110 protein-coding genes and 1 pseudogene (2 of these 111 only partly in view) are annotated in these 111,657 nt (G+C 70.3%); 69 read left to right on the forward strand and 42 right to left on the reverse strand.

The genetic code is table 11. The features are described 5' to 3' along the window. Positions 1-885: the 3' portion of an alkaline phosphatase family protein gene (locus tag OG975_RS35225; protein WP_406333355.1), read on the forward strand. 303 nt of this gene lie to the left of the window's left edge; only the last 885 of its 1,188 coding nucleotides appear in the window; its start codon lies off the left edge, out of view; the stop codon is at positions 883-885. A gap of 80 nt (positions 886-965) precedes the next feature. Continuing rightward, a complete protein-coding gene (locus tag OG975_RS35230; protein ID WP_406333356.1) occupies positions 966-1,613 on the forward strand; it encodes a thymidine kinase in 648 nt (215 codons plus the stop codon). 7 nt (positions 1,614-1,620) lie between these two features. Here the strand turns inward: OG975_RS35230 and OG975_RS35235 are convergent, their stop codons facing one another. Beyond that, entirely contained in the window at positions 1,621-2,424 is an 804-nt protein-coding gene (locus OG975_RS35235) for a VOC family protein (RefSeq protein WP_406333358.1), read from the reverse strand. Positions 2,425-2,754: 330 nt separating this feature from the next. Between OG975_RS35235 and OG975_RS35240 the strand changes: the two genes are divergently transcribed. Continuing rightward, a complete protein-coding gene (locus OG975_RS35240; protein ID WP_406333359.1) occupies positions 2,755-3,582 on the forward strand; it encodes a sulfurtransferase in 828 nt (275 codons plus the stop codon). An 85-nt stretch (positions 3,583-3,667) separates the two neighbouring features. Here the strand turns inward: OG975_RS35240 and sepH are convergent, their stop codons facing one another. After that, positions 3,668-4,750 (reverse strand): septation protein SepH, encoded by a 1,083-nt coding sequence (gene sepH / locus OG975_RS35245; protein WP_406333360.1) that lies wholly within the window; start codon positions 4,748-4,750, stop codon positions 3,668-3,670. A gap of 440 nt (positions 4,751-5,190) precedes the next feature. Here sepH and OG975_RS35250 point away from each other — a divergent pair, with 440 nt between their 5' ends. Then, positions 5,191-5,964: a hypothetical protein gene (locus tag OG975_RS35250; RefSeq protein WP_406333362.1), complete on the forward strand. Its 774-nt coding sequence runs from the start codon at positions 5,191-5,193 to the stop codon at positions 5,962-5,964. On the opposite strand, the gene OG975_RS35255 is transcribed toward OG975_RS35250, so the two are convergent. Both OG975_RS35255 and OG975_RS35260 read right to left on the reverse strand, forming a co-directional pair. Next, positions 5,888-7,207: a D-arabinono-1,4-lactone oxidase gene (locus OG975_RS35255; RefSeq protein WP_406333363.1), complete on the reverse strand. Its 1,320-nt coding sequence runs from the start codon at positions 7,205-7,207 to the stop codon at positions 5,888-5,890. The genes OG975_RS35250 and OG975_RS35255 overlap by 77 nt on opposite strands. Beyond that, complete coding sequence (locus tag OG975_RS35260) at positions 7,167-8,405, reverse strand: MFS transporter (RefSeq protein ID WP_369262868.1); 1,239 nt, start codon at positions 8,403-8,405, stop codon at positions 7,167-7,169. The genes OG975_RS35255 and OG975_RS35260 overlap by 41 nt, the downstream gene beginning before the upstream one ends. A 334-nt stretch (positions 8,406-8,739) precedes the next feature. On the opposite strand from OG975_RS35260, the gene OG975_RS35265 reads away from it, so the two are divergent. Together OG975_RS35265 and OG975_RS35270 are read left to right on the forward strand one after the other, a co-directional pair. Beyond that, entirely contained in the window at positions 8,740-9,867 is a 1,128-nt protein-coding gene (locus OG975_RS35265; RefSeq protein ID WP_406333364.1) for a ferrochelatase, read from the forward strand. 8 nt (positions 9,868-9,875) lie between these two features. Beyond that, positions 9,876-10,691 (forward strand): inositol monophosphatase family protein, encoded by an 816-nt coding sequence (locus tag OG975_RS35270; RefSeq protein WP_406333365.1) that lies wholly within the window; start codon positions 9,876-9,878, stop codon positions 10,689-10,691. Positions 10,692-10,762: 71 nt separating this feature from the next. Here the strand turns inward: OG975_RS35270 and OG975_RS35275 are convergent, their stop codons facing one another. Continuing rightward, positions 10,763-10,936, reverse strand: a complete 174-nt coding sequence (locus OG975_RS35275) for a hypothetical protein (RefSeq protein ID WP_330307786.1) — start codon at positions 10,934-10,936, stop codon at positions 10,763-10,765. Between the two features lie 417 nt (positions 10,937-11,353). On the opposite strand from OG975_RS35275, the gene OG975_RS35280 reads away from it, so the two are divergent. The 4 genes from OG975_RS35280 to OG975_RS35295 all read left to right on the forward strand — a co-directional run bounded on the left by OG975_RS35280 (position 11,354) and on the right by OG975_RS35295 (position 14,885). Continuing rightward, positions 11,354-12,007, forward strand: a complete 654-nt coding sequence (locus OG975_RS35280) for a response regulator transcription factor (RefSeq protein WP_266474245.1) — start codon at positions 11,354-11,356, stop codon at positions 12,005-12,007. A gap of 6 nt (positions 12,008-12,013) precedes the next feature. Next, positions 12,014-13,258: a sensor histidine kinase gene (locus OG975_RS35285; RefSeq protein WP_406333368.1), complete on the forward strand. Its 1,245-nt coding sequence runs from the start codon at positions 12,014-12,016 to the stop codon at positions 13,256-13,258. Positions 13,259-13,651: 393 nt separating this feature from the next. Then, complete coding sequence (locus OG975_RS35290; protein ID WP_003997302.1) at positions 13,652-13,948, forward strand: DUF4193 domain-containing protein; 297 nt, start codon at positions 13,652-13,654, stop codon at positions 13,946-13,948. Positions 13,949-13,961: 13 nt separating this feature from the next. Next, on the forward strand, positions 13,962-14,885 hold the full coding sequence (locus OG975_RS35295; protein ID WP_406333370.1) for a hypothetical protein: 924 nt from the start codon (positions 13,962-13,964) through the stop codon (positions 14,883-14,885). A gap of 195 nt (positions 14,886-15,080) precedes the next feature. Here the strand turns inward: OG975_RS35295 and OG975_RS35300 are convergent, their stop codons facing one another. After that, entirely contained in the window at positions 15,081-15,542 is a 462-nt protein-coding gene (locus OG975_RS35300) for a DUF3093 domain-containing protein (protein WP_327432265.1), read from the reverse strand. 58 nt (positions 15,543-15,600) lie between these two features. On the opposite strand from OG975_RS35300, the gene OG975_RS35305 reads away from it, so the two are divergent. The 5 genes from OG975_RS35305 (at position 15,601) to OG975_RS35325 (ending at position 19,667) form a co-directional block, all read left to right on the forward strand. Further along, the gene (locus tag OG975_RS35305) at positions 15,601-16,185 is read left to right on the forward strand and encodes a PaaI family thioesterase (RefSeq protein WP_369262873.1); all 585 of its coding nucleotides are present in this window, start codon (positions 15,601-15,603) and stop codon (positions 16,183-16,185) included. Then, positions 16,182-16,697, forward strand: a complete 516-nt coding sequence (gene dut, locus OG975_RS35310) for a dUTP diphosphatase (RefSeq protein WP_327432267.1) — start codon at positions 16,182-16,184, stop codon at positions 16,695-16,697. Before OG975_RS35305 ends, dut begins: the two co-directional genes overlap by 4 nt. A gap of 1 nt (position 16,698) precedes the next feature. Continuing rightward, positions 16,699-17,463, forward strand: a complete 765-nt coding sequence (locus OG975_RS35315) for a DUF3710 domain-containing protein (RefSeq protein ID WP_327432268.1) — start codon at positions 16,699-16,701, stop codon at positions 17,461-17,463. A gap of 209 nt (positions 17,464-17,672) precedes the next feature. Continuing rightward, on the forward strand, positions 17,673-18,914 hold the full coding sequence (locus OG975_RS35320) for an alginate lyase family protein (protein ID WP_406333371.1): 1,242 nt from the start codon (positions 17,673-17,675) through the stop codon (positions 18,912-18,914). Between the two features lie 60 nt (positions 18,915-18,974). Continuing rightward, positions 18,975-19,667 (forward strand): ABC transporter ATP-binding protein, encoded by a 693-nt coding sequence (locus OG975_RS35325; protein ID WP_406333372.1) that lies wholly within the window; start codon positions 18,975-18,977, stop codon positions 19,665-19,667. A 61-nt stretch (positions 19,668-19,728) separates the two neighbouring features. On the opposite strand, the gene OG975_RS35330 is transcribed toward OG975_RS35325, so the two are convergent. After that, positions 19,729-19,986: a hypothetical protein gene (locus tag OG975_RS35330; protein ID WP_406333373.1), complete on the reverse strand. Its 258-nt coding sequence runs from the start codon at positions 19,984-19,986 to the stop codon at positions 19,729-19,731. Between the two features lie 121 nt (positions 19,987-20,107). Between OG975_RS35330 and OG975_RS35335 the strand changes: the two genes are divergently transcribed. The 5 genes from OG975_RS35335 (at position 20,108) to OG975_RS35355 (ending at position 28,476) form a co-directional block, all read left to right on the forward strand. Next, a complete protein-coding gene (locus OG975_RS35335) occupies positions 20,108-23,755 on the forward strand; it encodes an NACHT domain-containing protein (RefSeq protein ID WP_406333374.1) in 3,648 nt (1,215 codons plus the stop codon). Between the two features lie 155 nt (positions 23,756-23,910). Further along, positions 23,911-26,454, forward strand: coding sequence for an ATP-binding protein (locus OG975_RS35340; RefSeq protein WP_406333376.1), 2,544 nt, complete (start codon positions 23,911-23,913; stop codon positions 26,452-26,454). After that, complete coding sequence (locus OG975_RS35345) at positions 26,451-27,134, forward strand: response regulator (RefSeq protein ID WP_327432274.1); 684 nt, start codon at positions 26,451-26,453, stop codon at positions 27,132-27,134. Before OG975_RS35340 ends, OG975_RS35345 begins: the two co-directional genes overlap by 4 nt. Positions 27,135-27,309: 175 nt before the next feature. Then, positions 27,310-27,708, forward strand: coding sequence for an OB-fold nucleic acid binding domain-containing protein (locus OG975_RS35350; RefSeq protein WP_406333378.1), 399 nt, complete (start codon positions 27,310-27,312; stop codon positions 27,706-27,708). Positions 27,709-27,711: 3 nt separating this feature from the next. Beyond that, a complete protein-coding gene (locus tag OG975_RS35355) occupies positions 27,712-28,476 on the forward strand; it encodes a DUF3159 domain-containing protein (protein WP_406333380.1) in 765 nt (254 codons plus the stop codon). 104 nt (positions 28,477-28,580) lie between these two features. On the opposite strand, the gene OG975_RS35360 is transcribed toward OG975_RS35355, so the two are convergent. Further along, complete coding sequence (locus OG975_RS35360; protein WP_327432277.1) at positions 28,581-29,258, reverse strand: TrkA family potassium uptake protein; 678 nt, start codon at positions 29,256-29,258, stop codon at positions 28,581-28,583. Continuing rightward, positions 29,258-29,929, reverse strand: a complete 672-nt coding sequence (locus OG975_RS35365) for a TrkA family potassium uptake protein (RefSeq protein WP_330307798.1) — start codon at positions 29,927-29,929, stop codon at positions 29,258-29,260. The genes OG975_RS35360 and OG975_RS35365 overlap by 1 nt, the downstream gene beginning before the upstream one ends. Before the next feature lie 361 nt (positions 29,930-30,290). Between OG975_RS35365 and OG975_RS35370 the strand changes: the two genes are divergently transcribed. Then, positions 30,291-32,342 carry an APC family permease gene (locus OG975_RS35370; protein WP_406333382.1) on the forward strand — a complete coding sequence of 684 codons (2,052 nt, stop codon included), beginning with the start codon at positions 30,291-30,293 and terminating at the stop codon, positions 32,340-32,342. A 116-nt stretch (positions 32,343-32,458) separates the two neighbouring features. Continuing rightward, the gene (locus OG975_RS35375; protein WP_406333383.1) at positions 32,459-33,787 is read left to right on the forward strand and encodes a class I SAM-dependent RNA methyltransferase; all 1,329 of its coding nucleotides are present in this window, start codon (positions 32,459-32,461) and stop codon (positions 33,785-33,787) included. Positions 33,788-33,959: 172 nt separating this feature from the next. Here the strand turns inward: OG975_RS35375 and OG975_RS35380 are convergent. Together OG975_RS35380 and OG975_RS35385 are read right to left on the reverse strand one after the other, a co-directional pair. Beyond that, positions 33,960-34,139: pseudogene (locus tag OG975_RS35380) on the reverse strand (hypothetical protein); the annotation flags it as partial. 19 nt (positions 34,140-34,158) lie between these two features. Further along, a complete protein-coding gene (locus OG975_RS35385; RefSeq protein WP_406333384.1) occupies positions 34,159-35,175 on the reverse strand; it encodes a DNA-directed RNA polymerase subunit alpha in 1,017 nt (338 codons plus the stop codon). 422 nt (positions 35,176-35,597) lie between these two features. Here OG975_RS35385 and OG975_RS35390 point away from each other — a divergent pair, with 422 nt between their 5' ends. After that, positions 35,598-39,692: a hypothetical protein gene (locus OG975_RS35390; protein ID WP_406333385.1), complete on the forward strand. Its 4,095-nt coding sequence runs from the start codon at positions 35,598-35,600 to the stop codon at positions 39,690-39,692. 109 nt (positions 39,693-39,801) lie between these two features. Here the strand turns inward: OG975_RS35390 and OG975_RS35395 are convergent, their stop codons facing one another. The 3 genes from OG975_RS35395 to OG975_RS35405 are packed head-to-tail and all read right to left on the reverse strand — an operon-like array spanning position 39,802 to position 41,742. Beyond that, on the reverse strand, positions 39,802-40,623 hold the full coding sequence (locus OG975_RS35395) for a thioesterase family protein (protein ID WP_406333387.1): 822 nt from the start codon (positions 40,621-40,623) through the stop codon (positions 39,802-39,804). A gap of 35 nt (positions 40,624-40,658) precedes the next feature. Continuing rightward, positions 40,659-40,985 carry a branched-chain amino acid transporter permease gene (locus OG975_RS35400; RefSeq protein ID WP_406333388.1) on the reverse strand — a complete coding sequence of 109 codons (327 nt, stop codon included), beginning with the start codon at positions 40,983-40,985 and terminating at the stop codon, positions 40,659-40,661. Next, positions 40,978-41,742, reverse strand: a complete 765-nt coding sequence (locus OG975_RS35405) for an AzlC family ABC transporter permease (RefSeq protein ID WP_406333390.1) — start codon at positions 41,740-41,742, stop codon at positions 40,978-40,980. Before OG975_RS35405 ends, OG975_RS35400 begins: the two co-directional genes overlap by 8 nt. A 79-nt stretch (positions 41,743-41,821) precedes the next feature. On the opposite strand from OG975_RS35405, the gene OG975_RS35410 reads away from it, so the two are divergent. After that, the gene (locus OG975_RS35410; RefSeq protein WP_406333392.1) at positions 41,822-42,259 is read left to right on the forward strand and encodes an Lrp/AsnC family transcriptional regulator; all 438 of its coding nucleotides are present in this window, start codon (positions 41,822-41,824) and stop codon (positions 42,257-42,259) included. 36 nt (positions 42,260-42,295) lie between these two features. On the opposite strand, the gene OG975_RS35415 is transcribed toward OG975_RS35410, so the two are convergent. Together OG975_RS35415 and OG975_RS35420 are read right to left on the reverse strand one after the other, a co-directional pair. Then, a complete protein-coding gene (locus tag OG975_RS35415; RefSeq protein ID WP_406333393.1) occupies positions 42,296-43,276 on the reverse strand; it encodes an NADPH:quinone reductase in 981 nt (326 codons plus the stop codon). Between the two features lie 116 nt (positions 43,277-43,392). Continuing rightward, complete coding sequence (locus OG975_RS35420) at positions 43,393-44,148, reverse strand: helix-turn-helix domain-containing protein (protein WP_406333394.1); 756 nt, start codon at positions 44,146-44,148, stop codon at positions 43,393-43,395. Positions 44,149-44,389: 241 nt separating this feature from the next. Between OG975_RS35420 and OG975_RS35425 the strand changes: the two genes are divergently transcribed. Genes OG975_RS35425 through OG975_RS35435 form a run of 3 tightly spaced genes read left to right on the forward strand, consistent with a single transcriptional unit; the run spans position 44,390 to position 45,727 of the window. Next, a complete protein-coding gene (locus tag OG975_RS35425; protein ID WP_406333396.1) occupies positions 44,390-45,061 on the forward strand; it encodes a DUF4097 family beta strand repeat-containing protein in 672 nt (223 codons plus the stop codon). Between the two features lie 19 nt (positions 45,062-45,080). Beyond that, complete coding sequence (locus OG975_RS35430) at positions 45,081-45,266, forward strand: hypothetical protein (RefSeq protein ID WP_406333397.1); 186 nt, start codon at positions 45,081-45,083, stop codon at positions 45,264-45,266. Beyond that, on the forward strand, positions 45,263-45,727 hold the full coding sequence (locus tag OG975_RS35435) for a hypothetical protein (protein WP_406333398.1): 465 nt from the start codon (positions 45,263-45,265) through the stop codon (positions 45,725-45,727). The genes OG975_RS35430 and OG975_RS35435 overlap by 4 nt, the downstream gene beginning before the upstream one ends. 43 nt (positions 45,728-45,770) lie before the next feature. On the opposite strand, the gene OG975_RS35440 is transcribed toward OG975_RS35435, so the two are convergent. From OG975_RS35440 to OG975_RS35470, 7 genes are all read right to left on the reverse strand, one after another. Beyond that, positions 45,771-46,130 (reverse strand): hypothetical protein, encoded by a 360-nt coding sequence (locus OG975_RS35440; RefSeq protein ID WP_406333400.1) that lies wholly within the window; start codon positions 46,128-46,130, stop codon positions 45,771-45,773. Between the two features lie 180 nt (positions 46,131-46,310). Continuing rightward, positions 46,311-47,006, reverse strand: coding sequence for a response regulator (locus OG975_RS35445; RefSeq protein ID WP_406333401.1), 696 nt, complete (start codon positions 47,004-47,006; stop codon positions 46,311-46,313). A 97-nt stretch (positions 47,007-47,103) separates the two neighbouring features. Further along, a complete protein-coding gene (locus OG975_RS35450; protein ID WP_406333402.1) occupies positions 47,104-48,282 on the reverse strand; it encodes a sensor histidine kinase in 1,179 nt (392 codons plus the stop codon). A 216-nt stretch (positions 48,283-48,498) separates the two neighbouring features. Continuing rightward, the gene (locus OG975_RS35455; protein WP_406333403.1) at positions 48,499-50,709 is read right to left on the reverse strand and encodes an MMPL family transporter; all 2,211 of its coding nucleotides are present in this window, start codon (positions 50,707-50,709) and stop codon (positions 48,499-48,501) included. A 255-nt stretch (positions 50,710-50,964) separates the two neighbouring features. Continuing rightward, the gene (locus tag OG975_RS35460) at positions 50,965-52,014 is read right to left on the reverse strand and encodes a zinc-binding dehydrogenase (protein ID WP_406333405.1); all 1,050 of its coding nucleotides are present in this window, start codon (positions 52,012-52,014) and stop codon (positions 50,965-50,967) included. A gap of 61 nt (positions 52,015-52,075) precedes the next feature. Next, a complete protein-coding gene (locus tag OG975_RS35465) occupies positions 52,076-52,846 on the reverse strand; it encodes an SDR family NAD(P)-dependent oxidoreductase (RefSeq protein WP_327432330.1) in 771 nt (256 codons plus the stop codon). 43 nt (positions 52,847-52,889) lie between these two features. Continuing rightward, entirely contained in the window at positions 52,890-53,852 is a 963-nt protein-coding gene (locus OG975_RS35470; protein WP_406333406.1) for an SGNH/GDSL hydrolase family protein, read from the reverse strand. Positions 53,853-54,288: 436 nt separating this feature from the next. Here OG975_RS35470 and OG975_RS35475 point away from each other — a divergent pair, with 436 nt between their 5' ends. After that, entirely contained in the window at positions 54,289-54,798 is a 510-nt protein-coding gene (locus OG975_RS35475; RefSeq protein WP_369263000.1) for a MarR family winged helix-turn-helix transcriptional regulator, read from the forward strand. Between the two features lie 169 nt (positions 54,799-54,967). Here the strand turns inward: OG975_RS35475 and OG975_RS35480 are convergent, their stop codons facing one another. Together OG975_RS35480 and OG975_RS35485 are read right to left on the reverse strand one after the other, a co-directional pair. Further along, positions 54,968-56,017 (reverse strand): dihydrodipicolinate reductase, encoded by a 1,050-nt coding sequence (locus OG975_RS35480; RefSeq protein ID WP_406333408.1) that lies wholly within the window; start codon positions 56,015-56,017, stop codon positions 54,968-54,970. Between the two features lie 165 nt (positions 56,018-56,182). Beyond that, complete coding sequence (locus tag OG975_RS35485) at positions 56,183-56,863, reverse strand: TetR/AcrR family transcriptional regulator (protein WP_406333409.1); 681 nt, start codon at positions 56,861-56,863, stop codon at positions 56,183-56,185. Between the two features lie 112 nt (positions 56,864-56,975). Between OG975_RS35485 and OG975_RS35490 the strand changes: the two genes are divergently transcribed. From OG975_RS35490 to OG975_RS35515, 6 genes are read left to right on the forward strand one after another with little or no spacing between them, the layout of a single operon-like run. Next, the gene (locus tag OG975_RS35490) at positions 56,976-58,253 is read left to right on the forward strand and encodes an acyl-CoA dehydrogenase family protein (protein ID WP_327432335.1); all 1,278 of its coding nucleotides are present in this window, start codon (positions 56,976-56,978) and stop codon (positions 58,251-58,253) included. Continuing rightward, positions 58,250-59,263 (forward strand): phosphotransferase family protein, encoded by a 1,014-nt coding sequence (locus tag OG975_RS35495; protein WP_406333411.1) that lies wholly within the window; start codon positions 58,250-58,252, stop codon positions 59,261-59,263. The genes OG975_RS35490 and OG975_RS35495 overlap by 4 nt, the downstream gene beginning before the upstream one ends. After that, positions 59,260-60,201, forward strand: a complete 942-nt coding sequence (locus tag OG975_RS35500) for an NADPH:quinone oxidoreductase family protein (protein ID WP_406333412.1) — start codon at positions 59,260-59,262, stop codon at positions 60,199-60,201. Before OG975_RS35495 ends, OG975_RS35500 begins: the two co-directional genes overlap by 4 nt. Next, positions 60,191-61,063: an acyl-CoA dehydrogenase family protein gene (locus tag OG975_RS35505; RefSeq protein WP_406333414.1), complete on the forward strand. Its 873-nt coding sequence runs from the start codon at positions 60,191-60,193 to the stop codon at positions 61,061-61,063. Before OG975_RS35500 ends, OG975_RS35505 begins: the two co-directional genes overlap by 11 nt. Continuing rightward, the gene (locus OG975_RS35510; protein WP_406333415.1) at positions 61,060-62,208 is read left to right on the forward strand and encodes an acyl-CoA dehydrogenase family protein; all 1,149 of its coding nucleotides are present in this window, start codon (positions 61,060-61,062) and stop codon (positions 62,206-62,208) included. The genes OG975_RS35505 and OG975_RS35510 overlap by 4 nt, the downstream gene beginning before the upstream one ends. Positions 62,209-62,256: 48 nt before the next feature. Continuing rightward, complete coding sequence (locus OG975_RS35515; RefSeq protein WP_406333417.1) at positions 62,257-63,051, forward strand: enoyl-CoA hydratase; 795 nt, start codon at positions 62,257-62,259, stop codon at positions 63,049-63,051. An 88-nt stretch (positions 63,052-63,139) separates the two neighbouring features. Here OG975_RS35515 and OG975_RS35520 read toward each other — a convergent pair whose 3' ends face one another. The 6 genes from OG975_RS35520 to OG975_RS35545 are packed head-to-tail and all read right to left on the reverse strand — an operon-like array spanning position 63,140 to position 68,019. Further along, complete coding sequence (locus OG975_RS35520; protein WP_406333418.1) at positions 63,140-64,375, reverse strand: amidohydrolase family protein; 1,236 nt, start codon at positions 64,373-64,375, stop codon at positions 63,140-63,142. Positions 64,376-64,380: 5 nt separating this feature from the next. Then, on the reverse strand, positions 64,381-64,701 hold the full coding sequence (locus OG975_RS35525; RefSeq protein ID WP_327432342.1) for a hypothetical protein: 321 nt from the start codon (positions 64,699-64,701) through the stop codon (positions 64,381-64,383). Then, the gene (locus OG975_RS35530) at positions 64,688-65,953 is read right to left on the reverse strand and encodes an aromatic ring-hydroxylating dioxygenase subunit alpha (protein ID WP_406336620.1); all 1,266 of its coding nucleotides are present in this window, start codon (positions 65,951-65,953) and stop codon (positions 64,688-64,690) included. Before OG975_RS35530 ends, OG975_RS35525 begins: the two co-directional genes overlap by 14 nt. Before the next feature lie 34 nt (positions 65,954-65,987). Beyond that, on the reverse strand, positions 65,988-66,515 hold the full coding sequence (locus tag OG975_RS35535) for a carboxymuconolactone decarboxylase family protein (protein WP_406333419.1): 528 nt from the start codon (positions 66,513-66,515) through the stop codon (positions 65,988-65,990). Beyond that, positions 66,512-67,216, reverse strand: a complete 705-nt coding sequence (locus OG975_RS35540) for an SDR family NAD(P)-dependent oxidoreductase (RefSeq protein WP_406333420.1) — start codon at positions 67,214-67,216, stop codon at positions 66,512-66,514. The genes OG975_RS35535 and OG975_RS35540 overlap by 4 nt, the downstream gene beginning before the upstream one ends. After that, entirely contained in the window at positions 67,213-68,019 is an 807-nt protein-coding gene (locus tag OG975_RS35545) for a TauD/TfdA dioxygenase family protein (protein WP_406333421.1), read from the reverse strand. The genes OG975_RS35540 and OG975_RS35545 overlap by 4 nt, the downstream gene beginning before the upstream one ends. 232 nt (positions 68,020-68,251) lie before the next feature. On the opposite strand from OG975_RS35545, the gene OG975_RS35550 reads away from it, so the two are divergent. The 15 genes from OG975_RS35550 to OG975_RS35620 all read left to right on the forward strand — a co-directional run bounded on the left by OG975_RS35550 (position 68,252) and on the right by OG975_RS35620 (position 82,375). Continuing rightward, positions 68,252-68,986, forward strand: a complete 735-nt coding sequence (locus OG975_RS35550; protein ID WP_406333422.1) for an SDR family oxidoreductase — start codon at positions 68,252-68,254, stop codon at positions 68,984-68,986. Between the two features lie 76 nt (positions 68,987-69,062). After that, complete coding sequence (locus OG975_RS35555) at positions 69,063-70,502, forward strand: aldehyde dehydrogenase family protein (RefSeq protein WP_330307853.1); 1,440 nt, start codon at positions 69,063-69,065, stop codon at positions 70,500-70,502. Then, positions 70,499-71,704 carry a CaiB/BaiF CoA transferase family protein gene (locus tag OG975_RS35560; RefSeq protein WP_406333423.1) on the forward strand — a complete coding sequence of 402 codons (1,206 nt, stop codon included), beginning with the start codon at positions 70,499-70,501 and terminating at the stop codon, positions 71,702-71,704. The genes OG975_RS35555 and OG975_RS35560 overlap by 4 nt, the downstream gene beginning before the upstream one ends. A gap of 37 nt (positions 71,705-71,741) precedes the next feature. Further along, positions 71,742-73,109 carry an ABC transporter substrate-binding protein gene (locus tag OG975_RS35565; RefSeq protein WP_406333425.1) on the forward strand — a complete coding sequence of 456 codons (1,368 nt, stop codon included), beginning with the start codon at positions 71,742-71,744 and terminating at the stop codon, positions 73,107-73,109. 67 nt (positions 73,110-73,176) lie between these two features. Continuing rightward, entirely contained in the window at positions 73,177-73,368 is a 192-nt protein-coding gene (locus tag OG975_RS35570) for a ferredoxin (RefSeq protein ID WP_327432350.1), read from the forward strand. A 16-nt stretch (positions 73,369-73,384) separates the two neighbouring features. Next, the gene (locus tag OG975_RS35575; RefSeq protein WP_406333426.1) at positions 73,385-74,782 is read left to right on the forward strand and encodes a cytochrome P450; all 1,398 of its coding nucleotides are present in this window, start codon (positions 73,385-73,387) and stop codon (positions 74,780-74,782) included. Further along, complete coding sequence (locus OG975_RS35580) at positions 74,779-76,446, forward strand: thiolase C-terminal domain-containing protein (RefSeq protein ID WP_406333427.1); 1,668 nt, start codon at positions 74,779-74,781, stop codon at positions 76,444-76,446. Before OG975_RS35575 ends, OG975_RS35580 begins: the two co-directional genes overlap by 4 nt. Next, complete coding sequence (locus tag OG975_RS35585; protein ID WP_406333428.1) at positions 76,443-77,339, forward strand: alpha/beta hydrolase; 897 nt, start codon at positions 76,443-76,445, stop codon at positions 77,337-77,339. The genes OG975_RS35580 and OG975_RS35585 overlap by 4 nt, the downstream gene beginning before the upstream one ends. Next, positions 77,336-77,974, forward strand: coding sequence for a DoxX family protein (locus OG975_RS35590; RefSeq protein ID WP_406333430.1), 639 nt, complete (start codon positions 77,336-77,338; stop codon positions 77,972-77,974). Before OG975_RS35585 ends, OG975_RS35590 begins: the two co-directional genes overlap by 4 nt. Continuing rightward, positions 77,974-78,840 (forward strand): NAD(P)-dependent oxidoreductase, encoded by an 867-nt coding sequence (locus tag OG975_RS35595; RefSeq protein WP_406333431.1) that lies wholly within the window; start codon positions 77,974-77,976, stop codon positions 78,838-78,840. The genes OG975_RS35590 and OG975_RS35595 overlap by 1 nt, the downstream gene beginning before the upstream one ends. A gap of 79 nt (positions 78,841-78,919) precedes the next feature. Further along, positions 78,920-80,221 (forward strand): cytochrome P450, encoded by a 1,302-nt coding sequence (locus OG975_RS35600; RefSeq protein ID WP_406333433.1) that lies wholly within the window; start codon positions 78,920-78,922, stop codon positions 80,219-80,221. Further along, positions 80,218-80,418, forward strand: a complete 201-nt coding sequence (locus tag OG975_RS35605) for a ferredoxin (protein WP_406333434.1) — start codon at positions 80,218-80,220, stop codon at positions 80,416-80,418. The genes OG975_RS35600 and OG975_RS35605 overlap by 4 nt, the downstream gene beginning before the upstream one ends. A gap of 371 nt (positions 80,419-80,789) precedes the next feature. Continuing rightward, positions 80,790-81,110: a DUF1330 domain-containing protein gene (locus tag OG975_RS35610; RefSeq protein WP_406333435.1), complete on the forward strand. Its 321-nt coding sequence runs from the start codon at positions 80,790-80,792 to the stop codon at positions 81,108-81,110. A gap of 131 nt (positions 81,111-81,241) precedes the next feature. Beyond that, on the forward strand, positions 81,242-81,667 hold the full coding sequence (locus tag OG975_RS35615) for a hypothetical protein (RefSeq protein WP_406333437.1): 426 nt from the start codon (positions 81,242-81,244) through the stop codon (positions 81,665-81,667). 141 nt (positions 81,668-81,808) lie between these two features. Beyond that, the gene (locus tag OG975_RS35620; protein WP_330307866.1) at positions 81,809-82,375 is read left to right on the forward strand and encodes a TetR/AcrR family transcriptional regulator; all 567 of its coding nucleotides are present in this window, start codon (positions 81,809-81,811) and stop codon (positions 82,373-82,375) included. On the opposite strand, the gene OG975_RS35625 is transcribed toward OG975_RS35620, so the two are convergent. From OG975_RS35625 to OG975_RS35635, 3 genes are read right to left on the reverse strand one after another with little or no spacing between them, the layout of a single operon-like run. After that, the gene (locus tag OG975_RS35625) at positions 82,329-83,237 is read right to left on the reverse strand and encodes an alpha/beta hydrolase fold domain-containing protein (protein ID WP_406333439.1); all 909 of its coding nucleotides are present in this window, start codon (positions 83,235-83,237) and stop codon (positions 82,329-82,331) included. The two genes, OG975_RS35620 and OG975_RS35625, sit on opposite strands and share 47 nt — an antisense overlap. Further along, on the reverse strand, positions 83,230-83,946 hold the full coding sequence (locus tag OG975_RS35630) for an enoyl-CoA hydratase/isomerase family protein (protein ID WP_406333440.1): 717 nt from the start codon (positions 83,944-83,946) through the stop codon (positions 83,230-83,232). The genes OG975_RS35625 and OG975_RS35630 overlap by 8 nt, the downstream gene beginning before the upstream one ends. A 55-nt stretch (positions 83,947-84,001) precedes the next feature. Beyond that, a complete protein-coding gene (locus OG975_RS35635) occupies positions 84,002-85,030 on the reverse strand; it encodes a 2Fe-2S iron-sulfur cluster-binding protein (RefSeq protein WP_406333442.1) in 1,029 nt (342 codons plus the stop codon). A gap of 65 nt (positions 85,031-85,095) precedes the next feature. On the opposite strand from OG975_RS35635, the gene OG975_RS35640 reads away from it, so the two are divergent. From OG975_RS35640 to OG975_RS35680, 9 genes are all read left to right on the forward strand, one after another. Then, a complete protein-coding gene (locus tag OG975_RS35640; RefSeq protein WP_406333443.1) occupies positions 85,096-86,640 on the forward strand; it encodes an AMP-binding protein in 1,545 nt (514 codons plus the stop codon). A gap of 29 nt (positions 86,641-86,669) precedes the next feature. Continuing rightward, complete coding sequence (locus tag OG975_RS35645; protein ID WP_406333444.1) at positions 86,670-87,848, forward strand: amidohydrolase family protein; 1,179 nt, start codon at positions 86,670-86,672, stop codon at positions 87,846-87,848. Continuing rightward, complete coding sequence (locus OG975_RS35650) at positions 87,845-89,272, forward strand: FadD3 family acyl-CoA ligase (RefSeq protein ID WP_406333445.1); 1,428 nt, start codon at positions 87,845-87,847, stop codon at positions 89,270-89,272. Before OG975_RS35645 ends, OG975_RS35650 begins: the two co-directional genes overlap by 4 nt. Further along, on the forward strand, positions 89,269-90,921 hold the full coding sequence (locus tag OG975_RS35655; protein WP_406333446.1) for a methylmalonyl-CoA mutase family protein: 1,653 nt from the start codon (positions 89,269-89,271) through the stop codon (positions 90,919-90,921). Before OG975_RS35650 ends, OG975_RS35655 begins: the two co-directional genes overlap by 4 nt. Then, entirely contained in the window at positions 90,921-91,340 is a 420-nt protein-coding gene (locus tag OG975_RS35660; RefSeq protein ID WP_330307874.1) for a cobalamin B12-binding domain-containing protein, read from the forward strand. Before OG975_RS35655 ends, OG975_RS35660 begins: the two co-directional genes overlap by 1 nt. 73 nt (positions 91,341-91,413) lie before the next feature. After that, the gene (locus OG975_RS35665) at positions 91,414-92,355 is read left to right on the forward strand and encodes an LLM class F420-dependent oxidoreductase (protein WP_330310321.1); all 942 of its coding nucleotides are present in this window, start codon (positions 91,414-91,416) and stop codon (positions 92,353-92,355) included. Further along, complete coding sequence (locus OG975_RS35670) at positions 92,352-93,455, forward strand: CaiB/BaiF CoA transferase family protein (protein ID WP_406333447.1); 1,104 nt, start codon at positions 92,352-92,354, stop codon at positions 93,453-93,455. Before OG975_RS35665 ends, OG975_RS35670 begins: the two co-directional genes overlap by 4 nt. Further along, positions 93,452-93,907 (forward strand): VOC family protein, encoded by a 456-nt coding sequence (locus OG975_RS35675; protein ID WP_406333448.1) that lies wholly within the window; start codon positions 93,452-93,454, stop codon positions 93,905-93,907. The genes OG975_RS35670 and OG975_RS35675 overlap by 4 nt, the downstream gene beginning before the upstream one ends. Further along, a complete protein-coding gene (locus tag OG975_RS35680; RefSeq protein ID WP_406333449.1) occupies positions 93,904-94,737 on the forward strand; it encodes an SDR family oxidoreductase in 834 nt (277 codons plus the stop codon). Before OG975_RS35675 ends, OG975_RS35680 begins: the two co-directional genes overlap by 4 nt. A 240-nt stretch (positions 94,738-94,977) precedes the next feature. Here OG975_RS35680 and OG975_RS35685 read toward each other — a convergent pair whose 3' ends face one another. Beyond that, on the reverse strand, positions 94,978-95,757 hold the full coding sequence (locus OG975_RS35685; RefSeq protein ID WP_406333450.1) for an SDR family NAD(P)-dependent oxidoreductase: 780 nt from the start codon (positions 95,755-95,757) through the stop codon (positions 94,978-94,980). A gap of 5 nt (positions 95,758-95,762) precedes the next feature. Beyond that, positions 95,763-96,524, reverse strand: coding sequence for an SDR family NAD(P)-dependent oxidoreductase (locus OG975_RS35690; RefSeq protein WP_406333452.1), 762 nt, complete (start codon positions 96,522-96,524; stop codon positions 95,763-95,765). A 78-nt stretch (positions 96,525-96,602) separates the two neighbouring features. On the opposite strand from OG975_RS35690, the gene OG975_RS35695 reads away from it, so the two are divergent. Beyond that, entirely contained in the window at positions 96,603-98,060 is a 1,458-nt protein-coding gene (locus OG975_RS35695) for a class I adenylate-forming enzyme family protein (RefSeq protein WP_406333453.1), read from the forward strand. Then, positions 98,053-99,204 carry a thiolase family protein gene (locus OG975_RS35700; RefSeq protein WP_406333454.1) on the forward strand — a complete coding sequence of 384 codons (1,152 nt, stop codon included), beginning with the start codon at positions 98,053-98,055 and terminating at the stop codon, positions 99,202-99,204. Before OG975_RS35695 ends, OG975_RS35700 begins: the two co-directional genes overlap by 8 nt. 23 nt (positions 99,205-99,227) lie before the next feature. Here the strand turns inward: OG975_RS35700 and OG975_RS35705 are convergent, their stop codons facing one another. From OG975_RS35705 to OG975_RS35725, 5 genes are all read right to left on the reverse strand, one after another. Then, positions 99,228-100,034, reverse strand: a complete 807-nt coding sequence (locus OG975_RS35705; RefSeq protein ID WP_406333456.1) for an acyl-CoA thioesterase — start codon at positions 100,032-100,034, stop codon at positions 99,228-99,230. A 181-nt stretch (positions 100,035-100,215) separates the two neighbouring features. After that, positions 100,216-101,031: an acyl-CoA dehydrogenase family protein gene (locus OG975_RS35710; RefSeq protein ID WP_406333457.1), complete on the reverse strand. Its 816-nt coding sequence runs from the start codon at positions 101,029-101,031 to the stop codon at positions 100,216-100,218. A gap of 1 nt (position 101,032) precedes the next feature. Then, positions 101,033-102,232, reverse strand: a complete 1,200-nt coding sequence (locus OG975_RS35715) for an acyl-CoA dehydrogenase family protein (protein WP_406333458.1) — start codon at positions 102,230-102,232, stop codon at positions 101,033-101,035. Beyond that, a complete protein-coding gene (locus OG975_RS35720) occupies positions 102,229-102,672 on the reverse strand; it encodes a nuclear transport factor 2 family protein (RefSeq protein WP_406333459.1) in 444 nt (147 codons plus the stop codon). The genes OG975_RS35715 and OG975_RS35720 overlap by 4 nt, the downstream gene beginning before the upstream one ends. 86 nt (positions 102,673-102,758) lie before the next feature. Then, complete coding sequence (locus tag OG975_RS35725; protein WP_406333460.1) at positions 102,759-103,229, reverse strand: pyridoxamine 5'-phosphate oxidase family protein; 471 nt, start codon at positions 103,227-103,229, stop codon at positions 102,759-102,761. A 119-nt stretch (positions 103,230-103,348) separates the two neighbouring features. Between OG975_RS35725 and OG975_RS35730 the strand changes: the two genes are divergently transcribed. From OG975_RS35730 to OG975_RS35760, 7 genes are read left to right on the forward strand one after another with little or no spacing between them, the layout of a single operon-like run. Beyond that, positions 103,349-103,537 carry a hypothetical protein gene (locus tag OG975_RS35730; protein WP_406333461.1) on the forward strand — a complete coding sequence of 63 codons (189 nt, stop codon included), beginning with the start codon at positions 103,349-103,351 and terminating at the stop codon, positions 103,535-103,537. 9 nt (positions 103,538-103,546) lie between these two features. Continuing rightward, complete coding sequence (locus tag OG975_RS35735) at positions 103,547-105,682, forward strand: ABC transporter permease subunit (RefSeq protein ID WP_406333463.1); 2,136 nt, start codon at positions 103,547-103,549, stop codon at positions 105,680-105,682. Beyond that, positions 105,663-106,373 carry an ABC transporter ATP-binding protein gene (locus OG975_RS35740; RefSeq protein WP_406333465.1) on the forward strand — a complete coding sequence of 237 codons (711 nt, stop codon included), beginning with the start codon at positions 105,663-105,665 and terminating at the stop codon, positions 106,371-106,373. The genes OG975_RS35735 and OG975_RS35740 overlap by 20 nt, the downstream gene beginning before the upstream one ends. Continuing rightward, positions 106,370-107,197, forward strand: a complete 828-nt coding sequence (locus OG975_RS35745) for an ABC transporter ATP-binding protein (protein WP_406333466.1) — start codon at positions 106,370-106,372, stop codon at positions 107,195-107,197. Before OG975_RS35740 ends, OG975_RS35745 begins: the two co-directional genes overlap by 4 nt. After that, positions 107,194-107,577: a hypothetical protein gene (locus OG975_RS35750; protein ID WP_406333468.1), complete on the forward strand. Its 384-nt coding sequence runs from the start codon at positions 107,194-107,196 to the stop codon at positions 107,575-107,577. The genes OG975_RS35745 and OG975_RS35750 overlap by 4 nt, the downstream gene beginning before the upstream one ends. Continuing rightward, positions 107,543-107,869, forward strand: a complete 327-nt coding sequence (locus OG975_RS35755) for a hypothetical protein (protein ID WP_381252591.1) — start codon at positions 107,543-107,545, stop codon at positions 107,867-107,869. Before OG975_RS35750 ends, OG975_RS35755 begins: the two co-directional genes overlap by 35 nt. Positions 107,870-107,891: 22 nt before the next feature. Further along, positions 107,892-108,623: an enoyl-CoA hydratase-related protein gene (locus tag OG975_RS35760; RefSeq protein ID WP_406333469.1), complete on the forward strand. Its 732-nt coding sequence runs from the start codon at positions 107,892-107,894 to the stop codon at positions 108,621-108,623. Positions 108,624-108,626: 3 nt separating this feature from the next. Here the strand turns inward: OG975_RS35760 and OG975_RS35765 are convergent, their stop codons facing one another. Next, a complete protein-coding gene (locus OG975_RS35765; RefSeq protein WP_406333470.1) occupies positions 108,627-109,571 on the reverse strand; it encodes an enoyl-CoA hydratase/isomerase family protein in 945 nt (314 codons plus the stop codon). A gap of 49 nt (positions 109,572-109,620) precedes the next feature. Here OG975_RS35765 and OG975_RS35770 point away from each other — a divergent pair, with 49 nt between their 5' ends. Together OG975_RS35770 and OG975_RS35775 are read left to right on the forward strand one after the other, a co-directional pair. Next, entirely contained in the window at positions 109,621-110,643 is a 1,023-nt protein-coding gene (locus OG975_RS35770; RefSeq protein ID WP_406333471.1) for a CoA transferase, read from the forward strand. Position 110,644: 1 nt separating this feature from the next. Further along, on the forward strand, positions 110,645-111,657 hold the 5' portion of the coding sequence (locus OG975_RS35775; RefSeq protein WP_406333473.1) for an amidohydrolase family protein. The gene runs 247 nt beyond the window's last position; 1,013 of the gene's 1,260 nt are visible here — the first part of the coding sequence; it begins with the start codon at positions 110,645-110,647; its stop codon lies beyond the right edge, outside the window.

Below are 111,657 nucleotides of genomic sequence, written 5' to 3' on the forward strand. Positions count from 1 at the left end.
ACCGCGACCTCCCTCGCCTCGGTCGGCACGGGCCTGCCGCCCGGCGCGCACGGCCTGCCCGGCTACACCGCGCGCAACCCCCGGACCGGCGAGCTCATGAACCAGCTCCGCTGGAACCCGTGGACGGACCCGCGCGCCTGGCAGCCGTACCCCACGGTCTTCCAGCTCGCTCATGAAGCGGGCGTGCACACCGCCCAGGTCTCCTCCCCGACCTTCCAGAACACCCCGCTGACGAAGGTCGCCCTGAGCGGCGGAACGTTCCACGGCCGGCTGTCCGGCGAGGAGCGCATGGACCTCGCGGCCGAACAACTGGCCGCCGGGGACCGCTCGTTGGTCTACACGTACTACGCCGAGGTGGACGGCAAGGGCCACCGCTTCGGCGTCGACTCGGACCCCTGGCGCGGCCAGCTCATGTACGTCGACCGCCTGGTCCAGCGCCTCGCGGAGCAGCTGCCGCCGCGTACCGCCCTGTACGTCACCGCCGACCACGGCATGATCGACATCCCCTTCGACGAGCAGCATCGCATCGACTTCGACGAGGACTGGGAGCTGCGCGCCGGCGTCGCCCTGCTCGGCGGCGAGGGCCGTGCCCGGCACGTCTACGCGGTGCCGGGCGCCGAGGCGGACGTCCTGACCTGCTGGCGCGAGGTGCTCGGCGAGCAGTTCTGGGTGGCCTCGCGGGACGAGGCGATCGCGGCGGGCTGGTTCGGCCCCCAGGTCGACGAACGGGTGTACGCCCGGATCGGCGACGTCGTGGCGGCGGCTCGCGACGACGTCCTGATCATCGCGACGGAGCGGGAGCCCAAGGAGTCGGCGATGGTCGGCAACCACGGCTCGATGACCCCCGTCGAGCAGCTCGTGCCCCTCCTGCAAGTACGCTCCTGAAGTCCTTGCCCGCCTGAAGTCCTTGCCCTACTGAACTTCCGCCCTCCAGTCCTCCGTTGCCGAAAGGTGCTCAACTCCCCATGCCCGAGCTGGTGTTCTTCTCCGGAACGATGGACTGCGGGAAGTCGACGCTGGCTCTCCAGATCGAGCACAACCGCTCGGCCCGGGGCCTGCAGGGCATGATCTTCACGCGCGACGACCGCGCGGGCGAGGGCAAGCTCTCCTCGCGCCTGGGCCTGGTCACGGACGCGGTCGAGGTGGCGGACGACCAGGACCTGTACGGGTACCTCGTCGACCACCTCTCCCAGGGCGGCCGGGCGGACTACGTGATCGCGGACGAGGCCCAGTTCCTGGCCCCCGCGCAGATCGACCAACTGGCCCGCGTGGTGGACGACCTGGGCATCGACGTCTTCGCCTTCGGCATCACCACCGACTTCCGCTCCAAGCTCTTCCCCGGCTCCCAGCGCCTGGTGGAGCTGGCCGACCGGGTCGAGGTCCTCCAGGTCGAGGCCCTGTGCTGGTGCGGCGCCCGCGCCACCCACAACGCCCGCACGATAGGCGGCGATATGGTCGTCGAGGGCGCCCAGGTCGTCGTAGGCGACGTCAATCAGTCGGAGGACATCGGCTACGAGGTCCTGTGCCGCCGGCACCACCGCCGCCGGATGACGGCCGCGACGGCTCGCGCGGGCGCCCTGTCGCCGGACGTGCTGCCGATCGCCTCGGCCTGACGTCCGTTCACCGGGCCGAGTGGATCAGCGAGAACATCGCGCCCTCCGGATCCGCCACCGTCGCCACCCGCCCGTACGGCGAGTCGTGGGCGGCCTTGAGGAGGTGCCCGCCGAGCTCGGTGACCCGGTCGACGGCCTCGTCCACGTCCGCGGCCTCGAAGTACGTCATCCAGTGCGGGCCGCGGTCGCGGGGCAGACCGTGTCCGACGCCGTGGATGCCGGCCACCGGGCGACCCTCGACGTACAGGGTCACATAGTCGAAGTCGGCCGAGACGACCGGCTCCTGCTCGTAGCCGAAGACCCCCTGGTAGAACTTGACGACGCTCTCGGTGTCGCGGGTCACGAGCTCGTTCCAGGCGGGGGTGCCCGGCACGCCGGTGATCCCCGTGCCCGTGTGGGCCGCCGCCTGCCAGATGCCGAAGACGGCACCCGTCGGGTCCGACGCGATCGCCAGGCGCCCGGCCTCGGCGGCGTCGAGAGGACCGACGCCCACGGTGCCGCCGCTGTGCCGGACCGTCTCGGCGGTCAGATCCACGTCGTCCGAGGCGAGATACGGCGTCCATGCGACGGGCAGATGCCGGTCGGGCGGCAGCTGGCCGATCCCCGCCACCTCGTGGCCGTCCAGGAGGGCCCGCACATAGGGGCCGAGCTGCTGCGGTCCCGGCTGGAACTCCCAGTCGAACAGTGCTCCGTAGAACTCCTGAGTCGCGGCCATCCCGTGCACCATCAGACTCACCCAGCAGGGTGTGCCGGGCGCGTGCCGAGCGTGCGTTGTGCCGTTCAGGCCGGCCGACCCCCGTGCCTCGGTCATCGTCACTCTCTTCTCGGCCCCTCGCGGTGGCCGGTCACCTTCCGCCTACGAACACGCGTACCGCGGCCGCGGCCGCGTGCGTGCGCGCCCCGTGCCGATGTTCGCACCACCGGTCGCACCACGCGTCCCGACCGCGCCGCTCTTCGGCGGCTCACGAGCGGAGGATGCCCAATGTGCCGTTTCCCATCCGTTTCGGCGCGATTGCCACGTGGTGTCCATCGGCTGTACAGCATGTGCCCGATCCCGTACGCCTCGTGATCGGACCTGTCCGGCGGAGCACAGTAGCCGGACCTGGACGACGCGGCCACCCCATGCGCAAGGATGGTGGCCATGAACGCCATCATCTCCGCACCCGAACTCGCGAGCGACCTGGCGGGTCCGACCCCTCCGGTCCTCCTCGACGTCCGCTGGCAGCTGGGTGGCCCGAACCTGCGCGCCGAGTACGAGAAGGCGCACATTCCTGGGGCCGTTTTTGTCGATTTGGATTCCGAACTTGCTGGTCCGGCCGGTGCGAGGGGTCGGCATCCGCTGCCCGACCCGGAGCTCTTCGGTGCGGCGATGCGGGCCGCGGGCGTGTCGGCGGACCGCGATGTCGTTGTGTACGACGGCGGTCAGGGTTGGGCCGCCGCGCGCGCCTGGTGGCTGCTGGGCTATACGGGTCATCCGTCGGTACGCGTGCTTGACGGCGGGTTCGCCGTCTGGAGCGGGCCGGTGTCCTCGGAGGTCCCCACGCCCGCCCCCGGGAGCTTCGTGCCGGCGCCGGGTGCCCGGCCGCTGCTCGACGCGGACGGGGCGGCGGCGCTCGCCCGCACCGGGCTGCTGCTCGACGCCCGGGCCGGTGAGCGGTACCGGGGCGAGGTCGAGCCGATCGACCCGGTCGGCGGGCACATCCCCGGGGCGGTCTCCGCGCCGACCACGGAGAACGTCACCGACGACGGGCAGTTCCTGACCACCGGCGAACTGGCCGACCGCTTCAAGTCCCTCGGTGCGACCGGGACTTCCGAGGTCGGCGTCTACTGCGGTTCTGGTGTCTCCGGCGCTCACGAGGTGCTCGCCCTCGCCGTCGCCGGCATCCCCGCCGCTCTGTACGCGGGCTCCTGGTCGGAGTGGTCCCAGGACGGGAGCCGCCCGGTCGCGGTGGGGCCGGATCCGCAGTAACGGCGACTCGCCGAAGGCTCCGGCCATCGGTAACAGCGATGGGGCACGCACCGGCCTGGTGCGTGCCCCATCGTCGTACAACCGACTAGTCCTGCTTCTTCCGCCGCGTGCCGAAGACGATCTCGTCCCAGCTCGGGACCGCCGCTCTGCGGCCCGGGCGGACGCCGTCGGCCTCGGCCTGGCGGTCCGTCGCGCCGACGAGACGGTCGCGGTGCGCGCCGACGGAGCGGGGCATGAGGACGTCCGCGTAGGCGGAACCGGCACCGGCCGAGGCGGCGGGAGCCGGGGGCTCCTCCGTCTCGGGCTCGGGGGCGGGCTCCTCCGCCGCAGGGTGCTCCGTGGTGGAGGGCCGCTCGGGCACCACCATGTCGCCCCGGAAGCTGGGCACCGCCTCCAGGAGGCTGGTGAGCGAGTCCCGTTCGGACTCCTCGATCGGCTCAGGGGACGGCGCCGGAATGCTCGGCCGCTCCATCTGCCGGTCCAGGGCGCGATCGAGTGGACGGTCGCGCGGCAGCCGTGCGATCCGCGGCACGAACGGGAAGCTCGGCTCGGGCGCCGCGAGGTCGTCGGACTCGCCGATCAGCGAACGCGCCTCGTCGTCGACGGCCTGGACGAGCCGCCGTGGCGGGTCGTACGTCCAGCTCGCCGAGTGCGGCTCACCCGCGACCACGTAGACCAGCAGTACTTCCCAGGTGCCGTCGTCGCGGCGCCACGAGTCCCACTGGACGGTGTCCTTGTCGGCGCCCCGGATCAGCAGCCGCTCCTGGACGGCCTCACCGAGCTGGGGTCCGACGTTCTCACCGGGGCGGCGGACGGGAGTCTTCCTGGCGCGCTCGGCCATGAAGGCGCGCTCGGCGAGCACGGGGCCCTCGAAGCGGCGTACGCGATCGACGGGGATCCCGGCGAGCTGGGCGACTTCCTCCGCGGAGGCGCCGGCACGTATACGTGCCTGGATGTCTCGGGGGCGGAGATGGCTCTCCACCTCGATCTCGATCTGGCCGAGGCGGGGACGGTCGCCGCGTACGGCGGCGCGCAGACGCTCGTCAATCGGAAGCGTGTATTCCGTGCTGTCCGCAGCCTTCAGCACCAGCCGTGTGCCGTCGTTAGAGACGGCCACGACACGCAGTTCGGGCATGGGGACCTCCCGGGTGGTGCCTGCCGACGTCACGTGCGTCGCTGCTTCCGCTAGTCGAGTGTGGCCTGCCCGGGTGCAGCCTGCCACAACCTTGCCGAGTTGCCCGGCGTGTCGGGCGCGGACCCGGGATCGCCGTTATGGCACGGTTACCTGTTCGCAACGCTAAGTGACGAACTCCATCACCCTGTGCAACGAGCCCCCTCCCGGCGGTCCTGCAAGGCCCCGGACACCCTGGCGGGAGTCCGGATCCAGGGCTCGCAACAGTACTCCATTCGGGCCACGTGCGTGGATCGGCACGCCGCCCAACTTCTAGTGGGGGGAGGTAGTTGGCCGTCCGATGCGTCGTTTTCGTGCCCATCAAACGTGTCGCGCTTCACGAAATCACCAGAAATGGAACGAATCGTTTCGCCTGTTCGTCCCTTCCTAGTGCAGGAAGTCGATTCATGTTCGGGAAAGGCAGGCAAGGTCCGGGGATGGGTGTGACGTCGGAAGCCGACCAGGAACCGAGGAAGAAGGAGGAGGGCGAGGAGGAACCGAAGAAGAAGCGGGTGGATCTGAGCGTCCCCCAAGTCGCGGGCAGCGCGGTGGCCGCCGTGCTGGCGGCCAAACTCGCCTCCTACTTCGGGGTCTACGGGACGATCCTGGGTGCCGGAGTGGTCAGCGCGATCGCCACCTGCGGAGGCACCGTCTTCCAGCACTTCTTCAAGCGCACCGGCGAACAGATACGCGACGTGACGGTGCAGGCCAAGCCGAAGACCCAGCTCCAGCAGGCGCCCGCCGTGGGCGAGTTCACCGAAGCGACCGTCTATCGCGCGCGGGTCAGGAGCTGGAAGCGGCCCGTGGTCGCCGCGGCCCTCGTCTTCGGCGTCACGATGGCCGGGATCACCACGTACGAACTGGTGTCGGGGCAGAGCTTCAGCGGCGACGGCAAGAGCACGACCGTCGGCACCGCCTTCAAGGGGAGCGGCTCCAACTCGGAGAAGTCGGAGACCGGTACGACGCCTTCCGCCGGATCCTCCTCCGCGCAGCCGTCCTCGGGCAGCAGCGCTTCCGGGGCTGCTCAGGACGACGGCGACGGCGCTACGACATCCACGCCGACGCCGAGTTCCAGCGCCTCCTCGGACCCGGAGGCCGGGGATACCACCCCGACGCCCACGCCCAGCGAGTCCGCTACGACCCCAGAACCCTCCGCAAGTAGTCATTCCCAAAGCGCCGATCCGGGTCAAGCCGATCCCTCAGCGCCGTGAACTCGCCGAAGCGCGGATAGACCTTGGAGAAGTACTCCGCGTCGCGCGTGTGCACCTTGCCCCAGTGCGGCCGGCCCTCGTGCGCGGTGAAGATCCGCTCGGCGGCGGTGAAATACGCCTGATAGGGGGTGCCCCTGAACATGTGAACGGCGATGTAGGCGCTCTCCCGCCCGGACGCGGTGGAGAGGGTGATGTCGTCCGCGGGGGCCGTGCGCACCTCGACGGGGAAGCTGACCCGCAGGGTCGAGCGGTCGACCATGGCCTTCAGTTCGCGCAGCGTCTCGACCAGGGCCTCGCGCGGGACGGCGTACTCCATCTCCACGAAGCGCACCCGACGCGGAGAAGTGAAGACTTTGTAGGGAATGTCGGTGTAGGTCCGGGCGGACAGCGCGCGGCTGGAGATCTTCGCGATCGTCGGGATGGTGGCGGGCACGGCGCGGCCGACCAGATTGGCCACCTGGAAGACGCCGTTGGAGAGGAACTCGTCCTCGATCCAGCCGCTGATCTGCCCGATGGGCTTCTCGGGGCCGGCGCTGCGGTTGTTGCGCTTGGTGTTGCAGTTGCCGGTGTGCGGGAACCAGTAGAACTCGAAGTGCTCGTTCTCGGTGAAGAGTTCGTCGAAGTCGGCGGTGACCTTGTCGAAGGTCATCGGCTCCTCGCGGGCCGTGAGCAGAAAAGTGGGCTCTACGGAGAAGGTGATCGCGGTGACGATCCCCAGGGCGCCGATTCCGATCCGGGCCGCCGCGAAGACCTCGGGATTCTCCTTCTCGGAGCAGGTGAGCAGCGAGCCGTCCGCGGTGACCAGCTCAAGTCCCTTGATCTGCGCGGCGATCGAGGCCGAGTCGCGCCCCGTGCCGTGCGTTCCGGTGCTGGTCGCACCCGAAACCGTCTGCTCCATGATGTCGCCCATGTTCGTGAGCGACAGTCCCTCGCGCGCGAGAGCCATATTGAGACGCTTGAGCGGGGTGCCCGCCTCAACAGTGACAGTGCCGGCCTCACGGTCAATCTTGCGGATGCCGGTCAACAGTTGAGGGCGGATCAATACGCCGTCGGTCGCGGCGGCGGCCGTGAAGGAGTGCCCGGTGCCGACGGCCTTCACCTTCAGACCGTCGTCGGCGGCCTTCCGTACGGCCGCGGAGAGCTCTTCGACCGAAGCGGGGGCGACCTCCCGTACGGGACGGGCGGTGACGTTCCCCGCCCAGTTACGCCACGTGCCGCTCTTCCCGCTCACTGTGGTGCTCATGGGTCCCCTCCCGCTGCGGAACCGGCCTGCTCAGCCGGCGATACCCGAGGAAACCGACCGCGACCGCGACGGCTCCGGAGACCGCCGGAACCCCGTACCCGGCCTTCGCACCGGCGGCGTCGATCACCCAGCCGGCCACGGAGGAACCGAGCGCGACCCCGACCGCGAGCCCGGTGCTCACCCAGGTCATGCCCTCGGTCAGTTTCGCGCGTGGTACGTGCTGTTCGATGAGGGACATCGTCGTGATCATCGTGGGAGCGATGGAGAGACCCGCAACGAACAGCGCCACGGCCAGAAACGGCAAGTTTCCGACCAGTAGGAGGGGGATCATACTCACGGCCATCGCGCATATGCCCAGCAGCCACCGACGTTCGGGCGCCCCCTTGAAGTGCAGCAGTCCGAACACCGCTCCCGCGACGCAGGAGCCCGCGGCGTAGAGCGCGAGGACGACGCTCGCGGCGCCCTTGTGTCCCTGCTCCTCGGCGAAGGCCACGGTGACCACGTCGACGGCTCCGAAGATCGCCCCGGTCGCCACGAACGTGGCCACCAGGACCTGGAGTCCGGCCGCGCGGAGCGCCGAACCGCCGGTGTGCTGCTCACGCGGATGCGGCACGGGCTCGGTGGCGCGCTGGGAGGTCAGCCAGAAGACTCCGGCGGCGAGGAAGCAGGCGGCGAGCAGCGGCCCGGCCTCCGGGAACCACACCGTGGACAGGCCGATGGAGATGATCGGCCCGAAGATGAAACAGATCTCGTCGACCACGGACTCGAAGGAGTACGCGGTGTGCAGTTGCGGGGTGTCCCGGTAGAGGGCCGCCCAGCGGGCCCGGATCATCGCGCCGATGCTCGGGACACAGCCGATGCCGGCCGAGCAGACGAACAGCACCCAGTCCGGCCGGTCGAAGTGTGCGGCGAGCAGCAGCCCGGCGGCCGCGGCGAGCGCGAACAGTGTCACGGGGCGCAGCACCCGCCGCTGCCCGTACTGGTCCACCAGTCGCGAGACCTGCGGGCCCATCACGGCGGCCGCCAGCGCCATGGTCGCCGACAGCGCGCCCGCGAGCCCGTACCGTCCGGTGAGCTGGGAGATCATCGTGACCACGCCGATGCCCATCATCGACAGCGGCATCCGGCCGAGGAAGCCCGCGGCGGAGAAGCCCTTGGAGCCGGGGGCGGCGAACAGGGCGCGGTAGGGGCTGGGCACGGGGGACTCCGGTCGGCTCGGCCCGGCCGCCCGGTCACCACGGGCGGTCCGAACTCCGGTAAGGCGTGAATCTGGCCGATACAGCTTACGGGTGAGGTGACCCTAACGCACGCCCTCCGCACGCCCCTCTGCGCGCCCTCGCGCCGATCTCCGGTGCGTTCGAGGCCGCCTTCGCGCCTGCCCCTGCCCGCTGTCGAGCCCGACCCTCGCGCCTGCCCCTGCCCGCTGTCGAGCCCGACCCTCGCGCCTGCCCCTCGCCCCGTCGAGCCTGCCCTCGCTCTCCCGTCACCCCGCCGTTTCCTGCCTGTCAGTGCCGGGTGGCAGGATCGGACGCATGCCAGATGCGCTCGATGCCACCCCCTACGACGCCCTGCTCCTGCTCTCGTTCGGCGGCCCGGAAGGCCCCGACGACGTGGTCCCGTTCCTGGAGAACGTGACGCGGGGGAGAGGCATCCCCAAGGAACGGCTCAAGGAAGTGGGTCAGCACTACTTCCTGTTCGGCGGGGTCAGCCCCATCAACGACCAGAACCGCGCCCTGCTCGACGCCCTCCGCAAGGACTTCGCCGACCACGGCCTGGACCTGCCCGTCTACTGGGGCAACCGCAACTGGGCGCCGTACCTGACCGACACCCTGCGCGAGCTGGTCGCCGACGGCCGCCGCCGCGTCCTCGTCCTCGCCACCAGCGCGTACGCCTCGTACTCGGGCTGCCGCCAGTACCGCGAGGACCTCGCCGGCGCCCTGGCGACCCTGGAGGCCGAGGGCCTGCAGCTCCCGAAGATCGACAAGCTGCGCCATTACTTCAACCACCCCGGCTTCGTGGAGCCCATGATCGAGGGCGTCCTGAAGTCCCTCGCCGAACTCCCCGAGGACGTACGCGCGGGCGCGCATCTCGCCTTCACGACGCACTCCATCCCGAACGCCGCGGCGGACACCTCCGGGCCGGTCGAGGACCGCGGAGACGGCGGCGCGTACGTCAGGCAGCACCTGGACGTCGCCGGGCTGATCGCCGACGCCGTGCGCGAGGAGACCGGGATCGAGCACCCCTGGCAGCTCGTCTACCAGTCGCGTTCCGGAGCCCCGCACATCCCGTGGCTGGAGCCCGACATCTGCGACCACCTGGAGGAGCTGCACGGCGCCGGGGTCCCGGCCGTCGTGATGGCCCCCATCGGGTTCGTCTCGGACCACATGGAGGTCCTGTACGACCTCGACACGGAGGCGAAGGCCAAGGCCGAGGAGCTGGGTCTGCCGGTGCGCCGCTCGGCCACCGTGGGCGCCGACCCCCGGCTCGCCGCGGCGATCCGTGAACTCGTCCTGGAGCGCGCCGCGACGGAGAGCGGCCGACAGGTGACACCCTGCGCCCTGGGGGCGCTCGGCCCGAGCGCGGACCTGTGCCCGGTGGGCTGCTGCCCGGCCCGCGCCCCGAAGCCCGCCGCCGCGGGCGCCGACAGCCCGTACGCCTGAGGAGCCCCGTGATCGAGCCCCTGCACACCGAACTGCTCCAGCTCGCGCACCAGGCCGCCCGCAGCGCCGGTGAGCTGCTGCGGGACGGACGCCCGGTGGACCTCGCGGTCGCCGCCACCAAGTCCAGCCCGATCGACGTCGTCACCGAGATGGACATCGCCGCCGAGAAGCTGATCACCGACCTGATCTCCCAGCACCGCCCCGCCGACGGCTTCCTCGGCGAGGAGGGCGCCGCCATGGAGGGCACCAGCGGCATCCGCTGGGTCATCGACCCGCTCGACGGCACGGTCAACTACCTGTACGGGCTGCCGACCTGGGCGGTGTCCATCGCCGCCGAACAGGACGGCGAGACCGTCGTCGGAGTCGTCGCGGCGCCGATGCGCGGCGAGACGTACCACGCGGTGCGCGGCCGTGGTGCCCGGGCCACCGGAGCCTGGGTCGGCGAGCGTCGGCTGGCCTGCCGCCCGTCGCCGCCCCTGGACCAGGCCCTGGTCTCGACCGGCTTCAACTATGTGACCGAGGTCAAGGCCCACCAGGCCGACGTCGCCCAGCGGCTGATCCCGCTGGTGCGCGACATCCGGCGCAGCGGATCGGCGGCGGTCGACCTGTGCGACGTCGCGGCCGGCCGCCTCGACGGCTACTACGAACGCGGCCTCAACCCCTGGGACCTCGCGGCGGGCGACCTGATCGCCCGTGAGGCGGGCGCCCTGACCGGTGGACGCCCCGGAGAGCGCCCCGCGGGCGATCTGGCGGTGGCTGCCTCACCGGGCGTCTTCGAGCCCCTCCAGCGGCTCCTGGAGGACTTCGGCGCCTGGCACGACTGACGCCGTCCACCACAACGGAGCGGGGCCCCGGCACTGGATCGATGCCGGGGCCCCGCTCTCGTACGAACTGATCAGACGCGCGTCGCGCCGACCTCCACACCGTGCTCGGCGGCGAGGCGGTGCAGGTCGTCGAGCTCGGCCTGCTCGACCTCCGCGAGGAAGTCGTCGCCTGATTCGCGAGCCCGCGTCAGGTCGGTCTCGGTCGCCCTTATGCGCTGCAGAAGTCCTGCGGTGAATGCGTCCATGCTGCGCCCCCTCGTCCTGGGTCGTGGGTCGGGTGGCACGGGGGTGTGCCGTTCGGAAGGGGCGATCACGTCTACAGATGGGGTGCCCAGCGCTGCCCAGGCTGGGCGGCGACGGTGCCGGACACCCACGCCCGCTCTGCGGAAGCGGTTGGACGTACCACAAGGTGGCTTGCCACATGCAGAGCGTGATCGCGGGGTGTAAAGCCGTCCTCCCCCCGCTCTCTTCCGTGGAAACCTCAACCCGACGAGAAAATCTCGCATTCCCGGGGCCCAGGACCGTCGTCCCGAGCGCCTCTCACCCGCCTTACAGCCGGTTTATGGCCGAAAAGGGCAGGATGGAGCCCTCATCCGTGACAGACCTGCCCGCGTGGTGCCCTGAAGGGCGCTACGCGGGTGGACAGAGGAAGGACAAGCGACGTGCGCGTACTCGTCGTCGAGGACGAGCAGCTGCTCGCCGATGCGGTGGCCACCGGACTGCGCCGGGAGGCCATGGCCGTCGACGTCGTGTACGACGGTGCGGCCGCCCTGGAGCGCATCGGCGTCAACGACTACGACGTGGTCGTCCTCGACCGCGACCTCCCGCTCGTGCACGGCGACGACGTCTGCCGCAAGGTCGTCGAGCTCGGCATGCCCACGCGCGTGCTGATGCTCACCGCGTCCGGCGACGTCAGCGACCGCGTCGAGGGCCTGGAGATCGGCGCCGACGACTACCTCCCCAAGCCCTTCGCGTTCAGCGAGCTGACGGCACGCGTGCGTGCCCTCGGACGTCGTACGAGCCTGCCGCTGCCCCCCGTCCTGGAGCGCGCCGGGATCAAGCTCGACCCCAACCGCCGCGAGGTCTTCCGCGACGGCAAGGAGGTCCAGCTCGCGCCCAAGGAGTTCGCCGTCCTGGAGGTGCTGCTGCGCAGCGAGGGCGCCGTCGTCTCCGCCGAGCAGCTCCTGGAGAAGGCCTGGGACGAGAACACGGACCCGTTCACCAACGTCGTACGCGTCACCGTGATGACCCTGCGCCGCAAGCTCGGCGAGCCCCCCGTCATCGTCACCGTGCCCGGCTCCGGCTACCGGATCTGATCACCCGTGGCCACGACCCCCGCGCCGCCGACGGCGCCTCCGAAGCCCACCTGGGACCCAAGGCCGGAACCCCCGTTCCCCTGGCTGCGCCCGACCATCCGGATACGGCTCACGCTGCTGTACGGCGGCATGTTCCTGATCGCCGGCATCATGCTGCTGTCGATCATCTATCTGCTCGCGGCCCAGGCCCTGAACACGGGGGCCGAGCCGCTCTTCAAGATCGCCAGCGGCACCGCGATCAAGGTCAACAGCGACAACTGCCCCGCAGTCCAGGCGGGCAACCTGTCGCTCGACGAGTTCAACACCGCGATCAGCACCTGCATCGACCACCAGCGCCAGGCCGCCCTGGACAACCTGCTCAGCCGCTCGCTGCTCGCCCTGCTCGGCCTCGCCATCATCGCGTTCGCCTTCGGCTACGCGATGGCCGGCCGGGTGCTCTCGCCGCTCGGCCGGATCACCCGGACCGCGCGAGCTGTGGCGGGCTCGGACCTGTCCCGGCGGATCGAGCTGGACGGCCCGGACGACGAGCTGAAGGAACTCGCGGACACCTTCGACGACATGCTGGAGCGGCTGGAGCGGGCCTTCACCGCCCAGCAGCGGTTCGTGGGGAACGCCTCGCACGAACTGCGCACCCCGCTCGCGATCAACCGCACGCTCCTGGAAGTGCACCTCTCCGACCCCGGTGCGCCGATGGAGCTCCAGCAGCTCGGCAAGACGCTGCTCGCCACCAACGAGCGCAGCGAACAGCTCGTGGAGGGCCTGCTGCTGCTCGCCCGCAGCGACAACCAGATCGTCGAGCGCAAGCCCGTGGACCTCGCCGAGGTCGCCTCGCAGGCCGTCGACCAGGTGCACGCCGAGGCCGAGGCCAAGGGCGTGAAGATCCGCGGGGAGCGCGCCGTGGCGGTCGTGCAGGGCAATGGCGTCCTGCTGGAGCGGATCGCCCTGAACCTCGTCCAGAACGCCGTCCGGTACAACGTGCCGGAGAGGGGCTGGGTCGACGTCAGGACAGAGGTCCAGCATGGCCAGGCGGTCCTGGTGGTCTCGAACACGGGGCCGGTGGTTCCCGCGTACGAGATCGACAATCTTTTCGAGCCTTTCCGGCGGCTGCGTACGGAGCGCACGGGCAGTGACAAGGGTGTGGGCCTCGGCCTGTCCATCGCCCGGTCGGTGGCCCGCGCCCACGGGGGTCACATCACCGCGGAGCCGCGAGAAGGGGGTGGCCTCGTGATGCGCGTAACCCTGCCTATCTGAGACCATGTCGCCGACACGCGACGATGTTCGCTTTGCGCGGAATTTTCTGGTCACCCATCCGGGAGGCCCGTGTGTGATCGATCACAAGGGCGATTTTCCGGCCATCCACTCTCCGTGATCATGCATGCTGTCGGAAAGCCGGGAAAATCCGGGTTTTCGGGGGTCTTGATCACGGGAAGTACACGGTGGGACGCCTTTGAAGTGCGGCCTTAGGACCGTGTACGGTCCGCATCGCCATCCAAGCCGATCACTCTTGAGGAGTCCGGTTGGGTGTCGATTGAGTAACAGACCTTGATGTGAGGCAAAATCTCCGCCTCGGGTCGGGCACAAGTCCGGCCTCTCACGCGTTACGTGCGCTGGAGACACCGCAGACACCCAGAGGGGGAGAGCGACATGGCAACGGATTACGACACCCCACGCAAGACCGACGACGACGTCGACTCGGACAGCCTTGAAGAACTGAAGGCTCGCCGGAACGACAAGTCGACCTCGTCCGTCGACGTAGATGAATTCGAGGCCGCAGAAGGCCTCGAGCTGCCCGGAGCCGACCTCTCGAACGAGGAGCTGGCCGTCCGGGTCCTGCCCAAGCAGCAGGATGAGTTCACTTGCATGAGCTGCTTCCTGGTGCACCACCGCAGCCAGCTGGCCCGCGAGAAGAACGGTCAGCCGATCTGCCGCGACTGCGACTGAGGCAGGGTCGGCCGTGACTGGCTCGACCTCACCTTGGAAGCGCCGCCTCCCCCCACGGGAAGCGGACGAAGGGCCCTCAGACGGCTCTGAAGGCGTGCGTGACGACGAGCGGGGCTCTTCCGAACCGGGATCAGCCTCGCTCGAGCGGGCGCCCGCCACAGGCGGCCTGACGGCTTCCGCCGTCACTCCCGCGCCCGCCGCCAGGCGCCGCGCGGTGGTGATCCGGGACGGGGTCGTGAAGGGCGTCCGCAAGGGCGTTCAGAAGGGCGGCAGCCTGGCCAGGGCGGGCCTGGCGTACCTCGCCGACCGGATCATCGATATCGCCCCGCGGATTCCCGTACGGGACCTCGCGACCCTTCGCAAGCAGTTCCCGGACCTCGGTCCCGAGCAGCTCGCGGACAAGCTCGTCGCGGGCGCGGCCGCCGCGACGTCCACGGTCGGTGCCGGGGTCGGCGCCGCCGCGATGCTGCCGGTGCCGCCCGCCATGCCCACGGAGCTGGCCACCGAGATCACCGGCGTAGCCGCGATCGAGCTGAAGCTGATCGCCGAGCTCCATGAGGTCTACGGCCTGCGACCGCCGGGCAACCTCAAGCAGCGAAGCACCGCGTATCTGAACTCCTGGTCCGGGGAGCGCGGGATCGACGTGACGAAGCCCGCGACGATCAACGCCGCGCTGGGCGGCCAGATGAAGCGCGAACTGCGCCAGCAGATCATGAAACGCGTGGTCCGGGATCTGCCCAACCTGATGCCGTTCATGGTCGGCGCCGCGGTCGGTGCGGTCATGAACCGCCGCGACACCAAACGCCTCGCGGGGCGCATTCGCAACGACCTGCGGAAGATGCAGGTGCCCTGGGATGCGCTTCCCGAGCTGCCGCCGTTGGAGAAGCCGGCGAATCCGCTGCGGATGGGGGAGATCACCAGGGAGCTGGAGCGCTGAGACCTCCCCGGGCGGCGAGCTCCTGGCGGGCCCGCGCCCGCGACTCGATGTGGTGCCCCGCGGGCGGATTCCGTCGTCGGTTGCTCCGAGTCCGGCACCGCCGGGCATCGCCGTCGCGGCTGGTCCCCGTCGTGGCGGACAACCAGTGACCGGCGGAGAAGCGCTGTGCCCGCGCGGCTTGCGCCGATGTGCGGCTTACGCCGACGCTCGCGCCGCTTCCAGCGCCGCCACCAACCGCTCCGGCTCCCGCGTCGACAGGTACAGGTACGGCGTCGGGTCGGCCGGGTCCGTGACCTGGACGCGGAGGGCCGTGGGGATGTAGGCGCGCAGGAGCATGAAGGCGCGGGGGTCGGCCTTGTACGTGCGCCAGGCGCGCGCCTCCTCCTGGTCCATGATCTCGGCGTCACCGAGGGCCGAGACGGGGATCTTGGCCTCGCCGGCGATCAGGGAGTCGCCGACGACACGGATGCGGATCGAGCCGTAGGCGCTGGCCACGACCGCCGAGACCGCGGTGCCGCCGACCAGGGCTCCCAGCAGCGGCAGCGTGCCGAACGGGAGGAAGATCAGGGCCATCGCGATCCCGACCAGGAAGCAGACCAGCCACCAGGTGCGGGGTGCGGTGAGGCGTTCTTCGTACGGCGAGGCGGAAAGCTGCATGAAGCCAAGCTTGGCACGGTGCGAAGTCATGGTGGACTCGCGGGTAAGGTCTGCGGCTGTGAGTGGTACTTCCGCAGCTCTGACGCCCCCCGCCGACGCCGTCGCGCCGGTGCGGCACCCCGACGCGCCCGCCCCCGGCGAGCTCCTCGGGGCGCACTACGAACAGTGTTTCGGGTGTGGCGGAGAGCAGCCCCACGGACTCCATCTGGAGGCCCGCGCGGGGGAGGGGGTCCGGATCACGGCGGAGTTCACCGTGCGGCCCGCTCACCAGGGCGCCCCGGGGCTCGCGCACGGCGGCGTCCTCGCCACCGCGCTGGACGAGACGCTCGGCTCGCTGAACTGGCTGCTGCGCACGATCGCCGTGACCGGGCGGCTGGAGACCGACTTCCGGCGCCCGGTGCCCGTCGGCACCGTGCTCCACCTGGAGGCCGAGGTCACCGCGGTGGCCGGCCGGAAGATCTACTCGACCGCCACCGGGCGGATCGGCGGTCCCGACGGACCCGTCGCCGTCCGCGCCGACGCCCTCTTCATCGAGGTGAAGGTCGACCACTTCATCGACAACGGCCGCCCGGAGGAGATCCGGGCCGCCATGAGCGAGCCGGACCAGATCAGGCGCGCCCGCGCTTTCGAGGTGAACCCGTGACCCGTAACCCAGTGGACGTGCTGATCCGCCGCGTGGACCCGGAAGTCCCGCTTCCCGAGTACGCGCACCCCGGTGACGCGGGAGCCGATCTGCGCACCACCGAGAGCTGTGAACTGAAGCCGGGTGAACGGACGGTTCTGCCCACGGGAGTGTCCATCGCGCTGCCCGAGGGGTACGCGGCCTTCGTGCACCCGCGTTCCGGGCTCGCCGCCCGCTGCGGTGTCGCCCTCGTGAATGCCCCGGGGACGGTGGATGCCGGGTACCGTGGGGAGATCAAGGTGATCGTGGTGAATCTCGACCCGCGCGAGTCCGTGCGGTTCGAGCGCTTCGACCGGATTGCCCAACTGGTCGTCCAGCAGGTCGAGAAAGTCCGCTTCCAGGAGGTCGCGGAGCTTCCCGACTCTGCACGGGCCGCAGGGGGCTTCGGGTCCACCGGCGGTCATGCCGCCGTGGACAGCACAACGGGTGGGAATCGATACGCTTCGGTCGTATCCGACCGGGAAGGACAGTGACGTGTTCGGACGTCGCAAGAAGGGCAGTGCCGCCGAGGACGCGGCGAGCGAGGCCGAGCAGGTCGTCGACGACGTCGACACTGAGGCGGACGAGTCGGAGGAGCGGGAGCGCGTGAGGCTCGAACCCGAGCCGCGCCCCGATGGTCCCTGGGACGACTCCGAGGTCCGCGATCCGGCCGAGGGACGGGTGGACCTCGGCGGTCTCTTCGTGCCCGGAGTCGACGGCATGGAGCTGCGGGTCGAGGTCGCGGGCGACGCGATCGTCGCGGCCACCGTCGTCCTGAAGGACAGCGCCGTGCAGCTCCAGGCCTTCGCCGCTCCCAAGCGCGAGGGCATCTGGGGCGAGGTACGCGAGGAGATCGCCTCCGGGATCACCCAGCAGGGCGGTGTCATCGACGAGGTCGAGGGCCCGCTGGGCTGGGAGCTGCGGGCGCAGGTGCCGGTGCAGCTGCCGGACGGCACGGGCGGTTTCCAGGTCGTGCGGTTCGTCGGTGTGGACGGCCCCCGCTGGTTCCTGCGCGGAGTGATCTCCGGGCAGGGCGCGGTGCAGCCGCAGGCCGCGGGTCTGCTGGAGCAGATCTTCCGGGACACGGTCGTCGTCCGTGGCGAGGGTCCGATGGCCCCCCGCGACCCGATCGTCCTGAAGCTGCCGAACGACGCGCAGATGGTGCCCGAAGGTGTCCAGCAGGAGGATCAGGGCGGTTCCCGCTTCTCCGGCGGCATGGGGCAGCTCCAGCGCGGACCGGAGATCACCGAGGTCCGCTAGGCGCCGCGCTCGGCTTGAGTCTGGATGTGGGCCGCACCCCCCGTGGGGTGCGGCCCTTTCTCATGCGCTCCTTCTCGTGTGCCCTTCCTCGTGCGCCTTTTCTCATGCGCCGCTCATGTGCCGCCTCTTGACGGGCAGTTGGTCTATACCTAAGGTCCCGGCCATCGCGTGCGTTCAAACACGCGCTCATCGTTCACATACGAGAACGGATGGCCCCCCACATGCCCGAGACCCCCGACACCCCCGCCGCGCACCGCCGCAGACGGCGCCCGGCCCTGCTCGCCACCGTCGCCGCCGCGACCGCCGCCCTGGTCGCCGGGTTCCTCTCCTGGCCCGGCGCCCAGCAGGCCGACGCCGCGCCCGCCACCTTCGTGCACCCCGGAGTCACCGTCTCCAAGGGGCAGCTGGACTTCGCCCGCACCAAGGTCCTCGCCGGCGCCCAGCCCTGGAAGGGCGCGTACGACCAGATGATGGCGAGCAAGTACGCCTCACTGACACGCACCGCCACCCCCCGGGCGACCGTCGAGTGCGGCTCGTACTCCAACCCCAACTACGGCTGCACCGACGAGCGCGAGGACGCGATAGCCGCGTACACCGACGCCCTCGCCTGGTACATCACCCGCGACGCGCGCTACGCCCAGAAGTCCATCGAGCTGATGGACGCCTGGTCGGCCACCATCAAGGACCACACCAACAGCAACGCGCCGCTGCAGACCGGCTGGGCCGGCTCCTCCTGGCCCAAGGCCGCCGAGATCATCAAGTACACGTACACGGGGACGTGGACCAACTCCGCCCGCTTCGGCACGATGCTCCGCAACGTCTACCTCCCCGAGATCATCAACGGCTCGAATTCCAACGGGAACTGGGAGCTGTCGATGATGGAGGCCGCCATCGGCATCTCCGTCTTCCTTGAGGACAAGACGTCGTACGACACGGCCATGGCGAAGTTCCGGACGCGTACGGCCGCGTACGTCTATCTCTCCTCCGACGGCTCCGTGCCGAAGACCGTGCCGAGCCAGAACCTCGACACCACGGCGAAGATCGTCTCCTACTGGCAGGGGCAGTCCACCTTCGTCACCGGGCTCACCCAGGAGACGTGCCGCGACTTCACCCACACCGGATACGGCATCTCCGCGATCTCGCACGTCGCCGAGACCAGCCGGATCCAGGGGCAGGACCTCTACGGCACCGATGTCGGCGAGCGGCTGCGGCAGGCGCTCGGCTTCCAGTCGAAGTACCAGCTGGGGACGGCCGTGCCGAGCTGGCTGTGCGGCGGCTCGCTCACCCTCGGCCTGGGCCCCGTCACCGAGGTCGGTTACAACGCCCTGCACAACCGCCTGGGCATCGCGATGACCAACACCCAGACCCTGACCGAGCAGAACCGCCCGGCCGGCAGCAACAACCTGTTTGTGGCCTGGGAGACGCTGACCCACGGCGACAACCCCAGCTGAACCATTGAAGGACCGGGCTCCCGGCGGTGATACTGGCGCCCGGTCCACGGGGGAGGGGACATGAGCCAGGTCGTCACGGACGCCATGGTGCGCGTCGAGAACATCCATCGGTCGTACGGCACCGGAGCCGCCGCCGTGCACGCGTTGCGCGGTGTCTCCTTCGACGTACCGCGCGGTGAACTCGTCGCCCTCAAGGGCCGCTCCGGATCCGGCAAGACCACGCTTCTCAACCTCGTCGGAGGGCTCGACGAGCCGGACGAGGGCAGGATCGTCGTCGACGGGCTGGATCTCTCCACGCTCGACGAGAACGGCATCCTGGGACTGCGCCGCGACCGTATCGGCTTCGTCTTCCAGTCCTTCGGGCTCATCCCCATCCTCACCGCCGCCGAGAACGTCGGCGTTCCGCTGCGGCTGCGCCGGGCCGATCCGCGCGAGCGCGAGGAACGCGTCGACCTGCTCCTCTCCCTCGTCGGCCTCGCCGACCACGCGGCCCAGCGCCCCGGCGAACTCTCCGGCGGCCAGCAACAGCGGGTGGCCATCGCCCGCGCCCTCGCCAACAACCCCTCCCTCCTCATCGCCGACGAGCCCACGGGCCAGCTCGACGCCGAGACGGGCATCGCCGTGATGGAGCTGCTGCGCGCGGTCGTCCACAGCGAACAGGTGACGGCGCTGGTCGCCACCCACGACGCGACCCTGCTGGATCTGGCCGACCGGGTGCTGGAGCTGAGCGACGGGGAGATCGTCGAGCACTGAGACGGTGCGGCCCGAGGTGCGCGTCCCTGAACGTGAGCCTTGGGGCGGGCTGTCCGGCGTATCACTGTCCGCTCCCCGGGGGCTTCTCCGCGGCCGACGCGGTCGACGCGGTCGAGTGGAGATCGGCACTGGCCCGCACCACCGCGGCGCGCTGGTGCGGATCCGAGCCCTCCACGGCGATCAGGGTGCGGCGCGTGTTCTCCTCCTCCGTCCGCACCACGGTCCGGTGCCGGATCCATGAGCGGGCCAGTGCCAGCACTCCTGGTGCCGTGGCGAGGAGGGCGGCGGTGAGGGAGGCGAAGGGGTCGATCGCGGTCATGCGGTGCTCCTCGGTGTCGGGCGGCGACGGGCTTGCCCCAACTCTCCGAGCAGGCAAGGGTTTCCCACTACGCTGGGGAAACCGCGGGAAACCGAAGTGCTGCCGGGGTGCAGGGAGACGTATGGCTGGGGGGCGTCCGCCGAAGGGCGACACGGAGCGGTACCCGGAGCTCGAAGCACTCGCCGAGTGGTTCCGCGAAGCGATCGCCGACGCGGGCTACGAGAGCCTCAACGCGGTGGTCCGCGCGGAGATCGCCCACAAGAACGTCGTCTACGGCGCCTGCAGTGCCACCAGGCTGCTGAAGCTGCCGGTCCTGCGGTCGCTCGCCGTCGCGTTGGAGCGCGAGCCCGACGACATCACCCCGCTGTGGATCAAGGCCAAGGAGGCCCTGGACCGGGCCGGCGCCGAGAGCCGGGAGGCGGCCGCGCCCCGGCTGACGGAGTGGACGGAGCTGCCGCTGCCGAATCCGGCGGTCCGCAACCTCCTCGAAGCGCAGGCGAAGGCGGTGGAGCGGCTGCCGTACGACATGCTGGGTGTGGCCGAGCCGCCGCTGTCGGCGGTCTACGTACGCCAGAGCATGCGGACCCAGTGGCACTCCACGGAGGGCGCTGCCCGTAACTCCACCCAGCTCGACGGCGGTTCGGTGACGCAGGGGGACTCCGCCGCGCGGGACGAGACGCAGACCATCGACGCCCAGCTTCCGGTCCCGGAGGCCCTGGCCCGCCACGAACACCTCCTGATCACCGGAGAGCCCGGCGCCGGGAAGTCGACGCTGTCGAGCCATCTGGCGTGGACCCTCTCGCGGATCTGGCTGCGCGAGGACACCAGCCTGGAGGCACCCGTGACCGAACCGGTGATTCCGGTCAGGGTCGCGGCCAGGACGCTCGTCGACCAGCCCGGTTCATGGAGCACGGTGCTGTGCCAGGCCTTACGCCGCACGCTCGGCCACAGTCTGGTCGCCGACCCCGACGCACGGCTGTTCCTGGGGCGCGTGCACGGGGCGCGCTGGATGGTCCTGGTGGACGGGCTCGACGAGATCGCGGACCGTGAGTCGCGCGCCGAGGTCGTCCGGATGATCGCGCAGCACGCGCGCACCGACAGCGACTACCGCTTCCTCATCACCAGCCGCCCGCTGTCCGATCCCGAACTGGCGCCGCTGAGGGGGGCGTTGATCGGCGAATACCGCATGGAGCCCTTCGGTACGGAGGAGCTGCGGGACTTCGCGGCCAAGTGGTTCGCGGCGCAGTACCAGGAGAAGGAACAGGCGCGGACCGCCGCGGACCGCTTCCTGGGCGAGACCGACGACGGCCGGCTGCGCGACCTGGTCCGCAATCCGCTGCTCGCCACCATCGCGGCCGTCACGGCGACGGCGGCTCCGACACATCCGCTGCCGACCAGCAGGCTCAGCCTCTACCAGCGGTTCTTCGAGCATCTGCTGACCCGGGGCGCGGGCAGCGAAGGCGCCGTACGGCAGGGGCTGATGCGGCGGTACCGCGACGACCCCGGGCGGCGTGAGCTGCACCTGTGGCTCAATCAGCGCAAGCGGGACGTCCTCGGGGTGCTGGGGAGGTGCCGCCTGGAGGGGGAGTCGTCGCTCCTGGAGGCGGGCCTGGAGTGGGTGCGGACCAACCTGCCGGAAGACTGGGCCGTGACGGGCTGGGAGGCCGACGTACGGGAATTCCTCCAGGGCACCGGCCTGCTCGTCAGGGACGAGGACGACTACCGGTTCCTGCACCACTCGTTCGCCGAGTACTTCGCCGCCCAGTCGTACGCGCAGCGGATATCTCCCTCCTTCCCGGAGGCGGAGGACTGGATCCTGCGCGCCTTCAAGGACGACGAACGCACGCTGGCCATGTTCGTGTTCTGCCTCTGGGGCGAACGCGACGACTGCGACGGCGGCCGGCTCGCCGAACAGCTGCGCACCGGCGCCGTCGGCGGTCACGAACGGCCCCTGCTGGCCGGGCTCCTCGTGGCCGAGGGCGTCAGGTTCGGCGAGGCGGACCGGGAGGAGACGTTCGACCGCCTGGAGGTGGTGGCGCGGTGCGCCGTCGACAATGAGTACCGGGAGCGGGCGGCGCAGGTCCTGGGGGCGCTGGGCGGACAGCCCGGGGTGCTGGAGCGGCTGGAGCACATGGCGCGCTGCGAGTTCCTCGATGCGAGCATCCGGCTCTACGCGGTTGAGGCGTACGGCAAGGCCGGGATGGCTGACGTCACCCAGGAACTGCTGGGCCTCGTACTCGGCAGTGTCTTTGGCCTCCTTGGCAGGGCTGCCCGGATTGCCTGCACCCTCGGGGAGGACGCCCGGGAGGCCGTGCGCAGGCGGGCGTGGCAGATTCTTGAGGCGCCCGACGTCAACTCAGTGGAGATGTCACACGCCGCGGAGGCCCTCGCCTGCCTGGGCCAGGTGCAGGAGACGGAGGAACTTGCGCGGCGCGTACTCCAGGACCCGACGGCGTTTACGAACGACGTGGAGCGCGCCGTCGAGGCCTGGCTGACCCAGGCCCCGGATCGCGCGGTGACGGAGTCGGAGCGGTTGGTACTTGCCCTCCCCGATACCGACCATGCGCGGCAATGGGTCGTGGGCAAGGTCCTCGACAAGTTCGGTGCCGAGGTTGCCGCCGCGCGCATCGCACACAGGGTGCTCGGTGCGGATTCGACTCATCTGGCTGCCCTGCGGTGGGCGGCGGAAATGTGGGTCAAGGCCCGTGGGCCCGAGGCGAGTGAGGAGATCACCGCGGCGTTGGAGCGCAGCAGTGCCGACCTGGGCCACTACTACTGGCACCCGGCCGCTCTGCTGCGCGCGCTCGTCCCGCTGGCCCATGACGACGGCACGGCCGACTGGGCGCGCGGAGTCTTCGGCGAGGAGCGGTGGGGCGTATACGGGACCGGGAACGCCGTCGCGACCTGGCTGGCCGCGGTCGGCGTCGGCGGAGCCGATCAGATCATGCAGCGTCTCGACCGGGGCCATCTTCTCTCCTCGTACGACCGCCCGCCCGCCGCGCAGGCCCTCTTCGAGGCAGGGGCGCTGGACCAGGCCGGGGAAATGGCGGAGCTCGCACTGAGCACGCCCAACGTGCGCCGGGAAAACTGTGCGGAAGCCGCACGTGTGCTGCTCAAAACGGGCGGAGCCGACGCGGTCGTCCGGCTGAAGGAGATCTGGTTTGCCCACCCGATGCTGAGCGCGAACGCCAACTGGCTGAACGGAGTTCTGGACGCGCTGCCGCGCTTCGAGGACCGGGCGACGGACGCCGTCGTCGGGCAACTCGCCCGGGAGCTCGTCGATCTCCCCACGGCAGCGGTGTCCGATGTCCTGCGCGGGCTGCGGCTGCTGCTCAGCTACGAGGGCCACCCCGTGGTGCCGTGGGTGTTGGAGACGGCCATGACACACCGTCGGCTGTACTGGGACCAGCGGCGGATCCTGGCCCGAGAGCTCGCTGCCCTCGGCGAACGTGACGCCGCGCTGACGCTCTGGCGGCATGTGCTGGGGTTCCCTTCGCCTCCCCGGAGCGGTGAGCCGCATCTGATGTCGGACCTGCAGTCCGCCGGGGAGACCGGGACAGCCGTGACCTGGCTGGCCGAACTCATCACCGACCCGGCCACCACGGCCCCCCGACGCCTCCGGCTCCGGCAGCTGCTGGCCTGGCTCGTCACGGCCGAGCCCCACCTCCAGGCCCTGGTCCCGGACGACGCGGGCCCGGTGCCGGACCTCCGCGCGACGCAGCGCACCGGCTCAGCCCTTCCCCCGCGGCCCAGGGAAGCCTCCGCCTGACGCCACCGGCAGGCGCATCAGGCAGGCGCGTCAGGGAGGCGCATCAGGGTTGTGTCAAAGACGGCGCCGGCCGACCCCCTGGCCCCATTTGTCGAGATTATTGGCCGTAAGGTCGACGCTGCGTACACAGCGGTGACAGGAAGACAATAGGGGCCATGGGACGCGGCAAGCTTCGGATCTACCTCGGTGCGGCACCGGGCGTCGGCAAGACGTACGCGATGCTCTCCGAGGCGCACCGCCGTGTCGAGCGGGGGACCGACTGTGTGGTCGCGTTCGTGGAGCATCACAACCGGGCGCGTACCGAGGTGATGCTGCACGGCCTTGAGCAGGTGCCGCGCAAGGAGCTGGAGTACCGGGGGTCCGTGTTCACCGAGATGGACGCGGACGCCGTACTGGAGCGCGCCCCTGCCGTCGCCCTGGTGGACGAACTCGCGCACACCAATGTCCCCGGCTCGCGCAACGACAAGCGCTGGCAGGACGTGGAGGAGCTGCTGTCGGCCGGCATCGACGTCGTGTCGACGGTCAACATCCAGCATCTGGAGTCGCTGGGCGATGTCGTCGAGTCGATAACGGGCGTACGGCAGCGGGAGACCGTGCCGGACGAGGTGGTGCGCCGGGCGGACCAGATCGAGCTGGTCGACATGTCGCCGCAGGCGCTGCGGCGGCGGATGGCGCACGGCAACATCTACAAGTCCGACAAGGTCGACGCGGCCCTGTCCAACTACTTCCGGCCCGGCAACCTCACCGCGCTGCGCGAACTGGCGCTGCTCTGGGTCGCCGACCGGGTCGACGAGTACCTCACCGAGTACCGCAGTGAGCACCGGGTCTCGAAGATCTGGGGGTCGCGGGAGCGGATCGTGGTGGGGCTGACGGGCGGGCCGGAGGGGCGCACGCTGATCCGGCGCGCCGCGCGGCTCGCGGAGAAGGGCGCGGGCGGCGAGGTGATGGCCGTCTACATCGCCCGCAGCGACGGGCTCACCTCGGCCTCGCCCAAGGAGCTCGCCGTCCAGCGCACGCTGGTCGAGGACCTGGGCGGAACGTTCCACCATGTCGTCGGGGACGACATACCGGCCTCCCTCCTGGACTTCGCGCGCGGCGTCAACGCCACCCAGATCGTGCTCGGCTCCTCGCGCCGCAAGACCTGGCAGTACGTCTTCGGGCCGGGCGTCGGCGCCACGGTCGCCCGGGAGTCGGGCCCCGACCTGGACGTCCACATCGTCACCCATGACGAGGTCGCCAAGGGGCGCGGGCTGCCGGTCGCGCGCGGGGCACGGCTCGGCCGCTCCCGGAGCATCTGGGGCTGGCTGGTCGGTGTGGGCGGCCCGGTGATCCTCGCGCTGCTGCTGAACACCGTCGACCTCGGCCTCGCCAACGACATGCTGCTGTTCCTGACGGTGACGGTGGCGGCGGCCCTGCTCGGCGGCCTCTTCCCGGCGCTGGCCTCGGCGGCCTTCGGCTCGCTGCTGCTGAACTACTACTACACGCCGCCCCTGCACCGGCTGACGATCGCCGACCCCAAGAACATCGTCGCCATCGCGATCTTCGTGGGTGTCGCCGTGTCCGTGGCGTCCGTGGTGGACGTGGCGGCCCGCCGCACCCACCAGGCGGCGCATCTGCGGGCCGAGTCGGAGATCCTCTCCTTCCTGGCGGGCAGCGTGCTGCGCGGCGAGACCAGCCTGGAGGCCCTGCTGGAACGGGTCCGGGAGACCTTCGGGATGGAGTCCGTCGCGCTGCTGGAGCGGACGAGCGACGTCGACCCGTGGACCTGCGCGGGCAGTGTGGGGCCGGGGCCCTCGAAGCGCCCCGAGGACGCCGACGTGGACATGCCGGTCGGCGACCACATGGCGCTCGCCCTGTCCGGCCGGGTGCTGCCGGCCTCGGACCGCCGGGTGCTCGCCGCCTTCGCCGCGCAGGCCGCCGTGGTCCTGGACCGCCAGCGCCTCCAGCACGAGGCCGACCAGGCCAAGGAACTGGCCGAGGGCAACCGCATCCGCACCGCGCTGCTGGCCGCCGTCAGCCACGACCTGCGCACCCCGCTGGCCGGGATCAAGGCCTCCGTGTCCTCGCTGCGCTCCGACGACGTCGCCTGGTCCGAGGAGGACCAGGCGGAGCTCCTCGAAGGCATCGAGAACGGCGCCGACCGCCTCGACCACCTGGTGGGCAACCTGCTGGACATGTCCCGCCTCCAGACCGGCACGGTCACCCCGCTGATCCGGGAGATCGACCTCGACGAGGTGGTCCCGATGGCGCTCGGCGGCGTTCCCGAGGACAGCGTGGAGCTGGAGATCCCGGAGAGCCTGCCGATGGTCGCGGTCGACGCGGGGCTGCTGGAGCGCGCGGTCGCCAACCTCGTCGAGAACGCCGTCAAGTACAGCCCCCTCGACGAACTGGTCCTGGTCTCCGCGAGCGCCATCGCCGACCGCGTCGAGGTGCGGGTGGTGGACCGCGGCCCGGGCGTCCCGGACGAGGCCAAGGACCGCATCTTCGCGCCCTTCCAGCGCTACGGCGACGCCCCGCGCGGCGCCGGAGTGGGCCTCGGCCTCGCGGTCGCCCGCGGCTTCGCCGAGTCGATGGGCGGCACACTGAACGCCGAGGACACCCCCGGCGGCGGACTCACCATGGTGCTCACGGTCCGGGCGGTGGAGCGCCTTCCCGGCCTCGCCACGGCAACAGCAACAGCGGAAAGGCAGGTCTCATGACCCGGGTCCTCGTGGTCGACGACGAGCCGCAGATCACCCGAGCCCTCGTGATCAACCTGAAGGCACGCAAGTACGAGGTCGACGCGGCCCCCGACGGAGCCACCGCGCTCCAGCTCGCCGCCGCCCGGCACCCCGACGTCGTCGTGCTCGACCTGGGCCTGCCCGACATGGACGGCGTCGAGGTGATCAAGGGGCTGCGCGGCTGGACCCGGGTGCCGATCCTGGTGCTGTCCGCCCGGCACTCCTCCGACGAGAAGGTCGAGGCGCTCGACGCGGGCGCCGACGACTACGTCACCAAACCCTTCGGCATGGACGAGCTGCTGGCCCGGCTGCGCGCCGCCGTCCGCCGCGCGGAGCCCACCGGAGGCGACGAGGACGACGTGATCGTCGAGACCGAGGACTTCACCGTCGACCTGGCGGCGAAGAAGGTCAACCGCGACGGGAGGGACGTACGCCTCACCCCCACGGAGTGGCACCTCCTGGAGGTCCTGGTGCGCAACACGGGCCGCCTGGTCAGCCAGAAACAGCTGCTCCAGGAGGTGTGGGGGCCGTCGTACGGCACGGAGACCAACTACCTCCGGGTCTACATGGCACAGCTGCGCCGCAAGCTGGAGGCGGACCCGTCGCATCCGCGGCACTTCATGACGGAGCCGGGGATGGGATACCGGTTCGAGAGGTAGCCCGGAGATTTCTGCCCGAGACGCCGGGCACACGGGAATCCGACACCAGGTACGCGGCAATCCGACACCGGACATACGGGAATCCGACACCGGGCATTCGGGAATCAGTGCGCGAAAGACCACAGGTGAGCGCTCTCGTTCATCCGTCGTCAGTGCGCCCCGGTACGCTTTCGGTATGAGTGCTGTTCCTCGTTCCGAAAAGCCGGCGGGCCGGTTCCGGCGCATGATAGACCGGCTCTCCTCGTCCCAGACGGACCTGGAGTCCGAGGAGCTGCGCGAGGACGCCGAGACCGCGGGCTGCACGCGCATCTGCGACTGCCACGACCGACAGATCGTCACGGTTACTGGTACCTTGCGCACGGTCACTCTGCGGCCACGGGCCGGTGTCCCGGCCCTGGAGGCCGAGCTGTTCGACGGCTCGGCCGCCCTGGACGTGGTCTGGCTCGGCCGGCGCTCCATCGTCGGGATCGAGCCGGGGCGCAAGCTGATCGCGTCGGGCCGCATCTCGATGAGCCGGGGCCGTAGGGTGCTGTTCAACCCGAAGTACGAACTCAGACCGCTCGGACGGGAGTAGCCGGTGACGTCACTCGACAAGCCGACCGAAGACGCCCAAGACGCCCCGCACGATTCGAGGGCGGCGACCGAGGCCGCTCTCTTCGAGGCGTTCGGCGGCGTGCGGGGCATGGTCGAGACGGTGGTGCCCGGCCTCCTCTTCGTCACCATCTTCACGATCAACAAGGACCTGCACTGGTCGGCGATCGCCGCCCTCGCGATGTCCCTGCTGCTCGTCGTGGTCCGCCTCGTGAAGCGCGACACCGTCAAGCACGCCTTCAGCGGCGTCTTCGGCGTCGCGTTCGGTGTGGTCTTCGCGATGATGACGGGCAACGCGAAGGACTTCTACCTGCCGGGCATGCTCTACACGCTCGGCCTGGCCGTCGCCTACATCGTCACGACCCTCGTGGGTGTCCCGCTGATCGGCCTGATCCTCGGCCCGGTCTTCAAGGAGAACCTCTCCTGGCGCACCCGCAACCCCGGCCGCAAGAAGGCGTACGCGAAGGCGAGTTGGGCCTGGGGCCTGATCCTGCTCGCCAAGTGCGCGGTGCTCTTCCCGCTCTACTGGTGGGCCGACACCACCAAGTTCGGCTGGATCCTGATCGCCCTCAAGATCCCGCCCTTCCTCCTCGCCGTCTGGCTCACCTGGGTCTTCCTGGCCAAGGCACCCGCTCCGATCGACGTGTTCGCGGAGATGGAGGCCGAGGAGAAGGCCGAGAAGGAACGCAAGGCCGCTCTCGCCCAGGAGCGCGGCGAGAGCGCGCCGGCCCGGCACCGCCGCGAGGCGTAACAGCCTGCGGCTGTACGGCGCCGGGAGGCGTCACGGAAAGCGTGTGTACGACGATGGGGGCGCCCGGAGATCTCCGGGCGCCCCCATCGTCGTACCGGAAGCGACTAACCGGTGGCGTCCTCGCGGCGCACCGACAGCAGGTCCTCCAGCTGCTCCTCGCGGGCCTGGGCGGCCACGAAGAGGAGTTCGTCGCCCGCCTCCAGGGAGTCCTCCCGGGAGGGGGTGAGGACGCGGGTGCCACGGATGATGGTCACCAGGGAGGTGTCCTCGGGCCACTCGACGTCGCCGACCGTCGTACCGGCCAGGGCGGACTCCGGCGGCAGGGTCAGCTCGACGAGGTTGGCGTCGCCGTGGCTGAAGCGCAGCAGCCGGACGAGGTCGCCGACGCTGACGGCCTCCTCGACCAGGGCCGACATCAGTCGCGGGGTGGAGACGGCGACGTCGACGCCCCAGGCCTCGTTGAACAGCCACTCGTTCTTGGGGTTGTTGACGCGGGCGACGACCCGCGGGACCCCGTACTCGGTCTTCGCGAGCAGGGAGACGACGAGGTTGACCTTGTCGTCGCCCGTGGCCGCGATGGCCACGTTGCAGCGCTGCAGCGCGGCCTCGTCCAGGGAAGTGATCTCGCAGGCGTCGGCGAGCAGCCACTCCGCCTGCGGGACGCGCTCGACCGAGATGGCGGTCGGCGCCTTGTCGATCAGCAGAACCTCGTGGCCGTTCTCCAGGAGCTCGCCCGCGATCGAGCGGCCCACGGCACCGGCACCGGCAATGGCGACCCTCATCAGTGACCGGCCTCCTCTTCAGGGCCCTTGGCGAAGGACGCCTCGACCTTGTCCACCTCGTCGGTGCGCATCATCACGTGCACCAGGTCGCCCTCCTGCAGCACCGTCTGGGACGACGGCAGGATCGCCTCGCCCAGCCGGGTGAGGAAGGCCACGCGCACGCCCGTCTCGTCCTGGAGCCGGCTGATCTTGTGGCCGACCCAGCCGGCGGAGGTGTGCACCTCGGCGAGCTGTACACCGCCGGTGGGGTCGCGCCACAGCGGCTCGGCGCCCGAGGGCAGCAGCCGGCGCAGCATCTGGTCGGCCGTCCAGCGGACGGTGGCGACGGTCGGGATGCCGAGGCGCTGGTAGACCTCGGCGCGGCGGGGGTCGTAGATGCGTGCCGCGACGTTCTCGATGCCGAACATCTCGCGGGCCACGCGGGCGGCGATGATGTTCGAGTTGTCACCGCTGGAGACCGCGGCGAACGCCCCGGCCTCCTCGATGCCCGCCTCGCGCAGGGTGTCCTGGTCGAAGCCGACTCCGGTGACACGACGGCCGCCGAACCCGGAGCCCAGTCGTCGGAAGGCGGTGGGGTCCTGGTCGATCACGGCGACCGTGTGCCCCTGTTGCTCCAGGGTCTGGGCAAGAGCGGAACCCACTCTTCCGCAGCCCATGATGACGATGTGCACGACCGTCCTTCCGAATGTGAATGGTTACGGCTCAGGCTAAACAGGGTCTCAGACCGCCGCCCAAGCTACACACGCGCGGTCCATCGGGGGCACCCCTGTGCACGATCAGCGACGTGTGATGCTGCGAACGCTCGCGAGGGTCAGGAATCCGAGGCCGACGAGTCCGGCCAGGGCGCCGATCAGCTCCGCGGTGCCATGCATGGAACCTCCATAACCGGTCAGACTAGGGCTTTCGTCATATAGGCATGCGGATCTCCGGGGGTGCGGAATCCGCAGCCGCAGCCGTCCCCGATTTCACTCGGAGGGCAGATGTGGCGAGGTAGGTGGGCGACCCCACGTTCGAACGCTTACGATCCTCTGCGTGTCCAAACTGACCGACGTGCCCAAACGGATCCTGATCGGGCGCGCACTGCGCAGCGACCGGCTCGGAGAAACGCTCCTGCCGAAGCGCATCGCACTCCCTGTCTTCGCTTCCGACCCGCTGTCCTCCGTGGCGTACGCGCCCGGCGAGGTCCTGCTGGTCCTGTCCATCGCGGGCGTGTCGGCCTACCACTTCAGCCCCTGGATCGCGGTCGCGGTCGTCGTGCTGATGTTCACGGTGGTCGCCTCCTACCGGCAGAACGTGCACGCCTACCCGAGCGGCGGCGGGGACTACGAGGTGGCCAACACCAACCTCGGTCCCCGGGCCGGACTCACGGTCGCCAGCGCCCTGCTCGTCGACTACGTCCTCACGGTCGCCGTCTCCATCGCCTCCGGCATCGAGAACCTCGGCTCCGCGGTCCCCTTCGTGGTCGAGCACAAGGTGGCCTGCGCGGTCGCCGTCATCGTGCTGCTCACGCTGATGAACCTGCGCGGAGTCAAGGAGTCCGGAAAGCTCTTCGCGATTCCGACGTACGTCTTCGTGGCGGGCGTCTTCATCATGATCGCGTGGGGTGCCTTCCGCGGCCTCGTCCTGAACGACACCATGAAGGCGCCGACCGCCGACTACCACATCAAGGCCGAGCACCAGGGCCTCGCGGGCTTCGCCCTCGTCTTCCTGCTCCTGCGCGCCTTCTCCTCCGGCTGTGCCGCCCTCACCGGCGTCGAGGCGATCTCCAACGGTGTCCCCGCCTTCCGCAAGCCGAAGTCGAAGAACGCCGCGAGCACGCTCGCCGCGATGGGCCTGCTCGCCGTCACGATGTTCTGCGGCATCATCGCCCTGGCCATGGCGACCAACGTCCGGATGGCCGAGAACCCGGCCACCGACCTGATCCACAACGGTCTCGCGGTCGGCTCCGACTACGTCCAGAACCCGGTGATCTCCCAGGTCGCCGAGGCCGTGTTCGGCAAGGGCAGCTTCCTGTTCATCGTGCTGGCCGCCGCCACCGCGCTGGTCCTGTTCCTGGCCGCCAACACCGCGTACAACGGCTTCCCGCTGCTCGGCTCGATCCTCGCCCAGGACCGCTACCTCCCGCGCCAGCTGCACACCCGCGGCGACCGCCTCGCCTTCTCCAACGGCATCGTGCTGCTGGCGGGCGCGGCGACCATGCTGGTCATCATCTACGGCGCCGACTCGACCCGGCTGATCCAGCTCTACATCGTCGGCGTGTTCGTCTCCTTCACGCTCAGCCAGACCGGCATGGTCCGCCACTGGAACCGCCACCTGGCCACCGAGACGGACCAGGCCAAGCGGCGCCACATGGTCCGCTCCCGGGCGATCAACGCCTTCGGCGCCTTCTTCACGGGCCTGGTGCTGGTCGTCGTACTCGTCACGAAGTTCACGCACGGAGCCTGGGTCGCGCTGCTCGGCATGGTGATCTTCTACGCGACGATGAGCGCGATCCGTAAGCACTACGACCGGGTCGCCGAGGAGATCGCCGCCCCTGAGGGGCCGAGCGACGACAGTGTCCGCCCCTCCCGCGTGCACTCCGTCGTCCTGATCTCCAAGATCCACCGCCCGACGCTGCGCGCCCTCGCCTACGCCAAGCTGCTGCGCTCGGACACCCTCGAAGCGCTCAGCGTCAACGTCGACCCGGCCGAGACCAAGGCCCTGCGCGAGGAGTGGGAGCGGCGCGGCATCGACGTACCGCTGAAGGTCCTCGACTCGCCGTACCGCGAGATCACGCGGCCGATCATCGAGTACGTGAAGGGCCTGCGCAAGGAATCCCCGCGCGACGCGGTCTCCGTGATCATCCCCGAGTATGTGGTCGGCCACTGGTACGAGCACCTGCTGCACAACCAGAGCGCCCTGCGCCTCAAGGGCCGGCTGCTGTTCACCCCGGGCGTCATGGTGACCTCCGTGCCCTACCAGCTGGAGTCCTCCGAGGCCGCGAAGCTGCGGGCCCGCAAGCGGCAGGACTGGAACGCGCCGGGAGCGGTGCGCCGGGGGCCCGCGGAAGAGCGCCCGAAGGAGTCCTCGAACTCGAAGAGCTGACGGCCATGTGGTGAGCGGCCGGGCAACGTCCACGTAGACTGGTGGGCTGTTGTCCGGCCGTTTCCCCTTCGCTCGCCCCTTTTGCTCACCCCCTTCTCAACTGGAGTCACCCCGCCATGCAGGCAGAACCGAAGAAATCGCTGGTGGGGGAGGAGTACGAGGTCGAGATCGGCCCCGTCGCACACGGCGGCCACTGCATCGCCCGTACGACCGAGGGTCAGGTCCTCTTCGTCCGGCACACCCTGCCCGGCGAGCGCGTCGTCGCGCGCGTGACGGAGGGCGAGGAGGGCGCGCGCTTCCTGCGCGCGGACGCCGTACGGATCCTGGACGCGTCGAAGGACCGCGTCGAGGCCCCCTGCCCGTACGCGGGCCCCGGCCGCTGCGGTGGCTGCGACTGGCAGCACGCCAAGCCGGGCGCGCAGCGCCGCCTCAAGGGCGAGGTCATCGCCGAGCAGCTCCAGCGGCTCGCGGGACTCACGCCCGAGGAGGCCGGCTGGGACGGCACGGTGATGCCCGCCGAGGGCGACAAGCTGCCCGCGGGCGAGGTCCCGGCCTGGCGCACACGCGTCCAGTACGCCGTCGACGCCGACGGCAACGCCGGACTGCGCCGCCACCGCTCGCACGAGGTCGAGCCGATCGAGCACTGCATGATCGCCGCGCCGGGCGTCACCGAGCTGGGCATCGAACAGCGCGACTGGTCCGGCATGGCCTCCGTCGACGCGATCGCCGCCACGGGATCCCAGGACCGCATGGTGATCCTGGAGCCCAAGCCGGGCGCCCGCCTGCCCCTCGTCGAACTCGACAAGCCCGTCTCCGTGATGCGCGTCGACGAGCACGACGGCGGCATCCACCGCGTCCACGGCCGCGCCTTCGTACGCGAGCGGGCCGACGGCCGTACGTACCGCGTCGGCAGCGGCGGCTTCTGGCAGGTCCACCCGATGGCCGCCGACACCCTCGTCAAGGCCGTCATGCAGGGCCTGCTGCCGCGCAAGGGCGACATGGCGCTCGACCTGTACTGCGGCGTCGGCCTCTTCGCCGGCGCCCTCGCCGACCGCCTCGGCGACAAGGGCGCGGTCCTCGGCATCGAGTCCGGCAAGCGCGCGGTCGAGGACGCCCGGCACAACCTCGCCGCCTTCGACCGCGTCCGCATCGAACAGGGCAAGGTCGAGGCCGTCCTCCCGCGCACCGGCATCACCGAGGTCGACCTCATCGTCCTCGACCCGCCCCGCGCCGGCGCCGGCAAGAAGACCGTCGAGCACCTGACGTCCCTGAGCGCGCGACGGATCGCGTACGTCGCCTGCGATCCGGCGGCGCTGGCGCGGGATCTGGGCTACTTCCGGGATGGGGGGTACAAGGTGCGGACGCTGCGGGCGTTCGATCTTTTCCCGATGACGCACCATGTTGAGTGTGTCGCGATCCTGGAGCCTGCGGCAAAGGGCGCCTGACCTGCGCAGGTTCGGGTGGTGTGCGTGATGTGGGCTGAGGGCTTTACCGAAACCTTGCCGAGTCAGTAGGAGCTGGGGCCGTGCGGGCTCCAGTGTTTCAACGTTCCCTCCCCGGCGTTGGGAGCCGGGGAGGGAAGCTGGAGCCACCCTCCCCGGGCGACTGGTTCCGGTGTCAGGACACGGGGACTTCTTCGCGGACGGTGCGGGCGGCGGCGACCAGGTTCACCAGCGACTGCCGGGTCTCGGGCCAGCCGCGGGTCTTCAGAGCGCAGTCGGGGTTGACCCACAGCCGTTCGGCCTGAATCGCCTTCAGGCTGCGCAGCAAGTCGGCGGCCTCCTCCGGTGTCTCTATGACCGGCGCAGCGCAGCGTTCAGTATTGCTCGGTCTCCACGAAGCCCGCGTCTGCGTCGTTGTCCACACCGAGGGCGGCGGCGGCCGGGTCGAATCCGGGCGGGCTGTCCTTGAGGCCCAGACCCATGCCGGCGAGCTTGGCCTTGACCTCGTCGATGGACTTCGCACCGAAGTTGCGAATGTCGAGGAGGTCGGCTTCGGAGCGGGCGACGAGCTCACCCACGGAGTGGACGCCCTCGCGCTTGAGGCAGTTGTACGAACGGACGGTGAGGTCGAGCTCCTCGATCGGCATGACCAGATCGGCGGCAAGGGCGGCGTCGATCGGGGACGGGCCCATGTCGATGCCCTCGGCGTCGATGTTGAGCTCACGGGCCAGACCGAACAGCTCGACCAGCGTCTTACCGGCGGAGGCCATGGCGTCACGGGGACGCATGGCCTGCTTGGTCTCGACGTCGACGATCAGCTTGTCGAAGTCGGTGCGCTGCTCGACACGGGTCGCCTCGACCTTGTAGGTGACCTTCAGGACCGGCGAGTAGATCGAGTCGACCGGGATGCGCCCGATCTCCTGACCGACCTGCTTGTTCTGAACGGCGGAGACGTAACCGCGACCGCGCTCGACGGTCAGCTCCATCTCCAGCTTGCCCTTGCCGTTGAGCGTGGCGAGGACGAGGTCGGGGTTGTGCACCTCGACACCGGCCGGGGGCGCGATGTCGGCGGCGGTGACCAGACCCGGGCCCTGCTTGCGCAGGTACATCACGACCGGCTCGTCCTGTTCCGAGGAGACGACCAGCTGCTTGATGTTGAGGATCAGGTCGGTGACGTCCTCCTTGACGCCCGGCACGGTGGTGAACTCGTGCAGAACGCCGTCGATCCGGATGCTGGTGACAGCCGCACCCGGGATCGAGGAGAGGAGCGTACGACGCAGGGAGTTGCCGAGGGTGTAGCCGAAGCCCGGCTCCAGCGGCTCGATCACGAACCGGGAGCGGAATTCGTCGACGACCTCTTCGGTCAACGAGGGACGCTGAGCAATCAGCACGTGGTGTTGCCTCCAGTGGTTTGGCGCCCGCTATGTGACGCCGTAGACACCACGAAGGGTACGGGCCATACGGGACTGCTGCCCGCGTCCAGCTCTCGGGTGCGCGGGACGGTCAGGCAGGTATGCGTGGCCACGGTCAGGGTGATGTCGTGATCATGGCGTTGGCCGGGACAGTCGCGCACAACAGCGAGGACCACACGAGGCATTCGCTGATCGTCCTTCCGTTCGTCGAACGGGGTGAGCGCGCAGCCTGCCCGTCGGAGCCGGCGTGACGTCAAATATGTGCAAAATTCAAACATGCACTCGTACGAGTTAATGTGCTGGCTGCGTCTGAGGTCCGGGGATAGCGTTAACTGCGCTACGAGACGCCGGAGTTGAATCCGGCGAGGCTCGGATGCCCTCCACAGAAGGAGTATCCAGTCATGCCGTACGAGAACGCCGAGAACGACACACCGGGAATCTCCACCGGAAGCCCCGCAGCAATCCCCGCAGGAACCCCCGCCGAAATTCCAATGGACACATGGCAGATCGTCGGCACCCGTATGCGCCAGGCCGGCCTGTGCAGGTTCGACCGGCTTGCGCGAGCGCTTGAGGACGACGGTCCGGACGCGGTCTTCTCCGATGTGTCGCCGACCTCGCGGCAGGCGCTGCTCAGGGCGCTGGAAGTCGCATTCTGCGACCCGGACGGCCAGTTGAGCGCCCTTGCCCCGCCGTCCATGGCAGTGCTGCGCGAGGAGCGGGCCTTCCAGGAGTACGCGGCGCAGGTGCGTTCCGAAGCAGCCGTTGCTGAGAGCAATGCAAACAGCAATGCAGGCAGCGGTTCCGACAACGATGCCGACAACGATGTCCTCCGCGCCGTGGACAGCGCGCTCTCCGAACTCCGTTCCAAACTGGACGTCTTCGCCTCCTTGTCCGAGGTGGACTGGCCCGCGTCGCCCGCCCTGGTCGGTGCCGGAACCCCGGGCGCGGCCGTCCTGGCGGTGCAGGACAGGTACAGGGTCGCGGTCGCGGTCGCGAACCAGGCGACCCCGGCACTGGGCCCCGACCCCGATCCCGACCCGCAGCACCTGATCGGATACCGGGATTACCTGCGCGATCTCTGGGTGTCCGGACAGGCGGACTACGACCAGAAGTTGGCCGGCCGCTTCCACCAGGACTTCCACACCGTCTCGCTCGACCGGCGGCCGGCGAACGAGATCCTGATCCCGGTCCTGCTCCGGGCTCTGGTGGCGCCCACGGGCCCTGGGCACGGCCTCGGGATCGACCCCGCCACCATCCCGCCCCGTCCGCCCGGCCAGTCCGCGCGCGCCTATCTCGACCGGCTGATCGCCCTCTCCGGACTGAGCGGCACCGAACTCGGGCTGCGCTACCGGCTCGACTTCACGCGTCCGGACAGCGCCCTTTCCAGCGAAGTCGCGGAGAACATCGCGGCGATCCGCGGATTCTTCGCCGACGATTTCCAGGGCACCGACCCGAACTCGGTATTCGAGCCGCTGTTCCAGGGGATCGCGCCCTTCTATCTCCAGTATGCGGAATGGGTGCGCCAGTATCCGGAGTTCGTTCCGGAGAACCAGTACCAGGTCACCTCGTGCGTGCCGCTGGGAACGGGTGTCGATCCGGATCGTGCGCAGCGGCTGCTCAATCTGCCGCAGGCCCAGAGTCTTCCTCCGGCGAGGCGCCTGAGCTGGCAGCACAACGTGGAGTACTACCGCATGCTGTGGAGGTTCCAGGAAGCCTGCAAGGCGTTCGGCAGGCTGGAGTTCCAGCTCGCCCGGGACCGGCTCTCCGAGGCCGAGTTCGATCTCGCCGGACTGATCCACGGGGAGTCCCTGAACGCCGCGCTTCAGGCGAGGAAGCAACTGCCGGTCGACAACTGGAAGGATCTGACCGCCTTCCAGGAGCATGAAGTGGCGACCCGCTTCCTCGGCCCTCCCGCCGCGATCGACGTGGTGAACGACGACGACAACAAGGTCTTCGATTTCTGGGCGGGAGAGAGCGGGCATCCGGATGTGGATGTCCGCAAGGAGCGGGCCGAGGTGATCGCCCGCGTCGTCTGCTACGCGATGCCGGCGCTGCGGGGCGACATCGATGTCGCCACGGGTGACTACGTCGGGGCACTGGGGCACTACCACTACAACATCCCCGGGAACGGTGACGACCTCACGTTCATCGAGGCGCGCGTGCTGGTCCCGGTCGGTCTCGCCGGTCTGGAGACCACGGGCGTCTACACGGACATCTTCTTCGGCGGTGACCGGCCCTTCAGCGACTTCAGGCAGGGACCGACGGGGCCGAGCGACAGCCCGACCCTGTTCACGTCCGGCAGCATCCCGTACACGGCCAAGGTCGGCTCTCCCTCGGCGGACGAGCTGACCCACCCTCTGGAGATCACGTTCTCGCGGCTGCGCCGGGGCAACGCCATGCTGGAATGGGCGGACCAGCTGTACCGGACCGATGAGCCCGGCACCGTCGCGCGCGCCCGTGAGCTGTACAAGGCGGTGCTGTTCCTGCACGGTGAGCTGCCGCCGACCCTGCCTTCGTGGGGCACGGCCTTGTCCGGTTTCCTGCGGGCGGAGGAGAACCCGGCCCGCACGGGGCAGGTGCAGCACGCGCGCCTGTGCCTGCTCCAGATCGCGGCCGGGCTGAACTACTTCGGCTACGGCGAGGACGTCGTGCCGTTGCTGCGCTACCGGACGCTCGCGGGCGTGGCCCGGGAGCAGGCGGCGCTGGCCAAGTCGGCCGAGTCGGATCTCCTGCGTGCCATGGGCCGGATCGAGGACCTGATCCAGAACGAGTTGACGCTGCTCAACTTCCGTCAGAAGGCGCTTCTGCAGACCGGGATCGCGGCGGAGCAGGTGCGGATCTCGGCGAACAACACGCTGGCGGCGGTCGGCCAGGTCCAGCAGGTGAAGGACCTCATCGAGGCGAAACGCCGGGAGATCGAGGACCACGACAGCTTTCTCGGTCAGGTCGGCGATTTCATCGACCACGTGAAGGGGATGGTGACGGACCTTCCCGGCGACACCAAGTCGGCGACGGCGGCCGGTGTCGTGAGCACGGTGAAGAGTGAGGAGATGGTCGGCAGCGGCATGTTCGGCGCCGGTGCGGCCGGTTCGGTCCTGACGGGGTTCGCGATCTTCGGCGTAGTGTCGGTGATCTCCCTGAACGGCATGGCGAGCGAGGCCAACGACCGTAGAGCGGCCCTCACCGCGCTTCAGCAGCAGACCCTGCCCCTGGCGCAGGCGCAGCTCGACAGCAAGCAGCGTGAGCAGGTCATCGCCGGTCTCCAGAGTCAGATCGCGCAGGCGGACGCCGCGCTCGCGAACTCGCTGCTGGAGTTCCACACCGACCGGACGCTCAACGTCGACTTCTGGGTGTCCTGCGCGACCGTCTCGCGCCGGATTCTGCGCCGCTATCTCGAACTGGGCTCCCGGACCGCCTGGTTGGCCGAGCGGGCGCTCGCCTACGAGCAGGACCGCGCACTGAATCTGGTGAAGCTCGACTACTTCCCGGCCGGCACCGTGGGTGTCACCGGGGCGGACCAACTCCAGCTCGATCTCGCCCAGTTGGAGGCGGCGCGGCTGGCCGGCCTCGATCTGACCGTTCCGGTGAAGCACACCTTCTCGCTGGCCCGTGACTTCCCCTTGCGCTTCAGCGAGTTGAAGGCGACCGGCCGGTGTGCTTTCCGAACCGTGGAGACACCGCTACGGCTCGCCTACCCGGGCACGTTCGGGCACCGGATCCGTGCGGTGACCGTCACCGTGAGCGACGCGGCGCTGCGCGGGCAGCCTCGGGGCATTCTGCGCAACCTGGGGGTGTCCGCCATCTCCACCGCGGACCCCCAGGTCACCCACCCCTCGGTCCGCCCGCCGGACGCCCTGCCCATTTCCGAGTTCCGGCTCAGGAACGACATGGGCATCTACGGCCTTCCCGACGATTCGCTGCTCGCTTTCGAAGGCAGTGGCATCGACACCGAGTGGGAACTGGAGCTGCCTCCGGTGGCGAATCCACAAGGGCTGTCGGGACTGGCCGACATTCTGATCACCGTGGACGCGCGGGCGCGTTTCTCCGCGAAGCTCGTCCCGCCCGCTCCCGTTCCGGCGAAGAGCGGAATGATCCTGGCGTCCGCGAGTCTGCTGGACCCGGCGGGATTCGAGGAGCTCGCCGATACGGTGCGTACGGCGACGATGCGGTTCGACGCGAAGGAGCTCCAACTGCCCTCCGGCAGCGGGGCGAAGATCACCAACCTGCTGCTCATTCTCCGCGGGCAGGACATCGAACCACTGGAAGCGACGTTGCGGGCGGAGACGACCGGCCAGGAGATCGACCTGCGGTTCGTGGCGAACGCGGCGCGGACGAACGGCCCGCCGTTGGACGGCGGGACGCCCTCACCGCTCAACCCGCTGATCGGCAAGACCCCCGGGCAGAGCTTCGTCCTCACCGTGGAGAAGTTCCGGGCCCCGGACCTGACCGGGATCCGCGACGTGCTGCTGTGCGTCGAGTACACCACCGGCCACTGACCGACACCGGACCACCGGACCACCGGATCTCGCTCAAGCGAAGGAGCGCCGTGCGGACCCTGAACCTGGTCGTTTCCCGCTCAAGTCGGAATCCGGTTGTCGGTGCGCGTCATGTGCGCTGCGGGATGTGGCTCGGTACGGGGCGGACGGTCAGGATCTGCTGGGCGTGGCCGACCGGGCCGTCGAGGTCGTGCAGGACCGTGCTGGTGAGGCCCTGGCCGGTGGAGCCGAACGTGACTGTGGTGTCCAGGCCGGTCCAGGGGCCTTCGGGCCGGCGGTGCAGGTGGATGGTCAGGTCGACGTTGGGGTACATCCAGGCGGTGGGCGGCTGGCGTACGGCGATGCCGTTGGCGGTGTCGACGAGGGCGAGGTAGGACGCGAGCGGGCTGCTGGGTTCGCCGGCGACGAGGGTGTGGCGGGTGGAGATCCAGGCGGTCGTACGGCCCGGCCGGGGTGGTGCGAGCGGGCGGACGTCCAGAGAGGCGATGTAACCGCCGGGCCACAGCGAGGTCATCGGCCAGGAGTCGAGGTCCTCGGGAGGGGTGAGCCGGTCGTCGGGGCCGCCGGCGACGGCAGAGGTGTCGACGGTGGCGAGGAGCCAGGCGCGGGCCTGGACCACCGGGCGGTCGGCGATGAGTACGACGGCTTCGATCAGCTCGATGGTGCGGCCGGGGCGGATGGTGTTCACCCGGATCTCGCACTCGTCGAGGGCGAGACGCCCGAGGATGTCGTAGCTGATCCGGGCCAGGACCAGGCCGGTGTCCGGCCGCGCGGCCAGATGGCGGTCGATGGCGTGGACGACGAGGCCGCCGAGCGGGCTGAAGTGCTGTTCGTCGGTGTCCCAGGCCCCGCCCGCGTGGGCTGTGGGCTTGTAGCGGTGCTCGTCGGTGCGCTCGTAGTAGCTGTCGGGGGCCGGGGTGCCGGTGTTCAACGGACGTCTCTCCTTGGGGCTGAACTCAGGGCTGGTCACAGGGTGTTGAGCAGGACGACGTACACGCCGGTGCCGATGCCCACGCTCAGGATCGTGCGGCGGCCGAAGGCCAGGTGGATGCCGATGGTGACGGCGACCGCGAGCAGCGCGTACCCCATCGCGTGCGGGTCGGTGGTGATCGTGCCGTGCAGGGCCGTCATGGCGAGGATCGCGAGGATGCCGACCGGCATCCACACCGACAGCTGCCGCACGATCGCCGAGCCGCGCAGCGTGCGCAGTACCGCGAACGGCAGGGCGCGCAGGGCGAGGGTGATGCTGAAGACGATCGCCAGGACGGCTATGAGATACGAGGTGCTAGGCATCGGCGGCCTCCTGGGCGACGGCGGGTCGGCGGGCGGTGAGCGTGTGGCGGGCCAGGAGCAGGGCGACGAAGAGCAGCAGCGCGGTGAGCATGGCGAGGCCCGGGGTCAGTACGAGCGCGACCACGGCACTGGTACCGGCGAGCAGCACTGACGGGAGTTCGCTGCGGGAACGGAAGGCATCCAGGGTGAGCACGGTGAACAGGGCGCACAGGGCGAACTCCAGGCCCTTGACCGGTGCGGGCAGCGCGGCGCCGAGCGCGACCCCGACCAGGCCGCCGCCGACCCAGTAGGCCTCGCAGGCGATCTGCATGGCCAGCAGCCGGGGCGCCGAGCGTTCCGCCTCGGGCAGGGAGGCGTTGACGGCGTATGCCTCGTCGATCATCGCGTAGACGGCGTACGCCTTCGCGGCCGGGTGCTTGACCAGGTGGAGGGGGAAGGAGAAGGCGTAGAAGACGTGCCGGAAGTTGACCACGAGGACGGTCAGCGCGACCGCGGCCAGCGGCGTGACGGCGGCCATCATGCCCACCAGCAGCAGTTCCAGGGATCCTGCGAACGCGGCCAGGGACAGGGCGGGAGCCAGCCACCAGGGCAGGCCGGCCTGGATGATCAGCAGGCCGAGGGCGATCCCCAGAGGGAAGATCCCGAGGCCGGCGGAGGAGGAGTCGCGGACTCCCTCGGCGATCTGGCGGCGCCGAGCGGACGGGGCCGCCGGAGGGGGTTCCGGCGCCGCTGTGCCGGTGAGAACGTCTTGCTGCATCTGTCCATCGTCCCGGAAAACGCTCGACATGTGGTTGCGAAGATTGCTCGCCGGGTGGCCCTGGGTGCAATCTTCTGCTGTGGATGCGATCGATCTGGCAATCATTGCCGAGTTGGAGCGGGACGGGCGGCTGACCAACGTCGAGCTGGCGCAGCGGGTCGGGCTCACGACCGGGCCGTGCCTGCGGCGCGTACAGCGCCTGGAGACCGACGGCGTCATCCACGGCTACCGGGCCGTCATCGACCCCGTCGCCGTGGGCCGCTCCTTCGAGGTGCTCGTCGACCTCAGCCTCGAAGCGCAGGACGCGGAGACGGTCGAGCGCTTCGAGCAGACCCTGGCGCAGGCCGAGGAGGTCATCGAGCTGAGAAGGCTCTTCGGCAGCCCGGACTACTTCGTGCGGGTGGCGGTCGCCGACCTGCCCGCCTACGAGACGTTCCTCAGCCGGCACGTGATGACCATCCCGCGGATCAAGAACGTCACCTCGCACTTCACGATGAAGACGGTGAAGACGCCCTGACGCCGAGCTGTCCGGCAGCGCGGTGACGGTGGACCGTCAGTGGGGGACGGTGACCAGCACCCGGCCCCGGCCGCCCGCGTCGACGCGGGCGTGGGCCTTGGCGATGTCCTCCAGCGGGTAGCGGTCGCCGACGTCGACGGTGAGGGCGCCGACCGCTGCCGCGGCGGTGAGGTCGCGGGTGGCCTGGCGTTTGGCGTCGGCGGGGAAGTCGTCGCTGCCGAGCAGGCGCAGGGTGACGTTGTTGAACAGCAGCGGCCAGAAGGGGATTTCGGTGCGGTCGGCGCGGGTGGCGTAGGCGGCGATGACGCCGTCGAGGGCGAGGACCGCGGTGTCCAGGTCGGCGTTGTCGGACAGGGCCACCTCGATGACGCGGTGGACGCCGTCGGGCGCGTGAGCGCGGATCTCCTTCGCCGGGTCGCCCTGGTCGAGGGCGAGGGCGTGGGAGACGACGGCGGGATCGACGCGGTCCAGGTCCTTGCCGTGCCGCACCGTGGCGATCACCGTCGCCCCGCCCCAGCGGGCGAGCTGTGCGGCCAGTGAGCCGACACCGCCGAGGACGCCGTGGACGAGTACGAGTTTTCCGTCGACCGGGCCGTCGGCGAACACGGTGCGGTGGGCGGTGACTCCGGGGATGCCGAGGCCGGCGCCGAGTTCGTCGCTGAGGTGGTCGGGCAGGGGAACGGCCAGGTCCTCGGGTACGACGGTGTACTGGGCGGCGGTGCCGAAGGGGCGGTAGGACTGGGCGCCGTAGACCCACACCCGCTGCCCGACGCGGCGCGCGTCGGCCCCTTCGCCGACGGCGTCGATGACACCGGCGGCATCGCTGTGCGGGATCACCCGCGGGTAGGGCATCGAGGAGCCGAGCCAGCCGCCCCGCTTCTTGGTGTCGCCGGGGTTCACCCCTGACACGGTGACGCGGACGCGGACCTCGCCGGGGCCGGGCTGGGGGTCGGGGAGTTCGCCGACCCGGAGCACGTCGGTTGCGGGGCCTTGTTCGTCGTACCAGGACGCAAGCATGTGGGACCTCCGTCGCCTCTCGGCTCGCGGGTTCTTCGAGCGTAGGGGGATCGTTTTCGGTGTGCGCGGCGCCGGGCGCGTTCGGCGCGGCTCCGGTGCCAGGTTCTGGAAGGTCTTCAGCGATCTGAACTTGCCTCGGCAGTGTCGTCCGACGCCGTTTCGGGCTTCGTGTGGAGGACTTCGCGGGCCTGCTCCGCGGCGCGGGTGATGCTCTCGGTGACGAAGTCGAGAAAGCGGGCGATGTTCTCGAGGCGGACGGCGGCCGGGGTGCCGGGGCCGAGAACGCCGACGCCCTGCCGTGCGGTCTCGACGAGCTGGGCGGTGGAGCGGGCGCTGGCCATCATCGACTGGTACCAGACGTCCTCGTCGGCGAAGTAGCGCTCGCGGCGCTGTTCGTCGCGTTCCCGGCGGACCAGGCCCTGGCTCTCGAGGAACGCGATCGCTTTGGAGATGGACGCCGGGCTGACCTGGAGGCGCTGGACGAGTTCGGACGCGGTGAGGCTGCCGGCGTCGGTCGTGTAGAGGCAGGCCAGGACCCGGGACATCATCTTGGGCGCGCCTGATTGCATGAGGACGGTGGTGAACGTCTCCTCGTACTCGCGCACGGCCTCGGCATCGCGTCCGTGGGGCTGCGGGGGCGCCTCTCCCGGCCCTCGGGGCGTGGTCTGTCTGCGCCGGTGGGCGCGATGTTCGGTGGCGCGATGGGCCAGGTCGGCCCGGTAGGCGGTGGGGCCGCCGTTGCGCATCACCTCGCGCGTGATCGTCGAGGTCGGACGGTCGAGGCGCCTGGCGATCTCCGCGTAGGCGAGGCCGTCGGCCAGTCCCAGCGCGATCTGCTGACGTTCCTGCTGGGTGAGCCTGCCTCCCGGCATCGCGGTCTCCTTCGTGGTCCGTGGTGTCTTCAGCATAGCGTTCGCTCCCAATTCATTGCAACGAATGGAGTTGGGTTGTTGCATTAGACTCAAGACCATTGCAACGATTTTATGGCTGTTACCTGCAATGATGGCAATCGCGTGCAACGATTATGTTGCCAACTCTATGAACGCAACGTAGCTTTTCCATCATCAGAAACAGCGGGCCGAAGAGTGCACGCTGCAGAAGAAGGAGAGCACGATGCAGAAGTTCGACACCCCCTCCCCGGTCTCCGCCGTCCTCGACATCCCCGCAGGACGCATCCGGTTCATCGCCGCCGACCGGGCCGACACCACGGTCGAGGTTCTGCCCGCGGACGCCTCGAAGGGCCGCGACGTGAAGGCGGCGGAGCAGATCGAGGTCGCATACGGCGACGGCGTCCTGCGGATCGAGGCCCCGGCGGCGAAGAACCGGATCCTCGGCGCTTCCGGATCCATCGAGGTGACCGTCCAGCTGCCCGCCGGCTCCCGCATCGAGGCGAAGGCGGCCAGCGCCGAGTTCCGTGGCGTCGGACGGCTCGGCGACGTCGCCTTCGAGAGCGCGCAGGGCACGGTCAAGCTCGACGAGGCGGCAAGCGCCCGCCTCACCCTCCAGGCCGGCGACGTCTCGGTCGGCCGCCTGGGCGGCCCCGCGGAGATCAGCACCCAGAAGGGCGACCTCCACATCACCGAGGCCGTGCGCGGCACGGTCACGCTGCGCACCGAACACGGCGAGATCTCGGTCGGCGCCGCCCGCGGAGTCTCCGCCGCCCTGGACGCCGGCACCGGCTACGGCCGGATCCACAACGCGCTCAAGAACACCGACGGCGGCGCCGCCGGCCTGAACATCCACGCGACCACCGCCTACGGCGACATCACCGCCCGCAGCCTGTGAGCAAGGAGAAACACCCCTCATGACCAACCTGGCCATCGCGGCGAACGGGCTGCGCAAGTCCTACGGCGAGAGGACTGTGCAGGCCGTCACCCGATCGGCCGAGCCCGCGTGGCGGAGTGCCAGGCCGGGGCGGAGGCTCGAACTCGCCTCGGCGTTCACCGCACCGGGCGGGAACCCGCCGACACCACGCAGGGGTCGAACATGAGCCAGGATGCCTCGCAGCCGTCGGACACTCCGCAGGACACCGGTGCCGGCACCGGCACCGGAGCGCCGCCGTCGCGCAAGAGTGCCTGGGCGGCCGGCGGAGTCACCTTCGCGGGCGTCCTGATGGGGATGAACGGCATCCTCCATATCCTCCAGGGCATCGCCGCCATCGCCAAGGACGACGTGTACGCCCGCGTGGGCGACTACACGTACCGGATCAACCTCACTGGCTGGGGCTGGATCCTGGTGATGCTGGGCGCCGTCACCGCCGTCACCGGCTGGGGCATCCTCACGAGAGAGGCGTGGGCACGGCTCACCGGCATCCTGATCGCCGCGCTGAGCATCATCTTCCAGTTCATGTTCCTGCCGTACGCGCCCCTCTGGGGCCTCATCGTGATCGCCGTCGACCTCTTCGTGATCTGGGCGCTCTCCGTGTACAAGCCGGACACCGTGCACGCGTGAACTCCCCTTGACCCCGCCCCGGTGCCGATGCCCGTAAGGCCAGTCAGTCCTCCGAGTCGGTCCGCCGCGCCGGATGCGACCGGTGGGGCAGATGCAAGTGATGGCTGTGGTGCGGGTGTTCCGCGTCCTCGGCCGCCTTGGCCCGTTCGGCGAGGTCGGGTGCCATCACCCGCACCCTCCGGCTCCCGCACACGCGACAGACCGCGTCGGCCAGCGGTGACCGCATGGCCTTGCCGTCCTCGTCGACGTACTCCTGAGGGTTGAGCGCGGCCGGGTCGGGGAGGAACACGACCTCGAAGGTCTGCTCCCAGGACTCGCCGCAGTTTCCGCACATGAACGCGAAGGTCTCCGTGACGGCATCGCCCGGATCGGACATCCCTGACATATCTGGCGTCTCGGGCATGCTGCGGCTCCCACTGAACTCGCACGGCTCATCGGACGGGCCTCGGTCGGGCCTCGGACAGGCATTGGTATCGGGCATCGGACGGGAGTGCCAGGCCAGCACCCCGCGCCCACGGCCGCCACCGGCCGGCGCCGTCCGGGTGATCGACGGGCCGTCGCCGAAGTCGCCTCGCGTGACTGATCAGTGCGGCGGCTGCGGTGTCTCGGGTGGTGTGGGGCGTACCAGGCCCGACTGGTAGGCGATGACGACGAGTTGGGCGCGGTCGCGGGCGTTGAGCTTCGTCATGGCGCGATGGATGTGGGTGCGTACGGTCAAGGGGCTGACCACGAGTTGCTCGGCGATCTCGGTGTTGGACTGGCCCTCCGCCGCCAGGGCCATCACCTCGCGTTCGCGGGCGGTGAGGGTGTCGAGGGAATCGGGGAGCGCCAGCGGGGTGCCCGGTGCCGGAGTGGTGAGGAAGCGGGTGATGAGGGCGCGGGTGGCGGCGGGGGAGAGCAGGGCGTCGCCGGAGGCCACGGTGCGGATGCCGTCGAGCAGCGCGTCGGCGACGACGTCCTTGCCGAGGAAGCCGCTCGCGCCGGCGCGCACGGCCTGGGCGACGTACTCGTCGATCTCGAACGTGGTGAGGATGAGGACGCGGGTGGCCGACAGGTCCGGGTCGGCGCAGATGGCCGTGGTCGCGGTGAGACCGTCGGTGCCGGGCATGCGGATGTCCATGAGGACGACGTCGGGGTGGTGGACTTGGGCGAGTTCGACCGCTTCCTTGCCGTCGGTGGCCTCGGCGACCACGTGCAGGTCGTCGCACGAGTCGATCAGGATCCGGAAGGTGGCCCGCAGGAGGGCCTGGTCGTCGGCGAGCAGGACGCGGATGGTCATCTGGTGCGGTCTTCTTCCCTGGGATGGGGCGGGGCTTGAGGGACTGGGGGACCGGTGGAGTCAGCAATCGCGGGTTCCACGTCAGGGATCTTCGGTGCTACGTGCGGATCGGCAGCTCCGTGGTGACAGTGAAGCCACCCTCCGGGCGGTGTCCCGCCTGAAGGCGGCCGCCGACCGACTGGGCGCGCTCCCGCATGCCCATCAGGCCGAAGCCGCCGCTCGGAGAAGGGGCGGCCGGGGCCGCGGCGTCCCCGTCGTCGCTGACCGTGATGGTCACATGGTCGTGGGTGTACGCCAGCCGGACGCGCGCCGTCTTCGCGGCCGCGTGCTTGGCGACGTTGGTGAGGGCCTCCTGCACGATCCGGTACGCCGTCAGGTCCACCCCCGGTGAGAGCGGCTGCTCCTCCCCTTCGACGGTGACGGTGACCGTGAGCCCGGCGGCCGCGAACGCGCTGGTCAGGTCGGAGAGCCGGCCGAGGCCGGGGGCCGGTTCCAGGGGAGCGTCGGGCTCGTTCGCCTGCCGCAACAGGCCGACGGTGGCCTTGAGTTCACGTAGCGCCGAGGACGTGGTGCCGGCCAGGTCGTCGAGGATCCGCTGGACCTGGTCGGGGTGGGTGCGCGCGAGATGCGCGGCGGTGCCCGCGAGGGCGTTGGCCAGGGCCATGTGGTGGGCGACGACGTCGTGCAGTTCGCGCGCGATGCGCATGCGCTCCTCCGCGACCCGGTGCCGTGCTTCCTCCTCGCGGGTGCGCTCGGCGTACTCGGCGCGGGCGTGTGCGGCCTCCAGGTAGGCGCGGCGCAGCCGGGTCGCCGTGCCCCAGGCGACCGGCGCCAGCACCCAGAACGCGGGGCCGAGCGTCTTGAGGGGCCACGGGTAGGCGTAGCGGTCGTCGACCAGGGCCGTGGTCACCAGCAGGGAGACGACGCCGACGAGGGCGATCCGGCCCGTCCTGCGGCTGGTGCGCATCGCCAGCCAGTACAGCGCGCTCATGACCGGTGCGAGGAGCAGGGGAGTGAGGAGATAGCCCAGGGCCCCGGCGGTGTTGGCGGCGACCGCGGTCACCGCGACGACCGTGCGGGGGTGCGTCTTGCGCCACCACAGGGCCGCGGAGCCGGCGGCCCCCAGGAGCGCGCCGGGCCACAACGGGATCTCCTCGCCCGCGGGCTCCAGGCTGATCACACAGCCGAAGAGCGTGAGGGCGAACGCCACCAGGACGATCATCACGTCGACCACACGGGGATGGTCCGCCCTGTACCGCTGCCAGCTGGTGATCATCGGTTCTCCGGTCGGGGTGAGCTGCGTCCATGGTGGGCGCGGTGGTGCGGGAAGGGCCAATGGGGACCGTGTCGTGGAACGGCCGATGTCGTGGGACGGCCGATGTCGCGGAACGGCCGATGAGGGCCGCCCGTGGTGACACGGGCGGCCCTCGGGGGTGCTGCGAAGGTCCCGCACAGCACCCCTGGGCGCAGGGACTGTCTGACGCGGGGGTCGTCAGACGCGGGCCGACTCCAGGTCGGCCGGGTCCGGCTGCGCGGGGGTGGTGGAGGACTGGTGGCTGAGCGCCTCGCCCTCCACGTCGACCTTGGGCAGGATCCTGTCCAGCCAGCGCGGCATCCACCACGCGGCCTTGCCGAGCAGGGCGAGGACCGCGGGCACGAGCGCCATGCGGACCACGAACGCGTCGAAGAGGACGGCGATGGCGAGACCGAAGCCGATCATCTTGATCATGGACTCGCCGGCTCCGATGAAGCCCGAGAACACGGCCATCATGATCAGCGCGGCGGCCACCACGACCCGGGCGCTGTAGCGGAACCCGGTGACGATCGCCTGCCCGGGCCGGTCCCCGTGGACGTACGCCTCCCGCATCCGGGCGACGAGGAACACCTCGTAGTCCATCGCGAGGCCGAAGACGATGCCCACCAGGAAGATCGGCATCATGCTCATGATCGGACCGGTCGACTCGACGCCGAGCAGGTCGGCGCCCCAGCCCCACTGGAAGACCGCGACGACCGAGCCGAGGGCCGCGAGCACCGACAGGAGGAAGCCGACGGCCGCCTTGATCGGCACCAGAATGGAGCGGAAGACGATCATCAGCAGCAGGATCGCCAGGCTCACCACCACGATGAGGTACGGGATCAGCGCGTCCTGCATCTTCTGCGCGACGTCGATGTTCAGCGCTGTGGTGCCGGTGACCTCGAACTCCGCACCGGTCGAGGCCTCGGTGGCCGGACGGTCGTCGCGGATGGTCTGGACGAGATCCTTCGTCTTCTCGCTGGTGGGCGCCTCGGCCGAGACCGCGGAGAAGACCGCGGTGTCGCCGTCCTGGTTGAACCGCGCGGCCGAGACGGAGACGATTCCCTCGGTGTCGCCGATCTTCTTCTCTATCGTCGCCACCGCGGCCTTCGCGTCATCGGCGCCCTTGGCGTCCACGACGATGGTCAGCGGACCGTTGAAGCCGGGCCCGAAACCCTTGGCGAGGTCGTCGTAGGCACGCCGCTCGGTGGTGGAGGTGGACTTCGCCTCGTCTCCGGACATGCCCAGCTGGAGGTCCATCACCGGTACGGCGAGCGCGCCGAGGCCGACGACCGAGGCGATGAGCACGGGCACCGGGCGGCGCAGCACGAACCGGGCCCAGCGGGTGCCGCCGTTGTGCTCGCCGGCCTCCTTGATCTCGCCGCTCTTGCGGGCACGGCGGGCCAGTACGGCGTTCGGCCAGAAGCCGAGGAGGGCCGGGACCAGCGTCAGCGCGATGACGACACCGACGGCGACCGCACCGGCGGCGGCCAGGCCCATCTTGGTCAGCATCGGCACGCCGACGACCGAGAGTCCGGCCAGCGCGATGACCACGGTGAGGCCGGCGAAGACGACCGCCGATCCGGCGGTGCCCGCGGCGAGTCCGGCCGCCTCCTGCGGCGCGTGGCCCTTGGCACGCTCCTCGCGGTAGCGGGAGACGATGAACACGGCGTAGTCGATACCGCAGGCGAGACCGAGCATGCTGGCGAGCGTGCCGGTGGTCGAGGACAGGCCGAGCGCGCTGGCCAGGGCCATGATCGAGGCCATGGACACGCCGACGCCGATGATCGCGGTCAGTAGCGGCAGCCCAGCGGCGGCCAGCGAACCGAAGGTGATCAGCAGCACGAGGGCGGCGATGGCGATACCGATCGCCTCGGCCGACCCGCCCGCGGCGGGCTGGGTCGCCAGCGCGGTGCCTCCCACCTCGACCGTGAGGTCCGAACCCTGGGCCTGCTTGATGGCGTCCTTCAGGGAGTTCTTGCTGGCGTCGGTGAGGTCGTCGGCCTTCACCTTGTAGGTGACGGTCGCGTACGCGGTGGAGGCGTCCTTGCTGACCGCCTTCGCCTGGAAGGGGCTGACCGCACTGGCGACCTGCGAACCGTCGGCGGCCTCGGACACGAACTTCTCGATGGCAGCCTTGTTCTCGGAGGCGGTGACCTTCTGCCCGTCGGGAGCGACGAAGACGACCCGGGCGCTCGCTCCGTCGGCCTTCGCCCCCGGGAAGCGCTGTTCCATCAGGTCGAACGCCTTCTGCGACTCGATGCCGGGCATCGAGTTGCTCGCGTCGGGGGCGGCAGGCGCCGTGGCCGCGCCGAAACCGACCGCACCGAGCACCGCCACCCATATGAGGGCGACGAACCAGCGCCGCCGGAAGGCCAGGCGGCCCAGTCGATACAGGAAAGTTGCCACGAGCAGGGATCTCCACATCTGATCTCGGATACGTCCCCAGGCTCCCGGGGACGGGGGTGTCCTGTCGTCGTGCGCCTGCCGACAATCCGGACTACTGAGAACGCAGTACACGAGGCCCGGCGCATGGTCCCCGAGCAGGACACGACCGCCTACGGGAGCGGACAAAGGCGTGGCCGCGCCGCTCGGACGTGCGGCACGGCCACAGGGGTGGTGCGGGTGTTCTACGGCGTGGTGACTACGCCTCGTCGGTGCTGACTACGCCTCGTCGCCGAAGGTGACGACCACCTTCTCCGCCGCCCCCGGCGTCAGCGTGAGTTCGAAGGCACGCTCGGCCTCGGCGAACGGGATGCGGTGGCTGATCAGCTTGGCGAAGCGCTCGTGGTGCTCGGCGATCTCCTGGGTGACCTCGAAGATCTCCGTGGGGTAGCCCTGGGAGGCGATGAGGGTCAGCTCGCTGCGGAGCATGCCGGCGAGGTCGATCGCGTCGGACTTCTTCTGTACGGCGACCATGACCATCTTGGCGCCCCACTGGGCGGCGGCGATGGTGGCGTTGAAGACGGCGGGCGCGCCGGCGGCGTCGATGTAGATGTCGGTTCCGGCACGGGGCTGGCCGAGGGCGTTGGCGGCCTGGCCGTGCAGCTCGGTCAGCCGGGCGGTGATGTCCTCGGTGGCGGAGTTGATGACGGCGTCCGCGCCGACGGCCAGCGCCGTCTCCAGCCGCTCGGGGATCACGTCGGCGACGACCACGTGCTCGACCCCGCGCAGCTTCAGCCAGATGGTGGCGCCCAGGCCGATGGGCCCGGCCCCGAACACCACGACCTTGTCCGACGGCTTGGCCTCGGAGCGGTTGACGGCGTGCCGGGCGACGGCCATCGGCTCGTTGAGCGCGGCGACGTCGAAGGGAACGGTGTCGGGGAAGACCGCGACGCTCTTGCCGGCGACGGCGTTCTCGATGAGGAGGTACTCGCTCATCCCGCCGAACTTGCCGCCGCACCCGATGATTCCGCTCGGCGCGTCCTGCGGGTTGACCACCACGCGGTCGCCGACCTTCAGGTCCGTGACCTCGGCTCCCACCTCGACGATCTCACCGGCCGGCTCGTGGCCCAGCGGCACTGGGACCAGCTCGCCGCCCGCCGCTCCCCGGGACGGCATGCCGCCCATGTGCAGGAAGGTCACATCGGTGCCGCAGATGCCGCAGGCGCGGATCCGCATCAGTACGTCCTTCGGGCCGGGCACCGGCCGCTCGACGTGGACGACGTCGATCTTGCCGACGGGGCCGGTCTGGACGGACTTCATCGTGGCCATGGAATGCTCGCTCTCTTGCAGACGTACAGGTGTAGTGGAGGGTGGGGTTCTTGACGGCCAGTCAGACGGCTGACCAGCCGAAGTCGACCGGCAGGACGACGCCGTTGATGTTGCTGGCGGCGTCCGAGGCGAGGAAGACGATGGCGGCTGCCTGCTCCTCGGGTTCGGACACCCTGCCGGAGAGGCCGATGTAGGGACCGATGAGGCTCGGGCCGTGGGCCTTCGGCTGGGAATCGACCTGGATTCTGGTCGCGGTGGGGCCGGGGGCGATGGCGTTGGTACGGATGCCCTGGTTCCGGTACATCACGGCGAGGGACTTGGTCAGCCCCACGATGCCGTGCTTGGAGGCGGTGTACGCGGCGCCGGCCGTGCTGCCCCGCAGGCCGGCCTCGGAGGCGGTGAACACGATCGAGCCGCTGCCCGCCGCCAGCATGTGCGGCAGCGCGGCACGGGTGAGCTGGAACGGCGCGGTCAGGTTGACCCGTATGACGCGCTCCCACTCGGCGTCGCCGGTGTCGGCGAGCGCCGACATGTGGTCCATGACGCCGGCGTTGTTCACCAGCACGTCCAGGCCGCCGAAGGTGTCCACGGCCGTGGCGACGACCTCCTCGACCACCTGCGGGTCACTGAGGTCGCCGACGACCGCGCGGGCGACGCCTCCCGCGTACTCGATCGTCTTGACGACCTGTTCGGCGGCGTCCTCGTTCAGATCGGCGACCAGGACCTTCGCGCCTTCCTCGGCGAACTCCAGGGCGGTGGCCCGGCCGATGCCCGAGCCCGCTCCGGTGACGACGACGCCGCGTCCTTCCAGCCCCGTACCTGTGCTTCTCATGTCGTACCTCTTCCTCTTCGTCTCGCTGGGTCGTCTTTCGTCGCTACGAGCCCTTGACCGTGCGCAGGACGGCGTCGGCCATACCGCGCTCACCGCGCTCGTTGGGGTGGACGGGGGCGGCCGGGGCTGCCGGGATGAGGGGCTCTGTCCAGCGGGTCTCCCTCGCCGAGCAGACGTCGCGGCCCGCGGAGGGGGTGTACGTGTCGACGTATCCGGCCCCGGCGTCCGCCGCGCGCTGCCGCAGTGTGCTGTTGAGCTGCTGTTCCTTGTCGTTGAGGAAGGTCGCGTCGTCGGGTGCGAGCGTCATGTCGTCGTCGCAGTCCTTGCCCTTGTCCGGCAGGATCGACGGATATCCCACGACGTAGACCCGGGCCTTCGGGGCCCGCTGCTTGACCTCGTTCAGCGTGTCGGCCAGGCGTTCTCCCGCCGCCCGGATCTTCTGCCGCACCTCGTCGGTGCCGCCGGAGACGTACTTCCCCTTGCAGGGCGCGTCGTTCCCGGTGTACTTGCCGCTGCCGGTCGCGACGTAGAGGGCGCCCTGCTTGACGCAGTTCTTGACCAGCGAGCTGAAGCCGATGTCGTTGCCGCCGATGCCGATGGTCACCAGCCGGGTCGAGTCCGAAAGGGCGGAAAGCTGGGCCGGGTTGACGCCGCTGTCGGTGTGCTGCGGAGCGGACAGATCGGCGAGGGTGGCGCCACTGCAGCTCATGTCGCGGAAGTCGGCCGCGTCGATCTCCAGCTTCTCGGCGACCAGCGAGGGGTAGTTGTGGTCGGAGCGCTCGCAGCCCGCAGGCTTCCCGGTCTGGGAAGGGATTTTCGGTCCCGCGGTGTACGAGTCGCCGAGCGCGACGTACGGGCCCTTCGGTGGCGCGGCGGCTGCCGCGCCCTTGGGCTGGGTGGAGGTGGTCTTGTCGCCGTCGTTGTTGTTCCCGACGCTGACCGCGAGCAGGAGCACGCCGCACGTGACGCCCACGCCGGCCAGTCCTGCTCGTGTGTAACTTCCCATCGGAGTGTCCTGTCTTCCGTCTCAGGTGGTCCCATGCGGGGTGTTCGCGTGGTGCGAAGCGGCGTGCGGGGAGCTCCGCCTCGCGGTGGACACCAGGCCGGTGATCGGCGCCCGGAGGGCCGATGAGCAGTGACACGGGCACTGAGCCGACGTCCGCCCCGGTGCAGAGGGGAGAGGCATGGTCGGCCGGTGTCCTCGGACCCGGCGACGGGCAGGGGGTGTCCGATCGCCGGGTCCGGGACTGCGCCGCTCCCCGTCCCCACGGGTTCGGCGCGACGGGGCCACGTCCGCTCTGTGTGGCCCCGGTCTGGGGACCCACGGCCAGGACGGCCGTGGGTGGCTTGCTTGACTCAGGCAAACATGTCGGAGTTACTTGAGTCAAGCAAACTAATGGGTAATTTACTTGAGTCAGGCAATTAGCTGCTAGGATGGGCCCATGCCCACCACACCGCCGACAGACGCCCCGGCCTCGGCCGACATCACGGAGATCGAGGGCGCGCTCAATCGCATCTCCTATCTGACCAGCCGGGTCAGGCAGCACGACCGCCTGATGGCTCTGGCCGGAGTGTCGCTGGAGCGCGCGGCCGTGGCGCTGCTGCGGCAGATCGCCGATTCCGAGCCGATGCGCCTGGGTGAACTGGCGAATCTGCTGGCCGTGGAGGCGTCCCACGTCACCCGCCAGGTGCAGCAACTGCAGAAGGCCGGTTACGTGACCCGGGTCCCGGACCCGGACGACCGTCGCGCGCAGCGCATCGAGATCACCCCGAGGGGCCGGGAGGCGATCGACCGCGTCCGCGAGGCGAGCGTCCGGGGTATGCAGGTCGCCCTGAAGGACTGGGACTCGGACGAGCTGCGGCAGCTGGCCCGCCTGTTCCACCGGATGGTCGACGACTTCTACTCCGCCGAGGACGTGGACATCACGTCCGAGAAGGTGTCGCGAACCTGAGTGCAGCGCCTGTCCGGAAGCCCGCGGACTGCGGGGAGCCCGCGGATTGTGGGAAACCGGGGTGCTGCTGCGGGGCAGGTGCCTCGGGTGGTCGGGGGCGGGTGGCCGGTGGCGAGGGTCCGAGCGTGACTGTGTCGGGCCGGGCGTGGCTATGAGCGTTCGGGCGTGGCTATGAGGGGCCGAGCGCGGCGACGATCTGGGGCAGGTCGGCCGTCGTACGGATTCCAGGGGGTGCCGCGCAGACGAAGGGCACCGCGTTGACAGCGCGGTTCGCCGTGTACGAGGGCGATGTGGCCGCCATCCGGTCCAGGGGTACCGGGAAGCGGATGTCGACGTCGAGCGGAGCGTCGCCGTCCACCGTGACGTGCCAGCCGGTGGGGCGGAGATCCCATGCGGGGCCGAGATCGGTGGTGCAGTACCAGTGGGCGCGGAAGCGCAGCACCGGGCGGCCGTCGCGCAGGCCCGCGACCGTGATCCGCTGTGCGGCCACGGTGCCGGTCGGCAGGACGCCGGCGGCGATGTGAACGGGGCGGGGCGCGGTCGCGACCTCGCCGGTCGCCTCCACCGAGTCGAGGCGCAGCGACAGGGTGTCGGCGACGAGACGCAGTGACGGGCCGAAGCTGTCGCGCACCACGGACAACCGGCGTTCGTCGAACTCGGCAGGGGGCTTTCCGAAGCCCATCACCTCGAAGAGCAGCCCGGGCGAGTCGCGTCGGGAGAGATCGGCGAACTCGTCGATCGTCAGACCGTCGAGCCGCCGCTGGATCGACGTCAGTACCAGCGGCAGAGCCTCCGTGATGAATCCGGGGCTGCTTCCGGTGCTGTGGATCGAGGTCCCACCGCGGTCGCACGCGGCCTCGACCCGCCCACGCACCGCAGGGTCGAGGCTGTCCGCGCGGTGGAACTCACCCCGGGTGGTCACGACGTTCGCGCCCGAGGCCAGCAGTCGGCACACCTCGTCGAAGTCGCAGGCGCGCGGCGTGTAGAGGACGCAGTCGGCGCCGAGAGCCGTGATCTCGTCGATGTCCCGGGTCGCGATGATCCCCGTCGCGTTGCCCAGCCCGCACAGCTCTCCGGCGTCGCTTCCCGCCTTGGCCGGCGTATGCACATACAGACCGGCCAAGGTCAGCCGCGGGTGCTCGACGACCGCGCGCAGGGTGCGGGCGCCGATGTTTCCGCTGGCCCATTGGACGACCCGGTAGGAAGGTCTTGGTGTCACCCTCGGATCCTGCCCCGTGAGCGAGAACCTTACTCTCGCTCACAGAGAAGCAGAATTTCACGTCAGCGTACGGAAGTTGACCGGTCGTGCGGAAGCTGGACCGGTCCGGTCGTACGGAAGCTGGACCGGTCGTCCGGAAGTCCGGCTGGCCGTCCGGAAGTTGGACTAGCCGGCGGCCGACCTGCCCGCCGTGGCCGGGACGCCCGAGATGCCGCCGAGGCAGAACTGCCAGATCTCCTCGGCGGTGACCGGATGGGAGTGGCTGTCGGCCGGGACGCCGTGGGCCTGGGCGGCGAACATGATGGTCTGCATGACCAGCGAGGCCTGGCGGCGGGGCCTTCCGGCGGGGATGACGCCGGCCTCGGCGGCCTGCTCGATCAGCTCAGTGAAGAGCGTGAGCAGCGGAACGTGCGCCGTGGCCACCTGGGCCGGGTGCTTGACCAGCAGTTGGAGGGCGAAGTCGCTGAACAGCGGGCGCTGCACACCGGGGCTCGGGTGCGACTGCCGGTACAGCATGTCCACGGCGAGCCGAAGGGACTCCAGTGGATCGCTCATCCCGGACGCGGCCTCGCGGATCTCGGCCGCCGATGTGGAGAGCGCGTCCTCGAACAGGGCCAGCAGCAGCTCGTGTTTGCCGTCGAAGTGCTGGTAGAAGCTGCGCAACGACTGCTTCGAACGGTCGACGACCTCCTGGACGGTGAAGTCCGTCGTTCCCTTCTCGGCGATCAACTCCTGCGCCGAGTCCAGGAAGCGCTGCACGCGTTGCTCCGCGCGGAGCTTGGCGGCACGGGTGGACCGTTCGACGGCGCGCTGGCGCCACGCTGGCTCTTCGGGGACTGCTGTCACTTGCAGAACGATACTCCACTTCAACGGTAATAAGGCGGGTCGCCCTACCGAATCCCGCACCGCAAGTTACGAGACCCTTACTTGCGCTGAGTGAGAATGTTATTCTCGCGCAATGGGATGGGACTTTCGCACAGAGCCGGAGTTCGAGGAGAAGCTGGAGTGGATCAGACACTTCCGCGCCGAACGCATCGAACCGCTCGACCTGCTCTACCCCGGCCGGGCCTTCCAGCCGCTAGACGACGAGCTAGGCCCCGTCGTCCGCAAGCTCAAACAGCAGGTGCGCGACCAGGGTCTGTGGGCCCCGCATCTCGGCCCCGAACTGGGCGGGCGCGGCTTCGGACAGCTCAAGCTCGCGCTCATCAACGAGATCCTCGGCGCGTCGAGTTGGGCCCCCGTCATCTTCGGCACGGCCGCCCCGGACACCGGCAACGCCGAGATCATCGCCCGCTACGGCACGGACGAGCAGAAGGAGCGCTATCTCCAGCCGCTGCTCGAAGGCGAGTGCTTCTCCTGCTTCTCCATGACCGAGCCGCAGGCCGGCGCCGACCCGACGCTGTTCACGACGCGCGCGGTACGCGAGGGCGACGACTGGGTCATCACGGGCCGCAAGTTCTTCTCCTCCAACGCGCGCACCTCCCGCTTCGTCATCGTGATGGCGGTGACGAACCCGGACGTCAGCCCGTACAAGGGCATGTCGATGTTCCTGGTGCCGAGCGACACCCCCGGGGTCCGCATGGAGCGGAACCTCGGACTGATGGGCGAGGGCCCGGACGACGGCATGCACGCGCTGATCGAGTACGACGGGGCCCGCGTGCCCGCCGACGCGCTGCTCGGCGGTGAGGGCCAGGCGTTCGCCATCGCCCAGACGCGGCTGGGCGGCGGACGTGTCCACCACGCCATGCGTGTGGTCGGACAGGCCCAGCGGGCGCTCGACATGATGGCCGAGCGCGCCCTCTCCCGCGAGACGCAGGGCGGCAGGCTCGCCGACAAACAGCTCGTCCAGGCCGATCTCGCCGACTCCTATGCGGAGTTGACGCAGTTCCGGCTCTTCGTCCTCTACACCGCCTGGCAGATCGACCAGTACCAGGACTACAAGCGGGTCCGGAAGGACATCGCCGCCATCAAGTTCCTGACGCCGAAGGTGCTGCACGACGTCGCCTACCGCTCCATGCACCTGCACGGCGCCCTGGGCGTGTCGAACGAGATGCCCTTCGGCGACATGTGGACCGGCGCGGCCGTCATGTCGGTCGTCGACGGACCGTCGGAGGTCCACAAGGTCACGGTGGCCCGGGACCTCCTGCGCGGCTACGAGCCCGCGCCCGGGCTCTGGCCCACCCAGCATCTGCCCTCTCGCAAGGAGTGGGCCCGCAAGCAGCTGGAGGACCTGTGAACATCGAGCCGCTCGCCCGCTGGCTGGACGGCCAGGGCATCGCCCCGGGCGAACCCGTCGTGGCGTCCCTCATCTCCGGGGGCACCTCCAACGACATCTACTCGATCCGGCGCGGCGACCGCCGGCTGGTGCTGCGCAAGCCGCCCCAGAAGGTTCCGCCGGGGCGCAACGAGACCATGTTGCGCGAGTACCGCGTGCTCAGGGCGCTGAACGGCACGGACGTACCGCACCCGGAGGCCGTCGCCGTCTGCGACGACACCGACGTGATCGGCTCCTGCTTCTACCTGATGGGCCATGTCGACGGCTGGTCGCCGATGAACACCGACGGCTGGCCCGAGCCGTATCTGAGCGACCCGTCGCTGCGGCCCTCGCTCGCCTACGCGCTGGTGGAGGGCATCGCCCGGCTCGGCAACGTCGACTGGCGGGCCCAGGGCCTGGAGGGCTTCGGCCGGCCGGACGGCTTCCACGACCGCCAAGTGGACCGCTGGCAGGCGCACTTGGCGAAGTTCCGGTTCCGCGAGATACCGGGCCTGGACGAGGCCGCCGCCTGGCTGCGCGAGCACCGGCCCAGTCACTGGGAGCCCGGGATCATCCACGGCGACTACCAGTTCGCGAATGTGATGTTCCGTCACGAGGTGCCGGCCGAGCTGGCGGCCCTGGTCGACTTCGAGATGTCCACCGTCGGCGACCCGCTGCTCGACCTCGGCTGGGTGCTCATGGGCTGGCCGGACGCCGACGAGGACCGGACACAGAAGGGGTACGTCGACTACACCGGCATGCCCGACCGGGCCGACCTCCTGGAGCACTACTCCAAGGTCAGCGGCAAGGACGTCGGCGAGATCGACTACTACATCATCCTGGCCCGCTACAAGATGGCGATCGTGCTGGAGGGCGGCTACGCCCGCCATGTGAAGGGCGAGGGCGGCAACCCGAAGATGGCCTACTACGGGGACGCGGTCCTGTCGATGGCGGCCCAGGCGGCCGAACTGGCCGCGGCGACCCGGCTATGAGGGCCGCCCGCTGCCACACCCTCGGCGGCCCGGTGACCGTCGAGGACATCCCCGACCCGCGGGGCGAAGTGACCGTCGACGTACGCTTCGCGGCCGTGAACTTCGCCGACGTACTGGTGATCCGGGGGACGTACCAGGTCAGGGCGGAGCCGCCCTTCACGCCGGGCAGTGAGTTCGTGGGTACGGTCGCGCGGTCGGGCCACGGGTTCCGCGCGGGCGAACGGGTCATGGGCTCCGTGTTCGTCGGCGCCTTCGCCGAGCGCGTGGCCGCCCCGGCGGGCAGCCTGCACCGCATCCCCGAGGCGATCCCGTCGGACGTCGCCGCGGCCTTCGGCGTCTCGCACGCCACCGCGTTCAACGCGCTGCGTCTGGTCGCCGGCATGCGGCCCGGTGAGCGGGTGGCGGTGCTCGGCGCGGCGGGCGGAGTCGGCCTCGCCGCCGTCGAACTCGCCGCGCTGCTGGGAGCCGAGGTGATCGCCGTCGCCTCCACCGAGGAGAAGCGGGCGGTCGCCACCAAACAGGGCGCCCACCATGTGCTGCCGTACGACGAACTCAAGTGCGGGATACGGGACTTGGGTGGGGCCGACGTGGTGATCGACCCGGTCGGCGGGCCGCACTCCGAGCAGGCGCTGCGGGCCATGCGCTGGGGCGGCAGGTTTGTGAGCGTGGGATTCGCGAGCGGTGAGATCCCGCGTCTCCCGCTCAACCTGGCGATGCTCAAAGGGGTCACGATCCACGGCTTCGACTTCGGCGGCTGGGCACGCCACGACCGGGAGAAGCTCGTGACCGCCCGCGCCGAACTGCACCAGCTGTTCGCCGACGGGGCGATCCATCCCCGTATCCATGCCGTGTACGCGCTCGACGACGTGGCGACCGCCCTGGATCTCGGCCGCGGCGCCCTCGGCAAGGTACTTGTGGAGGTCACCCGTGGAGTTTGAGTTCGACGAGGACCAGCGGCTGCTCCAGAGAATGGTCCGCGAGACGGTGGCCAAGTCCCGGTCGCTGCCCGAGAAGCAACTCTGGGCCACCTACCTGGAGTTGGGCTGGCTGGAGGCCGGCCCCGTGGAGCTGGCGATCGTTCTGGAGGAACTGGGGTACGCCGCCGATCCGACCCCCTTCCTCGCCACCGCCACCTGGTTCGCGCCGCTGGCCGGACGGCTGCCGCGCGGCTCGGGCACGGGCGTGTTCGACGGAGCGGGGCGGTTCGTGCTCGACGCGGACCGGGCGGACGAGATCGCGCTTCTCACCTCTGAGGGCGTCGTCGTGCGGGACGGGAAGGACGTTCCCGCAGAGCGGCTCTCCGTCTTCGACCCGACCCTGCATGTCGCCCACGTGGACGCGCCGGGCCTGGTCCCCGGCGTACCGGATCTGGTCGCCGGTGTACCGGACCTGGCCCTCATGGGACTGGCTGTCTCCACGGTCGGCAGCTGCCGTCGCATCCTGGACCTGGTGGTCGCGCATGTGAAGCAGCGGCACCAGTTCGGCGTGCCCATCGGCTCCTTCCAGGCGGTCAAGCACAAGGCCGCCGACATGTACGTCGCCATCGAACGGGCCAAGGTGCTCGCCTACTTCTCCGCGCTGACCATCGCCGAGGACGACCCGCGCCGCGGCAAGGCCGCCGCCATGGCCAAGGCCGCCGCCGGGGACTGCCAACGGGTGTGCTTCCAGCACGGATTCCAGCTGTTCGGCGCCATGGGCTACACGTGGGAGAACGAACTGCAGATCCATCTCAAACGGGCCAAGTCCGGTGATCTGCTCCTCGGCACGGCGTCCGAGCACAGGAAGGCGCTGCTGGTATGAGACTCGCCCCCGACCCCGAGATCGAGACGTTCCGCGCCGAGTTCAACGCCTTCCTCGACGCCAACCTGCCAGGAACCGAAGAGGCCACGGACCGCCCGAAGTCGAGTTCTCATGTGCCGGAATGGGCCCGGCGCTGGCAGCGAAAGCTCTTCGACGCGGGCTGGCTGCTGCCCGCCCAGCCGCCCGAGTACGGCGGGCGGAACGCGACCCTGCCCCAAGTGGTCGCCCACCTGGAGGAGTTGTCCCGGCGGCGGATCTACCACAGCTTCAACCCGCAGGGCCTCAACATCATCGCCGCCTCACTGCTGAGCTTCGGCACCGAGGAGCAGAAGACGAGGTGGGCTCTGCCCATCCTGCGGGCGGAGATCACCGCCTCGCTCGGCATGAGCGAGCCCGGAGCGGGGTCCGACCTGGCCGGGCTGCGCACCCGCGCGGTCCTCGACGGCGACGAGTTCGTCGTCAACGGGCAGAAGGTGTGGACCTCGGGCGCACACGACGCGGACGTGCTGCTGACGTTCGTCCGTACCGATCCCGAAGCCCCCAAACACAAGGGGATCAGCGTCCTGTTGATCCCCACCGACTCCGAGGGGCTGGTCAGGCGGCCCTTCGGGTCGATCGCCGCGCCCGACGACCTCGACTTCAACGAGGTGTTCTTCACCGACGTCCGGGTGCCGAAGGAGAACCTGGTCGGCCCCCTCAACGAGGGCTGGCGGGTCGCGAACGGTTCGCTCGGGCACGAACGGACCCTGCTGTGGCTGCACTACGCCGAGCGCATGGACGGCCTGATCGAGGACGCGGCCTGCGACGAGGAGTGGTACGCGACGCTGCTCATGGACGTCCAGGCCCTGCGGCTCCTCGGCTACCGGCTGCTCGCCCCCGACCGGAACCCGGTGGAGATCTCGGTGCTCAAGCTGTTCGGTTCCGAGGCCTGCCAGGCCGCCGACCTGCACGCGCTGGAGGCGCACGGGCCCGAGGCCCTGCTGCATCCCGCGCGGACAGGCCCGTACACCCATATGAACCTGGAGGTGTTCACGGCCAGCTGGTTCGAGCGGTACGCGCGCAGCTTCGGCGGCACCATCGCCGGCGGCACCTCCGAGATCCAGCGCAACATCATCGCCGAGCGCATCCTCGGCCTGCCGAGATGACCGAGCCTTCAGCCTTCAGCCTTCAGCCTTCAGACAAGGACGACGCGGATGGACGACCAGATCCTGTACGAGGTCAGCGACCGGGTGGCGGTCATCACGCTGAACCGGCCCGAGGTCGCCAACGCCCAGACCATGGCGCTGCTCGACGACCTGGACGCGGCCTGGACCCGGGCCGCGGCCGACGATGACGTACGGGTCATCGTGCTGCGGGGCAACGGGCGGCACTTCTCCGCCGGACACGACCTGAAGGACCGCTGGCCGGCCCCGAAGGAGATCACCCTGGAGTGGATCTACAGCGCCGAGGCGCGCCGGTATCTGGAGTACACGCTGCGCTGGCGCAATGTGCCCAAGCCCTCGATCGCCGCGGTGCAGGGCAAGTGCATCGCGGGCGGGCTGATGCTGTGCTGGCCCTGCGATCTGATCGTGGCCGCGGAGAACGCGGAGTTCTCCGATCCCGTGGTGCACATGGGCATCGGGGGAGTGGAGTACCACGGGCACACCTGGGAGCTGGGCGCGCGCAAGGCGAAGGAGATTCTCTTCACGGGGAGGGCCGTCACCGCCGAGGAGGCGGAGAAGGTGGGGATGGTCAACCGGGTCGTACCGCTGGACCAACTCGACGAGGCTGTCCAGGAGTTGGCCGCACAGATCGCCCAGATGCATCCCTTCGCCCTCCGGCAGGCCAAGCGGGCCGTCAACCAGACCCTGGACGTACAGGGCTTCTACGCGGCCGTGCAGTCGGTGTTCGACATCCATGAGACCGGGCACGGGAACGCGTTGAGCGTGGGCGGATATCCGATTCTCACGCGGCTGGAGGAGATGAAGGACCACATCAGGTCGCAGTGAGCGCGGTCGCTTGAGCTTGCGCGGGGGTTGTTTGAAGGGCGGGGCGCAGTCAGCGCCCCGCCCTTCAAACAACCCCGCTCGACCCCGCTCACGGCGACTCGTGCCGGAAGACCTTGCCCCCCTTCATCACGAACCTGACGTCCGCCATCACCGACATGTCCTCAAGCGGGTTGCCCGGTACGGCGATCAGATCCGCGAGCAGCCCCTCGGCGATCCGGCCCCGGTCGTCCGCCTCGATCAGCTCGGCCGCGTTGACGGTCGCCGCCCGGAGCACCTCCAGTGGCTCCATGCCCCGCTCGACCAGCGCGGCCAGCTCCTGCGCGCCCCGGCCGTGCGGGATCGCCGGCGCGTCCGTGCCGACCGCCAGCCTGACGCCCGCCTTGACCGCCCGGGCGACCACGGACCGGGCGTGCGGGAAGATCTCGGCGGCCTTGGCCCGCAGTTCGGGCGCGGCATGGGACATGTCCATCCCGTCGATCAGCGCGGTGGTCGGCACCAGGAAGGTGCCGCGCGAGGCCATCAGCTCGATGGTCTCGTCGTCGAGCAGGAAGCCGTGCTCGATGCAGTCGATCCCGGCCTCCACGGCTGCCCGGACCGCGTCGGCGCCATGGGTGTGGGCCGCCACCTTCAGGCCGCGCCGGTGGGCCTCGTCCACGATGGCCCGCAACTCCTCGTCGGAGTAGTGCTGCGCGCCCGGCAGGCCGGTGTGCGACATCACGCCGCCGGACGCGCAGACCTTGATCAGCCGTGCCCCGTGCTTGATCTGGTACCGGACGGCCTTGCGCACCTCGTCGACCCCGTTGGCGACGCCCTCCTCGATGGACAGAGGCATGATCCCGGGCGCGTACGCGCCGAAAACCGTGGGGTCGAGATGGCCGCCGGTCGGGGTGATGGCGTGTCCCGCGGGGACGATACGGGGGCCGTCGATCCACCCGGCGTCGATGGCCTTGGCCAGCGCGACGTCCAGCAGATACCCGCCGGTCTTGACGAACAGACCGAGGTTCCTGACCGTGGTGAACCCCGAGCGCAGCGTACGGCGGGCGTTGGCCACCCCGCGGAGCATCCGCAGCGGCGGATCGTCCTGGACGAGGGAGAGGCCCGCGATCTCTCCCCGGCCGCCCATCAGAAGGTTGACCTCCATGTCCATCAGGCCGGGGAGCAGGGTGACGTCCCCCAGGTCCAGTACGTCACCCTCGGCGCCGTGGCTGCCGCGCCTGGCGGCGCCGCCGTACGTGATGCGGTCGCCGTCGACGCCGATCAGCCCCGGCTCCTCGATCTCCCCCGTCTCGACATGAAGCACACGCGCGGCTCTGAGCGTGAGCATGCCGCTCAGACCCGGGGTTCGACGACGAGGTCGAGATAGGCGGCGCCGCTGTCCGGCACCCTGGGCTGCTTCCACACCTCGACCGGGAACGACACATTCACGAGGGAGAACATCAGGAGCAGCAGATTGCGCTCCGCTTCGGGCAGTTCGTGGAGCACGAATTCGTCGAGGTGCGCTGCGGCCTTCTCCAGCAGCGGGAAAGCCGCGTCGTAGAAGGCCTGCATCTCCTCCATCGAGCTGGCCAGGCGCTTGGCGTACCGCTCCCGCTCGTTCTCCAGGATCCAGTCGGCGTACGGCTCCAGTGCCGCGAAGTCAGTCGGCAGCATCGGCATGCTCCTTGACGTAGTCCCCGACCACCTTGTGCAGATGGCGCAGGAGGATCTCCTGGTCGTTGAGCGGGAAGTCCATGACGGCGCGGCTCTGGAGCATGGTCTGGGTGGCCTCCAGGGTGTTGCCGTCCTGGAGCGCGTACTCCTTGAACGTCACCGCCGCGAGCTCCTGGGCCAGCCGCTCGCGCGCCGTCCTGGCGGGCGCGAAGTACAGGTTCGCCTCGAAGACGTGCTTGTCCACCGCGGTCGGCCAGTAGTGGTACGTCAGATACCAGCCCGGCGCCCAGACCAGCAGCGTCATGTTGGGGAAGAACTCGAAGGAATCACTGCCCCACGCCCGGTGCCGGGCCGGGTTGAGGCCGGCCGGCAGTGTGTCGAGGCCCGCGATGTCGGGGCGGTCCCAGGGGCCGAACAGGCCGCTGCGCAGCACCCGTTCGACCGGCTTGACCATGTTCAGGTCCTTCGGGGGTGACATGCCGCCCCAGGAGGAGATCATCGAGTGCGGGCTGTGCAGTTCGTAGTGCAGCGCCTCGAAGCCGACGGTGAAGAGCTTGTCGGCCTCGCCCTTCACGGCCTGCTTCAGATGCAGGACGGGCGCGTGGTAGAACTCCGCGAACGCGTCGATGAACAGCTTCCAGTTGCTGCCCACCTCGGCCTTGTAGGTGAAGACCTCGGTCATCTCGTGGAAGGGGTAGCCCTCCAGGCCCTTGGCCATCTCGCCGAGGTACTCGGCCAGCGGCTGCGCGTCGGGGTCGAGATTGACGAAGACGAAGCCTTCCCAGATCTCGCAGCGCACGGACTTCAGGCCGTACTCGCCCTTGTCGAGGCCGAAGAACTCCTCCTCCTGCTGGATGAACGTGAGGTCGCCCGCCAGGTCGTACCGCCAGGCGTGGTACTTGCAGGTGAACTGGCGGCAGGTGCCCTTGACCTCCTCTGCCGGGTAGTCGTTCCAGACCAGCTTGTTGCCGCGGTGCCGGCAGACGTTGTGGAAGGCGCGGATCTGCTGGTCCTTGCCCCGCACGAGGATCAGCGAGGTGTCCGCGACCGCGAGCTCCTTGGTGAAGTAGCTGCCGGTCTTCGGCAGGAGCTCGACGCGCCCGACGTTCAGCCAGGTCCGCTTGAAGATGGCCTCCCGCTCGGCCTCGTAGTACGCGGGATCGATGGAGTCCTCGTAGTTCACGGGGCCGGTGCCCAGCTCGGGGTACTGCTCGGTCCAGCTCCCCGCTGCCGGTTTGGCGAAGTGTGGCATGGTCACTCCCTTCTCCTGAGTGAGAATAGCATTCTCACTCAGGGAAATTGAAGTTCTCTTCCGGCAGTCCGGGATCGAGCTCCACCTCGAAGGTGTTGAAGGCAGCGGCCAGCAGGCCGTACGAGCCGACCGTGAAGACCAGGTCCATGAGCCGGCGGCCGTCCAGCTCGACGGCGAGCTCCTGATAGATCGCGTCGGACAGACAGGACTCCGTTTCGAGTTCGTCCACCGCCCTGTTGAGCAGCGTGGGCGCTCCGGCGCGGACCTCGTCGATCTCCTCGTCGGTGACGCCGGCCCGCCGGGCGATCAGCAGGTGCTGCGCCCACTCGTAGCGGCAGCGCCGCCGCCAGGCCACCCGCAGGATGGCCAGTTCGCGGGTGCGCTTGGGCAGCGTCGAGGCGGTCAGCAGATATCGGTTGAAGGTCAGGAACGCCTTGGCCAGTTCGGGGTGCTGGGCGAACAGCCCGAGTGCGTTGGAGGGCGGCAGCGGGTGTCCCGGGGCGAAGGCGCCCAGCGCCTCGGTGTCCCACTCGGCGTGCGGGAGGGGCGAGAGACGCTTCACGTGTTCCGCCCGCCGTTCACGCCCAGGATCTGGCCGGTGATGTACCCGGCCTCCTCCGAGACCAGGAACGCGCAGGCCGCGGCGATGTCCTCCGGGCGGCCGACCCGGCGTACGGGGGTGCGCTGGATGTGGTCCTCGACCGTCCCCCCGATCAGCTCGCGCGACTCCGCCTTGCGCAGCATGGGGGTGTCGATGAAGCCGGGCGGAACCGCGTTGACGGTGATCCCGGCCGGACCGAGCTCCAGAGCCAACGCCTTCGTCAGACCGTTGACCGCCGACTTGGACGCCACGTAGTGCGCCATGAACTGCTGGCCCGACTGCGCGCTGGACGAGGAGATGTTGACGACGCGCCCCCAGCCGGCCTCCAGCATGTCGGGGAGGACGGCCTGCACACAGTGGAAGACGCCGTTGAGGTTGACGTCGATCACCCGCTGCCAGGCCGCGAACGTGAGGTCCTGGAAGCGCTTGAAGCCATCCATCCCGGCCGCGTTGACCAGGATCGTGACCGGGCCCAGCCGATCCCTGACGGCGGCCAGCGCCGCGTCCACCTGTGCGCGGTCGGTGACGTCGGCGGTCTGCGAGAACGCCGTTCCGGAAGGGTGGAGATCGAGCGTCGCGACGTGATAGCCGTCGGCCTTCAGACGCTCCGCGACGGCCAGTCCGATACCGGAACCACCACCGGTGACAAGGGCGGTCTTCATACGAGGGCCTCGTCTCCGACGACGGTGGTGCGGTGCAGCGTCCGCTCCGAGGAAGGGTCGTACGGCAGCGCCCGGTGCAGCATCCCCGTGTTGTCCCACATCACGAAGTCGCCGACCCGCCAGTCGTGCGCGTAGCGGAAGCGCTCCTGGGTGCACCAGGCCAGCAACTCGTCGAGCAGCGCCCGGCTTTCGGCCCGTTCCATGCCGACGATGTGGTCGGCCGTCGCACCGATGACGAGCGAGCACCGGCCGTCGCGGCGCCTCCAGACCAGCGGGGTCTCGTGCGTGGGGATGGTGCGCCAGGCCGCGAGCAGCTTCTCGTCCGGGTCCGGGTTCACCAGTCGCTGTGCCGCCTCCAGACTGTGCACCACCCGCAGGTCGTCGTACCGCTTGCGGTCCGCCGTCGGCAGGTTCTCGTACGCCGCGTACGTACTGGCGAACTCCGTCCCGCCGCCGGTCGCCGCCACGTGACGTGCCGTCAGTGTGGTCGTCTTCGTCGGTACGCCGTCGGTGGTGCCGTCGATGTGCCAGTGAAAGGTGCCCTTGAGGTACTCGGCCGTCGGGTTCCTGGCCGGGTCGAGCGAGATGGTGAAGATCTCCCTGCCGCGCAGGCTGACGACCTCGCCCAGCCTCCGGCTGAAGGCCAACTGGGCCTCGTCGTCGAGATGCAGACCACGGATCAGCAGGACGCCGCGCCACTTCAGCGCCTCCGCGCAGCGGCTGATCAGCTCGTCGTCGAGTCGGTCCCCGACGCCGGTGACCTCAACTCCAAGGCTCGGGCTCAGCGCCTTCGTCTCGATCATGAAAATCTCCCTTCCGGATGCGAGAAGCGTATTCTCGCTGCTGGTCCGCCCGGAAGTGCTGTGCAGACCGGACCTCCGGGCCGGAAGGCCGGATTTCGGTCGCGCGAGTGGCTGGAGTGGGTCAACTCGCAGCGTTGGAGACATTCTCATGTCCGGATGGTTGATTTGCGGAAAGTGAGAATGTAGTTTCCGCCACGTTGGAGCAAGCCGCCCATCCGAGCGAGGAGGCAGGATGCGGTTCCAGGACAAGGTGGCGATCGTCACCGGTGCGGGACAGGGAATCGGCGAGGAGTACGCCCGGGCGCTGGCCGCCGAGGGCGCACGCGTGGTGGTCGCCGAACTCAACGAGGAACAGGGCGAACGCGTCGCCAAGGAGATCGGCGACGCCGCCCTGTTCGTCAAGGTGGACGTGGCCGACCCGGCGTCGGCGGAGGCGATGGCGGCCGCCGTGATGGCGGAGTTCGGGCGCATCGACTACCTCGTCAACAACGCCGCGATCTTCCACAGCATGCGGCGCGACGGCCTCACCACGGTTCCCCTTGACTACCTCAACCGGTTCCTCCAGGTGAACCTGATGGGCGCACTGCACTGCACCCGCGCCGTGATCCCGCACATGACCGAGGGCGGGGCGATCGTCAACCAGTCGTCCACGGCGGCCTGGATGGGCGGCGGCTACTACGGGCTCGCGAAGGCCGGGATCAACAGCCTGACCGCCTCGCTCGCCGCAGAACTCGGCGGCAGGAACATCCGGGTCAACGGGATCGCACCGGGCCCCACCGACACCGACGCCACCCGGAGCATCGTTCCGGTGGAGTTCCAGGAAGCGATGACCAAGGGCCTGGCCATCAAGCGGATGGGCACGCCCGAAGACCTGGCGCCCACCGTCCTGTTCCTGCTCTCCGACGCCGCGCGCTGGCTGACCGGCCAGGTCGTCAGCGTGGACGGCGGACAGGTGGTGAGGCTGTGACGCTCTCGCTCAACGACGGACGGCACTCCCTCATCGAAGAACGTCGTTCCCTCGACGACGGACGGACGGTACGGCTGTGAAGCGGCTGCTCATCGACGGACAACTCGTCGCGACCGAACAGACCTTCTCCTCGCTCAACCCCGCCACCGGCGAGGTGCTCGACCAGGCCCCGGACGCCACCGCCGCCGACGCGGAAGCCGCCGTCGCGGCCGCCCGCCGCGCCTTCGACACCACCGGCTGGGCGACCGACGTACAGACCCGCATCCGCTGTCTCGACCAGCTGCACCAAGCGCTGACCGACCACCTGGAGGAGCTGCGCGAGCTGACCATCGCCGAGGTCGGCGCGCCCCGCATGCTCACCCACGGCCCCCAGCTCGACGATCCCGTCAAGCTGGTCCGCTTCTACGCCGACCTGTTGCGCAAGTACCCCATGAACGAGGAACTCGGCGAGGCCGAGATCCGGGGGCAGCGCCACCGCCGCTGGGTGGAGAAGGAGGCCGTCGGGGTCGTCGCCGGGATCACCGCGTACAACTACCCGAACCAACTCGCCCTGGCCAAGCTCGCCCCCTCACTCGCCGCCGGCTGCACGGTCGTCCTCAAGGGCGCACCGGACACCCCGCTGACCACGCTGTTCCTCGGCGAGCTGATCGCCGAGCACACGGACATCCCGCCCGGCGTGGTCAACGTCCTGTCCTCCTCCCGCGTCGAGGTCGGCGAGATCCTCACCACCCACCCCGACGTCGACATGGTCAGCTTCACCGGCTCCACCGCCACCGGCCGCCGGATCATGGAAGCGGCCAGCCGCACGATCAAGAAGCTCTTCCTGGAGCTCGGCGGCAAGTCCGCCATGATCATCCTCGACGACGCGGACTTCGCGACCGCCTCCATGTTCGCCGCCTTCACCATCTGCTCCCACTCGGGGCAGGGCTGCGCCCTCACCTCCCGGCTGCTGGTGCCCAGGGAGCACCATGACGAGATCGTGGGGATGGTCGCCGCCGGGCTCGGCCGCGTCACCCTCGGCGATCCCACCGACCCGAAGACCTACGCGGGCCCGCTCATCAGCGAACGACAGCGCGACAAGGTCGACGGCATGGTCCAGCGGGCCGTAGCGGCGGGCGCCACGCTGGTCACCGGCGGCAAGAAGGTCGACCCCGGCTTCTTCTACACACCGACCCTGCTCGGCAATGTCGCCCCGGACAGCGAGATCGCCCAGGACGAGGTCTTCGGGCCGGTCCTCGCGGTCATTCCGTACGACGGCGACGACGACGCGGTACGCATCGCCAACAACTCGATCTTCGGCCTGTCCGGCGGGGTGCAGAGCGGCGACGAGGAGCGGGCCATCGCGCTGGCCCGCCGGATCCGCACCGGCACCTTCAGCATCAACGGCGGCAACTACTTCGCGGCCGACGTCCCGTTCGGCGGCTACAAGCAGTCGGGGATCGGCCGGGAGAGCGGCGTGCCCGGCCTGGAGGAGTTCCTGGAGTACAAGTCCTTCGCGACCGTGATCCCGTCATGAGGCCGCTCGAAGGCATCCGCGTCCTCGAAGTGGCGATGTACGGCTTCGTCCCGTCGGCGGGCGCCGTGCTCGCCGACTGGGGCGCGGACGTCATCAAGGTCGAGCACGCCGTCACCGGCGATCCGCAGCGCGGCCTCCGCCAGACCGGAACCATCCGCGTCGAGGGCGACCCGAACCCCAACATCGAGCACGCCAACCGCGGCAAGCGCAGTCTCGGCCTCGACATGGCACGGCCCGAGGGCAAGGAGGTGCTGCACGAACTGGTCCGCCGCTCCGACGTGTTCCTGACCAGCTTCCTGCCCGGCGCCCGGACCCGGCTGGGCATCGACGTGGACGACATCCGCGCGCTCAACCCCACGATCGTGTACGCCCGGGGAAGCGCGCTCGGCCCGCGCGGACCGGAGGCGGACCGGGGCGGCTACGACATGACGGCCTTCTGGGCCCGCGCCGGAACCGCCGCCAGCATCACCCCGCCCGGCGTCGAGGGAATGATCAGCCCGCCCGCGCCCGCCTACGGCGACACCATCTCCGGCACGAACCTCGCCGGAGGCATCGCGGCGGCCCTGCTCCGCCGCGAGCGCACCGGCGAAGCATTGGTCGTGGACGTCTCCCTGCTCGGCAGCGGCGTCTGGGCCATGGGCCAGGCCGCCGCACTGGCCCTGCACCTCGACACGACCTGGGTGGCGCCGAAGCCGGGCACCCACGGCTCGCCGACCAACCCGCTCTCCGGCCTATACACCACCGCCGACGGGCACTACCTGTCCTTCGTCATGCTCCAGCCCGGCAAGTTCTGGGCCGACGTCTGCCGTCACATCGACCGGCCGGAGCTGGCCGACGATCCCCGCTTCGCGACGGCCGAGCTGATCGCCGCCAACACCGAGCAGGCCGTCAAGATCCTGCGGGAGGTGCTCGCGACCCGCACCCTCGCCCAGTGGACGGAGCGCTTCGCCACCCTCGCCGGGCCCTGGGCCCCCGTACAGGACCTGCTGCACGTCGGGGCGGACGCGCAAGTCCGGGCGAACGACTACCTGTTACGGGCCGGAGAGCTCGAACTGGCCGCCAGCCCGGTGCAGTTCGACGTCGCCGCCCCACACCTCAGGCCCGCGCCCGAGTTCGCCGCCCAGACCGAGGAGATCCTCATGGAACTGGGCCTGGACTGGACCCGCATCAGCGAGCTGAAAGCGGCGGGCGCGGTCACCTGATCACCGCACTTCGGGAACGATTGCTCGAGGAGGACCGATGAGACGCTTGCTCATCGCCGCGCTCGTCCTGGCCCTGGCCGGGTGTTCCGCCCGCTCCGCCACGTCGAGCAGCGACGTGCCGTCCAAGTCCGCGCCCGGCGGCTCCGCCGCCCAAGGGGACTTCGGCACGCTCAAGAACGTCTGCCACGACGGCAGCCCCAAGGCGGTCACGTCCCAGGGCGTCACCACCACCGACATCAAGGTCGGCGTCTTCAGCGACGTGGGCTTCACCAAGAACCCGGAGTTCGTGAACGCGGCCAAGGTGTTCACCTCCTGGTGCAACGACGCGGGCGGCATCAACGGACGCCAGCTCGTCCCCACCACCCGCGACGCCAAGCTCTTCGAGGGCCGCCAGCGGATGATCGAGGCCTGCCGGGAGGACTTCGCACTCGTCGGCGGAGGCACCGCCTTCGACGGCACGGCCGTCAAGGACCGGCTGAAGTGCCTGCTCCCTGAATTCCCCGCCCAGTCCGTCCAGTTGGAGGCCTTCGGCGCGGACCTCTCGGTGCAGACCCTGCCCGCCGGAGTCGGCTACGCGTCCTATCCCGGCTACTACTCCTGGCTGATCAAGGAGGCGTACCCGGACTCCGCCGGCCACATCGGCATCATCTCCGGCGACATACCGACCACCAAGGTCCTCGCCAACGAGGCGAAGGAACTGCTGCCCGCGCTGGGCGGCAAGGTCACCTACACCGACCTCTACCCGGCCGCGGGCGTCGCCGACTGGACGCCGTACGCGCAGACCATCAAGAGCAAGAAGCTCAAGGGCCTGATCTTCAACGGCGACTTCGCCAGCCTCGCCAAGCTGGAGCAGGCGCTCACCAACACCGGCTACAAGCTCGACTGGGTCGACGCCAACAACAACGCCTACGGCCCCGCCTTCATCAAACTGGCGGGCACCGCGCTCGACACACAGACCAACTTCGCCGACCTCAGCGGCTTCTCCCCGCTGGAGCAGGCCTCCGGCAACCCGGCGACCAAGAAGGTCGTCGACCTGTTCGCCAAGTACGCCCCCGGCGCCCAGGTCACCCTGCCCGCGCTGCGCGCCTTCTCCGCCTGGCTGCTGTTCGCCAGTGCGGCGAGCGACTGCGCCGAGCTGACCCGCAAGTGCGTGTACGACAACACGGTCAAGCAGAAAGCCTGGACGGGCGGCGGACTGCAGGCCCCCGCGGACCTGACCAGCCCCACCAACCCGCCCACGTGCTTCAACGTCGTCAAGGCGACCTCGAAGGGCTGGACCGCCGCCGACTTCAAGCCCGACCAGGGCGCCTACCGCTGCGACGAACAGCCGTACAAGTACAAGAAGTCGTACGGCAAGCCCGCGACCCTCGCCGATGTCGGCAAGTCCATGGCGGATCTGAAGTAGCCACCACGGATCCGAAGCAGCCACAGCCGATGCGGCCGATGCGGCCGATGCAGGAAGGAAGCACGTCGTGAAGGTACGAGTCGATCCTGAACGCTGCCAGGGCCACACGCTCTGCGCCATGCGGGCTCCGAAGGTCTTCGAGCTCAGCGAGATCGACGGTCACTCGTCGGCGATCAACGAGGACGTTCCGGACGACCAGCGGGACCAGGTCATCGAGGCGGTCAGGTCCTGCCCGGAACGCGCGATCTTCGTCTCCTGAGGGGAGAAACAGCAGGATGACCACGGACGACGTCGTGAGCGGCGACGATCGCACCCAGCAGGGTGGCGACGACCGCAAGAAGCACAGGGTCGAGTTCGACCGGCACACCCCCGAGTACCGCCACCAATTCGAGGACACCACCCACGAGTTGCAGTCCCGGTGCCCCATCGCCTGGACCGACACCCACGGCGGCCACTGGGTGGCCAGCGGCAACCGCGAGGTCTTCGAACTGGCCCGCTCCGCCGAGTACCTCTCCAACGACCACGACGTACGGGGCGAACGGCGCGGCTACCACGGCATCTCCATCCCCCCGCCGCCCCGCGAGCGGGGGCAGGTCCAGGGCGGATTCCTGGAGATGGACCCGCCGGAACAGCGCCACTACCGGCAGGCGCTCAACCCCTATCTCTCCCCGGCGGCCATCAGCCGCTGGATCCCGGTCATCGACGAGGTGGTGCGCGCCGCCCTCGACGAGAAGATCGAGGAGGGGCGGATCGACTTCGTCGACGACCTCGCCAACATCGTGCCGGCCGTCCTCACCCTGGCGATGATGGGCATCCCGCTAAAGGACTGGACCGTCTACAACGAGCCGGCCCACGCCTCGGTCTACACCCCGCCCCACTCGCCCGACATGCCACGCGTCATCGAGCTGAGCCGGAACATGGGCCGGGGCCTGGCCATGGCGATCGCGGAGATCCGGGCGAACCCCAGGCCGGGCCTGGTGGACGCCCTGGTCCGCGCGGAGATCAACGGCAAGACCCCGCCCGACTCCGAACTCCTCGGCGTACTCGCCCTGTTGATCGGCGGCGGCTTCGACACCACGACGGCGCTCACCGCGCACTCCCTGGAGTGGCTGGGGGAGAACCCGGCCGAGCGGGAGCGCCTCAGCCGGGAGCGGGACACCCTGCTCGACTCCGCGACCGAGGAGTTCCTGCGCTTCTACGCACCCGCCCCCGGCGACGGACGCACCTTCTCGGCGGACTGCGAGATCGCCGGAACCCGGTTCAAGGAGGGCGAACGGCTCTGGCTCTCCTGGGCGATGGCCAACCGTGACCCCGCCGTGTTCCCGGACCCGAACACCATCGACATGCGGCGCCCGGCCAACCGGCACAGCAGCTTCGGCCTGGGCATCCACCGCTGCATCGGCTCGAACGTCGCCCGCACGGTGTTCAAGCGGATGGTCGTCCAGGTGCTCGACCGGATGCCGGACTACCGGTGCGACCCGGAAGGCGCGGAGCACTACGAGACGATCGGCATCATCCAGGGCATGCGCCACCTCCCGGCGACGTTCACCCCCGGACCCCGGCTCGGCGCCGGGCTCGACGAGACGCTGAAGGTCCTCCAGAAGGTCTGCGACGAACAGCGGATCGCCGAGCCGGTGACGGTCCGGAAGGCGAAGGCGCGGATCACCGAATGAGCGACGAGACCTCAGGGCGTCCGCTGCCGGAGATCACAGAGGAGAACGAGTTCTTCTGGACCTCCGGCGCGGACGGCCGGCTGCGCCTGACGGAGTGCGGATCCTGCGCGGCCCTGCTCCATCCCCCACAGCCGGTCTGCCGCTACTGCCACGGACACGAGACCGGCGTACGGGCCGTCTCCGGCTTCGCGACACTGATCGGATTCACCGTCAACCACCGCTTCGGCCTGCCCGGACTGCCACCGCCCTACGTGGTGGCGCAGGTCGCCATCGAGGAGGATCCCCGGGTCCGGCTCACCACCAACGCCGTCCAATGCGACCCGGAACGGCTTGAGTTGGGCATGCGGATGGAGGTCGTCTTCGAGCAGGTCGAGAACACCTGGCTGCCGCTGTTCCGCCCCGCCGCCGAGCAGGGCCCACCGGCTCCGCTCCCGTCGGACGAGGTGGCACCGGACCAACTCCGGCCCCGCGTCCGCCCGATGGCCACCACCGAGAAGTTCGAGGACAAGGTCGCGATCAGCGGCATCGGCAGCTCACGGATCGGGCGCCGCCTGATGGTCCCGCCGCTGTCCCTGACCGTGCGGGCATGCGAACAGGCCATCTCCGACGCCGGGTTGACGATCGACGACATCGACGGCCTGGCGACCTACCCGGGCGCCGGAGCGTACGGCGGCTTCGCCGAAGGAGGCGTGACCGCGCTGGAGGCCGCCCTGGGAGTGCGCCCCACCTGGCACCACGGCGGCGGCGAGACCTTCGGCCCCGGCGGCTCACTCATCGCCGCGATGCTGGCGGTCGCGGGCGGCCTCGCCCGGCATGTGCTGTGCTTCCGTACGGTCTGGGAGGCGACGTACACCGAACTGATACGGCGCGGCCGGATCCGCCCACAGGACAACTCCCGTACGGCGCCGGGCTGGTTGAAGCCCTTCGGCGCCGTCTCGGCGGCACACACGCTGGCCCAGAACGCGCAGCGGCACTTCCAACGCTACGGGACCACGCGCGAGACGCTCGGCTGGATCGCGCTCAACCAGCGGGCGAACGCCGAGCTCAACCCGACGGCCGTCTACCGCGAACCGATGACCATGGACGACTACCTGAACGCCAGGCCCGTCACCACACCCTTCGGGCTGTACGACTGCGATGTGCCCTGCGACGGAGCGGTCGCCGTGATCGTGTCCACCGTGGACGCGGCACGGGACCTGGCCAAGCCGCCCGTCCTGGTGGAGGCGGTCGGCACCCAGATCCTGGAACGGATCGAGTGGGACCAGAGCACGCTCACCCACGAACCGCAGGTGCTCGGCCAGTCCGCCCACCTCTGGTCGCGTACGTCGCTGAAGCCCGCCGACGTCGACGTGGCCCAGCTCTACGACGGCTTCACCTTCAACTGCCTCTCCTGGATAGAGGCGTTGGGCTTCTGCGGGATCGGCGAGGCCAGGGACTTCCTCGACGGCGGAAAGAACATCGCCAGAGACGGCGTGCTGCCGCTCAACACCCATGGCGGCCAGCTCTCCCACGGCCGCACCCATGGCATGGGCCTGGTCCACGAGGCGGTTGCGCAGCTGCGCGGGGAGGCCGGTGCGCGACAGGTGCCGGGCGCGCGGGTCGCCGTGGCCAGCAGCGGGGGGCTCACCCCCAGCGGTGTGCTGCTTCTCAGGGCGGACGCGTGACCAGCGTCGCGCGGGTTGTCGACGTCGACGGCATCCCCGTGTCGGCGCTGCTGCGGGAGGCGCGGCAGCCGCGGGCCGTGGTGCTGGCGCTGCACGGCGGATCCGCGTACTCGGGGTACTTCGACTACCCGGACCGGCCTCGGCTGTCGCTGCTGCGGACCGGTGAGGCGCTCGGGTTCACCGTCGTCGCCATCGACCGTCCGGGGTACGGCAGTTCGGCCCCGCACGCCGCGGAGCTGACCACCGTGGAGCGGCGGGTCGACCTCGCCTACGGGGCGGTGGACCGGCTGCTCGCGGCGCGTCCGCGTGGGGCCGGAATCTTCGTCCTCGCCCATTCCATCGGCTGCGAACTGGCGTTGCGCATGGCGGTCGACGACCGCGGGCGGGACCTGCTCGGCGTGGAGCTCGCCGGCACCGGGCGCCACCACCACGATGACGCGGTGGGGATCCTGGGGGACGCGCTGCGCGCCGATCCCGCCCCGCGCCGGCCGCGCGGGGTGCGCGACCTGCTGTGGCAGCCCTCCCGGCTCTATCCCGAGGACGTGGTCGGCGGCGCCCGTATCTCGTCCCCCTCGCCCGCCTACGAGGGGGTCGTGGCGCGCAGCTGGATCGAGACCTTCCCCGAACTCGCCGCGCGGGTACGCGTCCCCGTGCACTTCAGCCTCGGCGAACACGAACGCGTGTGGCGCACCGGACCCTCGGCGCTCGCCGACATCGCGTCCATGTTCACCGCCTCGCCCAGGGTCGCCGTCGACCAACAGGCGGACGGCGGCCACAACTTGAGCATCGGACTGACCGCGATGGCGTACCACCTGAAGGTCCTGTCGTTCGTCGAGGAATGCGTGCTCGCACGCGCGGAAGCCGCCGAGCAGCGGCCGGGGAGGGCGAGTTGAGCGACGCCGACGTGGTCGCGCTGCTGCTGGTGCGGGTGGTCCTGGGCGGCGTCATGATCGCGCACGGGGTCAACCACTGGCGGGGCGGCGGCCGTATCGAGGGCACGGCCCGCTGGTTGGGCGGGCTCGGGCTGCGGCACGGGACGCTTCAGGCGTGGCTGAGCGTGCTGACCGAGGTGGGCGCGGGCGTGCTGCTGGTGGCCGGGCTGCTGACATCGCTCGCCTGCGCGGCGGTCATCTCGGTGATGCTGGTCGCGGGCGTCCTCGCGCACCGGCCGAACGGTTTCTTCGTCTTCAAGGACGGCTACGAGTACGTCCTCACGCTGGCCGTGGTCGCACTGGCACTGGCCGTGCTGGGCCCCGGCCGGCTGTCCCTGGACCACGCGGGCGACATCGAGGTGACCGGGTGGGCCGGGGGCGGCATCGCGCTCGGGGTGGCCGTGGGGGCGACTGCGGGGCTGCTGGCGGTGTTCTGGCGACCGCGGCCGACGACCGATACGCCGCAGCCGACGACCGATACGCCGGAGGGGGCGACCGATGCGCCGGAGGGGACGCCCGACACCGAGGGGCCGGCCGAGACCGACGACTCGGACGATCCACCGGTGACCGAACCGGCCGAGCAGGAGGCCCGCTGATGCGCGTCGGATTCATCGGACTGGGCAGTCAGGGCGGGCCCATGGCGCGCCGGATCGTCGACGCGGACTTCGCGACGACACTGTGGGCCCGCCGTCCCGCCTCGCTCACCCCGTTCGCCGGCACGCCCGTGCGGCGCGCCGCGTCACCCGCCGAACTGGCCGCGGCCAGCGACCTGGTGTGCGTGTGCGTCGTCGACGACGCCGATGTCGAGGAGGTCGTCGCCGGGGACCGCGGTGTGCTGGCCGGCCTCCGACAGGGCGGGGTGATCGCCGTGCACAGCACCGTCCACCCCGACACCTGCCGCCGGCTCGCCGACCGCGCCCGGGCCCGCGGCGTCACGCTGATCGACGCGCCCGTGAGCGGGGGCGGGGGAGCGGCGGCCGAGGGGCGCCTGCTGGTGATGGTCGGGGGCGAGTCCGGCACCGTCGCCTTCTGCCGCCGCGTCTTCGAGACATACGGCGATCCGGTCGTCCACATGGGCCCGCTGGGCTCGGGACAGGTCGCCAAGCTCCTCAACAACGCCCTGTTCACGGCACATCTCGCGACCGCCGCCGATGTGCTCGCCCTCGGGCGGACGCTCGACGTCGACCCCTCGGGCCTCGCCTCCGTCATCGCGCACGGCAGCGGGTCGAGCTTCGCGCTGGGCCGGGTCGCCGCGGCGGGCGGCACCCTCGACCGCATCGCCTCCCACGCCGGACCGCTGCTCCGCAAGGACGTCCGGCTGCTGGCCGACCTCGCCGGCTCGGCGGGCGCCCCGACGGGCACCTTGATGGCGGCCGCCGGCGACGCCCTCGCCCTCATGGATCACCACCGGGCCGGGACAGCCGCTCTCCCAACTCACCCTGGATCCAAGCGAGTTCGCTGATCTCTGAATATGGAAATGCCCTTCTCTTAATTAGAGAACATTGATATCGTTCTTCGGTGCCAGGGTGATGAAGGGAGCCGTGCAGCCAGTGCGAAAAGACTTCGAGGACATCGACTTCTTCCGGGACGACGAACCCGTCGCGGACCCGTACACGTACTTCGAGGCCCTGCGCGGAAAGTGCCCCGTGCACCGCGAGAGCCACCACGACGTGATGATGGTGAGCGGGTACGACGAGGCGGTGCAGATCTTCAGCGACGCCGAGACGTTCTCGTCCTGTCTCTCGGTGACCGGCCCCTTCCCCGGGTTCCCGGTCCCGCTCGAAGGCGACGACGTGAGCGAGCTGATCGAGCGGTACAGGGACCAGCTCCCGTTCAGCGACCAGCTGCCGACGCTCGACCCGCCCCTGCACACCGACCACCGCGGCCTGCTGATGCGGCTGATCACACCCAGGCGCCTCAAGGAGAACGAGGCGGCCATGTGGCACCTCGCCGACGCTCAACTGGACGCGTACCTCGTCGGCGGCGAGGGCGACTACATCAGCGGCTTCGCGGGTCCCTTCACCCTGCGCGTCATCACCGATCTGCTCGGTGTGCCCGAGGAGGACCGCGAGGAGTTCGTCGAGGGACTCGAACACCGGCCGCAGGACGACCCCGGCGTCGGCAGCACCGAGAAGGCGATGGAACACACGCCGCTGGAATACCTGTACGAGCGCTTCGCCGCCTACGCCGAGGACCGCCGCCGCACACCCCGCGACGACGTCATCACGGGCCTGGCCACCGCGACGTTCCCCGACGGCTCGACCCCCGACGTCGCCGATGTCGCGCGCGTCGCCACCAACCTCTTCGCGGCCGGGCAGGAGACCACCGTCCGGCTCCTCAGCAACGCGCTCAAAGTCATGGCCGAGGATCAGGAGTTCCAGCAGCTGCTGCGCACCGAGCGTGACCGCATCCCCAACTTCATCGAAGAGACCCTGCGGATGGAGAGCCCCATCAAAGGCGACTTCCGGCTCTCCCGCGTGCCGTCCACGGTGGGCGGGGTCGACATCCCCGCCGGCACCACGGTCATGGTGCTCAACGGCGCCGCGAACCGCGACCCGCGCCACTTCGAGGACCCGGGAACGTTCGACGCGGGCCGCGCCAACGCCCGTCATCACCTCGCGTTCGGCCGCGGCCCCCACACCTGCCCCGGCGCGCCCCTGGCCCGTGCCGAGGCCCGGGTCGCCATCGAGCGGATCCTCGACCGCACGACCGACATCAGGATCTCCGAGCGCGTGCACGGCCCCGCGGACGCCCGCGCCTACCGCTATCTGCCGACCTACATCCTGCGCGGACTGACCCATCTGAACCTGGAGTTCACGCTCGCCGAGGAGTCCGCCCGATGAACGGCCCGATGAAAGCCACCGTCGACGACGAGCGCTGCCGCGGGCACGGCGTGTGCTGGTCGCTCTGTCCCGAGGTGTTCGACCTGACCGACGACGGTTACGCCGTGGTACTGACGCCGGAAGTCCCCGCCGAGTTCGAGGACACGGTCCGCAAGGCCGCCGGAAGCTGCCCCGAACGCGCGATCACGGTCAGCTGAGGAGAAACCGATGCCCGAGGGACCGAAGGGGTTGGTAGCTGCTCGCAGGAGAGTGTGCACGAGGGCGGTGTAACTCGATCGTGTGATCGTCGGCTCGCGGGCTTGCGACGTCCTGGGCCGTCCGGGTTAACGTGATCGTGCGATCTGGGACGCCGGGTACGGCGCCAGTGTGCGGGGCCCCTGCTCCACCGGAGTGATGGTTCAGGGCCTCCCCGTCGCCTCTGGCCGTTTCCATATGGCCAGGTCGCGCAGGGAACTGGCCTCCCGGGATCGGACTGCGCACGGGATGCGTGTCGCCGCCCCGGGGTTGAGTACGCCGGGGACCAGTACGCCCAAGACCGTTCGGGGTGTGCGGCTGAGCGGGATCACTCATGCTCAGTCTCCAGGAGCGGTACGTCATCCTGACCGAGACCATCAAGGACCCGGCGGGCATGGACGCCTACAGCCGAGCGGCCGGTCCGTCGATGGTCCAGGGCGGTGCCTCCGTCCTGGCGGTCGACGGACAGCCGCAAGTACTGGAAGGCGCCTGGCGCGGCGACCGTACCGTCGTCCTCAAATTCGCGTCGGTGGAAGCGGCCCGCGCCTGGTACGAGTCGGCCGCGTACGAGCGGGCGAAGCCACTGCGGCAGGTCGCGTCCGACACCAACGCCGTGATCGTCTCCGGCTTCGAGCCGCCACCTCGGCATGTGTGACCTGGAGCTGTGCTGCGGGCTGCCACCCGGTCCCGACTTCGCCGAACTCGTCGTACTCGCCGAGGAGTTGGACTATGAACGGGCGTGGATCTACGACTCGGCGCCACTGTGGGAGGACCCCTTCGGCCGCGATGATCGTGTCCGGCACCGTGCTCGACCCCGGCGAGGCGAGGGACTGCGACCGGGTGCGCGAGGCGATCGGACCGTGGCGGGTCGTCGACTGGCACAACGCGTACGCCCAGGGCGGCGCCGAGGCGGTCGACGCGCTGCCCGGCGGCCTGGCCTGGCGGGAGTCCCTCGAAGCACTCGCCCCCGAGGGCGAACGCCATCTGCTGACCTTCGACGGCCATGTCACCCACCTCCCCGACCGCGACCGGCGGCTGCTGGAGCACATCGACCTCACGACCATGGTCGGTGACGCGGCACGCGTCGCCCGACAGCTCTCGCGGCTCGCCGACGCCGGATTCCGGGAGGTCGTCTACACGCCGGCCGGGCCCGACGTGGCCCGCGAGCTGCGCACCTTCGCCGCCGCCTACCGGCAACTGACCGGGCAATAGTTCCGGGCACGTCCGAGCAATCGAATCGAGCAGGTTCGGGCAATCGATTCGAGCAGTGGATTCGCACCGGCCGAAGGGTCGCCTGCCCGCCGCGGTAACCGTAATGTCACATCGGTGTGTCCGTGGCGGAAGGGGTGCCGAATGACGACGGCCCGGCGCGAGGAGATCCTTGCCGCGGCCCTGGCGGTGTTCGCCGAGCGCGGCTACCGAGGGGCCTCGATCGACGCGGTGGCGGAACGCGCGGGCCTGACCAGACAGGGCGTGCTGCACTACTTCCCCAGCAAGAAGCGGCTTCTCGTCGCGCTCCTGGAGCTCAGGGAGGAACTCGCCCGGGAACATCTGGCCGCCGACCACGCGGACAAGGACATCCCGAGCCAGCTCGCCGAGGTCGTCGCCTACGACCACCTCAACCCCGGCCTCGCCCAGATACACAGTGTGCTGGTCGCCGAGGGGATGGCCGGGAGCGATCAGGCCCAGCAGTACTGCCACGACCGCAATCAGGCGATCCAGGAGCACACGACCGAATACCTCACCAAGCTCTACGGCGACCGCCTGCCCAGCGGCCTCACCCCGCGCGCCGCGGCGACGGCCCTGGTGGTGATGCTCGACGGGATGCATCAGCAGTGGCTGCTGGACGGCGAGCAGTCCGACTATCCCGAGATCACACGGGATGTGGTGGCTGTCCTGCTGGGCTCCACGCCTGTATGAAGTCGGCCATGGCCGTGACGACTTCGGGGCGCAGGCTCGCCGCGTCCTGCCGTACCCGCAGGTCCACCGTGACGCCGGACCGGGCCGCGCGGGCGGCGAACTCCAGGGAGTCGTCCAGCAGGGGATCGGTGCCCGCCGCCAGCAGCTGGATCGGGGGCAGCCCGTGCAGATTGGCGTGCAGGGGGCTCAGCAGTGGGTTGGTCGGATCGGTGCCGGCGGCGTAGGCCGCGGCGCGCAGCCGGAGTTCGTCGACGTCGAAGGTGGGATCGGCGGCCGCGTTGAGCAGCAGACTCGGCGCCTCCAGGGTCAGATCGAGCAGCGCCGAACTGAGCACCCCGCAGCGCGGCGGCGGTGCTCCCATGTCCCGCAGCCGGACCAGCAGGGCGGCCGCGAGTCCGGCCCCCAGCCGCTCGCCCGCCACGGCCACCGGGCCGCGGGCCTGGCAGGAGCCGTACACGGCGTGGATGTCGTCGAGCGCCGCCGGGAACGACGTCCGGTATCGGGGGCAGACGACGACCGCTCCCGTGCACAGCGCCAGCCGCTCGGCCAGGTCGAGCGCCGACTCCGGCGTCCCCGACAGATGCCGGTCACCGTGCACATAGAGCACGACCAGATCGGTGGGCTCCGGCGGCCGCACGACGGGACCGACCGGACTCGACTCGATGCGCACATGCGTCAAGTCGCCTTGTACGTCCGCCGATTCGGCCCGTACGTCGATTTCGCGGGCGGCGCGAGCGTCGGCTGAACCGGCGTGTATGTCGGCCGAACTCGCTCGCAGGTCGGCCGAACCCGCCCGTACGTAGGCTGAACTGGCGCGTACGTCAGTCCTGTTGGCGCCTGCCTCGACTCGTGTGTCATCCACGGGACATCACCCTTTCCGCTGCCTGCCAGTGCTCGTCCGCCACCCACAACCGGGCGAAGGCGCGCGCGGCCTCCTCGGCGGTCAGGTCTCCCGCCATGACCCGCTTGATCTCCTGCGCCGGGCGGGTGGCGAGCGAGCGGGCCAGCGCACGCCAGCCCTCCTCGAAGGCGGCCCGTGGCAGTACTCGGTCCACCAGTCCGAGGCGCTGGGCCTCCGCCGCGTCCAGCACGGTTCCGGTGCCGGCGAGCAGCAGTGCCCGGCCCCTGCCGACGAGTGCGGCGAGCCGTTCGGCGCCGCCCCACGCGGGCATGATCGCCAGGGCCGTCTGGTTGAAGCCGATCCGGATGTCGTCGGCGGCGACGCGGATGTCGGCGGACACCGCGACTTCGGCGCCGCCACCGAACGCGTGACCGTTCAGCGCGGCGATCACCGGGCCGGGGAAGGAGGCGAGCCGGTCGCAGATACCCCGCATCCTGAGGGCCATGGCCAGCGCCTCGTCCTCGGTGCGGATCGCGGCCAGTTCCTTCAGGTCGCCCCCCGACACGAACGCCTTGTCGCCCGCGCCCTTGATGACCAGCGCCCGGGCGTCCGCCACCGCGTCGAGGGCCTTGTCCAGCTCGCCCATGGTGGCCGGAGCGATGGCGTTGCGGGCGTGCGGGCGGTCGATGGTGATGACCGCCAGGCCCTGGTCCACTTCGAGATCTACCATGTGCGCCCCTCCGGTCTCCGGTTGAGAGTTCAGTTCTTGCGTATGAGTAGCGAGTTCAGTTCTCGTAGACGACGGTGACGTGCGGCGTCACCGGTTCGCCCTGGCAGGTGAGGACCCAGCCCTCGGCCACCTCGTCGTCGTCCAACGCGTTGTTGACGCGCATCTTGGCCTCGCCCTCGGTGACATGGGCGATGCAGGTGGCGCAGTTGCCCGACGCGCAGGAGAAAGGCGGGAAGAGTCCGGCACGGCGGGCGCTCTCCAGGAGGGTCTCGCCCGGGTGCTGCGGGACGGTGTGCCGCTTTCCGGCGAGGACGATGCTGACGGTGCCGTCCGTCTTCCCCCCTGCTTTCCCCTCCGCTTTCCCCTCCGCGGGAAGGGTGTTCGCGACGGCGGTCGGCTCGTCCGCGGTCGGCGTGAAGCGCTCGGCGAAGATCTGCCCGGAGTCGACACCGTGGGCGAGAAGGGCGTTCTCGGACAGCTCCATGAACGGTCCGGGCCCGCAGAGGTAGAAGTCCGCGTCCAGGTCGTCGCCCGTGAAGTCCCGCACCTGGGCGTCGGTGACGAATCCGCCCAGGTCGTCCAGGTGGTGGCGGATCTCGAAGCGGTCCGGGTGCCGCGCCGCCAACTCGGCCAGCGCGGCGGCGAAGATGACCGAGTCCGCGTCCCGGTTGGCCGCAAGGACGCGCACCCGCCTGCTCGTTGTCGCCAGCGCCGTCTTGGCGAGCGACAGGATCGGTGTGATCCCGCTGCCTCCGCACAGCGCCAGCAGCGGCGTGGAGGTCTCCCGCAGACAGAACACCCCGGCGGGGCGGGTGGTCTCGATCACGTCGCCGGCTTCGAGATGCTCGTGCATCCAGTTCGACACCAGCCCCCCGGGAACCCGCTTCACCGTGGTCATCAACTCGCTGTCGGTGTCCGGAGAACTCGACATCGAGTAACTGCGCAGGGCGCCGCATGCCCTGACCGTCAAGAACTGTCCGGCTCGGTAGGGGAACGGCGCGTCGAGCACATATGTGCGCGTGTCGGGTGTCTCCTGGACGATCCGCTTGATCCGGACCGGGTGGAAACCGTGGTCTCGTACCATGTATGGAATTTACCTTCTCCTTCTGCGAGAGTGCAATTCTCATGCAGAGGGAGGGAGTACTCGCGATGCGAAAGATCCCCGCCGATCTGGTCAAGCGCTATGAGGCGGAGGGCTGGTGGACCCGGGAGACGGTCGGAGATCTGCTGGCGCACGGCCTGGCGGCCGCGCCCGGCACCGAGTTTCGCGTGCATTCGGCCGTACGGCCATGGGCGGGGACCTTCGCGGAGGTCGAGACGACCGCGCGGAGGCTGGCCGCCGGGCTGCGGGACCGAGGCGTCGGCCCCGGTGACGTCGTCGCGTTCCAGCTGCCCAACTGGATGGAGGCCGCGGCGGTCTTCTGGGCGTCCGCGTTCCTCGGGGCGGTTGTGGTGCCGATCGTCCACTTCTACGGGCGCAAGGAAGTCGGCTACATCCTGGGCGCGGTCAAGCCCCGGGTGTTCGTCGCCGCCGAGCGGTTCGGGCGGCTGGAACACCAGGCGGACCTGTGCGCGGACGTGCCCGTGGTCGGTGTCGTCGGGCGGGACTTCGACGAACTGCTGGCCGACGAGCCGCTGCCCGGCGTCCTCGCGACGGACCCGGAGGGGCCCGCCCTGATCGCGTTCACCTCCGGCACCACACGCGACCCCAAGGGCGTCGTCCACAGCCACCGGACCCTGGGCTTCGAGACACGCCAGCTCGCCGGGCTCTACCCGCCCGACCGGGGAAGCCAGCTCACCGCGGCCCCCGTGGGCCACTTCATCGGCATGGTGAACGCCTTTCTGATACCCGTCCTCGACGGCTCACCGGTGAACCTCGCCGACACCTGGGACCCGGGCCAGGCCCTGAAGCTGATGGAGAGCGACGGGCTCACCGTCGGGGGCGGGGCCGTGTACTACATGACGAGCCTCCTCGACCATCCCGACTTCACGCCCCGGCACCTGGCCGGCATGAAGTACGCGGGCCTCGGCGGGTCGGCGGTCCCGGTCGCCGTCACCCGGCGGCTGGCGGGACTCGGCATCACGGCCTTCCGCTCCTACGGCAGCACGGAACACCCTTCCATCACGGGCTCCTTGCACACCGCACCCGAGGCGAAGCGGCTCTGCACCGACGGAAACGCCCTTCCGGGAGTGGAGATCCGCCTTGCCGACGACGGCGAGATCCTCAGCCGGGGCCCGGACCTCTGCCTCGGCTACACCAATCCCGCCCTCACCGAGAGGGCCTTCGACGACGAGGGCTGGTACCGCACCGGCGACATCGGCCTCATCGACCGGGACGGCTACCTCACGATCACCGACCGCAAGTCGGACATCATCATCCGCGGCGGCGAGAACATCGGCGCCCTGGAGGTCGAGGAGGTGCTGCTCGGCCTGCCGGCCGTCGCCGAGGCCGCGGTCGTGGCCGCCCCCGACGCGCGGCTCGGCGAGCACGCCGTGGCCGTCGTACGACTGCGGTCCGGGCACCCCGGGTTCACCCTCGACGAGATGCGCGCCCACCTCGACCGATCGGGTCTCGCCCGGCAGAAGTGGCCGGAGGAGCTGCGCTTCGTCGACGCGTTCCCGCGCACCGCGAGCGGGAAGGTGCAGAAGTTCGTTCTCCGCAGGGCCGTTGCCGTGCGAGCAAACGGAGAATAGGATTCTCATAATCAGCGAAGGAGGATCTCATGCCATCGCGTGCGCTGCCGTATCCGCTTTTCGACGCGGACAACCACCTGTATGAGACGGAGGACGCGCTCACCCGGTACCTGCCGAAGCAGTTCGCGAGCGCCATCCAGTACGTGCAGGTGAAAGGCCGTACGAAGATCGCCATCCGCGGTCAGATCAGCGACTACATCCCCAACCCCACGTTCGAGGTGGTCGCCCGGCCCGGAGCCTGGGAGGACTACTTCCGGGACGGCAACCCGGAGGGCAAGTCGCACCGGGAACTGTTCGGTGAGCCGATGCGGTCGATACCCGCGTTCCGCGAACCCGGGCCCCGCATGGAGCTCATGGACGACCTGGGGATCCAGCAGACGCTGATGTTCCCGACGCTGGCCAGCCTCATCGAGGAACGGATGCGGGACGACCCGGAGCTGATCCATGTCGTCGTCCACTCGCTCAACCAATGGCTGCACGACACCTGGCAGTTCAACTACAAGGACCGGATCTTCACCACTCCGGTGATCAGCCTGCCGATCCTGGACAAGGCGATCGCCGAGCTGGAGTGGTGCCTTGAGCGCGGAGCGCGGGCGATTCTGATCCGGCCCGCCCCGGTCCCCGGGTACGGCGGGTCGCGGTCCTTCGCGCTGCCGGAGTTCGACCCCTTCTGGAAGCGGGTCGAAGAAGCCGGGGTGCTGGTGGCGATGCACTCCTCCGACAGCGGCTACTCCCGGTACGCCGGCGACTGGGAGGGCAAGAGCCAGGAGATGACGCCGTTCCAGGCGCAGGTCTTCCGGATGCTGGGCGAATGGCGGCCCGTCACCGACGCGGTGGCCTCCTGGGTCTGTCACGGAGCGCTGTTCCGGTTCCCGGAACTCAAGGTCTCGGTCATCGAGAACGGCTCTTCCTGGCTGGTGCCGCTCCTCGACCAGCTGACCGACGTCTACAAGAAGCAGCCGAAGGGCTTCCTCGGCAACCCGGTCGAAGAGGTCAGGAACAGGATCCACATCAGCCCGTTCTGGGAGGAGGACATGGCTGAGCTCGCCGGGATCGTCGGCGTCGAGCGGGTGCTGTTCGGCTCCGACTACCCCCACCCCGAGGGCCTGGCCGACCCGGTCAGCTACATCGACGCGATCCAGGGCATGAGCCAGTCGGACCAGGCCAAGATCATGGGCGGCAACCTCGCCCGGCTGATCCGCCCATGACCTGGGAGTCCATCCCCCGGATGGTGCTGAGCGCCGCCGACCGCTTCGGCGCCGCCGAAGCGGTCGTTGACGGCCAACTCCGGCTCACCTTCACAGAGTTGGCCGACCGGGTCCGGGTGGCCGCGGGAGCCTTCGCGGCGGCCGGGATCGAGCAGGGCGACCGGGCGGCGATCTGGGCGCCCAACTCCGCCGAGTGGATCGTCGCGGCCTTCGGGCTGCTCACCGCCGGCGGAGTGCTGGTCCCGGTCAACACCCGGTTCAAGGCGGACGAGGCGCACGACATCATCCGCCGCAGCGGGGCCAAACTCGTCCTCGTCGAACAGGGCTTTCTCGGCCTGGACTTCGAGGCCCCGCCGGGCATCCCGCTGATCGACCTCAAGTCCGGTTTCCTCACGAGCGGTTCACCGTTCGAGCGCGAGGTGAGCGGCGACGACGTGAGTGACATCGTGTTCACCTCCGGGACGACCGGCCGGCCCAAGGGCGTCCTGATGACCCACGCCCAGACCCTCCGGCTCTACGCGGAGTGGTGCGACCTGGCCGGGCTGCGGGAGGGCGACCGCTATCTGATCGTCAACCCGTTCTTCCACATCTTCGGCTACAAGGCGGGCTGCGTCGCGTCCCTGATCCGCGGCGCGACCATCCTGCCCGTGCCCGTCTTCGACGTGGACCGCGTACTCGAACTCGTGGAGCGCGAGAAGGTCACCGTCCTGCCGGGCCCGCCCACGCTCTACCACTCACTGCTGGCCGCGCGGGGCGGGCGCGACCTGTCCTCCCTGCGGGTGGCCGTCACGGGGGCCGCCGACATCCCGGTCGAACTCGTCCGCAGGATCGTGAGCGAACTGCCTTTCCAGTCCGTCATGACGGGCTACGGCCTGACCGAGGCGGGCACGGCCACGGCATCCAGGCCCGGCGACTCCTTCGAGGACATCGCGACGACGGTCGGCACCCCCTGCGACGGCGTCGAGGTCCGCATCGCGGACGACGGCGAGGTCCTGGTGCGCGGATACAGCGTGATGCTCGGCTACCTGGACGATCCGGAGGCGACCGCCGAGACGGTCGACAAGGAGGGCTGGCTGCACACCGGGGACCTCGGGACGCTCGACGACCGGGGACACCTGCGGATCGTCGGCCGCAAGAAGGACATGTTCATCGTGGGGGGCTTCAACGCCTATCCGGCCGAGATCGAGGGCTTCCTGCTGAAGCATCCGGCCGTCGCGCAGGCCGCCGTGATCGGTGTACCGGACGAGCGGCTCGGCCAGGTGGGAAAGGCGTTCGTCGTACGGAGAAGCCCGCTCTCGGTCGAGGACCTGCTCGCCTGGAGCCGGGAGCGGATGGCCGGGTTCAAGGTGCCCAGGTCCGTGGAGTTCCTCGAAGAGCTGCCGTTGAACGCCACCGGCAAGGTGATGAAGGACCAGTTGCGATGACGCCTCCAGCGAAGCCCCCGGAGACAGCCTCGGAGAAGCCGCCCGGGACAGCCTCGGAGAAGCCTCCGGAGAAGGACTCCTTCTCCCGGACCGCCTCCGGCATTCCCCTCAACCCGGTCTACGGGCCGTCGGACCTGCGCACGCAGCCGCCCGCCCCCGGCCAGTTCCCCTTCACCCGCGGCAACTACGCCACCGGCTACCGGGGACGCCTGTGGACGCTGCGGCAGTACTCCGGATTCGGTACGGCGGAGGAGTCCAACCGCCGCTACCGCTACCTCCTGGAGCAGGGCGGAACGGGACTCTCGGTGGCGCTCGACCTGCCCACCCAGTGCGGCTACGACTCCGACGACCCCGAGGTGAGCGAGGAGGTCGGCCGGGTCGGCGTCGCCCTCGACACCCTCGCCGACGCCGAGGTGCTCTTCGAGGACATCCCGCTCGACCGGATCAGCACCAGCTTCACCATCAACGGAACGGCGGCGATCCTGCTGGCCTTCTACGTGGCCGCCGCCGAACGCAAAGGCGTACCCAGGGCGAAGCTCACCGGCACGATCCAGAACGACATTCTCAAGGAGTACGCCTCCCGCGGCACCTGGATCTGGCCCGCCGAACCGTCCCTGCGGCTCATCGCCGACACCATCGAGTTCTGCGCGGCCGAGGTGCCGAAGTTCAACGCGATCTCGGTCGCCGGCTCGCACTTTCGTGACGCCGGGGCCAACGTCGTACAGGAAATGGCGTTCACCCTCGCCGACGGGGTCACCTACTGCGACACGGTGCTGGCCCGTGGCCGTATGACGATCGATCAGTTCGCCCCGCAGATCTCCTTCTTCTTCTACACGCACGGCGATTTTTTCGAGGAGATCGCCAAATACCGTGCGGGACGCAGGCGTTGGGCCACGATCGTCCGGGAGAGGTACGGCGCGAGCACCGACAGGGCGGCGATGTTCCGCTTCGGCTGCGTGGCCGGCGGTGCCTCCCTGTACGCGCCCCAGGCACAGAACAACACCGTCCGGGTGGCGTACGAGGCGCTGGCCTCCGTACTCGGCGGCGTCCAGTCGATGTTCACGGCTGCGTGGGACGAGCCCTTCGCGCTGCCCAGCGAGGAGTCGGCGACGCTCGCGCTGCGCACCCAGCAGATCCTCGCCCACGAGACCGGCGTCGCCCGCGTCGCGGACCCCCTCGGCGGCTCGTACTTCGTGGAGGCGCTCACCGACGCCACCGAGGCCCGGATCGTCGAGGTCATGGAGGACCTGGAGCGCTACGGGGGCATGGTCCGGGCGATCGAGGACGGCTATCTGCAAGGACTCATCGCCGACGAGGCCTACCAGCTCCACCGCGAGGTCGAGGCGGGCACCCGGCCGGTCGTCGGGGTCAACCGTTTCGTCTCGGACGAGCCGCCGCCCGACCTCGCGACATACGAACTGGACGCGGAGGGCCGCGACCGCCAGCTGAAGCGGCTCGCCGACGTGAAGGCCACCCGCGACGCCGCAGCCGTACGAGACCGTCTCGCGGAGCTGGCCCGCGCCGCGGAGGGAACCGAGAACCTCATGCCCGTCCTGATCGAATGCGCCTTGGCCTATTGCACGGTCGGCGAGATGGTCGCCGCGCTCAAGGCGGTCTGGGGCGAGTTCCAGCAGCCGGTGGTGTTCTGATGGCGGCCCCCGGCCAGGCGGCCCGCGTCCTCATCGCCAAACCCGGTCTCGACGGCCATGACCGCGGCGCCAAGATCGTCGCGCGCACGTTGCGCGACGCGGGCTTCGAGGTGGTGTTCACCGGGATCCGCCAGCGCGTCGACACCATCGTGGCGACCGCGATCCAGGAGGACGTCTCCATCGTCGGCCTCAGCATCCTGTCCGGGGCGCATCTCGCCCTGACCACCCGTGTCATCGAGGGGCTGCGCGCCGCCGACGCGGTCGACATCGCCGTGGTCGTCGGCGGGACCGTCCCTCCGGCCGACGTGCCCCGGCTGCGGGCCGCGGGCGCCGCCGCGGTCTTCCCGACAGGTACCTCTCTCGACGCCATCGTGGCGGAAGTTCGCGCTCTGTCGGATCTCGGACAGCTGTCGAAGTAGCTGTCGAAGTCGCTCTCGAAGTAGCTCTCGAAGTAGCTCTCGAACAGTTGGAGGCATTGTGCGCGTCGGTGTGATGATCGGGCCGGAGCGAGGGGACTCCGCGCGGAAGGTTGCGCGGATGATCGACGATGTGACCTGGGCCGAGAACGCGGGTCTCGACACCGCGTGGGTGCCTCAAATCCCCACGGACTTCGACGCGTTGACGGCCGTGGCGCTGATGGGAGCACGGACCGCGCGGATCGAGCTGGGCACGGCCGTCGTCCCCCTGCAGGCGCAGCATCCGGTCGCGCTGGCGCGGCAGGCACTGTCCGCGCAGGCCGCCGCGCGCGGGCGGCTGGCCCTGGGCATCGGGCCCTCGCACCACTGGATCGTGCGGGACATGCTCGGCCTGCCGTACGAGCGTCCGGCTGGGCTCACCCGCGACTACCTCGACGTGCTGGACAAAGCCCTCGGCGGACCGGGCCCGGTCGACGTCGAGAACGCCACTTTCACGGTGCACAACCCGCTCGACCTCGGCCCGGTAAGCCCGCTGCCGGTGCTGCTCGCCGCGCTCGGCCCGGTCATGCTGGCCCTCGCGGGCGAGCGGGCCGACGGGACCGTGCTGTGGATGGCCGACGAGCGCGCGGTCGCCGAGCATGTCGTACCGCGTATCACCAAGGCGGCCGAGGGCGCTGGGCGTCCGGCGCCCAGGGTCGTCGCGGGTATCCCGGTCTGTCTGTGCCGGCCCTCGGAGGTCGACGCGGCGCGCGAGCGTGCGAACCGCATTCTCGGGGAGGCGGAGATCTCCCCCAACTACCAACGGCTGCTTGACTACGGCGACGCCAAGGACATCGGCGACCTGTGCGCGGCCGGTGACGAGACGGCCATCGCGGACCGCTTCCGGCGGTTCGCGGACGCCGGGGTCACCGACCTGTCCGTACGGCTGCTGCCCCTCGGGGAGGGCCGCGACGCACTGGTCGCCTCCAAGCGCCGTACCCGCGAGGTGCTCGCCGGCATCGCGGCGGACCTGCGATGACCGCCGGGCGGCCCCAGCAGTCCCAACAGCCGGAGAAATCAGGCCCGTTGGCGGGCATACGCGTTCTGGAGGTCGGTCATCTGCTGGCGGGCCCCTACGCCACGATGATGCTCGCCGACCTCGGCGCCGAGGTCACCAAGATCGAACCGCCGGGCGGCGACATCTCGCGCCAGGTGAGCGACGCCTACTTCGCCAGCCTCAACCGGGGCAAGCGCAGCGTCTGCCTCGACCTCACGACGGGCGCGGGGCAGGCCCGGCTGGGTGAACTCGTCGCAGGCGCCCACGCGTTGCTGGTCAATATGAAGCCGTCGGTGATCCGCCGGCTCGGGCTCACCTATGAGGACCTGAAGCGGTGGAACGAGCGGATCGTGTGCGTCGCGCTCACCGGCTTCGGCCTGAACGGCAGTGACGAACCGGCCTTCGACTATGTGATCCAGGCGGCCACCGGCGTCGCCGCTCTCACCGGCGACCCGGCCGGGCCGCCGACCCTGCCCGGGTACTCCGCGGCCGACAACTCCTCCGGGCTGACCGCGGCCCTCGGCCTGCTCGCCCAGATCGTCTCCGGTCGCGGCGGCCAAGTCGAGGTATCCCTAAGGGATGTGATGCTCTCTCAGCTCAACTACCGGGCATCGGCCTACCTGAACGAGGGCGTCGAGCCGCGGCGGCTGCCCCTCGGCGCGCACTCGTACTACGTACCGGCGCAGCTCTTCCCGACGGCCGAAGGACATCTGGCTCTCTTCATCACGCACGACGGCTTCTGGAAGTCCTTCGCCGCGGAAGCGGGCATCGAAGGGTTCCCGACGATGGCCGAGCGAGCGGAGCACCGTGCGGAGGTGCTCGCCGCGGTGACCCGGGCCCTGGCCGGTGACACCGCCGCCGGCTGGGAGTTACGGCTGCGCCCCCTGGGGATACCGGCGGCCGCCGTACGGACGCTGTCCGAATCGCTGACCGCCACCCCGGAGGCGGTCGTGCGGGCCGGCGGCTTCCGGCTGGTGGGCAGCCCGGTACGGGTGGCGGGATACGAGCCCGACTACCGGCCGCCGCCGCGTCTGGGCGAGCACGGCGCCGCCACAGCCGTAGGGGCGGTGACCGAGTCATGAGGGCCGAGGACCAGTTCCATCTCGGCATCGTCGCCCGGGACTTCGAGGCGACCCTGGCCGAGTTCTCCACCGCGTTCGGCTACGAGTGGTGCGCGGAGATCGGCGGGCCGGTCCCGGTGACGCTGCCGGCCGGCGACGCCGTCCTCGACATGAGGTGCGTGTACTCCAGGACGTCACCCCGGCTGGAGATCGTCCGCCGTATCCCGGGGACTCTCTGGGAACCGGCGGGCGGCACCGGAATCCACCACGCCGGCTACTGGTCCGACGACGTGGCCGCGGACTCCGCCGAACTCGTACGCCATGGATTCGCGATGGAGGCGTCACGCACGGGGCCCGGCGGCACTCCGTTCGCCTTCCTGCGCGGCACGACCGGCTTCCTGGTCGAACTCGTCGACCGGGCGGCACAGCCGGGGCTGGAGAAGTACTGGGGCGAGGGAGGGACGAACGCATGACGACCGTGGGGATCGCGACCGGAGCCGGGCGCGGCATGGGCCTGGCCTGTGCGGAGCGGCTGACCGGCATGGTGGACACGTTGCTGCTCGTCGACCGGGACGAGACGACCGTGACCGCGGCGGCCAAGGAACTGTCGGCCACGGGAGGCGGGGCCGTCGTCGAGCCGTTCGTGCTCGACATCACCGACGCCGAGGGCCTCGCCCGGCTCGCCGCCCGGGTCGACGAGCTCGGCGCCCTGCGGGCCGTCGCCCACGCGGCCGGTATTTCCCCCACCATGGCGGACTGGCGGCGCATCTTCGCCGTCGACCTCGTCGGGACCGCGCTGCTGGTCGAGGCGCTGCGCCCGCTCGCCACGGCCGGGACGGCCATCGTGTGCTTCGCCTCGATGGCGCCGCTGCTCGGCGGCCTCGACGCCGATCCGGCGGTCGCCGCGATCCTGGAGGACCCGCTCGGCGAGGATTTCCTCGACCGGATCCGCGACGCCCTCGGGCCGTCCGTCGAGGACACGGGTGCGGCGTACACGTGGGCCAAGCACGGGGTGCACCGTTTCGTACGGCGGGAGGCGGTGCGGCTCGGGCCGCTCGGCGCCCGTATCTGCTCGGTCTCGCCCGGCGTGATCGACACCCCTCAGGGGCAGCAGGAAGCGGCGAGCCATCCGTCCATGGACGCGCTCGTACGGCAGACACCGCTCGGCCGTACGGGCCGCGCCGAGGACGTCGCCGCCGCCGTGGCCTTCCTGTTGTCGGCCGAGGCCGGTTTCCTCTCCGGGATCGACCTGCTCGTCGACGGCGGCGTGTGTGCCGCCGTGCGCGGACGGTCCGGCCGGTAGTGAGTCTGACGATCCGGCGGGGCGGCGCCTGACGGCGAGGTCGATCACCTGCGTGAGGAGCACTTCACGTGCGCGCAGGTCGCATGCCTCGGCCTCGGCGGCATCCAACGCCGTCCCAAGGCCGGTCAGTTCGGCGTCGGCGGCGGCGTCGGCGACGGCTAGGACGGCGTGTGTCCGCCGACATCGCCGCCGCCCTGAAGCGCGGGGTGTAGCAGCGCGGGCTGTAGCCGCCCCCGCCGCTTACACGAGCGATTCCGAGCGCTGTACGGTGCCCGTGATGCCGGAGGCGTTCTGGCCGGCCAGCAGGGCGGCGGCCCTGGCCATCGCCTCCGGCGGTTCCACCATCTCCGGGGGGATGTCGCGGCCCCCGCCCCCGGCGCGCCAGCCTTCCGTGAGCACGACACGTGACGGGGCCAGGCAGTTGACCGCGATGTTGTCGGGCCTCAGATCGGCGGCGAGCCCGAGGTAGAGGCGCTCGACCGCGGCCTTGGAGACCCAGTAGGCGTTGGCTCCCCGGTCGGTCATGGCGACCCCGCCGGTCGTCACGGCCACCAGGGAGCCGCCGCCGCGCTCACGGACGTACGGAATGACGGCCTTGGTGACGAGGAAGACGCCGGTCAGGTTGACGTCCAGGCACAGCTGCCAGCGCTTGAGCGGGGTGGACTCGACCGGGCCGAGCCAGAGAACCCCGGCGTTGGCGATCAGGATGTCGATCCCGCCGAACTCCTCGGCCGTCGCGGCCACGGCCGTCTCGACCGACTTCTCGACGGTGACGTCACAAGGGACGGCCAGCGCGCGGCCGCCCGCTGCCACGATGCGGTCGGCGACGGCATGGATCGTGCCGGGCAGCCGGCCCTCCTCCTCGGACCGCGCGGCGACCGCGACCGCGGCTCCGGCCTCGGCGAGCGCCAGCGCGACCGTCCTGCCGATGCCGCGGCTCGCGCCGGCGACGAACGCCACTTTCCCTTTCAGCGAGCCGGCTTCCCCCTTCAGCGGGCCGCTCATCCCGGTCTCGGTCACGGGGCTCACTTCGGCGGGAACCTGAGCGCGCCGTCGAGCCGTATGACCTCGCCGTTGAGATAGGCGTTCTCACAGATGTGCTCGACGAGCGCCGCGTACTCCGGGGAGCGGCCCATGCGCCGGGGATGCGGGATCTTCGGCCCCCAATAGGCCTCCAGTTGGTCGCCCGCCTTGCCGTAGGCCGGGGTCAGGAACGTGCCCGGGGCGATGGTGACGACGCGGATGCCCAGCGGTGACAGATCGCGGGCGGCGACGAGGGTCATGCTCACCACTCCGCCCTTGGCGGCGGCGTAGGGGAGTTGGCCGATCTGGCCCTCGTACGCGGCGATCGACGCGGTGTTGACGATGACGCCCCTGTCCCCGTCGACCGGCTCCTGCCGGGCCATGGCGGCGGCGGCCAGCCTCAGCACGTTGAAGACACCGGTCAGATAGACGTCGATCGTCGTCCTGAAGCCCGCGAGGTCCAGGGGTTCGCCGTCCTTGCCGACCAGCCGTCCGCCGCTCGCCGGGCCGCCGTGGGCGTCCACCGAGATCCTCAGCGGTCCCGCCGACTCCGCCTCGGCCAGCGCCGCCTTCACATCGCCCTCGTCGGTGGCGTCGGTCCGTACGTACCGGACGCCCAACTCCTGCTCCAGCGCCTTGCCCTTCTCGTCGGCGAGATCGGCGACGACGACCTTCGCGCCCGCCGCGTGCAGGCGACGGACGGTGGCCTCGCCCAGGCCTCCCGCCCCACCGACGACGACCGCGGAACTCCCACTGATCTGCATCAAGGTTTTCCTCTCTTGCAAGCGGGGCTCTAGGTGGATGAGAATAGCATTCTCATGAATATCACGATGATTCTCGAGATGGCAGCCTCCGTCGGCGATCGGGGCGATCGACCGGTGATCACGACAGGCGGCCGATCCCTGACAGCCCCCGAACTGCTGCACCGGGCGCGGGCCGCCGCCCACCGTTTCCGGCAGCACCAGGCCGTCCTCTATCTGGGCGCCAACCATCTCGCCTACCCCGTCGCCCTGTTCGGCGCGGCGCTGGCGGGCGTTCCCTTCGTCCCGGTCAACTACCGCCTCGGCACCCACCAGTTGACCGCTCTCCTGGCCCGCCATCCCGGCGCGCTGCTGCTGCGCCCCGGCGACCTCGACGCACTCGTCGACGACCTCGAAGACCGCGTAGAACCTGAAGACCTCGACGTACACCCCGAAGAGCCGGACCCGGATGCCCTCGACGCGTCACAGGACCAGGACTCCGTCGCCGTACTCCTCTATACGAGCGGCACGACCGCCGAGCCCAAGGCGGCCGTGCTGCGGCACCGGCATCTGCTCGCCTATGTGCTGAACACACAGGAGTTCGCGTCGGCGGAGGCGGACGACGCGGCGCTGGTGGCGGTTCCGCCGTACCACGTGGCCGGGTTGATGAACCTGCTGACGAACCTCTACTCCGGGCGCCGGGTGGTGTATCTGGAGGCGTTCGGCGCGGGGGAGTGGCTGGAGGCCGTACGGCGGGAGCGGATCACGCACGCGCTGGTGGTGCCGACGATGCTCTCCCGGATCGTCGCCGAGGTCCGTGGTGACGACGCCGGGGCGCCGGCCCTGCGCAGCCTCGCGTACGGCGGCGCGCGCACCCCGCGGCGGGTGGTGGAGCGCGCCCTGCGGATCTTCCCGCAGACGGGCTTCGTCAACGCCTACGGACTGACCGAGACGGCCTCCTCGATCGCGGTCCTCGGCCCGGACGACCACTGGCAGGCGTCGGTGTCCGACGACCCGGCGATACGGGACCGGCTCGGCTCGGTGGGCCGCGCGCTGCCCGGAGTCGAGATCCAGATCCGCACCGAGGACGGCCAACCGGCCGGCGAGGGGGAGACCGGGCTGGTCTTCGTACGGGGTGAGCAGATCTCCGGCGAGTACGGGGGCCGCAGTGCCCTCGACGGGGACGGCTGGTTCGCCACCCGGGACCGGGGGCGCCTCGATGCCGACGGCTATCTGTTCATCGAGGGCCGCGCCGACGACACCATCATTCGCGGCGGCGAGAACATCGCTCCCGCCGAGATAGAGGACGTTCTCCTCGCCCACCCCGGGATCGTCGAGGCGGCGGTCGTCGGACTGCCCGACCCCGAGTGGGGGCAGCGGATCGTCGCCATCCTCGTCGGCGAGGGGGACCCGGCCGAGATCCGGCAGTGGGTCAAGGAACGGCTGCGCTCCTCCAAGACGCCCGACGCCATCGTGTTCCGCGCCGAACTGCCCAAGACCGAGACCGGAAAACTGCTGCGCCGCATCCTGCTGGCCGAGTTGGAGACCACCCATGCCTGAAGCCGTGCTCGTGTCCGCCCTGCGCACCCCCATCGGCACCGCCTTCAAGGGGACCCTGCGCGACACCACCGCCTTCGAACTGGCCCACCATGTCGTCAGCGCCGCCGCGGCCGGTCTGGACCCCGACCGGGTCGACGACGTGATCCTCGGCGAGGGACTGTACGGCGGCGGCGTCATCGCCCGGCACGCCGCGCTCACCGCCGGGCTCGCCTCGGTCCCCGGGCTCGCCCACAACCGGCACTGTGCCGCGGGCCTGGCCGCCGTCCAGGGCGCGGCCGCGAGCATCCGCGCCGGCATGGACGAACTCGTCATCGCGGGGGGCGTGAACTCGGCTTCCACCGCGCCGAAGTCGACCAGGCGGGTCGACGGCGAGTGGGAACCCTGGATGTCGCCCACCCACCCCGACCGGCCCGACGCCCCCAACACGGACATGTCGATCACGGTGGGCTGGAACACGGCCGTCCGCGCGGGCGTGAGCCGTGAGGAGATGGACGCGTGGGCGCTGCGCTCGCACCGGAACGCCGTTCGCGCCATCGACGAAGGCCGTTTCGACGAGGAGATCGTGGCGATCGAGACCCCGCACGGCCTCTTCTCGGTCGATGAGCATCCGCGTCGCAACACGAGCGCGGAGCGGCTGGCCGCGCTGAAGCCGCTCCACCCGGAGATCGAGGGATTCAGCATCACGGCGGGCAACGCCGGAGGTGCCAACGACGGCGCGGCCGCCCTGGTCGTCGCGAGCGACACGACGGCGTCCCGGGAGAGCCTGCCGGCGCTGGCCGTCGTCCGGTCGTGGGCGTCCGTCGGCGTCGATCCCGCGGACATGGGGCTCGCGCCGGTGAAGGTGATTCCCAAGGCCCTCAAGCGCGCGGGACTCTCGCTCTCCGACGTCGGCCTCTTCGAGATCAACGAGGCGTTCGCCGTGGTGCCCGTCGCGGCCGTACGACAGCTCGACCTCGACCCGGACCGGGTGAACGTGAGCGGCAGCGGCTGCTCACTCGGTCACCCGGTCGCCGCCACCGGCGCGCGGATGCTGGTCACCCTCGTCCACGAACTGCGCCGCCGCGGCGGGGGGATCGGCGTCGCCGCGATGTGCGCGGGAGGCGGCATGGGGTCGGCCACGGTGATCGAGGTCGCGGGCGCGTAGCAGAACCTGGGCGCCGCTCTGCTTCAGCCGCCCGCCGGCCGGAAGCGGAGCAGCGCCTCCTGCGCGTACGAGGCGACCAGCGAGCCGTCCTCGGTGAACACGTCACCCCGGCCGAAGCAGCGGCCGTGCGCCAGGAGCGGGCTGTGCTGGTGGAGGAGCAGCCAGTCGTCGGTCCGGAAGGGGCGATGGAACCAGAGCGAGTGCGAGGTGACGGCTGAGGAGAACGCCGTTCCCGCGTCGTGCTGGCTGATTCCTTCGAGCGGGCGCAGGGCCGTGCCGATGAGGCTCAGATCGGTCGCGTACGCGGTGAGCGCGGGGGCGAGTTCCGCGCTCACCGTCGGCGTACGCATCCAGAGTTCGTACTCGGGCGGTTCCGACTTCGGGGAGTCCAACTCGGCGACCGCCCGGGTCTCCCAGGGCAGCAGATCGAGCGTCACCCGGTGCTCCGCCCCGGGAACGGAGGGAACGGGAGCGGTGGTCTGGCGTTCGAGGCCGTTCTCGTGCGCGTGCAGGGACACCGAGGCGGTGGCCACGACCCCCTGCCGCTGCCGGGCGATGACCGTCAGCGTCGCGAAGGTGCCGCCCTCGTGATGACGCTCCACCTCGTACCGGACGGGCTCCTCGGTGCGGCCCGCACGCGGGAACGCGGCATGCAACGACTTGACCGTCTTGCCGGGGCACGTGAGGGAGGCTGCCCGGACGAACTGGGCCAGTAGCTGCCCGCCGAACAACCGGTGATAGCTGAGCTGTTGGTTGCGTCCCTCGTAAAAGTCGCCGGGTTCGGCGCGCAGGTCGAGGCAGCCGAGCAGGTCACTCCACAGATCGGTCACGGGATCTCCAGGCGTGAGTCGGGCAGATGCGTAGGGCGGAGGAGTCGGGAATCGGGGCCGACTGGTCCCGGGTTCAGCGGCAGGCGCGCAGCCGTGCGACGAGGTCGGCGGACGCGTCCCGGTCGAGGCTCGCCGGCGGGGTGAACGAGATGCGCGGCCGCGCACAGAGCCGGTCCTGACGTCACAGCTGGACGAGCCGCGGCGCCTCGCGGGCCTCCCGCAGCAGCGCCCCGGCCTCCCGGGTCAACTCCCGTGCGCTGCCGAGCAGTCCGTCCAGTACGAGAGCGCGCCGGACGTGCCGGTGCAGGGTGTGCTCGGCGGTGAAGCCGATGCCGCCGAGCACTTGCTGGCAGTGGCGGGCCGCCGTCAGCGCCGCCTGTCCCGCCGCCGCCTTGGCGAGCAGGGAGCCGAGGTCGTCCTCGGCGGCCACCAGGGTCGCCTCGGCGCCGTCGAGCGCGACGAGCGTCTCGGCCAACCGGTGCCGTACGGCCTGGAACGAGGCGAGCGGACGCCCGAATTGAGTCCGGTCCAGCACGTGCGCCCGGGCGAGCCCGAGCATCGCCCGCCCCGTGCCGACCAGCCACCAGCCGAGCGCCCGCCGTCCCGCGGCGAGCCGGACCGGATCCCCGTCCGGGACGCCGCGCAGCGGCAGGTCGCCGTCGAGCGGCGCGGCGTGCGGGGGAGGGTCGCCGTCGAGTGTCGCCCCGGTCTTGTCGGTGCGCTCCCACACCACCCACGCACCGCCCGCGTACGGCAGCGGCAGCGTGCCCCCGAGGGGACGCCCCGCCGCGTGCAGCAGTACGTCGTTCAGCAGCGGCGCGTGCGCACCCGTCTCGCCGAGCAGCCCGAAGGTGAGCGGGACCGCCGTGTCCGGCACTTCCGTCAGCAGCTCGGCCCAGCCGAGGTCGGCCAGCGCCGAGTCGAGGGCGGCTCCGGACGCCGCCGTCATCGTCTTGCGGAGCGTCTCGGCGAGCAGGTCCCGTTCGGCCGCGTCCACGTCAGTCCTTCCCCAGGTCCAGCAGGGGGCGGGCGATGATGTTGCGCTGGATCTCGGCGGTGCCGCCGTAGATGGTGGCCGCCCGCGAGTACAGGTACTCCGCCCGCCACGGCGACTCCGTCAGCTCCAGTACGCCGGGGAGCAAGTCCCGTACAGTGTCGAAGAGTTGCTGCTCCGCCGTGGCCAGCAGCACCTTGTCGACCGACGTCTCCGGGCCGAGCCGGGCCCCGTCGGCCAGCCGTCGCTGGGTCGCGTGGGAGCGGCAGCGGATGGTGTGCAACGCCAGGTAGGCGGCGCCGAGTTCGGCGTCGTCCGCCGCGTCGACGGCCTCGAATCCGGAGCCCTTCCTCACTCTCTTGCCTCCAACACCTCCAACACCTCCAACACCTCCTACACCTTCAACACCTCCAGCGGCTCCTACTTTTCTCTCGGTTCTCTCGGCCAGCAGCCGGTCAAGTCGCGTGTAGAGATGGGCGATCCGGTGCCAGAAGCAGGTGGAGCGCTCGTGGGGGAGCAGGTCCATCGCGAGCCGCCATCCGTCGCCGGGGCGGCCCAGCATCCGGTCGCCGGGGACCACCACGTCGTCGAGGAACACCTCGGCGAACTCGTCCACGCCGTGCATCGTGCGCAGCGGTCTGACGGTGATGCCGGGGGTGTCCATGTCGACGAAGAAGGCGGTGATTCCGCCGTGGCCCGGCGCGGTACGGGTGAGAAGCACACAGCGGGCCGCGTACTGCGCCAGGCTCGTCCACACCTTCTGCCCGGTGACCACCCAGTCCTCGCCCCGGGGGACGGCGCGGGTGGTCAGCGACGCGAGGTCGCTGCCGGAGCCGGGTTCGGAGAAGCCCTGGCACCACTGCTCGCGGCCGCCGAGCAGCAACGGAACCATTTCGGCGGTCAGTTGGGCGGGTGCGTACGAGATCATCGTCGGCGCGAGGACCTCGACCATCGAGTAGATGCCGGGCTCGGCCAGGCCGCGGGTGGCGACCTCCTCCCCGAGCACGGCCCGCAGTACGGCGGGACCGCCGAGCCCCCCGGCCCCGGCGGGCCAGCCGTACCGCATCCAGTCCGCCTCGTAGAGCGCGCGACGGACCCGGGCCAACTGCTCGACCTGGCCGTCGAGCGAGTGGTCGGGGCCGGGGGAGAGGTCGTGCGCGTCGAGCCAGCTGCGCAGGCCCGAGCGGAATTCCGTGACGTTCATGCCCCGGGACCGGAGCGCTCGTAGGCGTGCGGGCGGCCCGAGTCGTGCGCTCCGCTGCGACGGATGAAGGTCATCGCTCGCGTGCGCAGCCGCCAGCCGTCCGCGGTCCGTACATAGCTGTCGGAGTAGTAGCCGATCCGCATGGCGTGGGTGGCGTGGTCGATGAAGCACAGCGGCTGACTGCCGCTCGCGGCGTTCCCGTCCCCGGCAAGGTCGATCGCGGCCGTCCCGGTGAGGAAGAGCCCCTTGGGCGCGGCGGCGACCAACGCCGGGAACTCGGCGAGCGGATAGGTGTCCCCGAACGCGCTGTAGGTCCCGTCGGGAGTGAAGACCGCGAGCACGCCGTCGATGTCGCCCCGGGTGATGCACACCGCGTAACGGGCCAGCAGTTGCTGGATCTCCATCAGGTCGTCAGCGGACGTCGGGTGGTGAGTGGACAAGGTCGGCTCCCCGTAGTCGGATTCCCGGTGGAGAGAATGTCATTCTCGAATGTGAGTGGAAGGTTTTCACGGTGGTCGTCCCGGCGTCAACGGTCCCGGCGCAGCTTCGCGAAGTCCCAGCTCACGACCTTCTCCGTGGAGAGCCGGAGCCAGCCGTGCCGTCCGTCGTAGCGGAACGTGCCGCCACCCATGTACTTGTCCGCGAAGAGCTGCTCAGGTACCCGGAGTTCGTCCAAGGGGTCGCCCTTGCGCGGCGCCTCGCCGACCACGCGGACGCTTCCCCGCAGTTCGACGCCCCGTAGGCGCATGAAGTCGGCGCCTCCTTCGTCGACGATCACGCCGATCCGTGGATCGCGGTCGAGATCGGCCCAACGCTGGCTGTGGACGAGCGAGTTGAGCCACAGGGCGGCTCCGTCCCACACGAACCACAGGGCGCTGACATGGGGATGTCCGCCCGGTCCGACGGTCGCGACCCGGCAGACCGGTTGAGTGCGCAGAAAGGTGTCCCTCTCCTCGTCGGTCATGGCGATCGCGGTGCCCCTGCGTTGTCCGCTCATCGGCCCTCCAGCCTTTGTCCGAATGGTTGATTCTCTCCTACTGAGAAGCTAGTTTCCAGAACGAGAGAGGAGGACACTCAATCAGTCGCCCCGGGGACAGCGCCGTGGAGGAAACCCCCATGAACGAGCCGAGAACGCTTGCCGCCCTGGCGGCGGTCGCCAAGTACGCCCTGCAACAGATGTCGCCGCCGACGCTGCGGCCCTTCCCATCCTGGCTGTTGTTCGCCGCCTCGGCCGCGCCGTGCGAAGCCTCGCCTCTGTGCACATGCGCCTACGACTCCATGTCGCCCGATACCGGCACCGGGTGACGGGGCGTCATGGAACAGTTCCTCACCTTCGGGATCGTCGGCCTGAGCACGGCCGCGATCTACGCGGTCATCGGCAGCGGGCTGGTGCTCACCTACACCACCACCGGCGTGTTCAACTTCGCGCACGGGGCCGCGGGCATGCTGTCGGCTTTCACCTACTGGCAGTTCACCGTCGGCTGGGGCTGGCCCGTCCCGGTGGCCCTCGCGGTGGTGCTGCTCGTCCTCGCCCCGGCCTTCGGGCTCTTCGTCGAACGGGTGATCCTTCGGCCCGTCCAGGCGCTGGGTGAGGCCGAACGGCTGGTGATGACGGTCGCGCTGCTGAGCGGTCTCATCGGGGTCGCCCGCTGGATCTGGGACCCCAACGTCCCGCGCCCCCTGCCGGTGTTCTTCGCCGACCGGGCCCCCTTCCACATCGGGCCGGTCGCCGTCACCTGGCACCAGGCCCTCACCATGGCCGTCGCGGTGGCGGTCGCGGTGGGCCTGCGGATCCTGCTCTACCGGACCCGCGCCGGAGCCGAGATGCGCGCGACCGTCGACGACCGGGCGCTGGTCGGGCTCACGGGAGCCGATCCGGTACGGGCCAACAAGGTCGCGTGGATCCTCGGCACCCAACTGGCCGCGATCGGCGGCATCCTCATCGCGCCGACCGTCCAACTCGACGCGGCCCAGCTCTCGTTGCTCATCGTCAGTGCCTACACCGCCGCCGTCTTCGGGCGACTGCGCAGCGTGCCGTTCACCTTCATCGGAGCCGTCGTCATCGGCTGCACGGAGAGCTTTCTGACCGGCTATCTCCCCCAGAACGACTATCTGCCGGGCCTGCGGCTGGCCGCCCCCGCCCTGCTGCTGTTCCTCGCACTGCTCGCGTTCCCGCACCGACGCCTGCGCGGCCGCGACCGGCGCCTGGCACCGGTACCGATACCGACGGTGCGCGGCACCCTCGTGTTCGCCGCGGCGACGATCGCGTTCGGGGTGGTGCTGGCATCGGTGCTCGGCGAAGCCGACCTCATCACGTACGGAGCGATCTTCTCGCTCGGCGTGGTGGCCCTCTCGTATGTACCGCTGGCCGGCTACGCGGGCCAGATCTCACTGTGCCAGCTGAGCATGGCCGGGATCGGCGCGGTCGTCTGGGCGCACTTCGGCGCGCACGGCCAACTGTGGGCGCTCGGCGCCGCGATCGGGGTCTCCGCGGTGGCCGGGGCGCTGATCGCGCTGCCCGCACTACGGCTGTCCGGGGTGTATCTGGCGCTGGGGACGGCCGCCTTCGCCGTCGTCCTCGACCGGTGGATCTTCAGCCTGCCCGCGTTCCACGTCCTCGGTGTGAAGGTCGCGCTGTTCGACCAGGGCTCCGTGGAGGTGGCCGGACCCCGGCTGTTCGGCCTCCATCTGGACAGCGGAACCGACCTGATGGTGTTCGCCGCGGTCTGTCTCGCCCTCGCCTCGCTCGGCGTGGCGGCGCTGCGGCGCGGCCGGTTCGGGCGGCGGCTGATCGCCCTGCGCGACAGTGAGGCCGCGTACGCGACGCTCGGCGGCAACCTGCTGACGGCCAAGGTGCTCGTCTTCGCGCTCGCCTCGGGCATCGCCGGGCTCGGCGGAGCGCTGTACGGCATGCAGCAACGGTCCGTCACCGCCGAGCAGTTCAGCCTCATTTCCGGACTGCCCATCTTCCTGGTCGCGGTGATCGGCGGCCTCGGCGCAGTGGGCAACGGACTGTTCACCGGGACGGCGCTCGTCGGGCCGACGAACGCGCTGGTCACCGTGGCGTCCTCGCTGCAGAACCCGGTCGCCCTGCTGCCCGCCCTGGCCGGCATGGGCCTCGGCCACAACCCCGACGGCATCGCGTCACGGTTCCGCCGCCAGTGGGAGCCCATCGCCCGGGACCGGATCGCCCTGACCGCGCTGATCTGCTGGCTCGCGACGGCATGGCTGCTGCGGCTCGGCGGCCTGATCAGCGGGTGGACCTTCCTGTGGGGCGCCCTGGTCGTAGCGGTGGCACTGCGCCTCTGGGCGGCCGCCCGGCAGGCACAGGCACAGGAGCGGACGAGGCCTTCGGCCGAGCCGGAGATCCCGGTCGAGTGGTGGGGCGTACGGCGTGCGTGGCGCCCGGAGGACGGGGAGGTGCTGGCCCGTGGAGTCACTGCGAATTAGCGGAGTGACGGTCTCCTTCGGCGGAAACCGGGCTCTCGACTCGGTCGCCATGACCGCCGAACCGGGCCGGATCACCGGCCTGATCGGGCCCAACGGGGCGGGAAAGAGCACCCTGTTCGACGTGGCGTCCGGGCTGCGCAGGCCCTCGTCGGGGCGGGTGTTCCTCGACGGCCGGGACATCACCCGGCTGCGCCCCTCGGAGCGGGCCCGGCGCGGACTGGCCCGCACCTTCCAGCGGCTGGAGCTCTTCGGCCGGCTCAGCGTCCGCGACAACCTGCGCGTCGCCGCGGAACTCGGGCCCGAACGACGGCGCGCGGACCGCGCGGTGACGGAGATCCTGGCCAGGCTCGGCCTGACGGACATCGCCGACACCGCGCCCGACGCACTGCCCACCGGGGTCGGCCGCCTGGTCGAGGTCGGCCGGGCGCTCGCCATCCGCCCCCAGGTGCTCCTGCTCGACGAGCCCGCGGCGGGACAGGACGGCGAGGAGACGGAACGGTTCGCGGCGCTGCTGCGCTCGCTGGCGGCCGACGGGACGGCCGTCGTTCTCGTCGAGCACGACATGAGCCTCGTCATGGGCGTCTGCGACGAGGTGTACGTACTCGACCTCGGCAAGGTCATCGCCGTCGGCCCGCCCGAGCTGATCCGAGCCGACGAGACCGTCCTGGCGGCCTACTTGGGGGACGCGTGAGCGCACTGTCCGAACCACTTCCCGGGGCGAGCTCCGATCCCGTTCCCGGGGCGGGCTCCGATCCCCTTCCCGAGCCGGGCGCCGAACGACCTCCCCGGGCGGGTTCCGAGCCGCTCCTGGACCCGCTTCTCGAACTGCGCGGCATACGGGCCGCCCACGAACGGATCACCGTTCTGCACGGGGTGGACCTGAGCGTCGCCACCGGCCAGGTCGTGGCCCTGCTCGGCCCGAACGGCGCGGGCAAGACGACCACGCTCCGCGTCGCGGCCGGCGTCCATCCGGTCGCCGCGGGCCAACTCCGTCTCGCGGGAAGGGACATGACCGGGGCCGACCCCCGCGACCTGGCCCGCGCCGGGGTCTGTCTGATCCCCGAGGGACGCGGCGTGTTCCCCAACCTGTCCGTCCGCGACAACCTCCTGATGATGACCTTCACCGGCCGCAGCCGCGAGGAGATCGAGGAGATCGCGTTCGCCCGGTTCCCCGTCCTGAAACAGCGTTCCTCGCAACCGGCGGGCACCCTCTCCGGAGGCGAGCAGCAGATGCTCGCCCTCGCCCGGGGCCTCGCCACCGACCCCGCTGTACTGCTCCTCGACGAACTCTCCATGGGTCTGGCCCCGTTGGTGGTCGCCCGGCTGTACGAGCAGGTCTCCGAGATCGCCCGGCAGGGCGTGGCCGTCCTGGTCGTCGAGCAGTTCGCGGCCGCCGTACTCGACATCGCCGACCACGCGGCCGTCCTCGTACGCGGCCGGGTCCAGCGGCAGGGCCACCCCGACGGCGGCCTGCGCGCCGAACTGTCCGCCCTCTACCTGGGGAGTTCCGCATGACAACCACCGAGCCGCGCGCGGACCGCTTCGTCCGCGAACTGGCCGTACTGAAAATCCCCGACCCGGCAGCCGCGAGGGCCGTTCTCTGGCTGCGCCTCGGCGTGGCCCTGATGGTGCTCGGCCTGGTGCTCGGGGTGTCGGGCTACCTCGTCTCCCACCAGACCACCGATCCGCTCGTCCAGGGCGACGGCCTCGCGCTCGGCCTCGGCGGGATCGCGGCGAGCGTGGTGGGCTCCGCGCTCTTCCTGCGCTACTCGCTCACCGGCTTCCTGCGGTTCTGGATGGCCCGCCAGTCCTACGACCTCAACCTCCTCGCCGACCGCCTGCTCGAAAGGGACATCCGCCATGACCCCACCGGCAACGACGCTGCGCCCCGGTGACCAGCTCGCCAGCACCGTCTGCGGAGCGCGGGTTGTCGTAGTGCGGGCACCCGCCTCCGCCGAGCGGCGGCCCGTTCTCGCCTGTGGGGGAAGCCCGATGGCTCCCGCGACGTCCTCCGCGCAGCCGTCACCGCCCGGCGAGACGCCCCACGTCACGCTCATCGGCAAGCGCTATGTCGACGCCACCGGGACCCTCGAAGTGCTCTGCACCTCCTCCGGCACGGGCGAACTCACCTGCGACGGCGCCCCGATGACCCTCAAGGCGGCCAAGCCGCTGCCCGCTTCCGACTGATCCACGACCCGAGGGAACCGCCATGGAACGAGATGACCTCATCCTGACCGAACGGGTCGGCAACGTGCTGGTGGTGACCCTGAACCGGCCCGAGGCGCGCAACGCCCTCAACCCCGTCCTGATCGACGAGCTGTCGGACGTACTGCGCTCCGCGGACGCCGATTCCGGGGTGCGGGCGATCGTGCTCTCGGGAGCGGGAACGGTCTTCTGCGCCGGCATGGACCTGAAAGCGTTCGCGCAGGGCGGCAAGTTCGACGGCCTGGTGTGGTTCTTCCAGGAGGGCATCGGCACCCCGGTGATCGCGGCGCTGAACGGCTCCGCGCTCGCCGGCGGCTTCGAACTGGTGCTGGCCTGCGATCTGGTCGTTGCCGCCGAGGAGGCCAAGCTCGGGATCGCCGAGGTCAAGCGGGGCCTGTTCGCGGCCGGGGGCGGGACGACGCTCGCCGACCGGGTGCCCCTGTCGGTCGCCCTGGAAATGGGCCTGACCGGCGAACCGGTCACGGCCGCGTACGCCTGGCAGATCGGTCTGGTGAACCGCGCCGTCCCCGCCGACCGGGTACGGGAGGAGGCGCTGGCCCTGGCCGAACGGATCGCCGCGAACGGGCCACTGGGCGTCACCATGACCAAGAAGCTGATACGGCAACGCCGCTGGGCCGAACCGGACGAGGTCACGTCGGTGTTCCGCAGCGCCGACGCGACGGAGGGAGCACGGGCGTTCGCGGAACGCAGGGCGCCGGTATGGACGGGGAAGTGACCGTCACCCTTCGGCGGACGCGGTGACCTCGTCCACCAGGCCCCACTCGAGGGCCTTCTCGGCGGTCAACGGGTCGCCCGTCAGGGCGAGATACGCGGTGCGCTCCCGGCCGATGCGGACCGGGAGGCTCGCCGTGCCCCCGGCGCCCGGAATCAGCCCCATCTCGATCTCGGGCAGCCGGATCACCGTGTCGGGCGCGGCGAGAACGCGGTTCGCGAACGCCGCCAGTTCGATGCCCGCACCGACACACGCGCCGTGCAGATGAGCCGTGACGCGCGCACCGCACCGCTGGAGCAGGGCGGCGGGACTGCGGTGCACGCGCACCAGATGGGCCTGCGCGGGATCCCGGGAGGTCCCGAACTCGGAGAGGTCCCCTCCGCTGCAGAACGAAGGCCCGTTGCCGTACAGATCGACGCGCGCGATCGACGCGTCCGCCACGGCGACCCGCAGCGCTTCACACAGCGCGTCACGCGTTGCGGCGTCCATGGCGTTCCGTGCCCGGGGTCGGTCCAGGGTGACGGAGAGCCGGTCACCCTCACGACGGAGCCGTACGGGGCTGTCGGCGGGCCGCGGCGTGCGCGCGGGCGCCGCGGCCAGCCAGGCCTCGAAGTCGGCCCCGCCCTGGAGCGTCGAGTAGGCGAGGGATTCGACCACCAGCCGCTCGGGCGGGGCCAGGGCGGCGCCCATCCGCAGTACCTGCACCAGCGCGACGGACGCGGCGGGCCGTCTGCCGACGAGCCACCCCAGCCGGCGGCCGGTGGTGAACGGGTCGGCGCAGGTCACCCATGGGCGCGGCGCCTCGGGGACACCGGTGAGCAGGACATCGAAGTCCTCGCCCACCTCGGTCGGTTCGGCCGCGAAGCCGACGCGCACCTGGTCGGCCGAGTCCGTCCGGTGCGGGGCCTCGCGGTCCAGATCGACCAGGAGGAAGGGCGGGTCCAGGATCACGACCGGAGTGTAAATTGGGGCCACCTCAAAAGAGAAGGGCGTTTGTCCATTGGGGAATGATGTTCTCGCCGATGCCGCGCTCGGCGGCTGGATGGCGACGCTGGAGCCGTTCCTTCCCCCGCTCGCCGCCGCCGCGCAGGACTTCACCGCCCTCACCGGTGTACCGGTCGACCTGCCCTCCGCCCTGTTCCTCCGCGCCCACCTCGCGGGTCTCGGCTTCCCTGACCGGACGTCGGCCGGCGGCTCATGCCATCTCCTCGAAACCGCCGACGGCTGGGCCGCCGTCAACCTGGCCCGCCCCGACGACCACGCGGCCGTACCCGCCCTTCTCGCCCTCCTGGGCGCGGCGCCGCACGCAACGCTTCACGAGGCGGCGCGGCGGGTGAAGGCGGCCGAGGTCGCCGCGCACGCACAGCTGCTCGGGGTGGCGGCGGCGGAGCTCGGCTCGGCCCGCGGAACCCGCGCTCCCGTACACGCGGAGAGGATCGGCGAGCGGCGCGTACGGGACCCCGCCACCCTCCGCGTGGTCGACCTCTCGGCCCTGTGGGCGGGCCCCCTGTGCGCGCGGCTTCTGGGAAGGGCGGGAGCACACGTGGTCAAGGTGGAGAGCACGACCAGACCCGACGGCGCGCGGCGCGGGTCGCCCGCCTTCTACCGCTGGCTGCACGAGGACCACGAGAGCCTCGTGCTGGACTTCGCCTCGGGCGCGCTCGCCGAGGTCGTCGCCGGGGCCGATGTCGTCATCGAGGCGTCAAGACCCCGCGCACTGCGCCGACTCGGCGTGCGCGCCGAGCGGTTCCTGGCCGCCCGCCCCGGCCGCGTCTGGGTCGGCATCACCGGGTACGGCCGCGACGACGACCGCATCGCCTTCGGTGACGACGCGGCGGTCGCTGGCGGCCTGGCCGGCCTCGACGCACAGGGCGCCCCCACGTTCCTGGGCGACGCGCTCGCCGACCCGGTCACCGGCGTCTTCGCCGCCCGCGCCGCGGCCCGCTCGCTGGCCCAGGGAGGCGGCGAGCTGCTGTGCGTCTCGATGGCGGCCTGCGCGGCCTCACTCACCGACGGCGGATGACGTGCTGATCACCGATGTGGAGGTCGAGGGGCACGGCCGGGTGGACGTACGGATCACCGGGGGCCAAGTCGCCGAGATCGGGCCCCGGTTGGCGGGCCGGAGCGACCTCGACGGACGGGGTGGCGCCCTGCTGCCCGGGCTGCACGACCACCACGTACATCTGGCGTCGCTGGCGGCCGAGGCCACCTCCGTGCGGGTCGGCCCGGCGGACGTGCGTGGCCCGGACGGGTTCGCGGCGGCGCTGCGGAGCGGCGGGCCAGGGGAGTGGGTGCGGGCGGTCGGATACCACCAGAGTGTCGCCGGGGAGCTGGACCGGTGGGTGCTGGACGGGTTCGCGCCGGATCGGCCGGTGCGGGTGCAGCACCGCGGTGGGGCGCTGTGGGTGTGGAACAGTGCCGCGTTGCGGGCCGCCGGAGTCCACAGCGCCGATGGACGGTTCTGGCGGGAGGACGAACGGCTGAGGGGGTTCGTCCCGCCCGTACGGCTGGATCTGGTGAGCGTGGGGCTGCGGGCGGCGGCGTACGGGATCACGGGATGCACCAACGCCGATCCGCACCCGGAGAACGGCCTTCTCGACCTGCTGTCGGTGCTGCCGCAGCGGCTCGTCGTGATGGGGGTCGGCCGCGCGCCGGTGAAGGTGCTGCTCGACGACACGACCCTTCCGGCGCCGGGTGACCTCGCGGCGGTGGTCGCGGCGGCGCGGCCCCGGGCGGTGGCCGTGCACTGTGTGACCCGGGTGCAGTTGCTCGTGACCCTGCTCGCCCTGGACGAGGCCGGGCCGGTCGACGGCGACCGCATCGAGCACGGTTCGGTGATCCCGGCCGAGACGATCCCCTGGCTGAAGCGGCTCGGCGTGACCGTCGTGACGCAGCCGCACTTTCCCCTGGAGCGGGGCCGGGAGTACGCGACCGACGTGGACCCCGACGACAGGGCCCACCTCTACCGCTGCCGTTCCCTGGCAGAGGCGGGCATTCCGCTAGCCGCCGGCACGGACGCGCCCTTCGGGACCTGCGA

It is taken from the genome of Streptomyces sp. NBC_00203 (genome assembly GCF_045206325.1).
Lineage (GTDB): Bacteria > Actinomycetota > Actinomycetes > Streptomycetales > Streptomycetaceae > Streptomyces > Streptomyces lutosisoli.

What these genes read in the sequence shown, in the direction of transcription:
- OG975_RS35390 (WP_406333385.1), top strand. Translation starts at nt 35,598, where the DNA reads ATGCCGTACGAGAACGCCGAGAACGACACACCGGGAATCTCCACCGGA.
- OG975_RS35400 (WP_406333388.1), bottom strand. Translation starts at nt 40,985, where the DNA reads ATGCCTAGCACCTCGTATCTCATAGCCGTCCTGGCGATCGTCTTCAGC.
- OG975_RS35560 (WP_406333423.1), top strand. Translation starts at nt 70,499, where the DNA reads ATGAGGCCGCTCGAAGGCATCCGCGTCCTCGAAGTGGCGATGTACGGC.
- OG975_RS35725 (WP_406333460.1), bottom strand. Translation starts at nt 103,229, where the DNA reads ATGAGCGGACAACGCAGGGGCACCGCGATCGCCATGACCGACGAGGAG.
- OG975_RS35425 (WP_406333396.1), top strand. Translation starts at nt 44,390, where the DNA reads ATGCAGAAGTTCGACACCCCCTCCCCGGTCTCCGCCGTCCTCGACATC.
- OG975_RS35640 (WP_406333443.1), top strand. Translation starts at nt 85,096, where the DNA reads ATGCGAAAGATCCCCGCCGATCTGGTCAAGCGCTATGAGGCGGAGGGC.
- OG975_RS35645 (WP_406333444.1), top strand. Translation starts at nt 86,670, where the DNA reads ATGCCATCGCGTGCGCTGCCGTATCCGCTTTTCGACGCGGACAACCAC.
- OG975_RS35235 (WP_406333358.1), bottom strand. Translation starts at nt 2,424, where the DNA reads ATGACCGAGGCACGGGGGTCGGCCGGCCTGAACGGCACAACGCACGCT.
- OG975_RS35510 (WP_406333415.1), top strand. Translation starts at nt 61,060, where the DNA reads ATGAGACTCGCCCCCGACCCCGAGATCGAGACGTTCCGCGCCGAGTTC.
- OG975_RS35320 (WP_406333371.1), top strand. Translation starts at nt 17,673, where the DNA reads ATGGCCCCCCACATGCCCGAGACCCCCGACACCCCCGCCGCGCACCGC.
- OG975_RS35545 (WP_406333421.1), bottom strand. Translation starts at nt 68,019, where the DNA reads ATGATCGAGACGAAGGCGCTGAGCCCGAGCCTTGGAGTTGAGGTCACC.
- OG975_RS35750 (WP_406333468.1), top strand. Translation starts at nt 107,194, where the DNA reads ATGACAACCACCGAGCCGCGCGCGGACCGCTTCGTCCGCGAACTGGCC.
- OG975_RS35525 (WP_327432342.1), bottom strand. Translation starts at nt 64,701, where the DNA reads ATGCTGCCGACTGACTTCGCGGCACTGGAGCCGTACGCCGACTGGATC.
- OG975_RS35440 (WP_406333400.1), bottom strand. Translation starts at nt 46,130, where the DNA reads ATGCCCGAGACGCCAGATATGTCAGGGATGTCCGATCCGGGCGATGCC.
- OG975_RS35340 (WP_406333376.1), top strand. Translation starts at nt 23,911, where the DNA reads ATGGGACGCGGCAAGCTTCGGATCTACCTCGGTGCGGCACCGGGCGTC.
- OG975_RS35420 (WP_406333394.1), bottom strand. Translation starts at nt 44,148, where the DNA reads ATGCCGGGAGGCAGGCTCACCCAGCAGGAACGTCAGCAGATCGCGCTG.
- OG975_RS35540 (WP_406333420.1), bottom strand. Translation starts at nt 67,216, where the DNA reads ATGAAGACCGCCCTTGTCACCGGTGGTGGTTCCGGTATCGGACTGGCC.
- OG975_RS35595 (WP_406333431.1), top strand. Translation starts at nt 77,974, where the DNA reads ATGCGCGTCGGATTCATCGGACTGGGCAGTCAGGGCGGGCCCATGGCG.
- OG975_RS35330 (WP_406333373.1), bottom strand. Translation starts at nt 19,986, where the DNA reads ATGACCGCGATCGACCCCTTCGCCTCCCTCACCGCCGCCCTCCTCGCC.
- OG975_RS35565 (WP_406333425.1), top strand. Translation starts at nt 71,742, where the DNA reads ATGAGACGCTTGCTCATCGCCGCGCTCGTCCTGGCCCTGGCCGGGTGT.
- OG975_RS35275 (WP_330307786.1), bottom strand. Translation starts at nt 10,936, where the DNA reads ATGGACGCATTCACCGCAGGACTTCTGCAGCGCATAAGGGCGACCGAG.
- OG975_RS35715 (WP_406333458.1), bottom strand. Translation starts at nt 102,232, where the DNA reads ATGAACGTCACGGAATTCCGCTCGGGCCTGCGCAGCTGGCTCGACGCG.
- OG975_RS35670 (WP_406333447.1), top strand. Translation starts at nt 92,352, where the DNA reads ATGACCGCCGGGCGGCCCCAGCAGTCCCAACAGCCGGAGAAATCAGGC.
- OG975_RS35660 (WP_330307874.1), top strand. Translation starts at nt 90,921, where the DNA reads ATGGCGGCCCCCGGCCAGGCGGCCCGCGTCCTCATCGCCAAACCCGGT.
- OG975_RS35445 (WP_406333401.1), bottom strand. Translation starts at nt 47,006, where the DNA reads ATGACCATCCGCGTCCTGCTCGCCGACGACCAGGCCCTCCTGCGGGCC.
- OG975_RS35250 (WP_406333362.1), top strand. Translation starts at nt 5,191, where the DNA reads ATGGGTGTGACGTCGGAAGCCGACCAGGAACCGAGGAAGAAGGAGGAG.
- OG975_RS35615 (WP_406333437.1), top strand. Translation starts at nt 81,242, where the DNA reads ATGATCGTGTCCGGCACCGTGCTCGACCCCGGCGAGGCGAGGGACTGC.
- OG975_RS35635 (WP_406333442.1), bottom strand. Translation starts at nt 85,030, where the DNA reads ATGGTACGAGACCACGGTTTCCACCCGGTCCGGATCAAGCGGATCGTC.
- OG975_RS35665 (WP_330310321.1), top strand. Translation starts at nt 91,414, where the DNA reads ATGATCGGGCCGGAGCGAGGGGACTCCGCGCGGAAGGTTGCGCGGATG.
- OG975_RS35520 (WP_406333418.1), bottom strand. Translation starts at nt 64,375, where the DNA reads ATGCTCACGCTCAGAGCCGCGCGTGTGCTTCATGTCGAGACGGGGGAG.
- OG975_RS35700 (WP_406333454.1), top strand. Translation starts at nt 98,053, where the DNA reads ATGCCTGAAGCCGTGCTCGTGTCCGCCCTGCGCACCCCCATCGGCACC.
- OG975_RS35350 (WP_406333378.1), top strand. Translation starts at nt 27,310, where the DNA reads ATGAGTGCTGTTCCTCGTTCCGAAAAGCCGGCGGGCCGGTTCCGGCGC.
- OG975_RS35575 (WP_406333426.1), top strand. Translation starts at nt 73,385, where the DNA reads ATGACCACGGACGACGTCGTGAGCGGCGACGATCGCACCCAGCAGGGT.
- OG975_RS35475 (WP_369263000.1), top strand. Translation starts at nt 54,289, where the DNA reads ATGCCCACCACACCGCCGACAGACGCCCCGGCCTCGGCCGACATCACG.
- OG975_RS35460 (WP_406333405.1), bottom strand. Translation starts at nt 52,014, where the DNA reads ATGGCCACGATGAAGTCCGTCCAGACCGGCCCCGTCGGCAAGATCGAC.
- OG975_RS35515 (WP_406333417.1), top strand. Translation starts at nt 62,257, where the DNA reads ATGGACGACCAGATCCTGTACGAGGTCAGCGACCGGGTGGCGGTCATC.
- OG975_RS35255 (WP_406333363.1), bottom strand. Translation starts at nt 7,207, where the DNA reads ATGAGCACCACAGTGAGCGGGAAGAGCGGCACGTGGCGTAACTGGGCG.
- OG975_RS35735 (WP_406333463.1), top strand. Translation starts at nt 103,547, where the DNA reads ATGGAACAGTTCCTCACCTTCGGGATCGTCGGCCTGAGCACGGCCGCG.
- OG975_RS35610 (WP_406333435.1), top strand. Translation starts at nt 80,790, where the DNA reads ATGCTCAGTCTCCAGGAGCGGTACGTCATCCTGACCGAGACCATCAAG.
- OG975_RS35465 (WP_327432330.1), bottom strand. Translation starts at nt 52,846, where the DNA reads ATGAGAAGCACAGGTACGGGGCTGGAAGGACGCGGCGTCGTCGTCACC.
- OG975_RS35405 (WP_406333390.1), bottom strand. Translation starts at nt 41,742, where the DNA reads ATGCAGCAAGACGTTCTCACCGGCACAGCGGCGCCGGAACCCCCTCCG.
- OG975_RS35690 (WP_406333452.1), bottom strand. Translation starts at nt 96,524, where the DNA reads ATGCAGATCAGTGGGAGTTCCGCGGTCGTCGTCGGTGGGGCGGGAGGC.
- OG975_RS35300 (WP_327432265.1), bottom strand. Translation starts at nt 15,542, where the DNA reads ATGCAGCTTTCCGCCTCGCCGTACGAAGAACGCCTCACCGCACCCCGC.
- OG975_RS35490 (WP_327432335.1), top strand. Translation starts at nt 56,976, where the DNA reads ATGGGATGGGACTTTCGCACAGAGCCGGAGTTCGAGGAGAAGCTGGAG.
- OG975_RS35415 (WP_406333393.1), bottom strand. Translation starts at nt 43,276, where the DNA reads ATGCTTGCGTCCTGGTACGACGAACAAGGCCCCGCAACCGACGTGCTC.
- OG975_RS35605 (WP_406333434.1), top strand. Translation starts at nt 80,218, where the DNA reads ATGAACGGCCCGATGAAAGCCACCGTCGACGACGAGCGCTGCCGCGGG.
- OG975_RS35265 (WP_406333364.1), top strand. Translation starts at nt 8,740, where the DNA reads ATGCCAGATGCGCTCGATGCCACCCCCTACGACGCCCTGCTCCTGCTC.
- OG975_RS35450 (WP_406333402.1), bottom strand. Translation starts at nt 48,282, where the DNA reads ATGATCACCAGCTGGCAGCGGTACAGGGCGGACCATCCCCGTGTGGTC.
- OG975_RS35375 (WP_406333383.1), top strand. Translation starts at nt 32,459, where the DNA reads ATGCAGGCAGAACCGAAGAAATCGCTGGTGGGGGAGGAGTACGAGGTC.
- OG975_RS35630 (WP_406333440.1), bottom strand. Translation starts at nt 83,946, where the DNA reads ATGGTAGATCTCGAAGTGGACCAGGGCCTGGCGGTCATCACCATCGAC.
- OG975_RS35430 (WP_406333397.1), top strand. Translation starts at nt 45,081, where the DNA reads ATGACCAACCTGGCCATCGCGGCGAACGGGCTGCGCAAGTCCTACGGC.
- OG975_RS35675 (WP_406333448.1), top strand. Translation starts at nt 93,452, where the DNA reads ATGAGGGCCGAGGACCAGTTCCATCTCGGCATCGTCGCCCGGGACTTC.
- OG975_RS35230 (WP_406333356.1), top strand. Translation starts at nt 966, where the DNA reads ATGCCCGAGCTGGTGTTCTTCTCCGGAACGATGGACTGCGGGAAGTCG.
- OG975_RS35655 (WP_406333446.1), top strand. Translation starts at nt 89,269, where the DNA reads ATGACGCCTCCAGCGAAGCCCCCGGAGACAGCCTCGGAGAAGCCGCCC.
- OG975_RS35650 (WP_406333445.1), top strand. Translation starts at nt 87,845, where the DNA reads ATGACCTGGGAGTCCATCCCCCGGATGGTGCTGAGCGCCGCCGACCGC.
- OG975_RS35345 (WP_327432274.1), top strand. Translation starts at nt 26,451, where the DNA reads ATGACCCGGGTCCTCGTGGTCGACGACGAGCCGCAGATCACCCGAGCC.
- OG975_RS35435 (WP_406333398.1), top strand. Translation starts at nt 45,263, where the DNA reads ATGAGCCAGGATGCCTCGCAGCCGTCGGACACTCCGCAGGACACCGGT.
- OG975_RS35695 (WP_406333453.1), top strand. Translation starts at nt 96,603, where the DNA reads ATGGCAGCCTCCGTCGGCGATCGGGGCGATCGACCGGTGATCACGACA.
- OG975_RS35530 (WP_406336620.1), bottom strand. Translation starts at nt 65,953, where the DNA reads ATGCCACACTTCGCCAAACCGGCAGCGGGGAGCTGGACCGAGCAGTAC.
- OG975_RS35680 (WP_406333449.1), top strand. Translation starts at nt 93,904, where the DNA reads ATGACGACCGTGGGGATCGCGACCGGAGCCGGGCGCGGCATGGGCCTG.
- OG975_RS35500 (WP_406333412.1), top strand. Translation starts at nt 59,260, where the DNA reads ATGAGGGCCGCCCGCTGCCACACCCTCGGCGGCCCGGTGACCGTCGAG.
- OG975_RS35620 (WP_330307866.1), top strand. Translation starts at nt 81,809, where the DNA reads ATGACGACGGCCCGGCGCGAGGAGATCCTTGCCGCGGCCCTGGCGGTG.
- OG975_RS35470 (WP_406333406.1), bottom strand. Translation starts at nt 53,852, where the DNA reads ATGGGAAGTTACACACGAGCAGGACTGGCCGGCGTGGGCGTCACGTGC.
- OG975_RS35325 (WP_406333372.1), top strand. Translation starts at nt 18,975, where the DNA reads ATGAGCCAGGTCGTCACGGACGCCATGGTGCGCGTCGAGAACATCCAT.
- OG975_RS35730 (WP_406333461.1), top strand. Translation starts at nt 103,349, where the DNA reads ATGAACGAGCCGAGAACGCTTGCCGCCCTGGCGGCGGTCGCCAAGTAC.
- OG975_RS35290 (WP_003997302.1), top strand. Translation starts at nt 13,652, where the DNA reads ATGGCAACGGATTACGACACCCCACGCAAGACCGACGACGACGTCGAC.
- OG975_RS35550 (WP_406333422.1), top strand. Translation starts at nt 68,252, where the DNA reads ATGCGGTTCCAGGACAAGGTGGCGATCGTCACCGGTGCGGGACAGGGA.
- OG975_RS35240 (WP_406333359.1), top strand. Translation starts at nt 2,755, where the DNA reads ATGAACGCCATCATCTCCGCACCCGAACTCGCGAGCGACCTGGCGGGT.
- OG975_RS35580 (WP_406333427.1), top strand. Translation starts at nt 74,779, where the DNA reads ATGAGCGACGAGACCTCAGGGCGTCCGCTGCCGGAGATCACAGAGGAG.
- OG975_RS35335 (WP_406333374.1), top strand. Translation starts at nt 20,108, where the DNA reads ATGGCTGGGGGGCGTCCGCCGAAGGGCGACACGGAGCGGTACCCGGAG.
- OG975_RS35760 (WP_406333469.1), top strand. Translation starts at nt 107,892, where the DNA reads ATGGAACGAGATGACCTCATCCTGACCGAACGGGTCGGCAACGTGCTG.
- OG975_RS35360 (WP_327432277.1), bottom strand. Translation starts at nt 29,258, where the DNA reads ATGAGGGTCGCCATTGCCGGTGCCGGTGCCGTGGGCCGCTCGATCGCG.
- OG975_RS35755 (WP_381252591.1), top strand. Translation starts at nt 107,543, where the DNA reads ATGACCCCACCGGCAACGACGCTGCGCCCCGGTGACCAGCTCGCCAGC.